The organism is Thalassospira sp. MBR-102 (assembly GCF_040549275.1).
Lineage (GTDB): Bacteria > Pseudomonadota > Alphaproteobacteria > Rhodospirillales > Thalassospiraceae > Thalassospira > Thalassospira xiamenensis.
In genome coordinates, this window is the sequence record NZ_JBEPTC010000016.1 from 1 (window position 1) to 93,111 (window position 93,111).

General features: G+C 54.1%; 81 protein-coding genes and 1 pseudogene. 50 read left to right on the top strand and 32 right to left on the bottom strand.

Annotation, left to right across the window (positions count from 1 at the left end; translation table 11 throughout):
• Both ABIE64_RS20835 and ABIE64_RS20840 read left to right on the top strand, forming a co-directional pair.
• Positions 1 to 337 (top strand): annotated as a pseudogene (locus tag ABIE64_RS20835) (aldehyde dehydrogenase (NADP(+))); the annotation flags it as partial.
• A gap of 59 nt (positions 338 to 396) precedes the next feature.
• Complete coding sequence (locus ABIE64_RS20840; protein ID WP_354378496.1) at positions 397 to 1,122, top strand: ribonuclease activity regulator RraA; 726 nt, start codon at positions 397 to 399, stop codon at positions 1,120 to 1,122.
• An 84-nt stretch (positions 1,123 to 1,206) separates the two neighbouring features.
• On the opposite strand, the gene ABIE64_RS20845 is transcribed toward ABIE64_RS20840, so the two are convergent.
• The 5 genes from ABIE64_RS20845 to xylF all read right to left on the bottom strand — a co-directional run bounded on the left by ABIE64_RS20845 (position 1,207) and on the right by xylF (position 6,947).
• On the bottom strand, positions 1,207 to 2,451 hold the full coding sequence (locus ABIE64_RS20845) for an ROK family protein (RefSeq protein WP_354378497.1): 1,245 nt from the start codon (positions 2,449 to 2,451) through the stop codon (positions 1,207 to 1,209).
• Between the two features lie 105 nt (positions 2,452 to 2,556).
• Positions 2,557 to 3,738: a fumarylacetoacetate hydrolase family protein gene (locus tag ABIE64_RS20850; protein WP_063094573.1), complete on the bottom strand. Its 1,182-nt coding sequence runs from the start codon at positions 3,736 to 3,738 to the stop codon at positions 2,557 to 2,559.
• Positions 3,735 to 4,553 (bottom strand): ATP-binding cassette domain-containing protein, encoded by an 819-nt coding sequence (locus ABIE64_RS20855; RefSeq protein ID WP_071240612.1) that lies wholly within the window; start codon positions 4,551 to 4,553, stop codon positions 3,735 to 3,737. The genes ABIE64_RS20850 and ABIE64_RS20855 overlap by 4 nt, the downstream gene beginning before the upstream one ends.
• Positions 4,554 to 4,565: 12 nt before the next feature.
• Positions 4,566 to 5,831, bottom strand: coding sequence for a sugar ABC transporter permease (locus ABIE64_RS20860; protein ID WP_202965941.1), 1,266 nt, complete (start codon positions 5,829 to 5,831; stop codon positions 4,566 to 4,568).
• Between the two features lie 84 nt (positions 5,832 to 5,915).
• The gene (gene xylF, locus ABIE64_RS20865; protein ID WP_354378498.1) at positions 5,916 to 6,947 is read right to left on the bottom strand and encodes a D-xylose ABC transporter substrate-binding protein; all 1,032 of its coding nucleotides are present in this window, start codon (positions 6,945 to 6,947) and stop codon (positions 5,916 to 5,918) included.
• Positions 6,948 to 7,191: 244 nt separating this feature from the next.
• On the opposite strand from xylF, the gene ABIE64_RS20870 reads away from it, so the two are divergent.
• From ABIE64_RS20870 to ABIE64_RS20885, 4 genes are all read left to right on the top strand, one after another.
• Positions 7,192 to 7,953 carry an SDR family NAD(P)-dependent oxidoreductase gene (locus ABIE64_RS20870; protein WP_354378499.1) on the top strand — a complete coding sequence of 254 codons (762 nt, stop codon included), beginning with the start codon at positions 7,192 to 7,194 and terminating at the stop codon, positions 7,951 to 7,953.
• Between the two features lie 64 nt (positions 7,954 to 8,017).
• Complete coding sequence (locus ABIE64_RS20875; protein ID WP_354378500.1) at positions 8,018 to 10,183, top strand: dihydroxy-acid dehydratase domain-containing protein; 2,166 nt, start codon at positions 8,018 to 8,020, stop codon at positions 10,181 to 10,183.
• Positions 10,184 to 10,295: 112 nt separating this feature from the next.
• Complete coding sequence (locus ABIE64_RS20880; RefSeq protein ID WP_071240607.1) at positions 10,296 to 10,991, top strand: dienelactone hydrolase family protein; 696 nt, start codon at positions 10,296 to 10,298, stop codon at positions 10,989 to 10,991.
• A 137-nt stretch (positions 10,992 to 11,128) separates the two neighbouring features.
• On the top strand, positions 11,129 to 11,971 hold the full coding sequence (locus ABIE64_RS20885; RefSeq protein WP_354378501.1) for a fumarylacetoacetate hydrolase family protein: 843 nt from the start codon (positions 11,129 to 11,131) through the stop codon (positions 11,969 to 11,971).
• A 60-nt stretch (positions 11,972 to 12,031) separates the two neighbouring features.
• Here the strand turns inward: ABIE64_RS20885 and ABIE64_RS20890 are convergent, their stop codons facing one another.
• A complete protein-coding gene (locus ABIE64_RS20890; protein WP_071240605.1) occupies positions 12,032 to 13,621 on the bottom strand; it encodes an FGGY-family carbohydrate kinase in 1,590 nt (529 codons plus the stop codon).
• A gap of 222 nt (positions 13,622 to 13,843) precedes the next feature.
• Between ABIE64_RS20890 and ABIE64_RS20895 the strand changes: the two genes are divergently transcribed.
• On the top strand, positions 13,844 to 14,578 hold the full coding sequence (locus ABIE64_RS20895; RefSeq protein ID WP_354378502.1) for an HAD family hydrolase: 735 nt from the start codon (positions 13,844 to 13,846) through the stop codon (positions 14,576 to 14,578).
• A 7-nt stretch (positions 14,579 to 14,585) separates the two neighbouring features.
• Here ABIE64_RS20895 and ABIE64_RS20900 read toward each other — a convergent pair whose 3' ends face one another.
• On the bottom strand, positions 14,586 to 15,317 hold the full coding sequence (locus tag ABIE64_RS20900; protein WP_037988586.1) for a FadR/GntR family transcriptional regulator: 732 nt from the start codon (positions 15,315 to 15,317) through the stop codon (positions 14,586 to 14,588).
• Positions 15,318 to 15,450: 133 nt separating this feature from the next.
• Between ABIE64_RS20900 and ABIE64_RS20905 the strand changes: the two genes are divergently transcribed.
• From ABIE64_RS20905 to ABIE64_RS20915, 3 genes are all read left to right on the top strand, one after another.
• Positions 15,451 to 16,434, top strand: coding sequence for an aldose epimerase family protein (locus tag ABIE64_RS20905; RefSeq protein ID WP_354378503.1), 984 nt, complete (start codon positions 15,451 to 15,453; stop codon positions 16,432 to 16,434).
• A gap of 85 nt (positions 16,435 to 16,519) precedes the next feature.
• Positions 16,520 to 17,236, top strand: coding sequence for a FadR/GntR family transcriptional regulator (locus ABIE64_RS20910; protein ID WP_007091578.1), 717 nt, complete (start codon positions 16,520 to 16,522; stop codon positions 17,234 to 17,236).
• Between the two features lie 124 nt (positions 17,237 to 17,360).
• On the top strand, positions 17,361 to 18,263 hold the full coding sequence (locus ABIE64_RS20915; RefSeq protein ID WP_354378504.1) for an SMP-30/gluconolactonase/LRE family protein: 903 nt from the start codon (positions 17,361 to 17,363) through the stop codon (positions 18,261 to 18,263).
• 65 nt (positions 18,264 to 18,328) lie between these two features.
• On the opposite strand, the gene ABIE64_RS20920 is transcribed toward ABIE64_RS20915, so the two are convergent.
• A complete protein-coding gene (locus ABIE64_RS20920) occupies positions 18,329 to 19,093 on the bottom strand; it encodes a 2-keto-4-pentenoate hydratase (RefSeq protein ID WP_354378505.1) in 765 nt (254 codons plus the stop codon).
• 289 nt (positions 19,094 to 19,382) lie between these two features.
• Between ABIE64_RS20920 and kdgD the strand changes: the two genes are divergently transcribed.
• The 9 genes from kdgD to ABIE64_RS20965 all read left to right on the top strand — a co-directional run bounded on the left by kdgD (position 19,383) and on the right by ABIE64_RS20965 (position 29,006).
• Complete coding sequence (gene kdgD, locus ABIE64_RS20925; protein ID WP_354378506.1) at positions 19,383 to 20,309, top strand: 5-dehydro-4-deoxyglucarate dehydratase; 927 nt, start codon at positions 19,383 to 19,385, stop codon at positions 20,307 to 20,309.
• A gap of 202 nt (positions 20,310 to 20,511) precedes the next feature.
• On the top strand, positions 20,512 to 21,504 hold the full coding sequence (locus ABIE64_RS20930; protein WP_354378507.1) for a TRAP transporter substrate-binding protein: 993 nt from the start codon (positions 20,512 to 20,514) through the stop codon (positions 21,502 to 21,504).
• Positions 21,505 to 21,598: 94 nt separating this feature from the next.
• Complete coding sequence (locus tag ABIE64_RS20935) at positions 21,599 to 22,144, top strand: TRAP transporter small permease (protein ID WP_354378508.1); 546 nt, start codon at positions 21,599 to 21,601, stop codon at positions 22,142 to 22,144.
• Positions 22,145 to 23,434, top strand: a complete 1,290-nt coding sequence (locus ABIE64_RS20940) for a TRAP transporter large permease (RefSeq protein ID WP_007091572.1) — start codon at positions 22,145 to 22,147, stop codon at positions 23,432 to 23,434.
• 33 nt (positions 23,435 to 23,467) lie between these two features.
• Positions 23,468 to 24,262 (top strand): NAD-dependent epimerase/dehydratase family protein, encoded by a 795-nt coding sequence (locus tag ABIE64_RS20945; protein WP_037988600.1) that lies wholly within the window; start codon positions 23,468 to 23,470, stop codon positions 24,260 to 24,262.
• Between the two features lie 139 nt (positions 24,263 to 24,401).
• The gene (locus ABIE64_RS20950) at positions 24,402 to 24,926 is read left to right on the top strand and encodes an RNA polymerase sigma factor (RefSeq protein WP_354378509.1); all 525 of its coding nucleotides are present in this window, start codon (positions 24,402 to 24,404) and stop codon (positions 24,924 to 24,926) included.
• Positions 24,927 to 25,001: 75 nt separating this feature from the next.
• Positions 25,002 to 26,054, top strand: a complete 1,053-nt coding sequence (locus ABIE64_RS20955; protein ID WP_354378510.1) for a FecR family protein — start codon at positions 25,002 to 25,004, stop codon at positions 26,052 to 26,054.
• Between the two features lie 82 nt (positions 26,055 to 26,136).
• On the top strand, positions 26,137 to 28,551 hold the full coding sequence (locus tag ABIE64_RS20960; protein ID WP_354378511.1) for a TonB-dependent receptor: 2,415 nt from the start codon (positions 26,137 to 26,139) through the stop codon (positions 28,549 to 28,551).
• 71 nt (positions 28,552 to 28,622) lie between these two features.
• Complete coding sequence (locus tag ABIE64_RS20965; RefSeq protein WP_007091567.1) at positions 28,623 to 29,006, top strand: hypothetical protein; 384 nt, start codon at positions 28,623 to 28,625, stop codon at positions 29,004 to 29,006.
• On the opposite strand, the gene fhuB is transcribed toward ABIE64_RS20965, so the two are convergent.
• Genes fhuB through ABIE64_RS20985 form a run of 4 tightly spaced genes read right to left on the bottom strand, consistent with a single transcriptional unit; the run spans position 29,003 to position 33,718 of the window.
• Positions 29,003 to 31,012, bottom strand: a complete 2,010-nt coding sequence (fhuB, locus tag ABIE64_RS20970) for a Fe(3+)-hydroxamate ABC transporter permease FhuB (protein WP_354378512.1) — start codon at positions 31,010 to 31,012, stop codon at positions 29,003 to 29,005. The two genes, ABIE64_RS20965 and fhuB, sit on opposite strands and share 4 nt — an antisense overlap.
• A gap of 32 nt (positions 31,013 to 31,044) precedes the next feature.
• Positions 31,045 to 31,977, bottom strand: coding sequence for an ABC transporter substrate-binding protein (locus tag ABIE64_RS20975; protein ID WP_354378513.1), 933 nt, complete (start codon positions 31,975 to 31,977; stop codon positions 31,045 to 31,047).
• Between the two features lie 6 nt (positions 31,978 to 31,983).
• On the bottom strand, positions 31,984 to 32,931 hold the full coding sequence (locus ABIE64_RS20980) for an iron-siderophore ABC transporter substrate-binding protein (RefSeq protein WP_354378514.1): 948 nt from the start codon (positions 32,929 to 32,931) through the stop codon (positions 31,984 to 31,986).
• 10 nt (positions 32,932 to 32,941) lie between these two features.
• Positions 32,942 to 33,718 (bottom strand): ABC transporter ATP-binding protein, encoded by a 777-nt coding sequence (locus ABIE64_RS20985; RefSeq protein WP_354378515.1) that lies wholly within the window; start codon positions 33,716 to 33,718, stop codon positions 32,942 to 32,944.
• Positions 33,719 to 34,015: 297 nt separating this feature from the next.
• Here ABIE64_RS20985 and ABIE64_RS20990 point away from each other — a divergent pair, with 297 nt between their 5' ends.
• Both ABIE64_RS20990 and ABIE64_RS20995 read left to right on the top strand, forming a co-directional pair.
• Positions 34,016 to 34,906 carry an SMP-30/gluconolactonase/LRE family protein gene (locus ABIE64_RS20990; protein ID WP_354378517.1) on the top strand — a complete coding sequence of 297 codons (891 nt, stop codon included), beginning with the start codon at positions 34,016 to 34,018 and terminating at the stop codon, positions 34,904 to 34,906.
• A gap of 175 nt (positions 34,907 to 35,081) precedes the next feature.
• Positions 35,082 to 36,647 (top strand): YbaY family lipoprotein, encoded by a 1,566-nt coding sequence (locus ABIE64_RS20995; protein WP_354378518.1) that lies wholly within the window; start codon positions 35,082 to 35,084, stop codon positions 36,645 to 36,647.
• A gap of 88 nt (positions 36,648 to 36,735) precedes the next feature.
• Here the strand turns inward: ABIE64_RS20995 and ABIE64_RS21000 are convergent, their stop codons facing one another.
• Positions 36,736 to 37,242 (bottom strand): GNAT family N-acetyltransferase, encoded by a 507-nt coding sequence (locus ABIE64_RS21000; RefSeq protein WP_354378519.1) that lies wholly within the window; start codon positions 37,240 to 37,242, stop codon positions 36,736 to 36,738.
• An 11-nt stretch (positions 37,243 to 37,253) separates the two neighbouring features.
• Entirely contained in the window at positions 37,254 to 38,387 is a 1,134-nt protein-coding gene (locus tag ABIE64_RS21005; RefSeq protein WP_071240589.1) for a type III PLP-dependent enzyme, read from the bottom strand.
• Positions 38,388 to 38,986: 599 nt separating this feature from the next.
• On the opposite strand from ABIE64_RS21005, the gene ABIE64_RS21010 reads away from it, so the two are divergent.
• The 3 genes from ABIE64_RS21010 to ABIE64_RS21020 all read left to right on the top strand — a co-directional run bounded on the left by ABIE64_RS21010 (position 38,987) and on the right by ABIE64_RS21020 (position 41,324).
• Positions 38,987 to 40,213 (top strand): SLC13 family permease, encoded by a 1,227-nt coding sequence (locus ABIE64_RS21010; protein ID WP_071240588.1) that lies wholly within the window; start codon positions 38,987 to 38,989, stop codon positions 40,211 to 40,213.
• Positions 40,214 to 40,224: 11 nt separating this feature from the next.
• Positions 40,225 to 40,638, top strand: coding sequence for a DUF3830 family protein (locus ABIE64_RS21015; protein WP_071240587.1), 414 nt, complete (start codon positions 40,225 to 40,227; stop codon positions 40,636 to 40,638).
• A gap of 92 nt (positions 40,639 to 40,730) precedes the next feature.
• Positions 40,731 to 41,324 carry a DedA family protein gene (locus ABIE64_RS21020; RefSeq protein ID WP_071240586.1) on the top strand — a complete coding sequence of 198 codons (594 nt, stop codon included), beginning with the start codon at positions 40,731 to 40,733 and terminating at the stop codon, positions 41,322 to 41,324.
• Positions 41,325 to 41,383: 59 nt separating this feature from the next.
• Here the strand turns inward: ABIE64_RS21020 and ABIE64_RS21025 are convergent, their stop codons facing one another.
• A complete protein-coding gene (locus tag ABIE64_RS21025) occupies positions 41,384 to 43,030 on the bottom strand; it encodes a U32 family peptidase (RefSeq protein ID WP_354378520.1) in 1,647 nt (548 codons plus the stop codon).
• A 170-nt stretch (positions 43,031 to 43,200) separates the two neighbouring features.
• On the bottom strand, positions 43,201 to 43,989 hold the full coding sequence (locus ABIE64_RS21030; RefSeq protein ID WP_354378521.1) for a DeoR/GlpR family DNA-binding transcription regulator: 789 nt from the start codon (positions 43,987 to 43,989) through the stop codon (positions 43,201 to 43,203).
• Between the two features lie 90 nt (positions 43,990 to 44,079).
• Between ABIE64_RS21030 and ABIE64_RS21035 the strand changes: the two genes are divergently transcribed.
• The 8 genes from ABIE64_RS21035 (at position 44,080) to ABIE64_RS21070 (ending at position 53,074) form a co-directional block, all read left to right on the top strand.
• Positions 44,080 to 44,733, top strand: coding sequence for a TIGR00725 family protein (locus ABIE64_RS21035; protein WP_354378522.1), 654 nt, complete (start codon positions 44,080 to 44,082; stop codon positions 44,731 to 44,733).
• Between the two features lie 155 nt (positions 44,734 to 44,888).
• Positions 44,889 to 45,674, top strand: a complete 786-nt coding sequence (locus tag ABIE64_RS21040) for an ABC transporter permease (RefSeq protein ID WP_354378523.1) — start codon at positions 44,889 to 44,891, stop codon at positions 45,672 to 45,674.
• The gene (locus ABIE64_RS21045; RefSeq protein WP_354378524.1) at positions 45,671 to 46,723 is read left to right on the top strand and encodes an ABC transporter ATP-binding protein; all 1,053 of its coding nucleotides are present in this window, start codon (positions 45,671 to 45,673) and stop codon (positions 46,721 to 46,723) included. The genes ABIE64_RS21040 and ABIE64_RS21045 overlap by 4 nt, the downstream gene beginning before the upstream one ends.
• Positions 46,724 to 46,762: 39 nt before the next feature.
• Positions 46,763 to 47,833: an extracellular solute-binding protein gene (locus ABIE64_RS21050; RefSeq protein ID WP_037988636.1), complete on the top strand. Its 1,071-nt coding sequence runs from the start codon at positions 46,763 to 46,765 to the stop codon at positions 47,831 to 47,833.
• Between the two features lie 49 nt (positions 47,834 to 47,882).
• Entirely contained in the window at positions 47,883 to 48,719 is an 837-nt protein-coding gene (locus ABIE64_RS21055; protein WP_007091548.1) for an ABC transporter permease, read from the top strand.
• Between the two features lie 379 nt (positions 48,720 to 49,098).
• Positions 49,099 to 50,463: an NAD(P)-dependent oxidoreductase gene (locus ABIE64_RS21060; protein WP_354378525.1), complete on the top strand. Its 1,365-nt coding sequence runs from the start codon at positions 49,099 to 49,101 to the stop codon at positions 50,461 to 50,463.
• Between the two features lie 20 nt (positions 50,464 to 50,483).
• Positions 50,484 to 51,761, top strand: coding sequence for an NAD-dependent dihydropyrimidine dehydrogenase subunit PreA (gene preA, locus ABIE64_RS21065; RefSeq protein WP_063094646.1), 1,278 nt, complete (start codon positions 50,484 to 50,486; stop codon positions 51,759 to 51,761).
• A 35-nt stretch (positions 51,762 to 51,796) separates the two neighbouring features.
• Positions 51,797 to 53,074, top strand: a complete 1,278-nt coding sequence (locus ABIE64_RS21070) for a Zn-dependent hydrolase (protein WP_354378526.1) — start codon at positions 51,797 to 51,799, stop codon at positions 53,072 to 53,074.
• Positions 53,075 to 53,138: 64 nt separating this feature from the next.
• On the opposite strand, the gene ABIE64_RS21075 is transcribed toward ABIE64_RS21070, so the two are convergent.
• A complete protein-coding gene (locus ABIE64_RS21075) occupies positions 53,139 to 53,909 on the bottom strand; it encodes a substrate-binding periplasmic protein (RefSeq protein ID WP_354378527.1) in 771 nt (256 codons plus the stop codon).
• A 158-nt stretch (positions 53,910 to 54,067) separates the two neighbouring features.
• Entirely contained in the window at positions 54,068 to 54,709 is a 642-nt protein-coding gene (locus ABIE64_RS21080; protein ID WP_037988647.1) for a TetR/AcrR family transcriptional regulator, read from the bottom strand.
• 436 nt (positions 54,710 to 55,145) lie between these two features.
• On the opposite strand from ABIE64_RS21080, the gene aptA reads away from it, so the two are divergent.
• From aptA to hydA, 7 genes are all read left to right on the top strand, one after another.
• On the top strand, positions 55,146 to 56,477 hold the full coding sequence (gene aptA / locus ABIE64_RS21085) for an omega-aminotransferase AptA (protein WP_037988716.1): 1,332 nt from the start codon (positions 55,146 to 55,148) through the stop codon (positions 56,475 to 56,477).
• 176 nt (positions 56,478 to 56,653) lie between these two features.
• Positions 56,654 to 57,520, top strand: a complete 867-nt coding sequence (locus ABIE64_RS21090; RefSeq protein ID WP_354378528.1) for a nitrilase-related carbon-nitrogen hydrolase — start codon at positions 56,654 to 56,656, stop codon at positions 57,518 to 57,520.
• Positions 57,521 to 57,715: 195 nt separating this feature from the next.
• Entirely contained in the window at positions 57,716 to 58,507 is a 792-nt protein-coding gene (locus tag ABIE64_RS21095) for an ABC transporter ATP-binding protein (protein WP_354378540.1), read from the top strand.
• On the top strand, positions 58,497 to 59,426 hold the full coding sequence (locus ABIE64_RS21100) for an ABC transporter permease (protein WP_354378529.1): 930 nt from the start codon (positions 58,497 to 58,499) through the stop codon (positions 59,424 to 59,426). The genes ABIE64_RS21095 and ABIE64_RS21100 overlap by 11 nt, the downstream gene beginning before the upstream one ends.
• Positions 59,423 to 60,580 carry an ABC transporter permease gene (locus ABIE64_RS21105; RefSeq protein WP_341364213.1) on the top strand — a complete coding sequence of 386 codons (1,158 nt, stop codon included), beginning with the start codon at positions 59,423 to 59,425 and terminating at the stop codon, positions 60,578 to 60,580. Before ABIE64_RS21100 ends, ABIE64_RS21105 begins: the two co-directional genes overlap by 4 nt.
• 59 nt (positions 60,581 to 60,639) lie before the next feature.
• Positions 60,640 to 61,626 (top strand): ABC transporter substrate-binding protein, encoded by a 987-nt coding sequence (locus tag ABIE64_RS21110; RefSeq protein WP_071240574.1) that lies wholly within the window; start codon positions 60,640 to 60,642, stop codon positions 61,624 to 61,626.
• A 141-nt stretch (positions 61,627 to 61,767) separates the two neighbouring features.
• The gene (hydA, locus tag ABIE64_RS21115; protein ID WP_071240573.1) at positions 61,768 to 63,219 is read left to right on the top strand and encodes a dihydropyrimidinase; all 1,452 of its coding nucleotides are present in this window, start codon (positions 61,768 to 61,770) and stop codon (positions 63,217 to 63,219) included.
• Positions 63,220 to 63,287: 68 nt separating this feature from the next.
• Here the strand turns inward: hydA and sugE are convergent, their stop codons facing one another.
• Positions 63,288 to 63,608, bottom strand: coding sequence for a quaternary ammonium compound efflux SMR transporter SugE (gene sugE / locus ABIE64_RS21120; RefSeq protein ID WP_071240572.1), 321 nt, complete (start codon positions 63,606 to 63,608; stop codon positions 63,288 to 63,290).
• 189 nt (positions 63,609 to 63,797) lie between these two features.
• On the opposite strand from sugE, the gene ABIE64_RS21125 reads away from it, so the two are divergent.
• From ABIE64_RS21125 to ABIE64_RS21135, 3 genes are all read left to right on the top strand, one after another.
• Complete coding sequence (locus ABIE64_RS21125) at positions 63,798 to 64,448, top strand: NTP transferase domain-containing protein (protein ID WP_071240759.1); 651 nt, start codon at positions 63,798 to 63,800, stop codon at positions 64,446 to 64,448.
• Between the two features lie 195 nt (positions 64,449 to 64,643).
• Complete coding sequence (locus ABIE64_RS21130; protein WP_071240571.1) at positions 64,644 to 65,570, top strand: SPFH domain-containing protein; 927 nt, start codon at positions 64,644 to 64,646, stop codon at positions 65,568 to 65,570.
• A 21-nt stretch (positions 65,571 to 65,591) separates the two neighbouring features.
• Positions 65,592 to 66,062, top strand: coding sequence for an NfeD family protein (locus ABIE64_RS21135; RefSeq protein ID WP_071240570.1), 471 nt, complete (start codon positions 65,592 to 65,594; stop codon positions 66,060 to 66,062).
• A 59-nt stretch (positions 66,063 to 66,121) separates the two neighbouring features.
• Here the strand turns inward: ABIE64_RS21135 and ABIE64_RS21140 are convergent, their stop codons facing one another.
• The 9 genes from ABIE64_RS21140 to glpD all read right to left on the bottom strand — a co-directional run bounded on the left by ABIE64_RS21140 (position 66,122) and on the right by glpD (position 77,219).
• Complete coding sequence (locus ABIE64_RS21140; protein ID WP_071240569.1) at positions 66,122 to 66,970, bottom strand: tetratricopeptide repeat protein; 849 nt, start codon at positions 66,968 to 66,970, stop codon at positions 66,122 to 66,124.
• A gap of 112 nt (positions 66,971 to 67,082) precedes the next feature.
• Positions 67,083 to 69,332, bottom strand: a complete 2,250-nt coding sequence (locus tag ABIE64_RS21145) for a methyl-accepting chemotaxis protein (protein ID WP_354378530.1) — start codon at positions 69,330 to 69,332, stop codon at positions 67,083 to 67,085.
• 261 nt (positions 69,333 to 69,593) lie between these two features.
• On the bottom strand, positions 69,594 to 71,345 hold the full coding sequence (locus tag ABIE64_RS21150; protein WP_110252839.1) for an ABC transporter substrate-binding protein: 1,752 nt from the start codon (positions 71,343 to 71,345) through the stop codon (positions 69,594 to 69,596).
• Positions 71,346 to 71,481: 136 nt separating this feature from the next.
• The gene (locus ABIE64_RS21155) at positions 71,482 to 71,754 is read right to left on the bottom strand and encodes a DUF2160 domain-containing protein (protein WP_007091528.1); all 273 of its coding nucleotides are present in this window, start codon (positions 71,752 to 71,754) and stop codon (positions 71,482 to 71,484) included.
• A gap of 25 nt (positions 71,755 to 71,779) precedes the next feature.
• Positions 71,780 to 72,583: a carbohydrate ABC transporter permease gene (locus tag ABIE64_RS21160; protein ID WP_007091527.1), complete on the bottom strand. Its 804-nt coding sequence runs from the start codon at positions 72,581 to 72,583 to the stop codon at positions 71,780 to 71,782.
• 1 nt (position 72,584) lies between these two features.
• Complete coding sequence (locus ABIE64_RS21165; RefSeq protein ID WP_007091526.1) at positions 72,585 to 73,457, bottom strand: carbohydrate ABC transporter permease; 873 nt, start codon at positions 73,455 to 73,457, stop codon at positions 72,585 to 72,587.
• A gap of 13 nt (positions 73,458 to 73,470) precedes the next feature.
• Positions 73,471 to 74,565 carry an ABC transporter ATP-binding protein gene (locus ABIE64_RS21170; RefSeq protein ID WP_063094670.1) on the bottom strand — a complete coding sequence of 365 codons (1,095 nt, stop codon included), beginning with the start codon at positions 74,563 to 74,565 and terminating at the stop codon, positions 73,471 to 73,473.
• A gap of 15 nt (positions 74,566 to 74,580) precedes the next feature.
• Positions 74,581 to 75,681 (bottom strand): ABC transporter ATP-binding protein, encoded by a 1,101-nt coding sequence (locus tag ABIE64_RS21175; protein ID WP_354378531.1) that lies wholly within the window; start codon positions 75,679 to 75,681, stop codon positions 74,581 to 74,583.
• Entirely contained in the window at positions 75,678 to 77,219 is a 1,542-nt protein-coding gene (glpD, locus tag ABIE64_RS21180; RefSeq protein WP_354378533.1) for a glycerol-3-phosphate dehydrogenase, read from the bottom strand. The genes ABIE64_RS21175 and glpD overlap by 4 nt, the downstream gene beginning before the upstream one ends.
• A gap of 553 nt (positions 77,220 to 77,772) precedes the next feature.
• Here glpD and ABIE64_RS21185 point away from each other — a divergent pair.
• Positions 77,773 to 79,233, top strand: a complete 1,461-nt coding sequence (locus tag ABIE64_RS21185; RefSeq protein WP_063094676.1) for an NAD-dependent succinate-semialdehyde dehydrogenase — start codon at positions 77,773 to 77,775, stop codon at positions 79,231 to 79,233.
• A 77-nt stretch (positions 79,234 to 79,310) separates the two neighbouring features.
• Here the strand turns inward: ABIE64_RS21185 and ABIE64_RS21190 are convergent, their stop codons facing one another.
• Complete coding sequence (locus ABIE64_RS21190; RefSeq protein WP_007091520.1) at positions 79,311 to 79,823, bottom strand: hypothetical protein; 513 nt, start codon at positions 79,821 to 79,823, stop codon at positions 79,311 to 79,313.
• An 88-nt stretch (positions 79,824 to 79,911) separates the two neighbouring features.
• Positions 79,912 to 81,006, bottom strand: a complete 1,095-nt coding sequence (locus tag ABIE64_RS21195; protein WP_354378534.1) for a UDP-N-acetyl glucosamine 2-epimerase — start codon at positions 81,004 to 81,006, stop codon at positions 79,912 to 79,914.
• A gap of 272 nt (positions 81,007 to 81,278) precedes the next feature.
• Here ABIE64_RS21195 and glpK point away from each other — a divergent pair, with 272 nt between their 5' ends.
• Both glpK and ABIE64_RS21205 read left to right on the top strand, forming a co-directional pair.
• Entirely contained in the window at positions 81,279 to 82,772 is a 1,494-nt protein-coding gene (gene glpK, locus ABIE64_RS21200) for a glycerol kinase GlpK (protein WP_037988685.1), read from the top strand.
• 188 nt (positions 82,773 to 82,960) lie between these two features.
• Positions 82,961 to 83,902 (top strand): AEC family transporter, encoded by a 942-nt coding sequence (locus ABIE64_RS21205; RefSeq protein WP_354378536.1) that lies wholly within the window; start codon positions 82,961 to 82,963, stop codon positions 83,900 to 83,902.
• Here the strand turns inward: ABIE64_RS21205 and ABIE64_RS21210 are convergent.
• A complete protein-coding gene (locus ABIE64_RS21210; protein WP_354378537.1) occupies positions 83,884 to 85,995 on the bottom strand; it encodes a bi-domain-containing oxidoreductase in 2,112 nt (703 codons plus the stop codon). The genes ABIE64_RS21205 and ABIE64_RS21210 overlap by 19 nt on opposite strands.
• A gap of 138 nt (positions 85,996 to 86,133) precedes the next feature.
• On the opposite strand from ABIE64_RS21210, the gene ABIE64_RS21215 reads away from it, so the two are divergent.
• The 5 genes from ABIE64_RS21215 (at position 86,134) to ABIE64_RS21235 (ending at position 91,739) form a co-directional block, all read left to right on the top strand.
• On the top strand, positions 86,134 to 87,297 hold the full coding sequence (locus ABIE64_RS21215; RefSeq protein WP_007091515.1) for a glycosyltransferase family 4 protein: 1,164 nt from the start codon (positions 86,134 to 86,136) through the stop codon (positions 87,295 to 87,297).
• 206 nt (positions 87,298 to 87,503) lie between these two features.
• Positions 87,504 to 88,400 (top strand): dihydrodipicolinate synthase family protein, encoded by an 897-nt coding sequence (locus ABIE64_RS21220; protein WP_071240559.1) that lies wholly within the window; start codon positions 87,504 to 87,506, stop codon positions 88,398 to 88,400.
• Positions 88,401 to 88,578: 178 nt separating this feature from the next.
• Positions 88,579 to 89,868 carry an NAD(P)/FAD-dependent oxidoreductase gene (locus ABIE64_RS21225; RefSeq protein WP_354378538.1) on the top strand — a complete coding sequence of 430 codons (1,290 nt, stop codon included), beginning with the start codon at positions 88,579 to 88,581 and terminating at the stop codon, positions 89,866 to 89,868.
• Positions 89,869 to 89,879: 11 nt separating this feature from the next.
• Entirely contained in the window at positions 89,880 to 90,881 is a 1,002-nt protein-coding gene (locus ABIE64_RS21230; protein ID WP_071240557.1) for a 4-hydroxyproline epimerase, read from the top strand.
• 171 nt (positions 90,882 to 91,052) lie between these two features.
• Positions 91,053 to 91,739, top strand: a complete 687-nt coding sequence (locus ABIE64_RS21235; RefSeq protein ID WP_007091511.1) for a GntR family transcriptional regulator — start codon at positions 91,053 to 91,055, stop codon at positions 91,737 to 91,739.
• Positions 91,740 to 91,748: 9 nt separating this feature from the next.
• Here the strand turns inward: ABIE64_RS21235 and ABIE64_RS21240 are convergent, their stop codons facing one another.
• Positions 91,749 to 92,792, bottom strand: a complete 1,044-nt coding sequence (locus ABIE64_RS21240; protein ID WP_354378539.1) for a proline racemase family protein — start codon at positions 92,790 to 92,792, stop codon at positions 91,749 to 91,751.
• Positions 92,793 to 93,111 lie beyond the last annotated feature (319 nt).

A 93,111-nucleotide genomic window follows, 5' to 3' on the forward strand; every position in this document is an offset into this window, starting at 1 on the left:
GCTTGGGCTTGTTGTCCGGGTCAAGGACATTGCCGAAATGCAGGCGATTGCCAGGGCGCTTGAAGGTCAGCTGACCTGCACGATCCATATGGATGGCGGGGATGCGGCGGATGCGCGTTCGCTGCTGCCGATCCTGGAACGCAAGGCGGGGCGTATTCTGGCCAATGGTTTCCCGACCGGGGTTGAGGTTTGCGACACCATGGTGCATGGCGGGCCATACCCGGCATCGACCAATTTCGGTGCGACGTCGGTTGGTACCATGTCGATCCGTCGCTTCCTGCGTCCGGTCTGCTATCAGAACATCCCGGCGGATGTCCTGCCGGCTGATTTGGCCTGATCGTATTTCATTGATTTGCCGGGATGATTACGCCCCGGCGTACCTACGGAGTTCATATAATGAGCGATTATGTCCTTGGCGACGCAACGCGCGAGAAGCTTAAACGGGTCAGCACGGCCTCGCTTTGCACCGCCCTTTTTAAACGCGGCCTTCGGAACCAGTTTATTCAGGATGTCGGCCCGGTTGCGCCCAAAGGCGAAAACATGGTCGGGCAGGCTTATACCCTGCGCTATATCCCGGCGCGTGAAGATCGCAACCCGATCGAGGTTTTCCGTGATCCCAACCATCCGCAGCGTGTTGCGGTTGAACAATGCCCGGCTGGTCATGTTCTGGTGATGGATAGCCGCAAGGATGCCCGGGCGGCATCGGCGGGCTCGATCCTTGTGACCCGCCTGATGAAGCGCGGCGTTGTCGGTATCGTCACCGATGGTGGTTTCCGCGATGCGGAGGGTATTGGCAAACTTGATATTCACGCCTATCACAACCGTCCGTCGGCCCCGACCAACCTGACCCTGCACGAGGCCTATGACCTTAACGTGCCGATCGGGTGTGGCGATGCGCCGGTTTTCCCGGGGGATGTTCTGGTCGGCGACAAGGATGGCGTTGTTGTCATTCCGGCCCATCTTGCCGACGAACTGGCCGAAGAATGCGCAGGCATGGAGAGCTTCGAGGACTTCGTTCTGGAAGAAGTTCTGGCCGGCAAGCCGATCATCGGCCTTTATCCGGCGACCAAGGACGAAACCAAAGCCAATTATGAGGCATGGCGCAAAAAAACGGGTCGCTGATCCCGTTATGCTTTGCTGAATATCGCGTAAAGCCGCCCCGTTTCGGGTGGCTTTTTGCATTTCAGGTCTAGCCAAATGATCCGGTCAGTTTGCCGGTGGATTGGCAAACATGCTTTCGTCATGGCGCAAAAGGCTTTGGCCGATTGCACCCTGCAATGCCAGATCCTTGTCCCACGGCAGGTGGATGATCTTGGGCCCGTTACGCAGTTCCGGCACCTGTGCCTCGCGAAGGCCGCGTTCGATTTCCGGCTCCATCAAATCATAGGCCCGCGCGCCGGACCCGGTGATCAGGATGCGTTCCGGTCCCAGAAGGGCGATCAGATTGGCAATGCCATATCCGAGTACCTTTCCGGCGTGGCGGAACAGATCGGCAAGGTCTTCGTGGCCGTCGCGTGCCCGTTTGACCAGATCCATCATCTGTTTTTCGCTGGGATGCAGGTTGTTGGCATCGGGCATATCAATCAGGCCACTGGCATCGCGCAGAATGGCGTAATCCCCGATATAGGCTTCGATACAACCGCGTCGCCCGCAATTGCAAAGCGGCCCGTCGGGTTGATATTTCATGTGACCGAATTCGGCGGCAGCGCCAAAATGGCCATTATACACCGCCCCGTTCAGGACAAGCCCCATGCCGACGCCGTAGCCCAGCATGATGACGGCAAAATCACCATTGCCGCCAAGATCGTTATTCTGGGTGATGGCAGTTGCAATGCAGTTAGCATCGTTTGACATCTGTACAATGCCGCCAAAGCGTTCGCGCAACGGTTTGGTGATTGCGATATGTCGATTGCGAAGGGCCGGTGACCAGATGATTTCGCCGCTGTTGCTGTCGGCAACGCCCTGAATGGCGATACCGATCCCGATGGGCGGGTTTGGTGCAATGTCACGGTTATCGGAAATGAACTGATCAATCAGATCGCAAAGTGTTGTGACCAGCGATGTTTCATCAAGATCACGGGTGTTGATGCTGTGCTGGATGCTGCGTTCAATCTCGCCCTTGAAATTGCCCAGTGCGATTTCAACCAGATTGATCGTCAGCTTGACACCAATCACGCAGGCCGCGCTCGGCACAAGATCAAGCAAAACCTTGGGGCGGCCGCGCGTGGCACTTTGGCCGCTATTGCCATTTGTGCCGTTTGGTGTGCCTTGGGTTTCCTTTACCAGCCCCTGGGCAATCAGATCGGCGGTCAGCGATGTTACTGTCGCCGGGCTTAATCCGGTGGCGTTGCCGATATCGATACGGGCGGCAGGGCCATGAATACGCAGAAAACGCAGAATGGCAATCTGGGATGGCTGGCGTGGGGTATCGTGATCGGTTCGACGGCTCATCGGCGGGGCCTGTTATTCTGCAAGGCGGGATCGGAACCGGGGGCAAACCCGGTTCCGGATAAGGGCATGTTTTTTATCGTTTTGGCAAGCTGGTGATGCAGTGGGTTAAAGCAATCCACGTGCGGCCAGATTGGTCATCAGTGCCGTAATGCCAAAGGTCCATGGCGCAATGGTATCGGACCGCTCGACCTGATTGCAAAGCTTGCCGAGGCAGGGGGTCGAAATGGTAACGAGATCGCCCATTTCGTGGGTGAAGCCCTTGCCCTTGCCGCCACGATCATCGGTGGGAGCAAACATCGTGCCCAGAAACAGCATGAAGCCATCCGGATATTGATGATGTTTGCCGTATGCCTGTGCGGCGAGGCTTTCGGGTGAACGACTGATCTGGCTCATGGAGCTTCCGGCATCAAGGTGATAGCCATCCTGTCCGTCGACCGCCATTTTAAGATCGGCCTGCTTGACGGTTTCAAGCGTGAAATTACCATCAAAAATGCGGATGAACGGCCCGATGGCGCAGGAGCCGTTATTGTCCTTTGCCTTGCCCAGAAGCAGGGCGGAGCGGCCTTCGACGTCGCGCAGATTGACATCATTGCCAAGGGTTGCGCCGACGATTTTGCCCTTTGAGCTGACAGCCAGAACTACTTCGGGTTCCGGGTTGTTCCAGTTTGAAATCGGATGCAGGCCGACATGCGCGCCATGACCAACGGCGGACATCGGCGGGGATTTGGTAAAGATTTCCGCATCCGGGCCAATCCCGACTTCCAGATATTGCGACCATGCGCCTTTGGCGATCAGGACTTCCTTGATGTCTGCGGCCTTTTTCGATCCCGGTTCGATTTGCGACAGGTCATCGCCGATGATGCCGGTGATTTCGGTGCGAATCAGATCGGCCTTGCTGGCGTCCCCACGCGCCTGTTCTTCGATCACACGTTCCAGAAGGCTTGCGACAAATGTCACGCCACTGGCCTTGATCGCCTGAAGGTCATTTGGGCTGAGCAAATGAAGTGTTTGCGATCCGGCGCCGGGTTTGGATGCTGCTGCAACGTCATCAAGCGTACCCACCAGCGGGAAACCGGACGGATTGCGAAGCTGCGATACCAGGTCATCGCGTTCAAGAAGCTGACTGATGGTCGGGGCCAGTTTGCTGATATCGCGAAGGTTGCCCTGATCGACAACAACCGGGGTCGGGCCGGAAACGCGCGGGTCCCAGACGCGACCAACCAGAATGGCATTGCCATGATCGTCGGGCAGGATGTCGCTTGCGGTATTTGGGAAGTCGATAGTCATTGAAGGGCCTCTTTGTTCGGGGCGTTGGTGGCACCCGGTCCGGCAAGATGCAAAAGATGATCGGGCATTTTGCCCAGAATGATCATTCCAAGAACGTCATCATGGGTAACATCTTTGGTCGGGACGGTGCCGACCAGCTTGCCGTTCTTCATAACATGCAAACGATCAGACAAATCAAACACATCATGAAGATCGTGACTGATCAACAAAATACCGAGACCGTCACGTTTTAGCTGATCAATCAGTTCACCGACCATGCGGGTTTCATGCACGCCAAGGGCGGCACAGGGCTCATCCATGATCAGAACGCGGGCTTCGAACAAAAGGGCACGCGCAATTGCCACCGATTGCCGTTGCCCGCCCGAAAGTGCAGAAACGGGGGATGTGAATTTATGGAAATTCGGGTTCAGGCGATGAAGCACTTCACGCGCCTTGTGTTCCATCGCGGCATCGTCAAGAAAGCCAAATTTATCAACGATTTCACGGCCGAGAAACAGGTTCTGCGCGGCATCAAGATTATCGGCAAGGGCAAGGTTCTGATAGATGGTTTCGATATTGTTGTCGCGCGCATCGCGGGCGTTTTCAATCTTGGCTTCGCGGCCATCAACAATGATCTGGCCGGTGTCGGCCTTATATGCACCCGAAAGCACCTTGATCAGGGTTGATTTGCCAGCGCCATTATGACCCAGAACGCCGACGACTTCGCCGGGATAAAGATCAATGGAAACCCCATCGACCGCCTTGACCCCGCCAAAGCTGATATGGATGTCGCGCATTTCGACCAGCGGGCTTTGACCGGTTTTGATATCGTTCATTTCCCCATACTCCTAACTGGTCGGGTCGCTATAACGACGATGGAAATATTTGTCGCTGAACACGGCAAGGACAAGCACAAGGCCGATGACGATGCTTTGCAGTGATGTATCAACACCCAGAAGCGCCATGCCGCTTTGCAGGCTTTGCATCACAAGGGCACCGATCAGCGCGCCATAGATGGTGCCGACACCGCCGGCCAGCGACGTTCCGCCGATCACAACCGCGGCAATCACGCGCAATTCGTCAAGCGTGCCAAGGTCATTGCCCGCCGATTGCAGGCGTGCCGATGAAATCGCCGCACTGATCGCGCACAGAACTCCCATCAGGGCAAAAACCGCAACCGTCATGCGTTTGACGTTAATGCCTGCCAGTTCGGCGGCCTGTGGGTTGCCGCCCATGGCGAAAACGTAGCGCCCGAACCGGGTGCGTTTGGCAACGATGGTCAGAACAATCGCCACAAGGGCAACAATCAGAAGCGGAATCGGAATGCCGTGCGAAATCATAAGGTTTTCCGGCGTCACCGGAATACCGCGATCTTCAAGAATGCGTTCGGCTGCACGTTCGGGTAGATGATAGGCGTTCAATGTGATGATCGCCACCAGAACCAGCCCGGCCTTGATCAGTGTATTGGTATATTCCGCCCAGATCGGTTTGACCGGGAACTGGAAGGAAAGCCTGCGGCGACGTTCCATGATGGCGGCATAGATGATGGCGACAATGGAGATGGCTGCGACAATCCAGCTCCAGGTTGCGCCAATCGTGCCTTCGATCCCGCCGCCCAGCAGCATGAAATTGTGATCAAGCGGGGCAACAGTACGCCCTTGCGTGACCCACCATGCCGCCCCGCGCCAGACCAGAAGCCCGCCCAGGGTCACGATAAAGGCCGGAACGCCAAGATAACCAACGGCAAGCCCCTGTATGCCACCAATTGTCGCCCCGATCACCAACCCGACAAGAAGGGTGATGATCCATGTCATCGGGTGGTTGTATTCAAGGAATTGCGGCAGGATGTCGGATTGCACGACACCCATGATCATCGCAAGAACACCCAGTATCGCACCGACCGAAAGGTCGATATGGCGGGTGACGATAATCAGCACCATCCCGCACGCCATCACGGCAACGGATGCCGTCTGAACCGACAGGTTGAAGATATTGCGCGGGGTGATGAAGCGTCCGCCGGATGCGATGTCAAAGCCGATCCAGATAACCAGAAGCACAACGGCGAGCCCCACAAGGCGGCGGTCGACTTCCATCTTGGCAAGTAGTCTTGTCATGTAAAATGCTCGTCAGGCAGCGGGGCCGGTCGATCAGATGCGGCCGGCCCCGGGGTTTAACAAGGTCGGAGGGAGGAAACCTGCCTAGTTACAGGCAGCGACCTTGCCGCTTTCAACCCCTTTGCAGACGACGTCCTTGGATACCCAGCCCGCGTCGATCACAAGATCAAGCTTGTTCTTGGTGATCGCGACCGGATCAAGGAAGTAGGACTTCATGGTGACACCGTTCGGGCTGTTCCAATCCTGGGTTCCTTCGACGTCCCCCAGTTTGGTGCCCTTTGCCAGTTCAACCGCGATTTCGGCCGCGCGCTGTCCCAGAAGGCGGGCATCTTTCCAGACCGAAACCGTCTGGGTGCCAAGCGCAACACGGTTAAGGGCGGCGTGATCGCCATCCTGACCGGAAACCGGAATGCCTTGCATGCCCTGAGCGGAAAGGGCGGCCACAACGCCACCCGCTGTGCCGTCATTCGAGGCGACAACGGCGTCAACCTTGTTGTCGGCGGCAGTCAGGAACTGTTCCATGTTGCGCTGGGCGATAGCTGGCTGCCAGCTATCGGTATAGGCTTCGCCGACGACCTTGATATCGCCGCTATCAATTGCTGCCTGAAGGATTTCAAGCTGGCCTTCATGCAGGATATTGGCGTTCGGGTCGGTCGGTGCGCCTTTGATGAATACGTAATTGCCTTTCGGCTGCTGGGCAAACACGGCTTCGGCCTGAAGACGGCCGACTTCCTTGTTGTTGAACGTAATGTAATAGGCGTTCGGGTCTTCGATCAGGCGGTCGTAGCCAACCACCGGAATGCCTTCATTGATCGCCTGCGTTACTGCAGCACCAATGGATGAGGAATCCTGTGCCAGAACGATTAAGGCATCTGCACCACGCGAAATCAGGCTTTCGATATCGGAAAGCTGTTTGGAGGGCGAGCTTTGGGCGTCTGCGCTGATATATTGTGCGCCAGCTGCTTCAAGCGCCTTCACAATGGCGGCTTCGTCGGTTTTCCAGCGTTCTTCCTGGAAGTTCGACCAGCTGACACCAACGATCAGATCGTCGGCAAAGGCGTTAGCGGAAAACAGCACGGCACCGGCCAGTGCGACCGAGGAGAGGAGTTTTTTCATCTGTTTCTTCCCTGAATGATATGTGTCTTGCAGTGACATTTATTTTTGTTGTCGAAAAAATGTTGACGCCTTCGATCCGTCCTGTCAAATTTTTTTTAATGAATAAATTAAAAATCTCGCTTATTACGCTCAAATCCACCGTTAATCCGCATCATTGGTTGATTTCAGGCGGATTTGAGTTGGTGCAGCGCAGCATTTAATTTGATAGTGAAAAATAAAAGATGAAAACAAGTCAGGGAACGTCATGACAGCGAGTTATCACGACATAGAGGGCAAATCGGTTCTGGTGACCGGTGGCGCGTCGGGCATCGGGGCGTCTATCGTCCGGGCTTTTTGTGCGCAGGGTGCGCGGGTCGGCTTTTTTGATATCGATGATGCTGCCGCGGGAAAACTGTGTGCCGAAATCGAAAACGATCTGGCCGTGCGCCCGCATTATATGTCGCTTGATCTGCGTGATCAGGTTCGGATTCCCAGGGCCGTTACCGAAATGGCATCGAAAATCGGTGCGATTGATGTGCTGGTCAATAATGCCGCCCGCGATGACCGCCACAGTCCAGAAGAAACCGGGCCGGATGAATGGCGTGACAAGCTTGATGTCAATCTGTCACATCAGTTTTTCTGTTCGCGTGCCGTGGCAAAGGGCATGGCCGAAAAGGGCCGTGGCAGCATCATTAATTTCAGTTCGGTAAGTTACTTGATGGGGTTGCCCGATCTGGTCGGTTATGAAACCGCCAAGGCTGGCATTGTCGGCATGACACGCGCCTTGGCACGTGACTGGGGTGCGGATGGCATTCGGGTCAATACCGTGATTCCGGGCTGTATTATTACCCAGCGCCAGCTTGACCTTTGGATCAGCCCCGCGGACGAGGAACGCATTCAGGAACAGCAATGCGTCAAACGCCGTCTTGTCGGGGATGATGTTGCGCAGATGGTACTTTTCCTAGCATCTGACGTATCATCGGCATGTTCGTCACAAAGCTTTATCGTCGATGGTGGACTTGTCTGATAGTCTGCCACCAATCAAATAAATTCGCACCATTTCGTCCCGCTTCCCGCAGTCAGAGTCCATCATGCCCCAATCCCGATCCATCCCTAATACCATTACCATCGACGAAAAAGCCAATCCCTATCGCGACTGTATTCAGGGGCTGGCTAATCAGCCGATTACTGTTGTTCGACTATTGCGTGATGCGGTGAATGAAAACCCGGTTGTGGCCAGCGACCGGAAATTCAATGTGCCCGAAATCCGCGATGTGGTCGGGCGTTTGGTGGAAAACCGGCCACGCATTGCGATTATTGGCGGGGCCCCGGATCATCCGGCGCATTTGCTGGATCGGCCACAGGCTTTGATGGCAGCAATTCGCATATGGGAAATGGGCGGGGTGCCGTTCCTGTTTCATGTGCCGGTGATTTGTGATGGCACCGCGCAGAACAATATCGGCCAAAGCTATTCCCTGGCGTCGCGCAACCACACGGCTGCTGCGGTCAATATCACCTTTGAAGGTCACAGTTATCATGCGGCTTATGTCATTGCCGGGTGCGACAAATCCCCCGCCGCGGTAGTGGCCGGTTTGGCGGCCGCCGATCAGGCACGCAAATATCGTGGTGATCAGGCTCCGGTCTGGGCGGTGTTCGCCCCGTCCCACGTTCTGAAGGGCGGGGAAATTCCCGATGGAACCCGCCGTTTGCTGGATAAAATTGCCGAAGACGCGGATCGGGCCAGGCATGATGACCTTGGTTCCGATATTCGAGAAAACATGCGCTATATCCTGCAATGCACGTCTGACGAAGCCTTTGCCGGGTTGCTGGACCGGGCGCGGTTATTGGGCATTATCGATGGCAAGATGGAGCGCCGGGTTCTTGATGAGCTTGCCGGGGCGACCTGTGATTCCAAGGGGGGAATTTGCGCCTTTAACGGCACGGGCAATTCATCGCGGACGATGCTGGCTGCCTTTGGCCTGACACCGCCGGAGCTGGAGTTGCTGACCGATGTGCCGCCCTATGCGGCAGTGGCGGCCGGGATTGATGCGCTGTTTGGGGTCTTCAACAAACCCGAATATGCGATCAGCAATCTGTTGAAACGCAACTTTGCCAATTTCGTGCGTATTCATAATGCCACGGGGTCAAGCAGCAACATGCTGCTGCATTTGCCCTTCATGATGCGCTATGCCGGGTTTGACGTGACGATTGATGATTATCAGGATGTGCGTCTTAAAACACCGGTGCCGGAAATCTTCGCCCATAGCCTGACGGAAAATCGAGACACCTTTGTTCTGGCCCAGCAAATGGCCGAAGGCAAAAATCGCGGTATGGAAAGTATCTATCGCGTTCTTGCCGACCTTGGTGTGGCGATGGATCTGGATGCGCCGACGGTGCTGGGCAAAACATGGGGGGAGAGGATTGCCAATCTTGAAAAACCCGTTGATCTGTCGCTGGGTGATAAGTCGGTTATCCGGGCGACCCCTGTACGCAAGCGGTCCGGCGTGGATGTTCTGACCGGCAGCTTCTTTGAAAATTGTGCGGTCAAGACATCGGGCATGAGTGACCAACTGATCGAACATTTCGACAATCACGTTTTCATCGTGCGTTATTACGAAAACGAGCATGTCTGTAACGCTGATTTTGCCTCGCCCGATCTGGTGACGCGTTTGATTGAAACCGATGGCGTGGACGAAGAACTGATTGCTGCCGTGGTCCGGCGCAATGGCGGCAACCGGGTTGATATGGATGCGCCCAAGGACATGCTGGCACAGGGGCATTTGTCCTTTGCCTTTGTGATTGGCGGGCAGGGGCCGGAAGCCTATGGCATGCCGGAAATGTTTTCACCTTCACAGAATCTGCGCCACCATCGCATCCTTGAAGCATCCAGCATGCTGATCACCGATGGTCGTTATTCCGGCGTGACCAAGGGGGCATGTATCGGCCATATGGTGCCAGAGGCATTCGTGGGGGGCGGTATCGGTCATTTGCGTGATGGTGATGTGTTGCGTCTTGATCTGACCAAAAATACGCTTGATTGGCTGGATCGCGATGCGTTCCTTGCAGGCACCGAAACGGCCGGAAGCCCGGTTGATCTGGACGATCGTGCGCCATTATTTGCCGAACGGCAAAAACGCATGATCGCGCGTCAATTCGATATCGCGGCCAGCAATGTGATGGATCATGTATCGAACGCGGCACGCGGGATTGTCCCCGGTGTGGTGGATCGTCGTGCGGTCAATCCGTGGCGAAACTGATCTGAGGGGCAGGGATTTCTACTACGCCCTTGCGAAATCAGTATGATCCAATACCTCATCAGGGAAAGAACCGGCGTCGCCGGAAAATCCGATATCGACAAGGAGGATCATCATGACCAGCAAGCTGACCGTGCAGACGCCGGACGGAAATTTCGATGCCTATGTCGCCATGCCGACCAAATTACCGGCACCGGTGGTGGTGGTTATTCAGGAAATCTTTGGTGTGAATGCCGTCATGCGCGGAATTGCCGATGATTATGCCAAACAGGGCTATATCGCGGTTTGTCCTGATCTGTTCTGGCGGATCGAGCCGGGGATCGAAATCACCGACAAGACCGAAGAAGAATGGAAACAGGCATTTGGCTATTATCAGGCATTCAATGTCGATAAAGGCGTCGAGGATATTGCGGCAACCCTGACGGCAGCACGCAAGATTGATGGTGCAAATGGTAAGGCAGGTGTTGTCGGTTTCTGCCTTGGCGGCCTTTTGACCTTCCTGTCGGCGACGCGCACCGATGGCGATGCCTTTGCAGTCTATTACGGCGGCGGCATGAACAATTATGTCGGCGAAGCCGGGAAGATAAAACAGCCGGTGATCATTCACTTGGCCGGGAATGATGAATATATCCCCGCCGATGCACAGGCCGTTATCAAGGATGCGCTTGATGACCATCCGTTGACCGAGCTTCATTTCTATCCCGGTCGCGATCATGCGTTTGCGCGCAAGGGCGGGGCGCATTACGACGAGAAGGATGCAGAAACCGCCAATGCGCGGACGGCCGAGTTTTTCCAAGCCAATCTTGTGTGATCGTCACAACGTGATCCCAACGAGGGCCGCAAATCTGCGGCCCTTTTAATTTACAAGATCAATGATCGTTGCTGGACCAAGGGATGGTTTATTTGTATGAGGAATGCAAATAAACCGATCATGGGAGGAATAAGTAAATGAAACTTCTGCGTTTTGGAGCTGCCGGTGCGGAAAAGCCCGGGCTTCTTGATCCGGATGGTGTAATCCGCGATCTTTCAGCGGTGATCGAGGATTTTAATCCCGATACCATTTCCGATGCGACCTTTGCCAAAATCGCAGCCCTTGATCCCAAAAACCTTCCGGCAGTTTCGGGCAATCCGCGAATTGGTGCCTGTATTGCCAAACCGGGCAAGTTCATTTGCATCGGTTTGAACTATTCCGATCATGCCGCCGAGGCGGGCATGCAGGTGCCGCCCGAGCCGATCATCTTTTTCAAGGCAACATCGGCGGTTTGCGGCCCGAATGATGATATCGAAATCCCGCGTGGGTCGGAAAAATCTGACTGGGAGGTTGAGCTGGGCATCGTGATCGGCAAGCAAGCCAAATATGTGACCGAGGCGGAGGCGCTTGCCCATGTTGCCGGTTATTGCGTGGTCAATGATGTGTCTGAGCGCGCGTTTCAGCTTGAACATGCCGGACAATGGGTAAAGGGCAAAAGCCACGATACTTTCGGCCCGATTGGCCCGTGGCTGGTGACGCGGGACGAGATTGCCAACCCACAGAACCTTCGCCTTTGGCTGGAGCTGAACGGCGAACGCGTTCAGAATGGCAGCACGGCAACCATGGTTTACGGCGTTGCCCATCTGATCAGCTATCTGTCGAAATTCATGACCCTGCAGCCGGGCGACATCATCACGACTGGCACCCCGCCCGGTGTTGGCATGGGCATGACGCCGCAACGCTTCCTGAAACCCGGAGATATCATGCAACTTGGTGTTGAAGGGCTGGGAAGCCAGCGTCAGAAAACCGTTCAGGCCTGATGAGGCTTGTGAACAAAATGAAAAGCCCCGCAGTGTATGTTGCGGGGCTTTTTTGATGAATCAGCCTACGGCCATGGCATCAAGTTCCTGCCGGTGGGCATGAAGCTTGTGAAAAATGGCATAGCGCCGATCATGGGCGTCCTTTGCGGTTTGGTCCGGGGCGAGGATGGTTTCCTTGCCAGCCATCCGGCGCGATGCAAGGGCAAGACCGCCTTCGGGATCAAGGGCCGCAGCACCAAGCATGGCGGAACCCAGTAGGACCGGTTCGGCGCAATCGGACATCACGACATTGCATCCGGTAACATCGGCATAAAGCTTGACCAGAAGCGGGCTTGCGGTGTGTCCGCCGCTGAGATGGATGTGTTTGATGTCATAACCCGTCGCGTTCAGCGCATCGATGATATGGCGTGTGCCATAGGCAATCGCGCAGGCAGTTGCCCAGTAAAGGTCAAGGAAGCTTTCCTCGCTTTGATCAAGGCTGAGACCTGAAATCACGCCGAGTGCTTCTGAGTCGGCAAGTGGCGACCGATTGCCATGAAAATCGGGCAGAACATGCAGTCGGGGCGCAAGATCGGGTGTTTCCATCATCCGGGGCAAAAGTTTTTCCCCTGCAAGCTTGTGCGCATCACGGCCCATGTCATGCGAAAACGGATGCATCGCCACGATATGATCAAGCAGCGCACCGGTTGCAGACTGACCGCCTTCGTTGAGCCAAAGACCCGGCGCAATCGCCCCGAAATAGGGCCCCCAGACACCTTTAATGAAACGCGGTTCGGAGGATAGAGCCATATGGCAAGTGGATGTTCCGGCAATCATGGCAAAGCGTTCATCAAGATTGCCATCCAGATATTCGCCAAGCGTACCAAGGGCACCTGCATGAGCATCAATCAAGCCTGCCCCCACGACGCAATCGGTGGTCAGGCCAAGTTCGGCGGCCCCCCGATCTGACAGATTGCCGATCAGATCACCAACACCCAATGCCTTGCGGTCAATTCCGGCCTTGGCAGGGAAATCTTCCAGGCCGATCTGATCAAGAAACGCGCGATCCCAAGGATATTTCTGGTGAGCCAGATAAGTCCATTTACAGGTGATCGTGCAGCAGGACCGGTCGTTGCTGCCGGTTGCGCGGAAAGACAGGAAATCGGCAAGGTCATATGCCGCGCCCATTTTATCCCAGTTCTGACGATGATGGCGTTTCAGCCACATCAGTTTGGGCAATTCCATTTCGGGGGACATGGTGCCGCCGATATATTCTAGCACCTTGGCGCCGGTTTTGGTGCATTCTTCGGCTTCGCGGATGGCACGGTGATCCATCCAGACAATAACATCCCAGTTATCCGCACCACCCGGTGTTACGCCAAGCGGACGGTTATCGGTATCGCGGATCACGAGCGAACAGGTGGCATCAAATCCGATGGCTGCGACCTGATCGGCGGCAATATTTGATTTTGCCAGCGCATCGCGAACCGACTGGCAAACCGATTGCCAGATATTTTCCGAGTCCTGTTCGACAAAATCAGGTTTTGGCTTGTTCATGGCGATGGCATGGGCAGCGCTGCCAAGCAAATTTCCATCGGCGCTAAACACGCCTGCGCGTGCGCTTCCGGTGCCAACATCCACACCGATGATGAACTTATCTGTAGGGCTCATTTGATCTTCCTCCCGCGGGGCCGATTGGTAGTGTGATGCGTTTTGAGCGCAAATCCGACCCTGATTTCAAGCGATTTCCGCGTATCTTTTTGTCCGCAATAAATTTACATGATGCGTAATTGAGCAAAAGTGCATCATTTGGTCAAATGCTCATTTTGGTTGACGGTGATATTCGCATTTGTATAGGCTTTTGTCATCAAACCCAATGAAGCCAGGTTCAACATGGCCCCCGGAAATGTCCAAGATAACGCCCGTACCCAGACACTGGCAACGATCATGACCGGTAAGGGTGTCGTTCTTTTTGATTGTGACGGTGTCCTGGTCGACAGCGAACCGATCTCCTTGGCGACACTTGTCGATGTGCTTGATCATTACGGTGCACCGCTAAGTCTAGCAGAAGTTGCAGCACGCTTTACCGGGCGATCAAGTGCCGCCCCGATCGAACATATCCGCCTTGAAACCGGACGTGACATCGCCCTCGAATTCAAGCCGTTCTTTTATGAGCGCCTGTTTGCCCGCTATGACGTTGAACTTCGGAAAACAGACGCAATCGATACGGTCCTTGCCGCGCTTAAAAAACGCAAGATCGCGTTTTGCATTTCATCAAGCAGTTCGGTGCAGCGGCTTGAACGGACAATGAAGGTGACGGGACTGGGCCATTGGTTCGGAACCGATATTTACAGTGCCGATTTCGTCCTGAACGGTAAACCGGCACCGGATCTGTTTTTATATGCCGCTGATAAAATGGGGTTTCGTCCGGATCAGGCAATCGTGATCGAGGATTCGATTGCCGGGGTGAAGGCCGCCGTGGCAGCAGGCATGACCTGCATCGGTTATATCGGGGGCGGGCATTATGCCGGGCAGCGTGAAGATGCATCGACCCGGCTTTATGACGCCGGGGCCGATATTGTTTTCGATGACATGCGTGATATCGTCACCCTGATCGAGCAGAGCTAGAGTCTGCCTAGCGCTGCCGCAGCAGGCTTTGATAGCGGGCCTGACTTTGGCTGAGATGTTCGCGCATTGCGGTGCGGGCCGTTTCGGCATCACGCGATGCAATTGCATCAAAGATGCGATGATGTTCGGCCAGAATTTTCTGCATATAGTTTTTCTGGTCTTCGACCTCGGGAGGGCGGCGGCGCAATTGCGCGCGCGGGATGGTTTTATCGCCCAGATGTTCGAGAAACTCGACATAACGCCGGTTATTGGTCGCATCGGCAATCGCGCGATGGAATTCGAAATCGGCCTTTTCGGTCGGATTGCCGCGTTCAAAGCAGTCGGTCATTTCCTGCAGGGCTTCGTATATTTTGGCCTGCTGGGCGGCAGAGCTTCGTGCACAGGCAAGACCGGCTGCCTCGATCTCGACGGCCATGCGCAGTTCAAGAATTTCCAGGACATCGGAAATCTGCGCGGAATCGACGGCAAAGATCGTACTGCCTAGTTTGCGCGGACTGGGAGCCAGCACAAATACACCTGCTCCTTGGCGCGGTTCGAGCAGGCCATCGGCCTTAAGGGCCGCGATGGCTTCGCGGACCACTGTGCGGCTGACGCCGAACTGTTCGGTCAAAACCGGCTCGGTCGGAAGTTTGCTGCCGGGCGTGCGCATGCCGCTTTCAATTTCGTGACGCAGGCTTGCAATGACCTTTTCGGTCAGCGAAACTTTTCGTGGCGCGTTCTGCGCGGAGTTGTTGCTCATTTTCTTGCTCTGCAAATCCGCTATGATCGGAACCGGATGTTAATAATGATGAATTTAACATCCTGAAATAGTCCTACGATGTTGGTGACGGAAAGTCATCATATGATTTTGATATAGTGATGAGGCGACGACAATGGCCAAATCGGCCGAACCGGAATATCGCTGGAACAGTGGCCCGTTCAGGGTCGGAATTGTGCCCCGCGGCGGGGCCATTTCGCGCATCGACTGGGTGCGTCCCGATGGTAACGGGGTGATCAATCTGTTGCGTCCGGTTGACGACTATGCCCTGACATCGGGCAATCCTTCGCATCTTGGATGTTTTCCGATGGTCCCCTTTGCCAACCGGCTGGGTTATGCCCAGTTCGAATTCGATGGCAAAACCATCAATGTTCCGGCAAATCGCGCACCGGACCCGCATGCCATTCACGGATTTGGTATTTCAAGCATCTGGGAGATCGAACGTCCAACGGTTGATACCATCCGGTTCAATCACAAACATGATGATCCGCAGACCGGTTTTTGTTATGTCGCCTGGCAGCAGATCAAGGTCGCAAACGATACCATTTCAATCGAAATCGGTGTGCGCCATCTTGGCAAGGACCCGATGCCATATGGGATCGGGTTGCATCCATGGTTCCCTGGCGGCGAAAGTGCGTGGGTACAGTTTGTTGCGACCGACTGTTTCGGAACGGACGAAGGCAAGTTACCCACTACGCGCACGGTGATCGATCTTGGTCGCGATTTTGCCGATGGAAAAATGATCCGCCATCACAAGGGGCTTGATATTCATTATATCGGCTGGAACAAACAGGCGACGATGGTCCGGGCAGACCGGCAGTTAAGCCTGCTTCTGGAAGCCAGCGATACGTTGGCGAATCTGCAATTCTATATCCCGGACAACGGCCAGACATTTTGTGTCGAACCGGTATCGCATGTGCCAAACGTCCATAATCGTCCCGATTTCAAGGAATTCGGCGATGTCAGGGTGCTGGGCTATCATGATACGCTTTCGGGTGTCATGACGCTTACGCCAAGCCTTTTGACCGGATCGGGTCATGGTCTTGTCGATCAGGATGAAGAGCAGATTGGCAGGCGCGATTATTCACTCGTCGACTGATTGCTTCCCCTTTACCCTGCAAGTGTTTGCCGATAAAACTTACAAGTAAGAATGACAAGATGACAAGTTGACGGGGATTGGGGAAATGACCGGCTTGCAACTTAAAATCCAGAAGCGTGAAAAGCTTGCGGATCAGCTTTACGGGCAGATACTTGAGCAGATTGTATCGGGCAATCTGTCCGAAGGGGCCAAGCTGCCCTCTGAAAATGAAATATGTGCATCCTTTGGTGTGTCGCGGCCCGTGGTGCGCGAAGCCCTGCGCAAATTGCAGTCTGACGGGTTGGTCTATGCCCGTCAGGGCGTTGGATCATTCGTCAAGAAACGACCACCACAAGGGTTGATCGAGTTTGGCGGGATCAATGATGTGGCCGGGTTACTGCGCTGTTTTGAAGCCCGCATTGCGATCGAGGGGGCAACCGCGCGCATGGCCGCCGAACGCGCCACACTGCGTCATCATCGCGACATCGAACGTGCGCTTAAGATGCTTGAAGAAGGCATTGCAGCCGGTGATATAGCCGATCAGGCGGATTTTGAGTTCCACATGTCAATCGCACGCGCCAGCGGCAATGATATCTTTGTCACCATGCTGACGTCCCTACATGGCGTGATTGCCAAAACCATGAATGTCGCCTTGAACATCACGCGCACCGGATCGGCCGAAAGGGTAAAAAAGGTTCTTTTGGAACATCGTCAGATTTATGACGCGATCCGTGGACAGGACGGCGAAAGCGCGGAATTGCTGATGCGCTATCACCTGCATCAAGCCCGCCAGCGGGTAACCGACCATGCGCGTGATATGTAACGTCGCGACTTCCACGCACAGAACATCCTGTAAAGTTTCCACGCAAATTTGTTGACAAGTGCCCCTGTGCGCCTGCACACAAGTCATGTGACGAATTGCGTCGGAAAGAATACAGGAACGGATCATGTCAGGTGATATTTCAGCCGTACAGCAGCCCCGCATTCTGCTGGAGGAACGGTTTGAACTGGGCGAATGCCCGAACTGGGACGGCGACAATAACCGCCTTTACTGGGCCGATATCATCGGTCAGAAAATCCATGCGCTTGATATCGAAACCGGGCAGCGCCATAGCTGGTCATTTGAAAGCGAAGTCGGCTGTTTCGGTCTGACCGATCAGGGGCGTCTGGTCGTGGCGCTGAAAAGTGACATTATCCTGTTTGATCCGAAAACCGGGGTGCGCGAAAAGCTTGCCGCGGTCGAAGGCGATAATGACATGAGCCGCACTAACGACGGCAAAATCGGCCCGGATGGGGCATTCTGGGTCGGCACCATGGATCAGAATGCCGACAAGCAGCCCGTGGCATCGCTGTATCGCGTGACCGGATCGGGGGAAGTCGAACACAAGGTCGGCGGGATCAAGATTTCCAACGGTCTGGCATGGTCGCCCGATGGCCGCATTATGTATCATTCGGATTCTCGTGGGCCTTGGGTCAATCGCTGGGATTTTGATGCCAAGACCGGCGCGATCCGTAATTGCCAGCGTTTCCTTGACCTTAACGACACGGTCGGACGCCCGGATGGTGCGGCGGTTGACATGGAAGGCTGTTATTGGAGTGCAGGCGTTTCGGCGGGCAAACTGAACCGTTTTGCCCCTGATGGTACCTTGTTGCTATCAATTGATATGCCGATGCCAAATCCGACCATGCCGTGCTTTGGCGGGGTGGATATGAAAACGCTTTATGTCACCAGTCACATGGAAAATTACCCGGCTGATAAACGCGCCGAATTCCCCGATGCGGGCAAACTTGTCATGCTGCGTGTCGATGTCGCGGGGGTGCCGGTCAACCGGTTCCGCGAAGATGTATAGATACTGAAAACAAAAGGGCCGTGCGGTTTGCAGCGCAAGGCCCCTTTGCCATTTTCTGTACGTTTTCAGGCGGTTTTGATTTCGGCGCGCACGGTGCCGACACCTTCAAAAATCGCTTTGATACGGCCATGTTTGGTCAAGGTCGGCGGGGCGCAGGCCCCGGTGGTGATGACATCGCCTGCTTTTAAGTGCTGACCGCGTTTGGCGAGGAACCGCACCAGATAGGCCAATCCGCCAAACGGATCAGGCCATGCGGCGGGGTCGCTGTTTTGCGCCAGAACCTTGTCATCGGACCGTGTTTCTACCGGGCCATTCAGAAACGCCATATCGCGCCAATCGGCAATTTCCGGGCCAAGCACCAGATAGCCGGTGGAATTCAAATCGGCCAATGTCGAGACCGGTCCCTGTTTTTTGGTAAACCGGCGATCTGCGATCTCTATCGCCAGATGCACGCTTTTGATGTGATCAAGGATCGCTTTGGCGGTAGCATTGGCACCAGGAGTGCTCGCCATGACCACGGCAATCTCGGCCTCGATATTCGGGAAATGGACATCATTTGTGGTGATGGTGGCTCCGTCGGCAATGATTCGGCCATCAAGCAGTGGCCCGATCAACGGCCCGTCAAGCCCAAGCCCCGCCTGTGCGGCACGTGTTGCCACCGAGAGCTTCCAGCCGGTTTGTTTTGCACCTGTCAGGGCAAGGGTTGCCTGCTGAACCTCGTACGCCGTTTCGAAGTCGGTCGGGTTGGCACCGTCGGGCAGGGGATCAATCAGAATGTTTTGGGTGAAAGCATCGGCCAGAATTCGGCTTGCCTTGGTGATGTCGGTCATTCCCTGTGCCGATCCTTCTGTTTTTGGAGTGTTTTTCGTGGCGTTCTCAGCAGCCTAGCGGAGCATTTGAATGAAGTCATCATATCAATTTCCGGGAGTCGTCTCTTTTTGATGTAGGTTGCGTTTGTATGATGATTTTCGATAAAGGCGATAACGGTGAATAATCCCGGAAAGTGGCGGTTTTACACCCATACTAAAGTCGATAAGTAATATGATTGACACAATGATATGATGAATTTATAGAATCATCATAGGTTATGTCGCTGACTTGTGAATTGAAGGACGTTTTATGCAATATCAGGAACTGAAAACGGCAATTGGTGCCGGTCTGCTTTCTTTCCCGGTTACGCCGTTCAAGGTGGATGGTTCGCTGGATATGGATACCTACCGCACGCATGTCGGCTGGCTGGCGCAATTTCCGGCAGCAGCCCTGTTTGCGGCTGGTGGCACTGGGGAGTTTTTCTCGCTGACTCCGGCGGAAGTCGTTCAGACCGTGCGTGTCGCCAAGGAAGTCGCAGGCAACACTCCGATCATTGCCGGTTGCGGTTATGGCACCGCCATGGCCGTCGAACTGGCCCGTGAATGCGAAAAAGCCGGTGCCGATGGCCTGCTTTTGCTGCCGCAATATCTGATCGGTGCCAAGCAGGAAGGTCTGTATGAACGCGTCAAGGCGGTCTGCAATGCGGTCAAAATCGGTGTGATCGTTTACAACCGCGACAATGCGATCCTGTCTGCCGAAACGCTTTCTAAATTGTGTGATGAATGCCCGAACCTAGTCGGTTTCAAGGATGGTCACGGCGATATCGAACTGGTCACGCGCGTTTGTGTTACGATGGGCGATCGTCTTTCCTATATCGGTGGCATGCCGACGGCCGAAGTTTTTGCCAAGGCTTATAAGGCGGCGGGTGTGACCACCTATTCGTCGGCAATATTCAACTTTCTGCCCAAGCAGGCGTTGGAATTCTATGACGCGTTGACGAATGACGACGATGCAACGATGAACCGCATCCTGACCGAATTCTTCTATCCGTATCTTGCGGTCCGTGATCGCGGCACAGGTTATGCCGTATCAATCGTCAAGGCCGGCATGCGGGTTATCGGGCGCGATACCGGCCCGGTTCGCAGCCCGCTTACTGATCTGAGTGCAGAAGAACATGACATGCTGGCTGAAGTTATCTGCAAGGCGTTCGGCGAGGACGTATTGGAGGTCGCCTAAGCTGCACGAACCGGCAGGTGGCTTCTGCCGGGACTACCTCTGCGACGCTGCAAAAGCAAATGGCGCGCAAAATTCGGTTGTCAGAAAAACCATTACTTGTTGTTACAAGTAACAAGATGTAAGGTTTTCTGACAACAACTGGTCCCATCAGGGAAAACAAGACTTTAACGTTAAACGACATAAAGTCACGGGAGGAATATCAATGAACAAGTTTATGAAAACCACGACGCTGACACTTGCGGCGGCGGCGATGTCGGTTGCTTTTGTTGCCGGTGCGCAAGCACGTGAATGGCGCGGCTGGAATATCCATCCGGCAGACTATCCTGTTTCGACCGGGATGGAGGAATTCGCCCGTCTGATCAATGAAAAATCCGGTGGAAACCTTGAAGCCAAGGTTTATCACGGCGGCGTTCTGGGCGATCAGCCCGATGCCATCCAGCAGGTTCGCCTTGGCGGTCTGGACTGGGCTGTTTTCAACCTTGGTCCGTTGGGTGAAGTCGCACCCGAAGCCAACGTTGTTTCGCTGCCTTTCATCTTTAAAAACGTCGATGCCATGCATGACGTCATGGATGGTCCGGCAGGTCAGCAGATCGCAGACGGCCTTGCAAATGCGGGTCTTCAGGCACTTGGCTGGTACGATTCAGGTGCGCGTTCCTTCTATAACACCAAGCACCCGATCAACACGCCAGAAGACCTCAAGGGGCTTAAATTTCGCGTGATGAGCAACGATCTGTATGTACAGATGGTTGGTGCCCTTGGCGGTAACGCAACCCCGATGCCGTATGGCGAAGTTTACCAGTCGCTGAAAACCGGTGTGATCGACGGTGCGGAAAATAACTATCCGTCTTATGACAGCTCGGGCCATTTCGAAGCGGCGAAATACTATTCCGTGACCCAGCACCTGATCCTTCCGGAATGCCTGTGCGTCAACAAGTCGCTGTATGACGGTCTGTCGGATGACGAAAAGAAAATCCTTCAGGAAGCAGCCGATGAGTCGGTCAAGGTTCAGCGCGCTGCCTGGGCAGAACGTGCAGAACAGTCCAAAGAGAAAGTTGTTGCTGCCGGTATCGAAGTGAACGAAATCGCTGACAAGGCCGCGTTCCAGGATGCGATGAAGCCTGTCTATGACAACTTCATCAAAGCCAACCCGGATCTGGCCGGTCTGGTCAAGGCGATCCAGGACGCCCAGAAATAATTGATCAAGCCATGGAAGGGCGGCGATATTCTCGCCGCCCTTCTTTACGCTTGTATCCAGTCTTTTTCGTTAATCCATTTCTGGCGGCGTGCGAATGTTTTCTCAACTCACCGGGATGCTTGACCGTTTGGGTGGCAGACTTGCCAAAATCCTTAATCTGATCGGCGGAATTGCGCTGGTGGCGCTTATTCCCGCTTTTGCCTGGCTGGTTTTCGGGCGCTATGTGCTCAATGAAACCCCGACCTGGGTCGAGCAGCTTTCTCTGATCCTGATCGTTCTGATCACCTTTCCTGTTGCGGCCGCCTGTATCCGCGACAACAGCCATCTTTCGGTATCGTTTTTCCGCGATGCATTGCCGCCCAAGGCGGCGGCGGTCATGGCCCTGATCAGCTATGCCGCAATGGTGGTGTTTGGCTATTACATGTTTATCGGCGGATATGATCTTGTTGTCTTTAACTGGGCCAAGAAAATGCCGATCATTCACATTCCAGATGGCATGCGGTCGATCCCGATGATGGTTTGCGGCGCAGGCATCGCTTTTTACAGCGTTGTCCATATCCTTAAAATCCTCAGTGGCTGGAACACCATCGCACAAAGCCGTTTTTACAGTGACAAATTGCTTGATAAGGACACCGAATAAATGGGCATGACCATTCTTTTGGGCCTGTTTGCCATTGGCATTGTCATTGGTATGCCCGTTGCCCTCGCACTTGGCGTTGCTGCCCTTGCGACTTTCTTCTTCGAAGGTCTGCCAACCCTGATCGCATTTCAGCGCATCGGTTCGGGGATCAGTGCCTTTTCGCTTCTGGCCATTCCGTTCTTTATCTTTGCCGGTGAACTGATGCTGCATGGCGGGATCGCCAACCGGCTGGTACAGTTCGCAACCGCCCTTGTCGGCAGCCGCCGTGGCGGACTTGGCATTGTGAACGTATTTTCATCGATGCTGTTTGGCGGCATTTCCGGGTCTGCTGTTGCCGATACCTCCGCGCTTGGCTCGATCCTTATTCCGGTGATGAAAAAGGAAGGCTACCGTGCGGATTATGCGGTCAACGTCACGGTGACCTCGTCGATTGCGGGTATCATGATCCCGCCTAGCCATAACATGATCCTGTATGCTGTCGCGGCCGGTGGCGGGATTTCGATTTCCAAGCTGTTCATGGCCGGTCTGGTGCCGGGCATCATCATGTGTCTGTTGCTTGGGCTTGCCACTTGGCTGGTAGCGATAAAACACGGTTACCCGTCGGTTCCGTTTCCGGGATGGCGCGTTGTCGGGGTTACGGCCATTCGTGCCATTCCCGGATTTTTCACGGCGGTCATTATTGTCGGCGGCGTTCTGAGCGGTATCTTCACCGTGACAGAATCCGGTGCGATTGGCGTGGCTTATGCGTTGATCATTACCGGGATTGTTTATCGTGAACTCAATTGGGCGGGCTTTGTTGCTGCGGTCAAGCAATCGGCTAAAACGACGGCTCTTGTCATGTTGCTGGTCGGGTGTGCATCGGCCTATGGCTATATGCTGGCCTTCTATCAGGTGCCCGATGCACTGGCCCATGCGATTACATCGATCACCGATAATCCGATCATGGTTCTGTTGCTGATCAATCTTATGTTGCTGGTGGCGGGCATGATCATGGATATGGCGGCATTGATCCTGATTTGTACGCCGATCTTCCTGCCGCTGGCGACCCAGTTTGGCATGGATCCGATCCAGTTTGGCATGGTTTTGATGATGAATTTGGGCCTTGGCCTTTGTACGCCGCCGGTGGGTTCCTGCCTGTTTGTCGGTTGTGCGATTGGCGGGGTGAAGATTGAAAAGGCCGTCATGACGATCTGGCCGTTTTATCTGGCGATCCTGACGGCGCTTATGCTGACAACCTATGTGCCTGCGATTTCGCTGACGTTGCCGAACCTTGTGTTTGGTGGTGGCTGATCGCGGGGCAAGATGACTTCAAAGAGGAAGACAATGAAACGTTTGCTGATTACCGGTGCTGCTGGCAACCTTGGGAAAATCCTGCGTGAGGGGCTTAAAGGCTATGCCGATGTGCTGCGCCTTTCGGATATCGCGCCGATGGATCCGGCTGGTCCGGGCGAGGAAGTCGTGCCGTGCGATCTTTCGGATCGTTCGGCTGTCCATGAATTGACCAAGGATTGCGACGGGATCATTCATCTGGGCGGGATTTCGGTCGAAGCCGCATTTGATGACCTGCTGCAGGCCAATTTCCTTGGCACCTATAACCTGTATGAAGGTGCCCGCAAAAACGGCAAGCCACGCATCCTGTTTGCCAGTTCGAACCACGCCATCGGGTTCCACAAGCGCACGACCAAGCTTGATGACAAATCCGAACTGCGCCCTGACAGTCTGTATGGCGTCACCAAATGCTATGGCGAGGCCTTGGCGAGTTACTATTTCGACAAGTTCGATGTTGAAACCGTCTCGCTTCGTATCGGGTCATGTTTTGAAAAGCCGCGCGATCGCCGGATGTTGTCGACCTGGATGAGCCCGCGTGACTTCATTTCCCTGATGAAGGCAGTGTTTGATGCACCGATGACCGGCCATCTGGTGATGTATGGGGTTTCGAACAACCGCACCAAATGGTGGAGCAACGACCATGCCGAACTGATCGGCTGGCAGCCGCTGGATAGTTCCGAGATCTTCCGCGCAGAAATCGAGGCAGCCTTCCCGGTCGAAGACCGTCACGACCCGGCTGTGATCTATCAGGGTGGTGGTTTTGCTGCCAAAGGCCACTTTGAAGACTGATCAAATCACCGCTCACTTTAAAGTCAAAGGTCTGCGCAAGCGGGCCTTTTGCTTTTGGGATTGACCCTGAAACCGTGCGCTGTATAAGCATCGATGAAAATGATAACCGTTATCATTATTGATTAAGCCGGTGAGAGACATGACGGTCAGGGACCGTTTCTGGGATGGGATATATCAACAATACCACGGGCGCCTGTTGCGTCAGGTGCAGAAATATCTGCCCGCTGGCGAGGAAAGCCATGATGTGTTGCAAGACCTTTATATCCAACTTCGCAAACGTGCCGTCGACCCGCGCGACGTTGACAATCCGCCTGCCTATCTGATGCGAATGGCAACCAATCTGGCGATTGATACGCTGCGCCGTCGCAATCGAAATCCGCTTGATTTTACCGATCCCGCCGACCTTGCCGATATACCCGATGCAATCGGGGATAGTGTGACACCAGAACAAATAAGTGCAGACCGGCAACGTATCGCTATTGTCGGTCGGGCGATTGATGGATTGCCGCCGCGCTGCCGGGATGCTTTCCTGCTGTGCAAGCGCGACCATCTCAGCCCGGCGGAGGCCGCAGAAGCCCTTGGCATCAGTCGCAATATGGTCGAAAAACACTTGCGTCATGCTCTTAAACATTGTCGAACGGTGCTGGCGCGATATGAAAACTGAATATCCTCTTTGTGCGTTGCCATTCGTCTTTTACATATCAAACTATTCGATCAATTGCCGGATCCCGCCATTGCCATGACAGAGTTTCGCTATCCCGACGACTGCCAAAGCAATGAAGACATTGCCGATTTTTGGGCAATCCGACTTGACCAGGGGGATCTGGATCGATGTGAGCAGACGGCTTTTGAGAACTGGCAGGCTGAAAATTCAGGCAATGTGCGGCTTTTGATGCGGGCACGCCAGACATGGCGCAGCATGGAAATAGCCGTAACGGATAGTCCGCGACCAGCGCAGGAAAACACTGCAAGACAACCCGTCGATCTTGACGGCATCCGCGCCGATCTTGAACGTCTTGGCGCACTTGAAGGCGGGCAGGGGCGATTGCCGGGAATGCGATCCGGCAAACGCCGATTTCGGCCGAAGCTGGCGGCAGCTATCGGATTGGTCCTCGTCGGTCTGTTTGTGCTGGGCGGGCTTCGTCGCGATCCGGATCTGATCGCGGCCAACGATGCCAGTGCGGTCCGCGAAATTCACGAACTGACAGATGGTTCACGGGTCTGGATGGAACCGGGAACACGGCTTGCGGTCAAATATGATGATACCGGGCGCGATATTACGGTTCTTGAAGGTGGCATTTATATTGAAGTTGCTCCTGACAAATCCCGGCCTTTACGGGTTCGTCTGAATGATATTACCGCCCAGGCCGTCGGCACCGCCTTTGTGGCTTCGAAATGGGGGGGGCTCGCCCGGGTGGAAGTCAGCGAAGGTTTGGTCGATCTGCGCCAGAGTGACGGCAACATACGTTTGGCAAAGCTTTCCGCCGGGCGTGCCGCGTGGCAGTTGCCAACGGGTGACATGCGTTATGGTACGCGCGATGTGGATCGCATTGCCGGATGGCGGAATGGTCGCTGGATGGTTAACGATATGTCGCTTGAGGAATTGATCGCACGGATTTCGCCGCTTTTGCCGGGGCAGAACTTTATCCTTGATCCGCGTATGGGCGATATTTTCGTTACCGGAAATTTCGATCTGGCAAAACCCGACAGTGCGATGAATGCTCTGATGGCAGCCTATGATCTTGAAAATAAAGCCTATCCGGGTGGTTTTCATCTGATTTCAAAAAAATAAACAAAATGACCTCCTCATTCCCGCTACCCATTCGTCATGAGGGTAATAGTGATTTGCATTATTATCTTTCGGATATGGGGGAATGATCTTGAAACACGAACGAAGCGCGATGATGCGCCTGCTTGGAACAAGCGCACTTGTGTCTGTCCTGATGATCTGCAGTACCGGAATGGTGCAGGCACAGGACGCTAATACGGTCCATACAATCCGCATTGAAACGCAAGATCTCCGCGCGGCACTTGATCAACTGGCGACCGAGTTTGGTTTGCAGCTGATTGTACAGGGCGATCTTGCAGGGGTGGTTGCAACGCCGTTTGCAGGGGATGTAACCGCGACGGAAGCATTGCGAACCCTGCTGGAAGGTAGCGGGTATGATTTTGAGTTTATCGGGGCTGACAGCGTAAAAATCATTCCGGCGGCAAAGTCGGATAGTGGCGAGATCATCCTGCAGGATATTGTGGTTTCGGCAAGTCGTTCGAAACGCTCAATAAAAAGCATGTCTCCCTCAGTGGCGCTAATTGGCCGCGACCAGATTGAGGCGCAGCTCGCAAAGTCCAACAGTCTTTCGACCCTTTTGCGGGATGCTGTTCCCGGCTTTATGTTCGATGCGCAAACCCTGACCAGCAGCACGGAAACTTTCCGAGGGCGCGACATACAGGTGCTTGTTGACGGGATTGGTCGCAATACGCCGCTACGTAATTCCAGCCGCATTCTGTCAATGATTGATCCGGAACTGATCGAAAGCATCGAAGTTATTCCGGGTTCAAGCGCCCTGAACGGAGAGGGTGCAACCGGGGCGACGGTCAATATCGTAACCAAGACCGGGACACCGGGGGAGAACATCTTTGTTGTCGATACCCATGTAAAAGCATTCACTCAGGATATCGGTGACAGCCTTGCGCCGTCGCTTACTCTTTCCGGCAGCGGTGGCGTGGGGAAATTCGACTATGCTGCAAGTGTTACCGGATCAACATCCGAAAACCAGTATAGCGGCTATGGGAAACAAATGCCGTCCGACCCGATGATGGGGCAGGGTAGTTTTGACAATGCCGAGAATCTGAACCTGTTTGGCAAGCTCGGCTATGGTTTTCTTGAAGGACACCGGGTTTCGCTTTCGACCGAAATCGTCCGGTTCAGTCAGAAGCCGGATTACTATCCCGACGTGCGGGCCAATCCTGCGGCAGTGAATTTTTTGGCCCCATATGACGGGCAGCCGCTTGAGGAAGAAAGCGAATATTTGACTGCTGGATACGAGTTTGATCTGGGGGCTTTGGGCCGTGGCGATCTTAAACTGTTTTACAATGACACCTACAAGCAGGCGTCGCGGGCACAGTATGATGCGACCTATAATTTTGCACTGGTCGCATTACCGGGCAGCCCCGCGGTTGAGGATCCGCTGGGACAGTCGGTTATTGATGCGCAGAAATATGGGGTCAAACTTTCAACCGATACCGGAATTGACGATTTGTATGACGGACTGACACTTAGCTGGGGCGGGGATCTGACATTTGATGAGATCAAGTATCGCACCGTTAGTGGACGCGACATCGGCGCACCAATGGATCAGGACGGCAAGGCGGTTTTTGCCCAATTAAGTGCGCCGATCACGCGTTTTGTCGATGTTTCTGGCGGCGTTCGTTATGAGACATATGATCTGACGGTCGATGATTTCCTGCGGCCTAACTATATGCGCTATGTCGGTGGCGTCGCGAGTGCCTATTTCCCTGCAGCGCAATTTACCGGCGGCAGCACGACCTATGATGCCGTTACCTATAACGCATCTGCGGTGGTTCACTGGACCGATCAGTTTGATACATCACTGAGCTATAGCGAAGGTTTTGCCGTTCCCGATGTTGGTGCCTACACCCGTCGTGCCGGGACCCAAGGGGTACCACTGAATTTCTCGCAGATCGATGTCGAAGCATCCAAGGTCAAGACATATGAACTTGCCGCAAGTTATGACACGCGTAATTTCCGGACGTCTGGGGCAGTATATATGAGTACCAACGAACACGGTAACAATTTTGACCCTGCGACCAATGCGCTCAGTCAGGAAAAAGAACGCATCATCGGTGCGGAGCTGAGTGCAGAATATGATCTGACCGAAAATACCTATGTCGGGGCTTTGGCGTCTTATGTTGAAGGAAAATATGACAAAGATAAAGACGGCGATCTGGAAAGCTGGCTGCCCAACAACCGCATTCCATCGCCCTTCCGGTTCACGGGCTATGTCGACAGTTATGTCTGGGATGATCTGAATGTTCGGTTTGATGGCACATATACCGCCCAACGTAACCGTATCAAAGACGAGACAATCAAACCAAGTCTGGTTTTCAACCTGTCGGCCAATTACCCGGTGATGGGCGGAACGGCGCGGCTTGGCATCGAGAATATTCTTGATACCAGCTATGAAAACCCGGCAGCAACCGCCCTTCGCGGATATTCCATTGCCGGACTTGGCCGGACGATCCTGATCGGATTCCGTCGGGAATTCTGATCTGGCGGTATATAGCAGCATAGCAACCCGGCGGGGCGTCCCGCCGGGTGTTTCGGTGTTCAGGAGACGGAATGTTTACAAGTTCGGAACCGCGTCACGGGATTGTCCTGTTTGAAATGAAAGATGCCCAAAGCGAAGCGGACGGGGCTGCCTATATCACCGCCCTTCATGCGCTTTCGGTCCGAACACAACCGGTGCTTCTGATCATGACGGTTCAGGGCCATACTGATCAGGATCACGAAACCCGCAAACAGGCCGCCCTTTGGTTCAAGCAAAATCGTGGCAGGTTATCGGCGTTTCTGTTTGGCGTGATCCGGGTCGATGACCACGACCACGAAGGTCATGCCGAAGAATTGGAGAGCAGTAACTTTGCAAAGATGCTGCCATTTCCGATTAAACATGCTGATAGCCTTGAAAAGGCTTATGCGATGGCTGAGAACTGGCCAAAGCCCTAGCGTTTTCGGATTGCCAGAAACAGGAAATAGGCCGTCCCGATCAGTGCCGCGATCAGGCCGGTTGGCAGTTGTTGCGGATAAAGCAGGTTTCTGGCCATCCACTCGGCCACCATCATTACATTCGCCCCGATCAGAACCGCACCAAGCAAATGGCCGCCTGCAAGCCGATACCCGGCAATACGCGCCAAATGCGGTGCCATCAGTCCGACAAAACTAAGCGGCCCGACAAGCAGGGTGGCACTGGCGGCAAGGATGGCAGCAAGCAGCATGATGAAGAACTGGAAGCCTGAAATGCCAAGGCCTAGCGAGGTGGCCTGATCATTGCCAAATGATGCCAGTTCAAGCGGACGACGGACCGTAATCACCACAATCAGCAAGGCCACAGTAACCCCCGCGACGATGAGGACTTCGTCCATGCGGGTAAAATATGTGGTGCCGGCCAGCCAGGAAATCAGCATTGAGGTCTGTGTGCCGCTGCGGGTCAGAGCAATCCGTACAATGGCACCCAAAATGGCGGTTAAAGCAAGGCCGTTGAGTAATAGGTAATGCGGGGCGTGGGTGAATTTTCGGCATAAAAGTAATAAAATGATCAGCGAAATGATCCCGCCGACCGCCCCGACAAACATCAGATCTGCGCGTTGCCCGAAGCCAAAGAAGACAAGGGCGATGATCATGGCAAGTGCCGTAGCAGAACTGACGCCCGTAATTTCAGGGCTGGCCAAAGGATTGCGACCAACGCGTTGAATTAACGTGCCTGAAACCGCCAGTGCCGCACCACAAATGATCGCGGCAAAGGTGCGTTCGGAACGCTGGAGGAGGATGTCATGGAAGCTTTCACCGCCGGTCAGAAGCACAAAATCATGGCCGTTAAACGATACAAACAAAGATAAGCCGAGGCCTGTAACCAACCCTAATACCAGTACCAGGCTCAGCACATTTTTCGAGACAATCTGCTGATCGGGGTGGTGGTCCTCGCTTTGCTGGCCGGGCATGATCCGTGCCTTGCGCAGGATCAGAATGATGAAGGGGGCTCCGATCAATGCGGTGGCCGCACCTGTCGGAACGATGTCACCGCCAAGCCCATTCATCTGCCGGACAAGGAAGTCGATGCACAGCAATGCAAAGCCCCCGGTCAACAGCGAATAGATCATCAGATCGCGCGAACGCGTCAGACCGGCAATGCGCAGGGCGGCTGGAACCGCCAGACCGATAAAACCGATCAATCCGGCGGCCGAAATGACCGATGCGGTAATGAAGACGGCAAAGCCCAGAATCAGCAGTCGCAAGATGGTTACACGCGCACCAAGCGAGCTTGCGGTGTCGTCACCAAGGGCAAGAAGATCAAGCGGGCGTGAGAGCAACAGCACAACCGCAACACCAACCAGCAGGCGGGGCAAAACAAACTGCGTTGAGTCCCAGCCATTTTGCGCGAGATCTCCTGCCCCCCACATGAAGACCGATTGCAGATATTGTTCGTTAAACAGCAGGAAAATCTGCGTGCCCGATTGCAGCATCAGATTGATGATCATCCCGGCCAGGATCAGCCACAGTGTCGCATTGGCGCGCCGCGATGCAATCAGATAAACCGCGCCAAGGGCGATCATGCCACCGGCAAGGGCAGCGGCTTCTTTGAACGGGGCCAAGGCCGCAGGGGCCAGAAGCAGGAAAACCGTCAGGGCAAATTCAACACCGGCACCAACCCCAAGGGTGGTCGGCGATGCCAAGGGGTTGCGCAATACCGTCTGGATCGCCGCCCCAGCCAAGGCCAGACCGGCCCCGCAGATAAAGGCCATCGCGATACGGGGCAGGGTGCTGAAATGAAACAGGATTTGGTCGAAATCGGTTTCGTCGGGATGAAACAGCACATTCATCCCGGCGCCGTTTTGCAGGAACGGCCAAAGGTCGTTGATCAGGATGGCAACGGAACAGATCGCAAGGACAAGGCACAGGATCGCCGGGCCGCGATGGAAAAAGCGGTTCATGTCACTATTGATGGCGCGTGTCATTGCAGGGTTCGCTTCACGGGACTTTTGGCCGCTCATTTAACCGGGCCGCTTTCCATACTTTCGGCAAGAAGCCGGGCAAAGCGCAAGGCCGATGGCATGCCGCCATAGGCCCATACGACGGGCAATTCATAGACCCGGTCATTCTTAACGAAATCAAGGATTTTCCAGACCGGGGATGCCCAGACTTTTTCTCGGATCACGTCGGGCACCGGGTTCAGATACACCAGTGTATCCTGGGCGCGGGGCCCAAGAATCTCGACGCCACCCTTGGCAAAGCCCCAATTATTGACTGGCCCCTGATAGGCCAGCGGCAGGTCCATTTTTGCAAGTACCGTGCCGGGCAGAGATGATTTGCCATAAAGTCCGATATGACTTTCGGAGACGAACTGGGTAATGGCAAGGGCGCGCCCCGGCGGCATGGCGGCCCGGACACGATCGCCATATTCAGCGAATTTGACATCGGCATTGTCAAGCCATGCTTTGGCTTCGGCTTGACGATCGGTGGCCTTGGCGACGGTTTCGAGAAGTTTTTGCGCCTCGGGCAGGGCATCGCGATTGTTGTTATAGACCGACAATACGATGGTTGGAGCGATGGCATTGAAACTGTCATATGCCATTTCAAGGTTCTTGCTGATCACGATCAGGTCGGGCTTGGCCGCGCGCAGAGCTTCCATATTGGGGGCGGCGCGCTGGCCAATATCGGTGAAGTTCTCGGGAAGGTCCGGCTTGGCAACCCAGTCAAGGTAATCGTCGGGATCGGCAATTGCGACCGGGTCCAACCCCAGTGCAATGACGGTTTCGGTTGTCGCCCAATTGGTCACGGCAATGCGTTTAGCAGGGGCATCAAGCTTCAGGGTGCCGCGCTCATGTTCAATGGTGATCGGATCGGCATGGGCCATTTGGGGCGTAAGTGGTGCGGTTAAACCGGCGATCACGAAGAGGCGAAGAAACAGGTGTCTGATCATATCGGTTTACGACCCCTGTGCGGTGGTCTTGGTCACGGCATCAGCAAGCTGTTCGGCAAAACGTGCTGCCGACAAAAGCCCGCCAAATGTCCAGCTTGCAGGGACTTCATAGATGGTGTTTTGCCGGTTGAACGGCAGCGCCTTCCAGACCGGAGAGGCAAAAAGTTTGGCCTTTACCGGATCGGGGGTGGGTTCGATATAGGCGACATGAGCCGGGCCGAGTTTGGCAAGATCGCCAATTTCGCCATTGCTGAAGCCCCAGCCATTAAGCGGGCCGGTCCATGCATTGGCAAATCCCATCCGCGCCAGTGTCGATCCGAAAAGCGATGTAGTGCCGTGAATGCGGAAATGGGCACCATCAAGGATGCGTACGACCGAGAATTTGGCATCATCACCAACGGCCTTGCGGATGCGGTCGGCGGCGGCGGCGACCCGTTGATTGGCCGACGCGATGATTTCCTCGGCCTTGTCGCTGCGCCCGGTCAGTTTACCGATATTGCGCGTGAGCTCCTCGGCCTTTTCAAGGGCGGACTGATCGCTGTTATAGATCGAATAGACCATGGTTGGGGCAAGAGCCGATAGCTTGTCATAGGCCATGGCGACTTCGTTACTGATCAGGATGACGTCGGGGCGACTATCGCGCAGAACTTCGAGGTTAGGGGATCTGCGTTCGCCAAGATCGGCAAATTCAGCGGGTAGGGCAGGTTCGACGACCCATGCGCGATATCCGTCGGCCTCCGGGATGGCGACCGGATCAAGACCAAGGGCCAGAACCGTTTCCGTCAGTGACCAGTTCGATACGGCAATCCGGGTCGGGGGTGTTGCGAAATTTACCGTTCCCATTTCATGGCGATAGGTTTCAGCCAATGCGATTGTCGGGGCGATGGTCGGTGCAAGGATGCCGGTTGCAATCATGCAGGAACAGGCAATTGAAGCGATCAGACGGTTTCGCATGGTCAGGGTCCTAGGCTATGTAACTGACATAATGAGTGGATTCCGGCAAGCGGATCACACCTATTTCGGTTTGGAAAATATCGCGAAGCGTATCGGCCTGCATGAAGTCGGCTGCTGTGCCCTGCCAGCACGTTCGGCCGCCGCGAAGGGCGAGGATATGATCGGCAAACCGCCCGACCATGTCGATATCGTGCAGAACGGCAATCACGGTAAGGCCGATTTCGGATTTAAGATTGGCGACAAGTTGCAGGATGTCGCGTTGATGACCGACATCAAGGGCGGATGTCGGTTCATCAAGCAACAGAACTGGGGCATCCTGGGCAAGCAGCATGGCGAGCCAGACACGTTGGCGTTCCCCACCCGAAAGACTTGCGACAAAGCGGTCGGCAAATTCGGTGACGTGGGTCATTTCTATGGCACGGTCGATTTTTTCGTGATCTTCCGCGCGATATCGGCCAAAGGCACCGCGCCACGGATATCGGCCAAAGGCAACCAGTTCGCGGACACTGAGATGGGCCGGGACAATCGGGCTTTGCGGCAGATAGGCGACCTTACGGGCGAAATCGCGCGTGCTGTGAGTATCTAGAATCCGGGTATCGAGCGTGATCTGGCCGGATGCCGGTTTATTTTTGCGGGCGAGCAATTTCAAAAGCGTACTTTTGCCCGATCCGTTATGTCCGACAATCGCGCTGAATTCGCCTGTCGGGAAGCACACCGATATATCGCCAAGCAGCGTTTTCGGGTTCTTGCCTTCGCTTTGGAAGGAGACATTTTTCAGATCGAACATTGGGCGGAAACTCGCAAGAAGTCGGTGCCGATGCGAAATGACGGATTATATCCGGCAAAGCAGGCAACTGAATATGAGAATGCCTATCAATAACCAAATGAAAATGCAACCGAGTTGCGATTGCGATCCATGGTTTAAGTTAATCATCATACAAAATGACTTTTCAGTTTCTCCCTTTCGCGATAGCAATAGACATAACGATTTCCCTGCGCCGGATCGTGGCTTGATGGCCGACTGGTTTGCATTAAGGGGACAGGTTAAAACGGGGAAAACCCGCCAGAATATCAGGGAGATATTATGTCCAAAGTTAAAACGGTCCTGCCAAATCTGCGCTGTACGCTGGGCGAAGGACCGCATTGGGATGTTGAGGATGGTGTCCTTTATTGGGTCGACATTGTCGGCAAAACCGCATTCGCCTTGCGCCCGAGCGATGGCGGATCGCGCAGTTGGACTTTCAATCAGCCAGTATCGGCGATCGTGCCACGCACGAGTGGCGGGCTGTTGGTGGCCTTGGCCGACGGTTTGGCGTTTCTGGATGCCGAAAGTGGACAGACCACGCCGTTTGTTGCCCCAGATGCAGATCACCCCGGCAATCGGTCCAACGAGGCGCGTGTCGATCCGGCAGGGCGGTTCTGGCTCGGGACCATGCAAAACAATATTGGTCCGAATGGCGAAGACCTGCCCGTGACGGTTTCGACGGGAACTTTGAACCGGGTCGAGCCGAATGGCGATATCAAACGCTTTGTTGCTGATATCGGGATTTCCAATACGTTGCTGTGGTCGGCCGATGGCACAAAGATGTTCTTTGGCGACACGATCAGGAACACGCTTGATGTCTATGATTTCGATATGGCGACCGGTGTGCCTTCAAACCCGAAACCGTTCTTTGGTCCGCACGCACGCGGGAATATGGATGGATCGGCAATGGATGCGGATGGCTATATCTGGAACGCGCGTTGGGGGGGGAGTTGCCTGATCCGGTTTGCACCCGATGGATCGGTGGATCGTATTGTCGAATTGCCGGTGACCCAGCCGACCAGTTGTGTTTTTGGTGGCCCGGATCTTAAAACGCTTTATATCACGTCAGCATCCGTCGGGCTGGACGGCAATGGCAACGATCTTGAAGGTGCTTTGTTGGCGATTGAAACCGATGTGGCGGGGCAGGTTTGCACCCGCTTTGCCGGTTAGGCAGGTACTGGGTTCCATGGTGTCAGGCGGTTTTGCCGCCTGAGTGCCGTGATGAAATAACATAACTTTAATCAGTAATTTTGCCGCTTTTTGGCCTTGGTTTTCTTGCTGTTTGCGTTCACGATTAGGGGTGGGGGACTACACCCGATAAAAACACGAGCAAACTGAGGCCATAATGAAACTCTCTTCATGGATTTGGGGAAGGTTGCAGGCGGTATTGATGATCGGGCTTTTGGCCCTGGTCACGGGCTGTACCGGACTACAATCCAATCAGGACCGGGTTACCGGCACCGTCGTTTTCCGCGAAAGGATTGCGCTGGCACCAAACAGTGCGAACCTTGTCGTGCGACTTCTTGATGTATCAAAAGCCGATGCGCCGTCGATGGAAATTGCATCCGTCACCCATCCGGCGACCAATCCGCCGATGGTATTTATCCTGCCCTATGACGCCAAACAGATTGATCCACGCCATCGTTATGTGATTGAGGCAAAGATCGAGACCAAGAATGGCGATCTTCTGTTTCGCAATGATCAGGCATATCCCGTGCTGACGAATGATTCGCCCGATGATGTCGCGGTTCTGGTCAAGCGCGCCGGACCGGAATCCGCCGCCGCCGCACGGAATGGCGGCAGCTCCGATGTTGATCGCGATGTAGCGGCCATCAAGGCGCAATTGCCCGACCTGCGCGTGATCCCGGGCAGTTATAGTGCTGGGGACAGCAAGACGACATTCAAGGCCTATGTCACGACAGACGGTGAGCCGGTCTATGTCGAGGAACATCGTGACCTTGGCGATTATGGCAGTTCGGATATCAAATTCTATTACCGTAATGGCACATTGCTGCGCTTCACCGAAGATGCCAAGCGTATCAATTTTGGCGGCAGCAGCGATGGCGAGACATTGAACTTTACCCTGAATCTTGATTTTGCGATGGGACGGTTTGCCGGTGGATCAAAAACCGTCGATGGCACACCGGGTACCCCGGATGAACATGAAGTCAGCGGTGCGATGGCACAAAGCAAGGTTGCATTAAGCCGGATCGAAGCCGCCCTGGGCGAGGCGGCAATGGCCCCGGTTACCGGACGCCAGACCTTTGTCTGCGAGGATAAAAGCCGGTTCTATGCAACATTTGAAGGCCGCAAGGACGAGGCGGTCGTGGAATTCCTTGGCCGGGAACCCCTGATTCTGAACATCAAGCGGACCGGGTCGGGATACGAATATGCCAACGAGATATATTCAATTCGTGGGAAAGGGCAGGAAGCGATCTGGACCGGGCCGAGTGGTTCGACCAAATGTGCGGTTTCGGCCGAAATTACCGGGCTTGCACTTGCCCCCGGCGATTTCCCGGTCGTCGATATCGAGGAACTTGAAAAGCCCGACAATCCGGAATGGACACGTTTGATCAACGAACTGATGCCAGCAATCAATTCCTGCCTTGCCGTATCAAGCGGTGATCTGACATCGGTTCTGAAAGCCTGGCCGTTGAACCATGGCATGGTCGGCGTTCGCACGATCAATAATAATGGCGGGCGCTATGACTGTCTTGCGCCAGCAGATGGACTTGGCGAGGTTCATACCGAACTGGTCGAGGCCAATACCAACCGTCTGCCAGGCGAGGGAACCGTGCGCTTTACTCCGGCAAGCGGGGCCTATCCCGGCGGCGAATGTTTCAGCCATCAGCGGCTTGAACATAACGGTATCTTTATCGGCTGGCTGTCGCGCAACAACTGCACTAGTTGATGATCGAAAAGCCCGCAACAGAGAAGCCCCGCAGCATCAGCTGCGGGGCTTTTTAATCAGATTAAGGTCGTTTTATCAATGTGCCAACTTAATGTGTCATCTGGCCAGTGGCCCGAAGGATGCCCGTGGAACCTGAAAGGGCATCGCCATTGCCAAGATTGATGCCAAGGAACCGATGGCGATCAAAATGTCCGGGCATCAGAAGCCCGTTGGCAGGGGCCGCATGGAAGCCGAAGCGCGCGTAATAATCCGGGTCGCCGACCAGCAGAGCTGACTGGTGCCCTGCTGACTGTGCAGCATTGAGCGCCGCATACATCAAACCCGCACCAACGCCCGAGCCGTTATAGGCCTTTTCAACCGCAAGCGGCCCCAGCAACAGCGAAGATCCGCTGTCACCGGCTTTGACATTCCACAACCGGACGGTTCCGATCATGTGTTTGCCATCAAAGGCGACAAACGCCAGGCCATCAGCCGGAAGGCGGCCACGACGCAGCAATTCAGACGATTTCTGAAAGCGCGCCGGACCCATGACGCGATCAAGCAGCTTTTCACGTTCAACGTGCGAAAGGCTGTTTTCGCGATCAATCACGATCATCGATGCGATCCCTAGATCACATAGGCGGTCAGCGGTGCGAAACCGTTGAACGCCACCGAGGCATAAGTGGTGGTATAGGCACCGGTTGCTTCGATCAGAACCTCGTCACCGATTGTCAGTGCAACCGGCAGGTCGTAGGGTTTCTTTTCGTAGAGTACGTCGGCCGAATCACAGGTCGGACCGGCAAGAACGCACGGTGCAACATCGCCGCCGTCATGGATCGTGGTGATCGGATAACGGATTGCCTCGTCCATGGTTTCGGCGAGGCCGCCGAATTTACCGATATCAAGGTAAACCCAACGCACATCGTCATCGGCATGTTTGCGCGAAATCAGAACGACTTCAGCTTTGATCACGCCTGCATCGCCAACCATGCCACGGCCCGGTTCTATGATGGTTTCGGGCATGTGATTGCCGAAATGGGTGTGAAGCGCGTCAATGATTGCGGCACCGTACGCTTCGGTTGCCGGAACGTCGCGCAGATAACGGGTCGGGAAACCGCCGCCCATATTGACCATGCGAAGGCCGATGCCCTTTTCGGCCAGGGTGCGGAAAATCGAAGAGGCTTCTGCAAGGGCGATGTTCCAAGCATCAAGATTGCACTGCTGCGATCCGACATGGAAGGAAACGCCATAGGCGTCCAGACCCATGTGATGGGCATGTTCGAGTACTTCAAGCGCCATGCTCGGCGCGCAACCGAATTTGCGCGACAGCGGCCATTCGGCACCTTCGCCATCGGTCAGGATGCGGCAGAACACACGCGAAGCCGGCGCAACACGGGCAATCTTTTCGACTTCTTCGACGCAATCAACGGCGAACAGACGAACACCCATTTCGTAGGCACGCGCAATATCGCGTTCTTTCTTGATAGTGTTGCCAAACGAAATACGCTCTGGGCTCGCACCTGCGGCCATTGCCATTTCGATTTCGGGCACGGATGCAGTGTCGAAGTTGCTACCAAGATCGGCAAGCAGGCTGAGAACTTCCGGTGCCGGGTTTGCCTTGACCGCATAGAAAATGCGGGAATCCGGCAGGGCACGGGTGAAGGTTTCGTAGTTACGCTGAACCACGTCAAGGTCGACGACCAGGCACGGACCTTCCGGTCGGTTCTGGGCGAGAAAATCGATAATACGCTGCGTTGCCATTGGGGCGTTCTCCCATTCCACGATATGGCAGCTTGCGGTACCTGATGCGTTTAGGCGCGGTGGAGGCGCATTAACGCGGACTACCGTCAGGCTGATAAGCTCCGGTGCCTACCGGAACTTGCGAAACTTTTTGCCTCGCTATGGATGGGAGTTTCCCGTCCGCACGTAGGGCAATGATGGTGTGCCTCTTCAGTGTCGGTGGTATTTGGACAACCACCTGAGACCAAAAAAGCCCTACACCGTCGTTGCTTTAAGTAAGTCCTACAGGGTTCCATAAGCAGGACCACCACAGGCACGTGCGACTTTGGGCAAGTCGCGATGTACGCCTGTTAAACTCCACGTGCAAGTGAAATTTTATGGCGTTTTGTCATGGAACAACCGCAGAAACGTCGAACAAAGCATGTTGCTTCGCACAAAATGGCGCGAAAGGCCGGTTTTTGGATTGGCAAGAAGGTGATTTATCGGATTTCAACATGGGGCATTGCAATTTGTGCATATCCCGCAGCCTGCCCGAGATGTGATTGACCGCGTCCGATTACCAGAGTAGCGGTAAATAACAGGCTGCTATTGCGCGCCGAATTTAAACAGGATGGAACGGATTGGACTGGCTGGTTGTTGCCGTATTTGGCGGAGTCTACATCGGCATGGCGCTGGGGCGTTGGCCGGGGCTTGCGATCAATCGCACGGGGATTGCGCTGATCGGGGCGCTGGTGCTTTTGTTAAGCGGCGCGGTTGATGGGGATGCGGCACTCGCATCGGTCGATTTCGCGACACTTTCGGTTTTGCTGACCCTGATGGTGTTGTCATCGCAATATGCCGCCAGCGGTTTCTTTGACTGGATCGGTAGCCGGATCACCCATCTTGATTTGACTCCTCGCGGGCTTCTGGCCGGGGTGATTGCAATTTGTGGCGGCCTGTCGGCGGTGATGACCAATGATGTTGTCGTCTGGGCGGTGACGCCGATCCTGATACAGGGGGTAATGGCGCGCCGTCTTGATCCGCGTCCCTATGTGATTGCCGTGGCGTGTGCGGCCAATGCCGGATCGGCCGCGACCCTGATCGGTAATCCGCAGAACCTGATGATTGCCGAATTCGGGCAGCTTGATTTCACAGCCTTTCTTCTGGCGTGTGGTGTGCCTGCCCTGATCGGGCTTTTGATTGTTTATGGGGTGATTGCCTTTGGCCCGATGACGCGCGCCGCGTTTGATCAGGTGCCAAACGGTGCGGCATTGGATGAAGGCGCGCCGATCCGTCTTGACCGGCCGATGCTGATCAAGGCATTGGCCGCGACCCTTGCGGTAATTGCGATCTTTATCTTTGTCGAGGACCGCGCGCTTTGGTCATTGCTGATTGTGGCCGTGCTGTTGCTCAGCCGAAGGCTTGGCACTGATCAGGTGTTGGGCAGGGTCGACTGGCATTTGCTGGCCCTGTTTTGCGGGCTGTTCATCGTTACAGGGGCAATGGCCGGGGATGATGCGATTGCCGCGTTTTTCCGTGATGCTTTGTCCGGGCTTCGGATTGATAATCCGGCGGTGCTGGCAACCCTTTCGCTTGCGGGCAGTAACACGATTGGCAATGTGCCGTTGGTCATGATGTTGCTGTCGCTTGGCCCGGACTGGACGCCGGAGCTGTTGCATGGGCTTGCGGTTTTCAGCACATTGTCGGGCAACTTTTTAATTGTCGGTTCGGTTGCCAATATCATCGCGGTCGAACAGGCCCGTGCCGCCGGTATTACCATCGGCTTTGGCGATTATGCCCGCATCGGCATCCCGGTTACCCTGATCAGTCTTGCGTTTGCGTGGGGCTGGATCATGCTATTTGTTTGAATGGATTTATCATGACCAAGATTAAAATCACCGCTGGCCCTTTTACCTTTGACGGGGTGCTTGAAACCGACAAGGCGCCGCAAACCTGCAAGGCTTTCATGGATCGCATGCCGTTTGAAAGCAAAGCCGTCCATGTCCGATGGAGCGGCGAGGGCGTGTGGATGCCGCTTGGCGATTATCAGTTTGGTGTCGGTTACGAAAACCATACCAGTTTTCCGGCTCCGGGCCAGATCATCCTCTATCCCGGCGGGATCAGCGAAACCGAAATCCTGCTGGCCTATGGCGGTGTGCATTTCGCATCCAAGGTCGGCCAGCTTGCCGGAAACCATTTCATCACGGTCACCAGCAATCTTGAGGACCTTGATAAGCTCGGCAAGATGACGCTTTGGGAAGGTGCCCAGCCTATCCGGTTTGAGATGGTGTGATCGCGTCCGCAGTGTGAAGCCGCACACTCGCTTATATGACCTGACTGATCTAGAAGCCTTCTTATCTTTGGGGCAGGCAGGCGAGTGCGGACGTGTTCGAGACAATAAATCTTTGGATTCAGGATCATCAGCAACTGGTCTATACGCTGATCTTTACCTATTGCGTCAGCAAGGCCAGCATCCTGCCGGTTTTTGTCGGCATCTTTGTCGTATCCGAAAGCCTTCTGATCGGGCCATCCATGGCTGCGATGATTTCCGGCGCATTTGTCGGAGACATGGTGCGCTTTTGGCTGGGCCGGAAATATGGCGATGCGATTGTCAGAAAACTTCCTGACTCGTTTTCAAAGTGGCTGGGCAAAACCATGTGCCTGTTCGAGCATTATGGTGTCGCCTATATCATGCTGTGTCGCTATCCCAACACCGTCCGCTCGATCAGTGTGTTTCCGGTCGGCATGAGTTCCATGGCATTTATGCGGTTCCTGCCTCTGAGCATCATCTCGATCCTGATCTGGATCGGAGCGTTCTTTGCGCTTGGATACGTCTTGGGCGAGGGGATGTCGGAACTTCTGGAACGCAATCTGACGCTACTCAGTCCGATCCTGCTTGTTATGTTTCTTGCCTTGGGCTGGCTGGGCTTGCGCCGGATCGACAAGCTTGAGCAACAGGCCGAAAAGGCAATCAGGTAGCCAAAAGAAAACGGCAGCCTGATCTGACTGCCGTTTCTGTCTTCGGGCTTGGCGCGAGCTTATTCAGCCGCAATCGTTTTGCCGTCTTTTTCGAGCATCTCGCCCTGTTTGCGTTTGGCAAGAATTTCACGCGCCTTGGCGTAGCTTTCATCGTGCCAGAAGATCAGGCAGCCATTACAGCCACGGCCGCAGCATCCCTTGGTGCCGATGCGGGGCGTTCTGAAAGAGCGTTCTTTCTGGCGGTCATCAAGGGCGCTCTGAAGCGCTTCGCGTTTGGCGTCATAGCGTTCTTCATTGCCTTTGCCCATTTCGATCTTGTGGCCTTCCTGATCAAGTTTCAGGCGTTGCCATTCGTCTTCGGACAGGGCCTTTTCCTTGCGCACGATGGTCATCGGCAGGATTTCGCGCTTCAGGAATTCAGGGTCTTCCTGTTCAAACAGGGAGAACGGCAGGCGGATGCGCGGATGGGTGTTGGCATGCACCGCTTCGCCGACCTTGCCGGTGGCAGCATCAATGAATTCATACATGCGGATGAAAATGGTCTGGCGCGAGCGCGGCGGGACGATTTCGATCACATCGCCGGGCAGCATGCGGTTTTTGACCGACATGATGAAGGCGTCGTCTTCGACTTCTTCAATCATCCCGGCAAATTCCCAATCGGACACATTGGTATTACTGTCATAGCCATGTGCATAATTGGTCAGACGGCCATCATGGAATGCCAACGTATAGCCACGGTTCGGGATGGTCGCCAGTTCCTTCATATATTCTTCGGCAGACCAGTTTTCCGGGTCCTTGTACCAGTCATCAATGGCCATCCGATACGCACGTGCAACCAGCCCCGCGTAATAGGGGCTTTTGCCGCGGCCTTCGACCTTGAGGCTATCGACACCGATTTTCAGGTAATCTTCGAGCTTCGGCATGATGCAAAGATCGCGCGAATTGAGGATGTAGGAGCCGCGTTCGTCTTCCTGAATTTCCATCAGTTCGCCCGGACGCATGTCTTCTTCAAGGAAGAAGTCAAACATTTCGAGGTTTTCTTCGGTCAGTTTGAGTTCCTTGACCGTGCCGTCCTTGAGCTTCATGTGGACTTTGTATTTCCAGCGGCACGAATTGGCACATGCCCCCTGATTGGCGCCGCGTTCGGCCATGAAGTTCGACAACAGGCAACGCCCGGAATAGGTCATGCACATCGAGCCATGCACGAAGGCCTCGATCTTGATGTCCTGGCATTTGGCGCGGATTTCGGTCAGTTCCTCGTAGGAAACCTCGCGGCCCAGAACGACCAGTTTGGCGCCGATGCTTTGCCAGAATTTGACCGATTGCCAAGAACAGACATTGGCCTGTGTCGAAACATGCAGGTCAAGTTCCGGTGCATGTTCACAGACAAACATGAAAACACCGGGATCGGCAACGATCAGCCCGTCGGGGCGGACCTTGCGCACGGTGTCGACATATTCCGGCAGCTTGTCGATATCCTTGTTATGCGAGAACAGGTTCAGCGTCAGGTAAACGCGAACGCCATGTTCATGGGCAAAGTCGATCCCTTCGACCACATCATCAAGCGACATCTGGCTTTTGACCCGAAGTGAGAGGTCCGGCGTGCCCATGTAAACCGCGTCAGCCCCATAAAGGACGGCGACTTTCAGTTTTTCGAGCGAGCCAGCGGGCATCAGCAATTCGGAACGGCGCGATTGATTACTCATCACTTGCGGGTCTTTTCTATTTTCTCGTCTGCGGGAAATCTTGTGTTGCGGCTTCTATCACAGCCTGCTGCCTGTGCCGATTAAAATCGCATATTTGCGCTATGTTGCATAGGAGCATTGCTGCGCAACAGCCATGTCCTTGCATTACGAAGTGTTGGTGTCACTCTCTATCAGACGACGGTGATGCAGACCCCTGCCTGTTCAAAGGCATCATTGATGTGGGGTGGTGGGATCATGTCGGTAACGAAATCACTGAAATCCGTGGTTTCGGCAATTCGCATGAAGGGATGGGCTTGGAATTTCGATTGATCCGCAATCAGGATGCTGTGCCGTGACGAGCGGATCGCTGCATTCTTGATCGCGACCTTTTGCCTGTCATGATCGAGCGGTGTGCCATTTTTATCAAAGCCCGAACACCCGATCACGCAGTAATCAAAGGCAAAGCGTCGAATGGCTGCGGGGGCGTCGTTGCTGACCAAGGATCCGTCGCTGCCATATATAAGGCCACCGATAACGTGAATCTCCTGATGCGATTGCGCCGAGGCGATTGAAGCGCACAGCAAGCTGTTGGTCACCAGTCGCAGGTTACGATGTTTACCAAGGGCGCGAGCAAGGGCTTCGACCGTGGTGCCGACATCAAGAAATACAGATGCCCCGTTCGGGATCATGCGTGCTGCGCGCTCTCCGATACGTTGTTTGGCTTCTGGCGAAAGGCGGTTTTTCTGTTCATGTCCCAGACGGACCATGCTGTTGGGCAGGCCTGCGCCGCCATGAAAACGTTGCAAAAATCCGTGTTTGCTGAGGTCGATGACATCGCGACGAATGGTTTGTGTCGACACGTCAAAAATGTCGGCCAAAGCTTCAAGAGTTGCAAATCCCTGATCGCGGATGATGTGAAGGATTTCATTTTGTCTGGGGCTCAGATCGACTGGAGTATCGTGCGTCGTCGGCGATGTCATTCTTCTGCCTTGTAATCTTTTCTGGTTTCGAATTGTAAATTAGTTTACATAACGGGCCAGTTTATTGCGATGGAAAAAGGATATTGCAACATGCAATTGCATATTGATATGGGAAACTCTGTCCTGCGCTGTGCGGGCAAAGTATTTGATCCTTGGGCACTTTGCTGGGAAGCTCGGGACGATGAGGTCGCCGGTTCGGTTGCGATATCCGATGTGAACTTACAGGCGGTTACCCCACAAGAGGCTGTGCGCTGGTTGTTTCAGAATCAAAAAGTGCGTCAGGTTCCGGTTGCAGTCATTGGCGCGAAGATTGCTAGTGACGCTGAGTGCGCGGATGCCGAAGCGCTGGGGAAGGGGGTGGCTGAAATTGGCTATACCCTGCTGACTGGCGGGCGCACTGGTGTTATGGAAGCCGCGTCACGCGGGGCTTATGAGGCGGGGGGGATGGTTCTTGGTCTGTTGCCCGGTGATGAGTTCGAGACGGCAAATCCATATGTCACAATCCCGTTGGCAACCGGTATTGGTCCGACGCGTAATTCCATTATTGCAAGGTCCGCACGGCTTTTGATTGCTGTGGGCGGTGGATATGGCACGATCACGGAAATGGCTTATGGACTGCATTATGATCGTCCTGTTTTCGCTCTGCCCAGTGCGCCTGTTGTGCCCGGCGTCGTGCGTTGCGAGGATGTCGATGCTGTTTTGTCAAAGATCGCCAGTGCATTTTTGGGGCTGGGTGTGAATTGACAGGCGCGACGATTTTTGTGTTCGCAAATGTCATTAAACTTACATTTGTGTAAATTTTCAGACTCGCATAGCTTGGCCCTCGGACGATGTTCGGTGGGCCATTTTTTTTGCCGCGATATCGTTTCCCTTCTAGTCTTGCCACTCTGGAATTTTTTATGGGTCTGGTGACTTTTTTATATTGTTTGTATCTGGTGACACCGATTCTTCTGTTGGTGGTAGGGTCATTCGGCACGAGCTGGACCAACAGCCTGCTGCCCAGCGGTATGACATTCGATTGGTACCTTGAGGTCGCCGGGGATTCCAGTTTTCAGCGTGCCTTTCTGACCAGTTTGCAGGTCGTTGTTGCTACATGTGTTATCAACGTTCTGCTTGGGGTGCCGTTTGCTTACGCTGTGTTTTCGGCAGCTAACCGTGGCGTTCGACTGGCCGCGCGTATTTTCACCCTATTGCCCGTTGCCGTACCTGAGCTTGTCTTGGGCTTTGGATTTATTATCGTATTTTCAAGCAATTATACCCCTTGGCTCGGTGCGACCTGGCTTCTGGTCTGTGCGCATGTGGTGTTGACGCTGCCATATCTGGTGGGAACACTCCTTGGGGATATGGATCGGCTTGGTATTGCTGGAATGGAAAAGGTCGCCGAAACGCTTGGTGCAGGTTTCTGGCAGCGTTTTCGCGATATCGTTATTCCCTCACTCCGCTACAGCCTCTTGTCCGGTCTGATGATGGTTACAGCGATTTCCATTGGTGAATTCCAGATTTCCAACCTTGTGGCGGGCTTTCTTTCGCGAACCTATCCGGTTGTCCTGTTGCAGGCATTCTATGGTGCGACCGGGTTGGCTTGTGCGGCCACGGTGGTTTTGATCTTTCTTGCCTTGATGGCGGCATGTGCCAGTGCTGCCGGGGCGCATTTCTCACATTTTCGTCAAAAGGCACGCCCATGACCATCCGTTTTGAAAATGTCACCTATCGTTATGCGGATGGCAAAGGCGGTCTTACTGATATCAATTTTGATGTCAAAACCGGAGAACTGTTGGCGGTGATCGGTCCCTCCGGTTCCGGGAAGAGTACTCTTTTGAAGCTTCTCGCCGGATTTATGGACCCGCAGCAGGGACGCATCGAGATCAGCGGTCGGGATATGAAAGGTGTTGCTGCACGGCATCGTGATCTTGGCATTGTGTTTCAATCCTACGCCCTGTTCCCGCATATGACGGTGCTTGAAAACATAGCCTACCCGCTTCAGCTTCGCCGTGTTGCACGCGATGAACGAATTGAGCGCGCACGCAAAGCCTTGCAGGAGGTCGGTCTGGCTCATGCCGTTGATCGCATGCCCGCGACCCTTTCTGGAGGGCAGCAGCAGCGTGTTGCGCTTGCACGTGCGCTTGTCTATCAGCCAAAGGCGCTTTTGCTTGATGAACCGTTGTCAGCGCTTGATGCTTCTTTGCGTGGCGAGATGCGTGATCTGATTACCCATATCCAGCGCACGGCCAACATCGCCGCGATCCTTGTTACCCACGATCAGGAAGAAGCCTTGTCCATGGCAGACAGGGTCGCCGTCATTCATGAAGGCAGTTTGCTTCAGCTTGCCGCGCCGCGTGATCTTTACGACAATCCAGTTGATAAAACAGTCGCCGCCTTTGTCGGCAAGGCCAATCTGTGGCCGGGCAAAGTGCTGTGCCGCAACCGGGTGTTGACCGAGCTTGGCGAAGTCGTCTGTAACGCAGAGGATTGGCAAGTCGGCGCATCCGTGACGCTGCTTGTTCGCCCCGAAGCCGTTATGCCGGTGATCAGTGAGCCCTCCGCCGCAGAGGGTGGGACGCATCATAGCGTAAATTATTTCCAAGGTGATCTTGTTCAGGACAGGTTCCTTGGCGCAGTACGTCGATACGACATTGCCCTTGGAGACCAGATCATAACTGGTGAAACAGGATATCGTGGCACTGTTGCGGGTGTCTCGATTGCTCCGGACCAGGTTCGGATTCTTCGCTCTTAGTCCATTCCGATATCCCCCCCCCCCTCAAGGAGACATTCGATGAATTTCAAGTTCAAGGCGGCGCTGGTTGCTGCTCTATCTCTTGCGCCGTTTACCGCCAGCGCCTTTGACGGGCCTGAGCTTTATGATGGTGAACAGGCCCTTTATGAAAAAGCGCAGGAAGAAGGTCTTATTGTATCATTTGATACCGGGCCGACCTGGGCAAACTGGTCATCACAATTCAAGAATTTCAAGGCCCGCTATCCGGGGGTTGAAATGGTCTATAACGATCTAGGCTCGGCTGCGACTGTTGTTGCGCTGGACAAGTCGCGCAATCGTCCGCAAGCCGATACTGCCTATTACTTTGCCGGTTCTGCACTTGATGCGGTAGCCAAGGATGTTGTTGCGCCGTTTGAGCCTGTCAATTTTGACAAGCTGCCGGATGAACTTCGTGAGAAAGACGGAAAATGGTTTACCGTTCACAAGCTCAATATTGCATTTCTGGTAAACAAAAAGCTGGTCAAAGAAACCCCGGAAAGCTGGGCTGATCTTCTGAAATCCGGATACAAGAATTCGATTGTCTATCTTGATCCGCGCTCGACTGGTCAGGGGCAGGTTGTTGTTTTTGGTGCGGCATTTGGCAACGGCGGCGATATGGATAACATTCAGCCGGGTATCGATTACCTTGCGCGTCTGCATGACAGCGGTAATGTCCTGCGCACCGTCGGGACGACGCCCTATGCGCAGTTCCTCAAAGGCGAAATTCCGATCTGGATTGGGTATGAAAATGATGGCTTGAAAGCGAAATACAAGGACGGCATGGGGGATGACATAGATGTCGTCATCCCGAAAGAAGCATCGGCGGCTGCGCCTTATGCGATCAGCATGGTAAAAAACGGTCCGAACCCTTCGTCTGCAAAGCTTTGGCTCAACTACATCATGACAGATGAGGGCCAGGCCACCTTTGCCGAAGGATATGTCCGTCCGTCGGTTCCGGGTGTCAAGCTGTCTCCAGAAGTGGCTGATAAAATGCCCGACGCCCCTCAGATTCGCCCGATTGATATCGTCAAGGCGACTGCGCTGAAGGCGGATATTGATACCGGTTGGTCCAAGGCCGTTCTTGGTGATTGACTGAGTTTCTAACGCAATAAAAAGACCTGAAAAGCGGAGAATGAAGATAATGGTTGGACGTCACAAGAGCACGTTGCTCTGGCTTGCATTACCGGCAACGGTGTTTCTCGGTGCGTTCTTCATTTTGCCGCTGGTTTTCGTGGTTGCTGACTCGCTCTCGGATGGTGGCTCTGCCTATGGAAGGGTCGCCTCCGATCCCGTTTTCTGGGCCGGGTTGCGTGGCAGTCTGGTGATCGGATTGGCCGCACCGCTCTTTTCTTTGATCGTGGGCTATTTCGTCTCTTTGCATCTGTCGCAAAAATCAGAACGGTTTCGCTCAGCTTTGATGTTTCTGATCTCGCTGCCGCTGACGTTTTCCGGGCTGATTATTGCTTATGGATTTATTCTGACCTTTGGCAGGGCGGGATTTGTTACAATGCTTTTGGCGGAAGTCGGGGCTGAGCCTTCTGTTGTTGGCGGATTTATTTTCTCGCCAATCGGCTTAGGATTTGCCTACTCATACTATCTGATACCGCGGGTAGTGATGATCTTGTTGCCACCACTTATAAATTTCGACCGAAGCCAGATCCAGGCTGCAAAGACTATGGGGGCGTCGGGTTTTCGGGCGCATGTTGATGTTTTGGTGCCCCAACTTGTACCGGGTTTTGTCTCGGCATTCTGTCTTACATCGGCGGTGGCGTTTGGTGCGTACGGTACGGCGTTAGCTCTGGTTGGGACACAAGTAAATATCCTGCCTCTGGTGCTCTACTCCAAAATTGCGGAAACGGGCAGTGATTTGCCTGCTGCATCGGCGATTTCAGTTGTTTTGATGTCGATTTGTGTACTGGTGATTTCGGTCGCGGAAACGGTCACTACAGAAAAGAAGCCTGCGCGCTTGGATGCATAGGAAGGCGCGATTTTAATGTCTCACACATCTTGCAATCCTGTGTTGAATTTTAATCTTGACCAAATGATCAGGATTGGACATGCTGTATGGGTCAGAGAGAGGCATCTGTACGCGCTATCAACCGGGAATAACCCGAAATTCAAAAAAGGCGCGACAGATCGAATACTGGGAAACAGTCCGGCAATAAGCCGGACGGATACGCCAAGAATGTCATTGATTGAAGACCCAGAGTTGGTCGGGCCCGCCCGTCCGCATACGCCATAAATCCATCCGGAGCTTTTTTAGGCTTCCAAGGGCAGCTGGTTTTTTGAGAATGCCATTCTTGTTTTGTCTCTCGCTGACGCCAGGAGAGGACGCCTTTTTGGCAGGGAGACAAAACATGACCATCTTGCAGGGCAAGCAAGTTTCGAAATCAGGTGCTATCCACGGCTCGGGACATATCGGCCATAATGATTCCGATGACGGATTTTCCGATCTGCATCCGGCCTATTCCACCTTGCAGGCCATGGCCGAAAGCAATCGCTGCCTGTATTGCTATGACGCGCCATGCGTTACGGCATGCCCGACATCAATCGATATTCCGGGCTTCATCCGCAAAATCAGCACCGGCAACCCTGATGGGGCAGCCAAAACCATCCTGTCGGCCAATATCATGGGTGGCACCTGTGCGCGTGCCTGCCCGACAGAAGTACTGTGCGAACAAGCCTGTGTGCGCAATGTGTCCGAAGATGTCGCGGTTGAAATCGGCAGTCTGCAGCGTTTTGCGGTTGATCACCTGATGGCGCGCGATGAATTGCCCCATCCGTTCAAACGGGCCCCCCTGACCGGTAAACAGATTGCGGTGGTCGGTGCCGGTCCGGCGGGGCTTTCATGCGCGCATCGCGCGGCGATGCTGGGCCATGATGTGACTGTGTTTGAAGCCAAGGCGAAGCCGGGCGGGCTTAATGAATATGGTCTTGCGGCGTACAAAATGACCAATGATTTCGCCCAGCGAGAGGTTGAATTCCTTTTGGGCATCGGCGGCATTCGGATCGAGTATGGCAAGGCGCTTGGCCGTGACATCAGTCTTGGGGCTTTGCGCGACGGATATGATGCGGTGTTTGTTGGGGTCGGGCTTGGCGCGACCAACGAACTTGGCCTGCCGGGAGAGGCATTTGATGGTGTCGATGACGCGATTGCCTTTATCGAGCAGCTTCGCCAGACCGAGCCGAAATCCGACATGCCGGTTGGCAATAATGTGATCGTGATCGGCGGTGGCAACACCGCAATTGATGCCGCGATCCAGGCCAAACGCCTTGGCGCGGACGAAGTCACATTGGTCTATCGCCGCGGGGCTGAACATATGTCGGCCACAGAATATGAACAGGAACTGGCCAAGATCAATGGCGTGGTCGTGCGCCACTGGGCCAAGCCGGTGGCGATCAAGGCCAATGGCAAACTGATCGGCATGGAGTTCGAGAAAACGGAACTTCAGAACGGCAAGCTTGTCGGCACCGGTGAGAAATTTGAAATTCGCGCCGACCAGATCCTGAAGGCCATCGGGCAGAAAATTAAAACAGATGATCTTGCCGGAATGGAGATCGCCGGTGGCAAGATCGTGGTCGATGAAAATTACCAGACAACCGCATCTGGCATCTTTGCTGGTGGGGATTGCATCAAAAGTGGCGAGGACCTGACAGTTCAGTCGGTCGAAGACGGCAAGCAGGCCGCGATTGCCATCGACGCGTTCCTTAAAACCGCATAAGCCAGAAAGGGAGAGAGAAAATGGCTGATCTAAGCTGCAAAATTGCCGGGATCGATTCACTGAACCCGTTCTGGCTGGCCTCCGCACCGCCGACCGACAAGAAATACAACGTTGTTCGCGCATTCGAAGCCGGATGGGGCGGGGTTGTCTGGAAAACACTTGGCATCGATCCGCCGGTGGTTAACGTATCGTCGCGCTATGGCGCGCATCATGACCAGAACCGCCGTTTGCTTGGTATCAACAATATCGAACTGATTTCCGACCGGCCGCTTTCGGTCAACCTTCAGGAAATCCGTGAATGCCGTAAAGAATATCCCGATCACGTGATCATCGGATCGATGATGGCCCCGATTGAAGAACGGGCGTGGAAGGATTTGGCCCAACAAATCGCCGAAAGTGGCGTGCACGGGATCGAGCTTAACCTTGGCTGCCCGCACGGCATGTGCGAACGCGGGATGGGGTCGGCCATCGGGCAGGTTCCTGAAATGGTCGAACAGGTCACGCGCTGGGTCAAGGATGCGGTTGATATTCCGGTCTTTACCAAACTGACGCCAAACATCACCAACATCCTGTGGTCGGCGGAGGCCGCGTTAAAAGGCGGGGCGGATGCCGTGTCGCTGATTAACACCGTTAACTCGATCATTTCGGTCGATCTGGACAGTATGGTTCCCGAGCCGATGGTTGATGGCAAGGGAACGCATGGCGGTTACTGCGGATCGGCTGTCAAGCCGATTGCCCTTAACATGGTCGCCGAAATTGCCCGCACGCCGGAAACCCGCGATCTGCATATTTCCGGTATCGGTGGGATTACCACATGGAAAGACGCCGTTGAATTCATGGCGCTGGGATCAAATGCGGTGCAGGTCTGCACGGCCGCGATGATCTATGGTTTCCGGGTTGTAGACGATTTGATCGATGGCATGAGCCAGTGGATGGATGACAAGGGTTACACCAGTGTCGAACAGTTCACGCGTGCGGCCGTGCCGCAGGTCGCGAATTGGAACGAGCTTAACATGAATTTCGATACCAAGGCGGTGATCAACCCCGACAATTGTATCGAATGTGGTCGTTGCCATATTGCATGCGAGGATACATCGCATCAGGCGATTGCGATGAATGTCAAGGAAGACGGGCACCGTGAGTTTGTTGTCATCGACGAGGAATGTGTTGGTTGCAACCTTTGCTATCACATCTGCCCGGTCCCTGATTGCATCACCATGGAGCCGGTCAAAACCGACAAGCCTTACATGACCTGGCCGGAACATCCGTTAAACCCGATGCGACAGGCAGCTGAATAACGCCAAAGCCGAAAGACAGACAAAAGGATATCTACATGACCGTTCAACCAAGTGTGCGTAATCTGTCGATCAATGGCGACCGGCTTTGGGGCAGCCTGATGGAGATGGCAAAGATTGGCAAAACTGCCAAGGATGGCGTTTGCCGATTGGCGCTGACCGATCTGGATCGTGAAAGCCGTGATTTGTTCATCAAATGGTGCAAGGCCGAGGGATGCACGATCCGTATCGACAAGATGGGCAATATCTTTGCCCGCCGTGAAGGTCGTAATCCTGAACTGCCCCCTGTCGTTATGGGAAGCCACCTTGATAGTCAGCCGACGGGTGGAAAATATGATGGCGTTTATGGTGTGCTTTCGGGACTTGAAGTGATCCGGACGCTCAATGAAGCCAAATATGAAACCGAAGCACCGCTTGAAGTCGTTTGCTGGACCAACGAAGAAGGGTCGCGCTTTGCCCCGGCAATGGTGGCATCAGGCGTTTTTGCCAAGGTGTTCGATCTTGATTACGGCCATTCGCGCGCTGATGTCGATGGCAAGACGATGGGCGAGGAATTGAAACGCATCGGCTATCTTGGTGATGACGAAGCCACGATTGATGCCCATCCGATGGGCGCGTATTTCGAGGCCCATATCGAACAGGGCCCGATCCTTGAAGATGAAGGCAAGGATATCGGCATTGTCACCGATGCACAGGGGCAGCGCTGGTACGAAATCAAGTTCACCGGTGTTGAGGCCCATGCCGGCCCGACGCCGATGAAAACCCGCAAGGATGCATTGTTGGGGGCGTCGCGTGTGGTTGATCTGGTCAACAGGATCGGTCTGGATCGTTCCCCGTTGGCCTGTGCGACGGTTGGGATGATGCAGATTCACCCCAATTCACGCAACGTGATCCCGGGCGAGGTGTTCTTTACTGTCGATTTCCGCCATCCTGACGACGCGGTCCTGGCCGATATGGATATGGCGCTTCGCGCAGGGGTGGAGAAAATCGCATCCGACATCGGCCTGAAAACCGAGTTGGAACAGATTTTCTATTACGCCCCGGTCCCGTTTGACAAAACCTGTGTCGATGCGGTCCGCAATGCTGTCGAAATCGGCGGATATTCCGCTCGCGAGATCGTGTCGGGTGCCGGTCATGATGCGTGCTACCTGGCGCAAGTGACCCCGACGGCGATGATCTTTATCCCGTGTGTTGATGGCATTTCACATAACGAGATTGAAGAAGTTCATAAGCATTGGTCGGATGCAGGCGGGCAGGTTTTGCTGCATGCCGTTCTGGCCAAAGCCGATGAAACGGTCATGACACAGTCGGTTTAAGCGATATCGAGAACCTCCCCTGAATACTCCAGACTGGACCGGCCCTTGTGCCGGTCTTTTTTTGTCAGTTGCTGTTGGATTTGGGCAGGTGAAGGGCGACCCATTCGGAAAGTTGTCCGTTGCTGTCGAGTTCCGTGATCAAGTCGTTGATCCGGGCGATGTGCGGAACGCACGGGCTGCTGCGCGAAAACATGAATTGAACTTCATTCACTGCCAGTGGTGGTTCAATGGCAATCACCTGTTGCTCGATATCATCAATCGCGACATTGGCCATGCCGTCATACCGCCCGAGCAACACATAATCGACCCGCCCGTTCATCAGGATATCGAATATGCGGTTGCCGGTTGGTGAATAAATCATGTCGAGCCGATCATTGGCATACCGGTCAATGAAATCGCCGTAGCTTCCGCCTTGCGGGCGGGCACCGCTGTGACCGATCAGGCTTTCTATGTTTTGCACGGAAAATTGTCGGTCAACATGCTGAAAGACCATGACATCATCGAATGCATACGGAAGGGAATAGATGAAAGTCATCGCCCGTTCGGCCGTGGAATAGGCGCCTGCCATCACATCTATTTCACCGGCTTCGAGCATCTGGATCGACCGGTTCCACGGGATTTCAAAATGTACTTTCAGACTGATATTGTTTTCCTGCGTGTATCGACGCAGGATATCAATCGAAATGCCTTGTGCATGGCCATTGCTGTCGAAGTAAGAAATCGGTTCCCATCCTGCCGCACCACCAACGACAATCTGTTTGCAGGTATCAGATGCGGCATGGGCATGATTGGTGATTGCGGACAGGACCATGCACGTCAGAATAAGCATAGGCATGATGCCAAATCCGGTCGCGTACATGAATACGCGTTGAAAATGCATGCTGGCCCCCGTTGAAAATAGATCAGTGTTTGTCGATTTCAGATTTGGGGGATGGGTATATTTTTCAACTATTCGTTAGTGTGGGGCAGGCAGCTTTGTTGCTGTGGTTGTCTTTAAGACAGCCCGACGCCTTTCAGGATGATGCGCACGACATTTTCCTTGGCCTCGGCGAATTGGGTATCCGATAACGGGTGATCGTTATTGAAGATTTCGATCTGACGGGCAAAGTCGGCGTAATGCTGGGTTGTGGCAAAGATCATATACATTAGCGAGTAGGGTTCGACCTTGTCCATCTTGCCTTCTGTGATCCAGCGATTGATTACCACCACGCGGCTATCAAGCCAGTTTTTGACTGTGGTTGAAATGTAGTCGGACGAGAACTTTGCACCACGGATGATTTCGTGCGCCCAGACGCGCGAACCGTGCGGGCGGGCACGCGACAGATCCATCTTGGCTTCGATATAGCCGCGCAGAATTTCGGCCGGGTCGGAACTGTTTTCAAATGTCATTGCCGCTTCAAGCCAATGATCGCAAATGTCTTCCATGATCCGTCGGTAAAGGGCTTCCTTGGTGCTGAAATAGTAATGCACATTGGCCTTGGGCACCTTGGCAATTTCGGCAATCCGCGCGGTGGTTGCGCCCTTGAAGCCGTAATCGGCAAAAACCAGCTCGGCAGCGGCAAGAATTTGCTCTTCGTTTTCCTGGCGAATGGCGGCTTTATGTGCGCCGTTTTGCCCGGATTTGACTGCACTCATCGACGTTCCCCGAAATTGCGTCATTTATCTTGACCGTTTGGTCAGGTTAAAATAATCTCTACTTTAGATACTAAAAAGCAAGTCTAAAATACGCGCCGAACCAACCAGAGATGTCCAGAATTTTGAACAACTCCGGTGAAAGATAAACAGAAATTCGGTGCCGTAAACAAAAATCAGGGTCGCTGAAATGGCATTTGGCAGTCGAAAATTCGAAACCAGTTCCCGGTGACTTTAAAGCGCTAGTGCATGGGAGATTCCCGTGCTAACGATTTTTTCCTGTGCCGCCATGCGGTGCAGTTCTGACCATCCTGTGTGCGACATATCACGCATCCGGGGTGTGATGGATATTAAATAAAGTCGGACATTGGTTTGGTCACGGATTTTGTCCGTCAGAACGATGTCAGGGAAGCACAAGAAAGGTACGGGAGACCTTTTTATGACAGCCACCACGAAAATCAGTCGGCCGAACGATCTTTCGGCATTCTGGATGCCGTTTACGGCAAACCGCCAGTTCAAGCAGGCCCCACGCTTGCTTGTCAGTGCGGAAGGCATGTATTACCAGACCGATGACAACCGCCAGATTCTGGACGGTACTGCTGGGCTTTGGTGCTGCAACGCAGGTCACAAGCGTCCCAAGATCGTCGAGGCGGTCAAGGCACAGATGGACGAACTGGATTATGCCCCGGCATTCCAGATGGGCCATCCCAAGGCGTTCGAGCTTGCCAGCCGTCTGGCGCAGCTTATGCCGGGCGATTTGAACCATGTTTTTTATACCAATTCCGGTTCTGAATCGGTTGAAACCGCACTTAAAATCGCGATTGCCTATCACCGGGCACGCGGGGATGGGCAGCGGACCCGTTTGATCGGTCGTGAACGCGGCTATCACGGTGTTAACTTTGGCGGTATTTCGGTTGGTGGTATTTCGGGCAACCGCAAGACCTTTGGCCAGATGCTGGGCGGGGTTGACCATATCCGTCACACCTATCTGCCTGACGAAAACGGCGTTACCCGCGGCCAGCCGGAACATGGTGCGTTTCTGGCCGATGATCTGGAACGTATTTGCGCGCTTCATGATCCGTCGACCATCGCTGCTGTGATTGTCGAACCGGTTGCTGGGTCGACCGGTGTTCTGATCCCGCCAAAAGGCTATCTGGAACGCCTGCGCGAGATTTGCACCAAGCATGGTATTCTTCTGATCTTTGATGAAGTCATTACCGGTTTTGGTCGCCTTGGTGCCCCGTTTGCCGTTGATTATTTCGGTGTTCAGCCGGATCTGGTGACAACGGCAAAGGGGCTTACCAACGGGACAATCCCGATGGGGGCTGTTTTCGCGACCGACGACATCCATGATACCTTTATGTCCGGCCCGGAAAACATGATCGAGCTTTTCCATGGTTACACCTATTCGGGCAATCCGGTTGCCTGTGCGGCGGGCCTTGCGACGCTTGAGACCTATGAAGAGGACGGCCTTTACACCAGAGGGCAGGAACTTGGTCAATATTGGGAAGATGCGGTTCACAGCCTGATTGATCTGCCGAAGGTCAAGGATATTCGTAACCTTGGCCTGATCGGCGCGATCGAGCTTGAAGGGATCGAAGGTTTCCCGACCAAGCGCGCCTTCAGCGCGTTCCTGCAGGCGTTCGAGAAGGGCATTCTGATCCGCACGACGGGCGATATCATTGCGCTTTCGCCGCCGCTGATCATTGAAAAATCACATATCGATCAGCTGTTTGGCACGCTGCGCGATGTGCTGAAAGAAATCGACTAGGGATTTTTTCCCCTGTTCCGCTGCGGACAGGGTGGGCGAAAGCCCGAAGGAGACGTTACGTTTCACGATTTTCCGGTTTGCGTCCCATCATGGGAATTGGGGACGCAAACCGGACCAAGCCACAAGATCGGCAAAAGCCGGCATATGGCACATATCAGATCAAGGAGGTATCTCGGATGTCTATGCTGAGAGGCGGACTGATTCAGATGAGCTTTAAGGGTTCAACCGAACAGTCGCCAGACGAAATTCGTCAGGCCATGATCGACGCGCATCTGCCCTATATCGAAGAGGCAGGGCGGCAGGGCGTGCAGGTTTTGTGTTTTCAGGAAGTTTTCACACAACCCTATTTCTGTCCCAGCCAGGATGCGAAATGGTACGCCGCGGCCGAAGAAATCCCGAATGGCCCGACCACGCAGTTGATGTGCGAACTGGCCAAAAAGCATAAAATGGTCATCGTCGTTCCGATCTACGAGCAGGAAATTACCGGTGTGTATTACAACACCGCCGCCGTGATTGATGCCGACGGGACCTATCTTGGCAAATATCGCAAAACCCATATTCCGCAGGTTGCCGGTTTCTGGGAGAAGTTTTTCTTCAAGCCCGGCGTTTCGGACTGGCCGGTGTTTGATACCCAATATTGCAAGCTTGGCGTTTATATCTGCTATGACCGACACTTCCCGGAAGGCTGGCGTGCGCTGGCGTTAAATGGTGCGGAATATATCGTCAATCCGTCGGCAACCGTGGCCGGGCTTTCGGAACATCTGTGGAAGCTGGAACAACCCGCATCGGCAGTTGCCAACGGATGTTATATCGGGGCGATCAACCGGGTTGGCCGGGAAATGCCGTGGAACATTGGCGAGTTTTACGGCCAGAGCTATTTTGTCAATCCGCGTGGCGTGATTGAAAAGGAAGCATCGCGCGATCAGGACGAACTGATCGTGCATGACATGGATATGTCCATGGTACGTGAAGTGCGGAACACATGGCAGTTTTTCCGCGACCGTCGGCCTTCGACCTATACCCGCCTGACCGACGGCAACTGAGATTTAACGGCGAACGGAGCATGTGTCCCGCTCGCCGTTTTGCTTTGACCGACATTTTATATTCCGGCGCCAAATGACCGGGCAAAAGACAAGTCGGCAAGGTTCAGGGCAACGACCCTGAGGGAGGCTTTAGAGAGACATTCGATCAGGGGATACCCCATGACGTTAAAAGCAGTCGTCAATAATGTGGCGCAAATGCCCGCATCCACGGACGCAGTTGTTGATATTCAAAAACTGTCGTTGACCTTTCAAACCGCTGACGGGCCGGTCTATGCCCTGTCTGATGTTGATCTGAAAATCGAACGCGGCGAGTTCGTTTCCTTTATTGGCCCGTCGGGCTGTGGCAAGACCACGCTGTTACGTGTGATTGCCGATTTGGAAAAAGCCACGGGTGGCGATATTTCGATCAATGGCGTTTCCCCGCAGGAAGCGCGTGAAAATCGTGCCTATGGCTATGTGTTTCAGGCACCGGCATTGCTGCCGTGGCGCTCGATTGAACGCAATGTGACCCTGCCGCTGGAAATTATGGAAATTCCCCGCGAAGAACGCATCAAGCGGGGGCACGAGGCACTTAAACTTGTCGAACTGAACGGGTTTGAAAAGAAATTCCCGTGGCAACTTTCGGGCGGGATGCAGCAACGTGCATCAATTGCGCGTGCGCTGAGCTTCGATGCCGATCTGCTTCTGATGGATGAGCCGTTCGGGGCGCTGGATGAGATTGTGCGCGATCATCTGAACGAACAGCTTCTGAAATTGTGGGCGCGGACCAACAAGACGGTGGCCTTTGTCACCCATTCGATCCCCGAGGCGGTTTACCTGTCGACCAAGATCATTGTGATGTCGCCAAGGCCGGGCCGGATCATTGATGTGATCAAAACCGATTTCCCGAAGGATCGAGGCCTTGACATCCGCGAAACGCCAGAATTCTTGGAAGTCGCCCATCGTGTGCGCGAAGGGCTGCGGGCAGGGCATAGCTATGACGAGTAATGCCGCAACGATGAATGGTGCGATGGGCGGTGCATCGCTCTGGTCGCGTTTGATGTCCGGGCAGGCTGGTCCGGTGACGGTGGTGCTGATTGCGCTGTTTGTCATCTGGTATATCGGGGCGGTGTTCATGAACGCGCCGACCCAGATTGACCGCTATAACCGTGCCGGGGAAATCTGGACAACGACGCGTTTGATCGAAGATACACTGGCGCAGGAACGACCGATCCTTCCGGCCCCGCATCAGGTCGCGCAGGAAATGTATAAAACCATTTTTGCGACTGCGATCACGTCGAAACGGTCGCTGGTTTACCATACCTGGGTGACGCTTTCATCGACTCTGCTGGGGTTTGTGATCGGAACCGCACTTGGCATTCTGCTGGCGGTCGGAATTGTTCATGTGATCACACTTGAAAAAAGTCTGATGCCGTGGGTGATTTCATCCCAGACCATTCCGATCCTTGCGATTGCACCGATGATTGTCGTTGTGCTGGGCGCGATTGGCCTTAAGGGACTGGTGCCAAAGGCGATTATTTCGACCTATCTGTGTTTCTTCCCGGTGACGATCAGCATGGTCAAAGGGCTGCGGTCGCCGCAGGTGATCCAGCTTGATCTGATGCGGACCTATAATGCCTCGAAATGGCAGACCTTCTGGGCGTTGCGATTGCCATCGGCGATGCCCTATCTGTTTGCCAGCCTGAAGGTCGCGATTGCGATCAGTCTGGTGGGGGCAATTGTCGGTGAATTGCCGACGGGGGCACAGGCAGGGCTGGGCGCACGCCTTTTGGCCGGGTCCTACTACGGGCAGACGATCCAGATCTGGTCGGCATTACTGACGGCGGCCTTCGTTGCCGCGATTATGGTGGTGTTGGTCGGCTGGTGTGAACGTCGCGTTCTTGCCCGGATGGGAGTACGCGGATGACCGACGTGAAACTTGATAAATTCTGTCTGGTTGCGGCAATCGCGGCTTTGCTGGCTTTGATCTTTCCGCTGAGCGGGGTTGATCCGGAAAGCGGCAAGCAGATCGCCTTTGTCAGCGACATTTCCGGTATTGCGGTGGCGATGGCACTATGCGTGATTGCCGGTGCTGCATTTACGTGGCTTGGTGTGGGGCACATTCAGTATGCGGCGATCATCCTTGCGGTGGCGGTGTTTGGCTGCTGGCAGGCGATTGAAGCACTTTATGATTATGGTATTGCCGGTCACGCTGGAACCGGGTTCTGGTTGTTTATCCTGTCGCTTTGGGCGTTTGTCTGGCGGGGGATTGATGTTGTTGCGCGCTATCGCAGCCTTGAAACTGCCAAACAGCAATCGGCGAATATTCTGGTGCCAATCGCGTTTGGTGTCTGGTTGCTGTTCCTTTGGGAAGTGATCGTGGCCGGTTTTGGCGTGCCGCAGGTTTTGCTGCCTGCGCCAAGTGCCATTGGCGTTCGCTTTGTCAATTCGACCGACATTCTGGCTGCCGATTTCCATCAGACCTTCATCAAGGCCGTGATCAGCGGCTATGTGATCGGTTGCGGCAGTGCCTTTATCGTGGCGATTGCGGTGGATCGGGTACCGTTTCTGAAACGGGGGCTTTTGCCGTTGGGCAATATGGTGTCTGCCCTGCCGATCATCGGTGTGGCACCGATCATGGTGATGTGGTTCGGGTTTGACTGGCAATCCAAGGCGGCAGTGATCGTGATCATGACGTTTTTCCCGATGCTGGTGAATACCGTGACCGGGTTGAATGCTGCAGGCGCGCTTGAGAAGGACCTGATGGCGACTTATGCGTCGGGTTACTGGTCGACCCTGTTTCGGTTGCGGCTACCGGCCGCAATGCCGTTTGTCTTTAATGCACTTAAAATCAACTCCACGCTGGCGCTGATTGGCGCCATCGTTGCCGAATTTTTCGGCACCCCGATTGTGGGTATGGGATTCCGGATATCGACAGAAGTCGGGCGGATGAATGTCGATATGGTCTGGGCGGAAATTGCATTGGCGGCCCTGGCGGGGACCGCCTTTTACGGAGCTGTGGCCTACGTCGAAAGAAAGGCGACGTCATGGCATCCGTCATTTCGGGTACGTCGCCATTAAAGGCATCAAAAGACGGCCCGTCGGGAGGACTTGACAATAACCTGAGGAGACATCGACGAATGAAGAAAATATTTGCGACTGCGTTAGGGTTAAGTGTCGGTATGGCATCGTTTGCGGCGATGGCAGCGGACGAAGTCACCCTGCAGCTTAAATGGGTAACCCAGGCACAGTTCGCCGGTTACTATGTGGCGCAGGACAAGGGGTTCTATGAAGAAGCCGGTCTTGACGTCACGATCAATCCGGGCGGCCCGGACATTGCCCCGCCACAGGTTATTGCCGGTGGTGGTGCCGATGTGATTGTCGACTGGATGCCATCCGCACTGGCATCGCGAGAAAAGGGTGTTGCGCTGGTAAACATTGCGCAGCCCTTTGCCAAGTCGGGCATGATGCTGACCTGCCTTAAGGAAACCGGTGTTGAAAGCCCGGATGATTTCCCGGGCCGGACGCTTGGTGTCTGGTTCTTTGGCAATGAATATCCTTTCCTGAGCTGGATGTCGAAGCTTGGCATTCCGACCGATGGCAGCGAAAAGGGTGTTACGGTTCTGAAACAGGGCTTTAACGTTGATCCGCTGTTGCAAAAGCAGGCCGATTGCATTTCAACAATGACCTATAACGAATACTGGCAGGTCATTGATGCCGGTATCACCGAAGATCAGCTTAAGGTCTTCAAATACGAAGATCAGGGTGTCGCGACGCTTGAAGACGGCCTTTATGTTCTTGAAGACAATCTGAAAGACGAGGCTTTCGTCGAGAAGATGGGCCGCTTTGTTGCTGCGAGCATGAAAGGCTGGCAGTGGGCAAAGGAAAACCCGGAAGACGCCGCAATGATCGTTCTGGATAACGACGCAACCGGTGCCCAGACAGAAAAGCATCAGATCCGCATGATGCAGGAAATCGCCAAGCTGCTGGATGACGACGGAAAGCTTGACGAAGCGGCCTATCAGCGCACCGTCGATAGCCTTCTGTCGGGCGGCTCCGACCCGGTTATCACCAAAAAGCCGGAGGGTGCCTGGACCCACGCCGTCACCGACAAGGCGTCGATGTAACGATCCGATCCTGTCACCCGGCAGGTGTAGCTGACCTGCCGGGTGACAGGCCATCTGACGAAACTGAAAACGGGCAGGGATGCCGGGGCTTCCCCGCAACTTTCCGGGCCTTACGATAGACTGACAGACAAGGAGCCACCCATGTCCATGGTTATTCGTGGCGGAACAATCGTTACCGCCGATCTGACATATAAATCCGATATCCTGATTGAAGATGGCAAGATTGCCGCGATCGGTCAGAACCTGACCGGGGACAAGATTGTTGATGCCGACGGCTGCTATGTCATGCCCGGCGGGATTGACCCGCATACCCATCTTGAAATGCCCTTTATGGGCACCTATTCCGAAGACGATTTTGAAAGCGGCACCAAGGCCGCAGTTGCCGGTGGAACGACGATGGTTGTCGATTTCTGCCTGCCTGCCCCCAATCAGTCGCTGCTTGAAGCGCTTCAGGCGTGGGACAACAAATCGACCAAGGCGGTTTGCGATTATTCTTTCCACATGGCGATCACATGGTGGGGCGAGCAGGTCTTTGACGAGATGAAAATCGTTGTCGAGGAAAAGGGCATCAACACCTTCAAGCATTTCATGGCCTATAAGGGGGCGTTGATGGTCGATGATGATGAAATGTTTGCATCCTTCTCTCGCTGTTCGGAACTCGGCGCGATGCCGCTGGTTCATGCCGAAAACGGCGATGTGGTCGCGACACTTCAGCAACGTTTGCTTGATGCTGGCAATAACGGGCCCGAAGCACATGCCTATTCCCGGCCTGTCGATGTCGAGGGCGAGGCGTGTAACCGTGCGATCATGATTGCAGATATGGCCAATGTGCCGCTTTATATCGTGCATGTGTCCTGCGAACCGGCGCACGAAGCCATCCGCCGTGCGCGTGCCAATGGCAAACGCGTGTTTGGTGAGCCGCTGATTCAGCATCTGATTCTGGATGAAAGTGAATATGCCAACGCGGACTGGGATCACGCGGCCCGTCGCGTCATGTCGCCGCCTTTCCGCAGCAAACTGCATCAGGACGGTCTTTGGAACGGTCTGGCATCCGGCAGCTTGCAGGTTGTTGCGACCGACCATTGTGCTTTCACGACAAAGCAGAAACGCATGGGAGTTGGTGATTTTACCAAAATCCCGAACGGCACCGGCGGTCTTGAAGACCGCATGCCGCTGCTGTGGACCTATGGGGTCAATACCGGTCGTTTGACGATGAACGAATTCGTTGCCGTGACCTCGACCAATATCGCCAAAATCCTGAACGTCTATCCCCGCAAGGGCGCGGTTCTTGTCGGTGCGGATGCGGACCTTGTGGTCTGGGACCCGAAGGCATCGAAAACCATCACCGCCGAACATCAGCAATCGGCAATTGATTACAACGTGTTCGAAGGCCATGAAGTCACCGGTTTGCCACGCTACACCATCAGCCGCGGTCGGATTGCCGCTGAAGAAGGCGTCGTGATTGGCAAATGCGGCGATGGTGAATTCGTGCGGCGGGATGCTTATCCAGCAGTGAACAAGGCGCTTTCGAAATGGAAAGAGCTGACGTCTCCGCGTAAAGTAGAGCGCAGCGGTATTCCTGCCGGGGTGTGATTTATCCTCATTCAAATAAAATCAGGGAAACGGGTGTTTTGGGATCGCCCGTTTCCATTTGATAGTGATCATGCCGGACTGAAAAGCTTAAGTCCGACAATTCCGGCAAGGATTAGGGAAATGGACAATATCCTTGCGACACTCAGCATTTCGCCAAGTACCACCACGCCAAATATCACCGCACCAACCGCACCGATACTGGTCCAGATCGCATAGGCGGTACCAAGCGGGATGCTGCGCATGGCAAAGGTCAACAGCCAGAAACTTCCGGTCATGGTCGTCAGGGTGAAAATTGTCGGAAGGGGATTCGTAAAACCGTTGGAATATTTAAGGCCCGCAGCCCAGCAAACTTCCAGAATTCCGGCCAAAAGTAATGCAACCCAAGCCATAACGGCCTCCTTGTTCAAAGGGGCCGTCCTCGGTCGTCATCATCAAGCGTATTCGGTCGTCCGATCACGTGACAGCACGCTGTCATTGTCTTCTACCTTGATATAGGGGCAGAATGCCCCACTAGCAAATGCCTACCCAGCAATGCTGCCATGCCATCCTGATCAAAATAAATGGACGTTATCCTGCCGATGTCAGCCAATGCAAACAGCCTGTCCGATCATCCCAAAGTCGCCGGATTGATTCTTGCCGGGGGCGAGGGGCGACGTATGGGCGGAAACAAGCCGTTTCGTGAACTGGCAGGCAAACCTTTGATTGCGCATGCGATCAGCGCGGCATCCGCGCAATGCAATCACCTGATGATTTCCAGCAACGAAGGCGGGGCATTTTTTGCTGAATTCAATCTGCCGGTCGTTCCAGACAGTCCCCAACCGGGGCTGGGGCCGTTGGGCGGGATTCTGGGCGGATTATTGAGCTTGCCCGATGGTGTCGACTGGCTGGTTTCCTTTCCCGTCGATTGCCCGATTGTACCCGATGATATGGTCGCCCAATTGATTAAGGCGGCGACAGAGGGTGGTAAAAAAGCAGCCTTTGCCAGCCATGCCGGACGGGATCACTACCTGTCTGCTATCTGGCATCGCGCCGGGGCTGGTATCATTGGCAACCAACTTCGCGATGAAGACCGCCGCGTTGGCGGGGCACTGCGTGCCATGGGGGCCGCGAATGTGACGTTTCCGGTGCGGTCTGGCGACATGGCTCCGTTTATAAATGTCAACGCGCCCGAAGATCTCAGTGCGCTTGATGAAATGCTGTCGGGATATATCGATGAAAAGCGTCTTTGAGTTTCGACGTGTACTGCAAGTATCTGGTGGTTTTACGATAAGGCATTCACACAATTTTCTTGCATAGCAAATGCATATTATCCCTATGATTAAATCTGTTTTGTTTTAAACGTATCGTTTCGCCGAGGTTTTGAATAAAACGGACCTTGTTGATGCCGTTTATTCGGCGTCCAGCTTAAATAATTAGGGCTTATCATGCATTCGACCTTTGCAATATTTTCTGTCGCTTTTGTCTTTCTGGCTGTTGTTCTGACGTTTTTGAGCGTCAAGATCGTGCCGCAGGGTTACGAAATTACCGTCGAACGGCTTGGTCGGTATTTGCGGACACTTGATCCTGGAATGCATATCCTGATCCCGGTTTTTGATCGTGTCGGACAGCGCATGAGCCTTATGGAACGTGTGCTTGATATCCCCAGCCAGGAAGTGATTTCGCGCGATAACGCATCCGTTGTGGTCGACGGTGTGGTCTTTATCCGGGTAACCAATACCAAAGATGCCGCCTATAAGGTCGAGCGCCTTGATTATGCCGTACAGAATTTGGCCATGACCAATTTGCGCAGTGTTCTTGGTTCCATGGAACTTGATGAAATGCTGTCAAATCGGGAGAAAATCAGCCTGCTGCTTCTGGCTGTTCTTGATGAAGCGACCAGTGATTGGGGGGTTAAGATCACCCGGGTTGAAATCAAGGATGTACAGCCGCCCGAGGATCTTACGGAAGCGATGAACCGTCAGATGAAGGCCGAGCGCGAGAAGCGCGCGCTGATTCTTGAGGCCGATGGCGAAAGAGAAGCCAACATCAAGCGCGCCGAAGGTGAAAAATCTGCGGCGATCCTGGCTGCCGAAGGACGCATGGCCGCTGCCGAGCTTGATGCGCGGGCACGCGAACGCACCGCCGAGGCAGAAGCCAAAGCAACCGAAACGGTTTCCAAAGCCATCCGCGAAGGCGATGTTCAGGCAATCAACTACTTTGTCGCCCAGAAATATGTTGAATCGCTTGGCCAGATCGCATCAAGCCCTAACAGCAAACTTGTCTTCATGCCGCTGGATGCGTCTGGTGTTGTTGGATCGATTGGCGGTGTGACCGAATTGATCAAAACGATTTCTCAGACAAACAAAAGCTAAAACGATCTCGGGATTGCCAAAATGAATTTATTTTCTGAACTGGGCATCGAGTTCTGGCATTGGTGGATTCTGGCCTGCCTGATGCTGGTGCTTGAAATGTTGCTGCCGGGGATCATTTTCCTATGGTTGTCAGTTGCGGCAGCAGCAGCGGGTTTTGTTGTCCTGTTGGTTCCCGATGTCTCGGTGGAACTACAACTGATCGCATTTGGTGTGTTTAGTGTGCTGTCATTTGTAATCGGGCGGCGGTTCTTTCGTCCCGCATGTTCGGGGGCGCAAGAGGAAGATGTCAGCAGCACGCGGTCATCGCTGGTCGGAAAAACGACTGTTCTGACAGAAAAGACGACCAATGGCCGCGTTCGTCAAAACGTCTATGGATCAAGCTGGGTCCTGAAGTCGGATGAGGAACTTGTTGAAGGTCAGAAAGTCCGTGTCTGCGGGATTGAAGGAAGTACGCTTCTTGTGGAGGCGGTCAAAGCCGACGATCCAGATTAATTAATATGGCCCGCAAGTTAAAATCCCCGATCTGCAAGATCGGGGATTTTTTCATTTGGCTAGTTCACGGCGCAGGGTCGCCATGGCTTCCAGGGTTTGTAGCCGTCAAAGAATCTTGCAAGGAACTGATCGACCTTTTCGCGGTTTGTGGCGCGGTCAGCTGAGGAGAGATCCTTGTCATACTGACTGCAGTTTTTTTCTACGGCATCGCCAATCGATTTCCAGTCCGCATGCTGATCATGGCCTGGAAGGCCTGTCGCGATGGCGCACCAACCAACAGCTTCGACGGGGTCACCAAGGGTGCGGGCTTCTTCAGCAAGATAGGCAGCTGCACGCATTTCACCACGTTCGGCGGCTTGACGCAGATATTGATAACGGGCGGCGTCACTGTCTGCAAACCGATTGGCAAGCAAGGTTGCCGCCCGCGGATCGCCAGCTTCCCATGCAGTGCCCAGATGCTGTTTTGCCTGATCGGGCTTGCCCTGATCCATGGCGTCAAGGGCAAGCCACAGCATCGCCTGTGTCTGGTTCTGATCTGCAGCCTGTTGATAAAGCGGTCTGATATTGTCGGTTTTCGCACCGGTTGCTTCCAGTCTTCGGGCGATGACCATGCTGGCATCCGGATTGTGATTGTCGGCTGATGCTTTCATCAACTCCCAGCCACGTTTTTCATCGGCATTGACGCCAACCCCGTTAATCATCTGACAGGCCAGAAGGTACTGCGCGGTGGCGTTGCCCTGTTCGGCAAGCGGGGCAAATGTTTTGGCCGAAGCTTCGAAATTGCCGTGACGATACGAATTTACCCCTTCATCAAGCGGGGATGCGGCGGTTACCGTCGCCATCAGGCAAAGCGTGATGCCTGCCGTCACGGTCGAGGATTTCAGGATATGCGCGATCAAATTTTTCATGCTGCTTCCTGTATATCGCTTTTTGTTAGCCAACGAAACCGGGCGAAAAATCCGGGACCCGACTGTGACGTTCGGGGGAAGGGCATCCTTATCGGGCCCCAGACAAGTGCGCTCACGGGAGGGAGGCTTCATCTATGGTTTTGTTGTTTTGCTGGCGGGTTGTCGTTGCTTGCTCGGACCGGATGGAGTCAAGGAAATCGCGCACGCGCTTTCCGAGATCGTCGGATTGATGGCGCAGACGATCTGTTGCCTGTCGCAGGCCATCGACGGCCTTTAGATTGTCATCTGCTGCTGTGCTGACCTGTGCAATTGTTGCGTTCATTTCACTGGCCGCGGTGGCGGATTGTTCGACGTTGCTGGCGATTTCGGCGACGAATTCCTGTTGTTCGTCAACTGCTGCCGACATTTCGCCGACCGTTTCGTGAATGCCGGTGATGCTGTCGCGGATGGTGGTGATGGCCTGTACCGCGATACCGGTTGTTGTCTGGATCCCGGTGATGCGCTGGGCAATCCGGTCGGTTGCCGTGCCGGTCTGATTGGCGAGGTTTTTGACCTCTTGCGCGACAACTGCAAAGCCTTTGCCTGCGTCGCCTGCACGGGCGGCTTCGATCGTTGCATTCAGAGCCAGAAGGTTGGTCTGGGCGGCGATATCCTGAATAAGGTTAAGGATTTCGCCGATTTCCTGCGCACCGGTTTCAAGCTCGTGCATGGTTTCGCTGGTGTGGCGGGCGGCATCTACCGCGTTGGTGGCGGCATCCACCGATTGCTGGGCGCGAAGGCCTGTATCACGGACTCGCTCAGACAGTGACTTTGCCGCATCGGAAACAGATGCCATATTGATCGATATTTCCTCGGACGCACCGGCAACTCCTGTGGCGTTACTGGATGCGACTTCGGCCTGTTCGCGCACCTGATTGGAGGTTATCTGGATGTTCTCGGCCTCGCGTGAGACATCCTTTGCAACCTGCATTACCGATGCTTCGAACGCGTCGGCCAGTTCCAGCATGGCGCGGCGGCGTTCGGTTTCGGCAGTCTCGCGTTCGCGGGCGACATTTTCCTCGGCCCGCTGGGCGGCAAGGCTGGTTTCGCGGAACTGTCCTAGAATTTCGGCCATGCGACCGATTTCATCGCAGCCAGTATCGCGAACTTCTGTCGAAAGATCGCCATTTGCGACGCGGCGCATACCGTCAATCACACGCAGCAGGCGTTTGATAAGGTTACCACGGACATAGAAAATCAGGATGAGAAGCGAGATCACCACAACCGCAATACCGATCAGGGCAATCACTTGTTGATCGCGAACCACCTGCGAGAGGGCATTGGCAGCACTGTTATCGACCTCAAGACGTTTGGCGTCAACGAGTTGCGTGATGGATGTACTCAATGCTTCGGCGCTGGTCAGGGTCGCATCAAGGGTCTGTTCTGTCTTGTACTGATTGTCCCATTCGGTTTCGCGAAGATCAAAAACGCTGTCTTTACCTGCGCCATAAACCAGCAATGCCTCGGCCAGTTTTTTTATCTGCGTGCCATCATTGTTATCGGGCAATTTTTCCAGCGCGTCTGAAATGCGAAGCTCTGCCCAACTCCATTGATTGCGGACCTCGTCCATGGCATCGCCTTCTGGCACGGCGATGGCGGCGGTCAACATGCCAAATGCAAGGTTCATGTTGGCGCGGATTTCGGAAATCAGCTGTGAAAATCTGATGGCTTCTTCCAGCTCAGCCACCGTATCGCTATTGCCATCTACAACACGCGATATGCCGCGCGAGACATCGATATCAACAACCTCGACCAGCGGATTGATGAATTCCGAAAGATCGCTATAGGCAAAGACCATATCAAGGGTCAGATCACCGCGCTGCTTTTCAAGTTCAAGCCGCTGCATGGTCAATTCATGCAGCGTATTGCGGCGTGCAACAATATCGTCAAGCTGTGCGGTCAGGGTTTCAATTGCGTCGACAGCAACGGTTTGTTCCGGTTCCACGGTCTGGTTCGGTACCTGATCCGGTGTTTCTGCGTCACCCGCATTTGCGTTCGTTTCGGAATTGGTCGGGGCAACCGGCAACATCAAAGGTTCCGGATTGGTCGCTGCAATTTCGCCAAGCCGGGTGCGGGCATCGCCTATCAGGGCATCAAGGCGTGCCTCGGTTTCAGCCAGTTCATCGGCATTGCGCGATGTTGCCAGTGCCGGTGCCTGAGCCGCCAGTCCGACACCATCCATGGCAAGTTCCATCTGCCGGATGATCGAGGGTAGGCTATCATTAGTTATGTCGGCGACAAGCGCCCGACTGTTGCCAAACGAGATCCAGGAAACCACCGATGAAATACCGGCCAGCACCAGAATCAGGGCAAAAGAAGCCATGAGCCGACCTTGAATGCCAAGGCCAGCGCGACGTTTTTTAATCGCGGTATTCACTGTTTCCTCCCTGTCGTGCCCGCCATGAGCCAGACATTCCCTGTATGGGACCTTGCATCCGGTTTGCCGGATGTCTTCGGTTTTTATCGATCCATAAAAGCCGGATCGTGTTTTGAAATCGGTACGAACAAATAAGTTGTTAGAGAAATTGTTGGGACGGCCGGGGATGATAAATCACCCCCGGCACCCCCAGTTGTGAGGCCTGGATTATTTCTGGGCCGCACTCCATTCCGCGATCAGATCGTCGTATTTGACGGTCTCACCCTGCGGTTTTTCGTTATCAAGTTTCGGTTTCGGAGCACCGGGCTGGTCGAACCAGTACTGGGCATCCTGTTCCTCGTTCAGTTTCGGTGCGCATTCGCCACCGATACCTGCACGTTCCAGACGTTCCAAAACACGGTCCATCGCGGTTGCAAGGTTATCCATGGCTTCCTGCGGGGTGCGTTCGCCGGTTACAGCTTCGGCAACGTTCTGCCACCAGAGCTGAGCCAGTTTCGGGTAATCCGGAACGTTGGTGCCGGTCGGCGACCACTGGACGCGAGCCGGGGAACGATAGAATTCAACCAGACCACCCCAGTTCGGTGCGATGTCGGTCATCGCCTGGGTATCAAGGTCAGACTGACGGATCGGAGTCAGACCGGTAAGGGTCTTTTTGAGCGAGGTGGTTTTCGCCGTGACGAACTGCGCATAAAGCCATGCAGCTTTACGACGCTCAGGCGGGGTGGACTTCATCAAGGTCCAGGAACCCACATCCTGATAGCCAAGCTTCATGCCTTCTTCCCAGTACGGGCCGTGCGGCGAAGGTGCCATACGCCATTTCGGCGTGCCATCTTCGTTCACGACCGGGGTGCCTTTTTTCGCCATATCGGCGGTGAAGGCGGTGTACCAGAATATCTGCTGGGCGATCTGACCCTGTGCCGGAACCGGACCGGCTTCGCCAAAGGTCATGCCAGCGGCTTCTGCAGGAGCATAGGCTTTGAGCCAGTCGATGTACTTGGTCAGAGCGTAAACAGCCGCCGGGCCGTTTGCCGCACCACCACGGGTGACGCTGGAGCCTGCAGGTGCGCAGCCTTCAACGCGGATGCCCCATTCATCAACAGGAAGACCATTCGGGATGCCCTTGTCGCCAGCGCCAGCCATCGAAAGCCATGCGTCGGTGAAGCGCCAACCCAGAGACGGGTCTTTTTTGCCGTAGTCCATGTGACCATAGACTTTTTTACCGTCGATTTCTTTCACGTCATTGGTGAAGAATTCGGCGATGTCTTCGTATGCCGACCAGTTGACCGGAACACCCAGGTCATAGCCGTATTTGTCCTTGAACTGCTTTTGCAGGTCTTCGCGCTGGAACCAGTCATAGCGGAACCAGTAAAGGTTCGCGAACTGCTGGTCGGGAAGCTGGTAAAGTTTGCCATCCGGACCGGTGGTGAAGGACAGGCCGATGAAGTCTTCAAGGTCGAGCGTCGGCGAGGTAACGTCCTTGCCTTCGCCTGCCATGAAGTCGGTCAGCGGAACGACCGCATCGTAACGCGAATGCGTACCGATCAGGTCGGAGTCATTGATGTAGGCGTCATAAATGTTACGACCGGACTGCATTTGGGTCTGCAGTTTTTCGATCACGTCACCTTCACCGATCAGGTCATGGGTCAGCTTGATCCCGGTGATTTCCGAGAAGGCTTTGGCCAGAACCTTTGATTCATATTCGTGCGTGGTGATGGTTTCGGATACCACGTTGATTTCCATGCCGCGGAACGGCTCGGCTGCTTTGATGAACCATTCAAGTTCGGCCATCTGGGCATCTTTATCAAGGCTCGACGGCTGGAATTCGCTATCGATCCATTTTTTTGCCGCGTCGGTGTACTGGTCTGCTGCTGCCGGATTGGCAAATACCGCAAGACCGAGTGCGACCGCAACTGCACTGCCTTTAAGAATGGCAGAGGAGCCTTTGGCTTTGACGATCATGTCGTTCCTCCCTGGTTGTCTTCCATTGCACTTCCGGAAAAATCCGGTTCACCCGTGACGGGGGAAGACAGTACCCGCCGCGATGAATGACGACGGGAACGGCACCGTTGCAGGAAACAGTACCGTTCCGGATTGTTCAGCCCCATCGCATCACGATGATGAGCCAGAAAAGGGCAACGATTGATGCGATCCAGATGGCGGCATCGCTAAATGCCATAAAGCCGAGATGGATATAGGCTGCACCAAGCAAACTGATGAAAAGGCGATCCCCGCGGGTTGTTTCCAGTGGCAGGAAGCCACGGCGCGGAACGGTTGGTGAAACCGCCTGCCATATTCCCATTCCGATCAGCATCAAAATGATGCAGGAAAAGAACACGGCGGTAATCGGGGTCCAGGCCATCCAAGTCATTGTTTTATTCCTTCCTGTTTTCCGATTACACGCGGCCCATCGCGAAGCCCTTGGCGATGTAGTTGCGAACGAACCAGATCACCAAAGCGCCCGGCACGATTGTCAATACACCCGCAGCCGCCAGAACCCCCCAATCAAGCCCCGATGCCGAAACGGTACGGGTCATGGTAGCCACGATCGGTTTGGCATCGACCGACGTCAGGGTGCGGGCCAGCAACAGTTCAACCCAGCTGAACATGAAGCAGAAGAAGGCCGTCACACCGATACCCGAACGGATCAGCGGAATGAAGATCGTGGTGAAGAAGCGCGGGAAGGAATAACCGTCGATATAGGCGGTTTCGTCGATTTCCTTTGGAATGCCCGACATGAAACCTTCAAGGATCCAGACGGCCAGCGGCACGTTGAACAGGCAGTGCGCAAGCGCCACAGCGATATGGGTGTCAAACAGGCCAACACTTGAGTAAAGCTGGAAAAACGGCAGCAGGAACACGGCAGGCGGTGCCATGCGGTTGGTCAGGAGCCAGAAGAACAGATGCTTGTCACCGGTAAAGTTATAGCGGGAAAAAGCATATGCCGCGGGCAGAGCAACCAGAAGCGAGATCACGACGTTGATCCCGACATAGATCATCGAGTTGATATAGCCCGAATACCATGCCGGATCGGTCAGGATGGTTGCATAGTTTGCTAGTGTCGGATTATCCGGGAACAGGGTCATTGCGCCAAGGATTTCCGAATTGGTCTTGATCGACATGTTGAACAGCCAATAAATCGGCAGCAACAGGAACACGATATAAAGAAGAAGTGCGATATGACGTTTCTGGAACCGCATTTTATTGTTCCTCCCGCTTTCCGGCGTTCATTACGACGGTATAGAAAACCCAGCAAACCAGCAGAATGATCAGGAAGTAGATCAGCGAGAATGCCGCAGCCGGACCAAGGTCGAACTGACCCACTGCAATCGTGACCAGAAACTGGCTGAGGAATGTGGTGGCCGTGCCGGGCCCGCCGCCCGTAAGCACGAAGGGTTCGGTATAGATCATGAAACTGTCCATGAAGCGCAGCAGGACACCGATCACGAGGACCGACTGCATTTTCGGAAGCTGGATAAACCGGAACACGGCCCAGTTCGAAGCACCGTCAATCTTGGCGGCCTGATAATAGGCATCCGGGATCGACCGAAGACCGGCATAGCACAGCAGAACAATCAGGCTGGTCCAGTGCCAGATATCCATCACAAGGACGGTCACCCACGCATCCATCGGGTTCTGGCTGTAGTTGTAGTCCATGCCAATCATGTTAAGCGCATAACCACCAAGACCGATATCGGCACGGCCAAAAATCTGCCAGATGGTGCCAACCACGTTCCATGGAATAAGCAATGGCAAAGCCAGAAGAACCATGCAGGCCGAAACACCCCAGCCTTTGCGTGGCAGGGTTAACGCAATGCCAATACCCAGCGGAATTTCGATGAACAGCACGCTGCCGGTATAAATGATCTGGCGGATCAGGGCATCATGCAGACGGCTGTCTTCAAGGACCTGACGGAACCAGTCGGCACCGACAAAGAAACGGGTTTGCGGATCAAAAATATCCTGAACCGAATAGTTCACGACCGTCATCAAAGGAATGATCGCGCTGATGGCGACGATAAAGAAGACCGGCAGGACGAGGAACCATGCCTTATTGTTGGTAATCTTGTTCATTTCCCCATCCCCCTCACGCGACTAGCTGACTGTCGGCGTAAAGCTTGGTCCATTCCGGTGCAAACCGGAGGATGCCACTTTGGCCGGTAATCTGCTGATCTTCGCTAACCTTGACCTTCATTTCGGATGATCCGAAACGGGTGGTTGCGATCTTGTATTGGCCAAGGTCTTCGACCTTGACGATATTGACCTCGATCCCGTTGTCGCCTTCGGAACCGTTTCCGGTTTCGATGCGCAGGAATTCGGGACGGATGCCAAGTTCAATCGGTCCTGATGCCTTGGCAACGGCTTCGATGTGGCGATCCGAAAGCGCGATGCGTTTGCCATCAATCCATGCCGCACCTGCATCGATATTGCAGGGCATGATGTTCATGCCGGGACTTCCAATGAAGTAACCGACAAAGGTGTGGGCCGGATTTTCAAACAGTTCCTGCGGGGTTCCAAGCTGCACGACCTTGCCGCCATACATGACAACGACTTTGTCGGCGAAAGTCAGGGCTTCGACCTGGTCATGGGTCACATAGACCATGGTGGGGCGCAGTTTGTTGTGAATTTCCTTAAGCTTGCGACGCAGGACCCATTTCAGATGCGGGTCAATCACGGTTAGCGGTTCGTCAAACAGGATCGCCGAAACATCGTCGCGAACCAGTCCGCGGCCAAGCGAAATCGTCTGTTTTTCGTCCGCACCCAGACCGCGTGCTTTTTGCTTTAGCTTGCCGGTCAGGTCGAGCATTCCGGCAATTTCGCGAACACGTTCGTCAACCCGTTTTGAATCCACGCCACGATTGCGCAGTGGGAAGGCAAGGTTTTCGTAAACGGTCATGGTGTCGTAAATGACCGGGAACTGGAAAACCTGCGCAATATTGCGTTCCTCCGGGGCCAGTCTGGTGACGTCCTTGCCATCAAAAAGGACCTGTCCCTCGGACGGGGTCAGAAGACCGGAAATGATGTTAAGCAAAGTGGTCTTGCCACAGCCCGACGGGCCAAGAAGGGCATAGGCCCCGCCATCTTCCCAAACATGTTCCATGCGGCGAAGGGCGTAGTCCTCGTCCCCTTTCGGGTCTGGAAAATAAGAGTGCGCAAGGCTTTTAAGATCGATACGTGCCATTTTAATTCTCCAACCTCAGGCGGCCTTGCCGTTTTGAATTTCAACGGGCGGTGCCGCCACAAGGCGATCATTGGCGTCATAGGCAAACAGACGTTTGGGATCGACATAGAAGGTGGCTGCCTCGCCAAGCCGCGGGTTGTGCACACCTTCTTCCTGGATCACCCAGGAAACATCATTGAAATGGACATGGACAAAAGTCTCGGAGCCAGTGATTTCAGCAAGTTCAACCTGGCCCTGCATCGCAACGCATTCCGCACTGGTCTGATCGACCGACAAATGATTGGCACGAACCCCGATGGTGTATTGGCCATTCGCGAGTACCGAAAGATGGCCGGTCAGCGGGACCTGATGGCCGCTTGCCAGATAAAGTGCACCATCACGGACTTCGGCCTTGACCAGATTGATCGGCGGATCGGAAAAGATCAGACCCGTCTCGACAAATGCTGGGTTGTGATAGACCTGCGTCGTCGGGCCGAACTGGGTTACGCGACCTTCATGCATCACCGCGCATTTGCCGCCCAGCAAAAGGGCCTCCATCGGCTCGGTGGTGGCGTAAACGACAATTGTGTCGCGTTTCGCCAGAAGGTTCGGGATTTCTTCGCGCAGTTCTTCGCGCAGTTTATAGTCAAGGTTGACCAGTGGTTCATCAAGCAGAAGCAGAGTGCAATCCTTGACCATGGCGCGCGCCATGGCGGTGCGCTGCTGCTGACCACCCGACAGTTCCTGTGGCAGTCGATCTAGCAGATGTTCGATATGCATCAGTTCGGCGGTGGATTTCACACGGCGTTCAATTTCAGCAGCATCAACGCCCTGCAATTTAAGCGGTGATGCGATATTGTCATAGACGCTCATCGACGGGTAGTTGATGAACTGCTGATAGACCATGGCGACGTTGCGTTTCTGAACCGGCATGCCGGTAACATCCTTGCCATTGACAAGAATACGTCCGCCGGTTGGTGGTTCAAGACCGGCCATAATGCGCATAAGCGTCGTTTTGCCAGCCAGTGTCCGCCCGAGCAGGACGTTAAATGATCCCGGCTCCAGCGAAATCGACACATCGTCGACGTGGGTTTCCCCTTCCACGGTCTTGGTTATGTTTTCAAGCGTAAGGGTCATTTCGCATTTGTTCCTTCGCCCGTTTTCACGGCGTTATTCGATTTGGTTTCAGTCGCAAACCATTGCGCAATGGCGGTCTGGGTGTCCTTTGACAGATGCAGGCCGAGTTTGGATCGGCGCCACAGAACGTCATCGGCAGTACGCGCCCATTCCTGAGCAGCCAGATAGCGCAGTTCGCATTCGTAAATATCATTGCCAAGATGCGTGCCCAGCCCCGAAAGGTCGGATGCATCGCCAATGATGGTGTGGGTCAGTGTGCCGTAGTTTCGCACATAGCGGTAGAGTTGAGCCGCCGGAATCCACGGAAATTTCTTTTGCGTTGCAGCAAGATAGCTTTCGAAATCGCCATTAGGCATGTCGCCCCCTGGAAGGGGCACGCTATCGGTCCAGCGATCATCCGCAAACCCGAGATAGGGCGAAAGTTTGCTCATCGCTGATTCGGCCAGTTTGCGATAGGTGGTGATTTTGCCGCCGTAAATGTTCAGAAGTGGCGCACCCTTGTCACCATTATCGATTTCAAGAACGTAGTCGCGCGTGACCTGGGATGCGTCTTCGGAGCCATCGCCATAAAGCGGGCGAACACCGGAATAGGACCAGACGACATCGGCCGGTGCGATCTTGTGAGCGAAATAGGTGTTGGCCAATTCGCACAGATAGCTGATTTCATTGCTGCTGATCGCGACTTTGGACGGGTCGCCTTCGTAATCGCGGTCCGTAGTGCCGATCAGAGTAAAATCCTGTTCATAGGGGATGGCAAATACGATGCGACCATCGGGATTCTGGAAGATATAGCAGTAATCATGGTCAAACAGTTTTGGCACCACGATGTGACTGCCCTGCACCATGCGGATACCTTGCTTCTTTTTCGCTTCGACGCGTTTTTCAAGGATTTCGGCACACCATGGACCGGCAGCATTGACCAGCGAGCGGGCCTTGATCGTGTGTTCACCCGCACTGTCGCGAACCGCAACAGACCAAAGATCGCCCTCGCGACGTGCCGATACACATTCGGTGCCGACACGGATAACTGCGCCGCGATTTCGGGCATCCATGGCATTAAGCACAACAAGGCGCGCATCCTGCACCCAGCAATCGGAATAGATGAACGCCTTTTTCATGCCAGTTACCAGTGGGGCACCGGCGACATGATGATTAAGGTGGATGCCTTCGGAGCCAGGAAGTTTTTCGCGCCCCCCCAGATGATCATACAGGAACAGGCCCAATCGAATCATCCAGGCCGGACGTAATCCTTTAACGTGAGGGAGAACAAAGCGAAGCGGCCAGATGATGTGCGGGGCAGCGTTCAAAAGCACTTCGCGCTCGATCAGGGCCTCTCGCACCAGACGGAATTCGTAATGTTCCAGATAACGCAACCCGCCATGGATCAGCTTTGTGCTGGCCGATGAAGTCGCACTTGCAAGGTCGTTCTTCTCGCAAAGAAAGACTTTAAGGCCGCGGCCGGACGCATCGCGCGCAATGCCTGCACCGTTGATGCCACCGCCGATAATGGCAATGTCGTATGTTTCTGAAGTGAGCAACCGCTTCCTCCCTGATTGCCCTGATTTGTGACAGATGTTCTCAACTGTCATTCTGTTATGTCAAAAACGTTACGAACCACCCAAAATAATTGCAAGCGAAAATTATGAAGAATTTTAATTTTCGATAACGAAATAAGAATGTGGGGTTGTAGTGTATTGTTATAATTGAGGTCTTCGATTCTGCACGATTTGTTTCGGCTCTCCGTTCGATGTCGGGATGATCCGGTTTGATCTGGAAAGTTGATCAGAATCGTTTGAATCCGAAAAAAATAAAGCAGATCACCTGTTCCCTAATTGCATAAGATTGCAACGTCAGCCCGGTGCAATTTGCCCCCGGGCGCGGAAGCTTACGGTTTTGCCAGCCGACTATGCGAAAATGCCAGCCATGGCTGATGGGCAACGCAATCTTGTTGCAAAGCGCGGCGGTCGAGGTGTTTGCGATTGCCAAATGGTCTTTTAACTTGCGAAGATGTGGCAACCACCACGGATCGAACTAGATGATGTTCATGACTTTCATGCTTCGATCCCAAAGCAAAACTCCGGAGGCATTCCTATGGTTTCTTTAAAAGACCCGTCCTTGTTCACCCAGCAAGCCTATATTGGCGGTGAATGGGTCGACGCCCCAGACGGCAAAACCGAACAGGTCACCAATCCCGCGAATGGCGAAGTGCTTGGCACTGTGCCTGTTTTGGGCCGCGATGCCGTTGCCCACGCGATTGAAGTCGCCGAAAAGGCGCAAAAGCAGTGGAAGAAACGTACTGCCAAGGAACGCTCGACCATTTTGATGAAATGGTACGACCTAATGATGGAAAATCAGGAAGACCTGGCACGCCTGATGACGGCCGAACAGGGCAAGCCGCTTGCAGAGGCGCGCGGTGAAATAGCCTATGCGTCGTCTTTCCTCCAATGGTTTGCCGAGGAAGGCAAACGCATCTATGGGGATGTTATTCCGACTTTTGCACAGGGGCGCCGGGTTGTTGTTCTGAAAGAGCCGGTTGGCGTTTGTGCGGCAATCACGCCGTGGAACTTCCCCACCGCGATGATCACGCGCAAGGCGGCACCGGCTTTGGCAGTGGGCTGTGCGATGGTCGTCAAGCCGGCAATAGAAACTCCATATTCGGCTCTGGCCATGGCAGTTCTGGCCGAACGCGCCGGTTTGCCAAAGGGGCTTCTATCTATAGTGACCGGTGATGCCAAAACCATCGGTGCCGAAATGACCGAAAACCCGACGGTTCGCAAATTGACTTTTACCGGTTCAACCGCAGTTGGACGTTTGCTGATGCGTCAATGTGCCGACACGGTCAAAAAAATCAGCCTCGAGCTCGGTGGCAATGCTCCGTTCATAGTCTGTGAAGATGCTGATATTGATGCCGCAGTCGAAGGGGCGATTGCCTCGAAATACCGCAACAGTGGCCAGACCTGTGTTTGCGCAAACCGTATCTTTGTTCATGATGCTGTCTATGACGAATTTGCCGAAAAATATGCCGCCAAGGCATCGGCGATGAAAGTTGGCGATGGCACCGAAGAAGGTGTTGTCCTTGGCCCGCTGATCACGGAAAAGGCTGTCGGGAAGGTTGAAAACCAGATTGCCGACGCCGTTTCCAAAGGTGGCCGGGTTCTGACCGGTGGCAAGCGCCACGCAAAAGGCGGCAGCTTCTTTGAGCCAACCGTGATTGCCGATGCCAACCGGGATATGCTGGTCTTCCGCGAGGAAACTTTCGGTCCGATGGCACCGCTGATCCGCTTCCACAGTGATGATGAAGTGCTGGAAATGGCCAATGATTCAGAGTTCGGTCTGGCCTCTTACTTCTATTCACGCGACATTAGCCGCATTTGGAAGCTGGCCGAGGGCCTTGAAACCGGTCTGGTCGGTGTCAATGCTGGTGTGATCGCAACCGAAGTTGCCCCGTTTGGCGGCTACAAGCAATCCGGTATCGGCCGCGAAGGTTCAAAATACGGGGTAGAGGATTACCTTGAAGTCAAATATGTCTGCATGGCAGGCATTGACGATTAAGGCATTTTCGGACTTCCGAAACGAAAAAGGCGCTGTCGAAATGACAGCGCCTTTGGTTTTTACACGCAATCACAATGTTATGCTGCGTTCTCGTTCTTTTTCTTGTTATCGGATGTGATCGACTGGACCGAGCCATCCGAAAGTTCAGATTGAAGGGCTGTGAAAACGTCGAACATATTCGGGTTGAATGCAATTTCAGCCTGCATGCGATCACGTCGTTCTGACGGTGTTTCATCGTCGTTGTTTTGCTTGTTGGCGAGTGACGCGCCGTTCAGCTTTTCCTCGATCGCATCAGCAATCGCTTTTTCGATGGCTTGACGTTCGGTTGCGCCCATCTTGGCCAGACTTTCCTCATCAAGGCCCATCGATTGAAGGATCTTGCGGCGCATCTCTTCGATCTTGCGTTCTTCAAGCTCCTTCACATAAGTCGTGAAGCCGTGTTCCTTGATATAGGCGATATCGGCATTTTTTTCCTTGTTCTCTTCGGGCAGGGGGCGACTGTTCGACGCAATGGTTTTTGCCGCCGCATAGGTGCTTTTGACGCTGGACGCCGTGTTGGTGATGCTCATCAGGGTGTCATATATTGTCATCCCGATCCTCCATGGGAAAATAATGCCGGTAAAATCCTGTCATGGGACTTAAGGTTGCAAATCCCGTGCCGCGATTTATCGGTGAGCTTCACCGAACAAACGGAATTAGCGTATCAAGCATTCGCCCGGCTGCCTTACCATCCCAGCCGGCAGGCCGGAAAGGGGACGGGAGCATTTTTACCTCCAACAGGCTGGCGGCTTTTTTGACCAGGTCTTCCGGTTCACAAATTTCCAGCGCGGAAGCACTCAATGCAGTCGGACGTTCTGTTGTCGGTCGCAAAATACATCCAGCTTTTCCAAGCCAGGCGCATTCATCAATCATACCACCAGAATCCGTTATCACATAGCGGGCGTGAAAAAGAACTGACAGGAAATCGGGATAGAGCATGGGGGATGTGACCTTGATGTTTTCGGCATCCCGAATACGGCGCCAAAGATCGCTTTTTACAAGGGATTCTTGCGCGCGGTGGTGAAGCGGCCAGACGATTTGAGTTTCCCGGGCAAGGTCAACAATCGCATTCACGATTGATGATAGTCGAACAAGGTTATCAATATTTTCAGCCCGATGTAGCGTCAGTAATACAGGCCCGGTACCGGGCGAAGAAGGATCAATTGGTATGCTCGTTCCACCAAAGCGGAGCATCGCATCAATTATGATATTACCGACATTTTGGATTCCCTTTGCGTCGATGCCTTCTTTGCGCAGGTTGTTGGCCGCAGTTTCATCCGGGGCCCAATGCATGTCGCAAAGGATGTCAATTTCAGTCCGGTTGGCTTCTTCGGCAATGGCATCAAACCCGCCTCGCAAGCCGGCTTCGAGGTGGATCAGAAAAATCGAATGTCTTCTTGCCGCGCGCGCGACACCCAAAGAGCCGTTAACATCACCGATGACGATCGTTGCCTGCGGCAGTGATTGGTCTAGCACCCGGCAATAGGCATCGTCTGCATTCTGAACGAGTGTGCTCCGGTTATTTCCCGGTTGCCCGATTCCAAGTCGGATTTCAGGAGCAGGTATGCCAAGCGAAAAACGCAAACCTTCGGAAAGGGCCGGGTCCCAGTGTTGGCCGGTATCGATCAGACGAAGGGTAAAAGGTAAATCATCGCGCCTTTCCCACCACGTCAGATAAAGGGCGGCAGCCTTGATCAGGTTGGGGCGGGTGCCATAGACCAGATCGATGATCATTGCGGCGTTTTTCCTGATGAATGCTCAAGCTGGATGAGCGTATGATAACGTGTTGTCTTTTATATCATTTTGGCTGATCAGCTGCCAAACGGGATAGGTGGTTTGTCAATAAATGTGATAAAATTTTCGAAAACGAATTGTTTTTTGGTATGATTCTTTTCTAAATAGAAACAGAAAATCAGTTGAACCAGTCGGATGCGCGGTAAAAATCAGCCGCCACAAAGGACCGGAACGGTACGGCAGACCAACTGTCGGCTCGGGAGGAAACAGAAATGACCGATACACGTTACATTCTGGCAATTGATCAGGGTACCACCAGCTCACGCGCCATCGTGTTCGATGCCACTGGCCGATCCGTGGCGGTCGCGCAACAGGAATTTCCCCAACATTTTCCCAATAGTGGCTGGGTGGAACATGATCCTGAAGACCTTTGGGAAACGGTTGTTGCGGTTTGTCGCGAAGCTTTGTCGCGGATCGATATTGCCAACGTTGTGGCAATAGGCATCACCAACCAGCGTGAAACCACCGTGGTTTGGGACCGCAAGACGGGCAAAGCCGTTTATAATGCCATCGTTTGGCAGGATCGTCGGACTGCGGCTTTGTGCCATGATTTGAAAAAGCGTGATCCGGACCTTGAAACTGATGTCAATAATCGAAGCGGGCTTTTGATCGATCCGTATTTCTCGGCAACCAAGGCTGCGTGGATACTCGATCATGTCACCGGTGCACGGGCGCTGGCCGAACAGGGTGACCTAGCGTTTGGTACGGTCGACTCATTCCTGCTGTGGCGTTTGACCGGCGGAAAATCGCACGCGACGGATGCCACCAATGCCGCACGCACCAATCTTTTCAATATTCGCGACAATGTCTGGGATGACAGGTTGTGCGAAATCTTCCGTGTTCCCAAGCGCATGTTGCCGGAAGTCAAGGATTGTGCTGCCGATTTCGGAATGGTGGATGCCGATATCTTTGGGCGTGAAATTCCTGTCCTGGGTATGGCAGGCGACCAGCAGGCGGCCGCATTCGGTCAGTGCTGCTTTGAGCCAGGCGACATCAAAAGCACCTATGGCACCGGTTGTTTTGTGATTCTCAATACCGGGGATGATGCTGTGACATCGCAGCATCGTTTGCTGACCACGGTCGGTTATCGTTTGAATGGCAAAACCAGCTATGCCATCGAAGGGGCGATTTTTGTTGCCGGAGCGGCGGTGCAGTGGCTGCGTGATGGTCTTGGCATCATCAAATCGGCCGCCGAAAGTGAAGGTTTGGCCAAATCGCTTGACGATAATCACGGCGTTTATCTTGTTCCGGCCTTTACCGGACTTGGTGCGCCTTATTGGGATCCGGATGCGCGCGGTGCCATTTTCGGATTGACCCGTGACACGGGGCCACGTGAATTCGTTCGTGCCGCACTTGAAAGCGTTTGTTATCAGACCTTTGATCTGTTCGAAGCGATGGCGGCAGACGGTGTTTCGCCCAAGGCCGTTCGGGTTGACGGTGGTATGGTTGCCAATGACTGGTTGTGTCAGAACCTCTCAGATATTCTTGATATTCCGGTTCAGCGCCCGGTTGTGACGGAAACAACTGCACTTGGTGCCGCCTATCTTGCGGGGTTGCAGGCGGGGGTTTACCGCGACCTCCATCATATCGCCGAAAACTGGCATATGGATGCTGAATTCAAACCAGAACTTGAAGCTGGTCGCCGGAAACATCTTTTGGGCGGCTGGAAGAGTGCGGTCAAGCGAACCATGACAGAGCAGGGCTGAATAGTTTCGCTGTTGTCCGATGGCTTTACAGACTGGTCATCGCATAAATTGCTTTGTAAGATCGGGACGGTACCACGTGGTACCGTCCTTTCTTTTTGCGGATATTCGTCCGTATTTTCATAGAACTGCTGCTATTGGATACAGGGTGCGACCGTTTGGGGGCCGTCACCGGGCGGCCAGGGGGGAAGATGCTTGATCTGATCGTTGGAAAAGTTGGACCTGTTTTTTTGACGATCCTGTGTGGTTATCTTTTAACCCGTTTCCGCGTCATCAGCCGCGAAGGCATTCCGTTCCTTGCCCGCCTTGCGATGAATGCCTTTATTCCGGCTATGCTGTTTCAAACCCTCTCGCAATCCGACATCAGTGCGCATTTCGATTTGCGTTTGTGGGGTAGCTACTATGCAGGCGCACTTCTGAACTTTTTACTGGTGTTTATGGTTGCACGGGCGTGGCTTAAGGCGAGAACGGACGAGGCGGCTGTAACCGCCATGGGCGGGGTTTTCTCCAATATTGTGCTACTCGGTATCCCCCTGGTTCAGGCTGTATACGGTGAAGAAGGTCTGGTACCGCTTCTGATTATCCTGTCGATCCATCCGCTGACCTTGTTGGGGCTTACGGTGATGATCGTGGAAGGTTCGCGTTCCGGCGGCGGGCATTGGTTGCCCAATGTCGTTCGCAGTGTCATTCGGGTTTTGCGCAATCCGATTATCATTGCGATTATCCTTGGTGTACTGGCGTCCCTGATTGATCTTCGATTGCCCGAAATGATTGATGGAACACTCGAACGGTTTCGGACGGCAGGGCCCACAATCGCGTTGCTTCTGGTCGGGGCTGGGCTTTATGGGCAGTCCGTTCGTGGCAATATGTCCGCAAGCACGCTGTGCACTGTTGCGAAAATGTTTGTGCAGCCGGTTCTTGTGTTCCTGATCGCTCATTTTATTTTTGACTTGCAACCGCTGTGGTTGACCATCGTGGTTCTGATTGCAGCTCTTCCTGCGGGGGCGAATGTGGCAATCATTGCTGGTAGCTATAATGTTTGTATTGATCGGTCTTCCACGACCATTCTGATCACGACGCTGATCAGTGTGATCACTTTGCCGCTTATTGTGCTTTATGCCGGGGCATCATGACGGCTGCCTTCGGCCGCGGACAGGATTTGGTCCATCAAGCTTATTTCTGCTGCGATCCCTTGCATTCGATGGTCGTGGATGCCTGAGCTTACGGCATCAATGAAGCAGTCAATGGCGTTGTCATGCCCTTTGTCAGGGCTTTTAAAAATGCCTTTTCGCATGACAGTGTTGCCATTGATCACAAGCTTCCGCCAATCTTGGATCGTGGCGGAAAATCCCGGTGCAAGGACCTCAAGAGTTTCCTTTGGCATATTGCGTCGGGCGGCATGCATGTAAGAAACTTCGCCTCGTGATCCGTCGGCAAAGTGCATGTACCAAACGCTGTCACCGGCCTTGCGATCAATCCAGTCACATGAAAGGCTGATCATTTCAGCTCCTGTCAGATAGCCAATCAGATCAATGAAATGACTGATTTCTCCGATTGTTCTGCCACCTTGATCAGGACGGTACAGCCAGTGATCGGAAGGGAGTGGATTGGGACGTACCTGATAGCGGAATTGCTTTTTGCCTTTGACTAGATGCTGTTTCAGGCAGGCTGTCATCGGCGCAAAGCGACGATTATGTCCAACCATGAATACCTGTGTTTGGCTCAATCCTGCGGCCTGTTTGAGTGCGCCGATCTGTTTCGGATGGATGCAAAGCGGCTTCTCCAGCCAGACATGTTTCCCTGCGCCCAAGGCCTTACTGGCGAGGTCAGCATGGCTATCGTGCCGGGTGGCAATAAACACCGTATTGATATCGTGATTTGACAGAATTTCATCCGGATCGGACGCGGTAGTTATATCCGGCATATGCCGGCAGATGGCCAGTGCCGAAAGACCTTTGCCCGAGACGACCGCATTCAATGCGACCTTTTTGCGCAGCTTTAATCGAGGGAGCAAAACGCTGTTCATGTAATTTCCCGCGCCTATCAATCCGATCCGGACCGGCATGACATTAGGCTTGCTGATTTTTTTGACTGGGGCTGGTGGTTGCGGTTTGCTATCGGTTCGATGATATTTAATGACCGTCGCCATTATGGTCGGGTCATCACCTCCTGATAGAAAATCAGAAGCTTCATGCAGGTTAATCCGATGGGAGATAAGCGAGGCCGGGTCGAGCTTTCCACTTTCCATCAGGGATAGTGCTGCCGCCATGTTCCGTTTTACCGTCCATCGGGCATGGCCGATCGGGTAGTCCTGTCCCAGTTGCTCGTAGTTCGCGTCATAACGGCCCGGGCCATAGGACCGCACCTGCCGGATGGTAATTTCCTTGCGATACAGGATATTGCGCGGTGCGTTCACAGCAACGTCTCCAACGCAGACAATGATGCCACGATCACGGCAAAGCTTTGCGGCCGATTCAATTACGGTGCGTGCTGCTTTGTTATTATTACTGCAAACAAGCACAGCATCGAATTGGTCAACAGGGGCGGCGCTGATATCTGCATAAGCATACTTTACCCCGCTTTCTTCTGCTTTTTTTCTGCGCTCTGAAAACGGTTCAATCACGGTCACAATCGCACCGGCTGCGATTGTGATTTGAGTGACTATTTGACCGATTAGGCCGCATCCAATCACGGCTACCTTCTGCCCGATCTCAAGTTCTCCTTGGTGGGCGGCATGAACTCCGATGGCATAAAGGGTGGCAAAGGCTGCCATCTCGTCTGATACAGTGTTGGGGACGGGGCAAGCCAGATTGCGTGGGACAATGTTATATTCTGCATGATTGGCATGCTCCATACCCGCACAGGCAACGCGCTGACCAATATCAAAGTCGGTGACATCCGAGGCCATTGCCTCGACAGTTCCGCAATTGGCGTATCCGGTCGCCATTGGTCTGCCAAGGCGTCCTTTAACGGCATTGAGGGTTGCCTGCGCGCCGTCGCGACGAAACTTTTCAATTGTCAACGCTACCAGATCCGGTCGCTGCCATGCCTTTCTAATAAGGGACGCTTTGGTTTCGCTAGCTTGCTGTCTTTCCGTACCATTACTGATGACAGATATCTCTGTGCGGACCAGAATAGTACCGGGCAATAGGGCGGGAACGGGGCAGTCGGCCACGGCAAGCCGCCTTTCACCGGGAAACCGTAATAATGCCCGCATATCCGTCATGATATCGTCCTGATGCACGTTAGGGATGAAATATGGAACAGGAATTAAATCATATCAGTATGTGCAGGTCGATCCGTCATTGACGGGACTTTGGCAGGCGTTTAGCAAAGCCGATGTCATAATCACGGAATCCGTCATATGAAAAAAAATGTCTCGGCAAAGCGTAGTCGCAAACTGTTATTCGTCTGCGGAGAGGATTGGTCTTTCGTTTCCCATCGGATTGGTTTGGGTCGGGCCGCACTTTTGCGTGGCGATGAGGTGATTGTCGCGTGCAACGCGAATGACGCCGCTGTCCAACTGCGATCCGAGGGTTTCCGTGTTATCGATGTGCCGATTGCGCGCGGTGGACTTAGCCCTTTGAAATCGCTGAAGACGATCAGGGCGCTTGCATGCCTTATCCGTCGAGAGCAACCGGATGTGGTTATCAATGTCGCAATACAATGTGTTGTTTTATCTTGCCTTGCTGGGTTGATGGTTGGCGCGCGTCGTTCCGTAAACATGGTAACCGGGCTCGGGTTCATGTTCGTTTCAAACGGGACCAAAGCGCGTTTGGTGCGTGCTGTGGTTTCGATGTTGTTGCGATTTTATGCCAGATGCCCATCAATCCACATCATTGTTCAGAATTCGGATGATTTCGATCTGATGCGTGGATTTGGCTTCCGCAAGACGCGCCTTTCTCTCGTGCGTGGTTCCGGGGTGGATATCAGGCAATTCCATCCGGGGAAGCAGGATGGAATTGATGGTTTACGCAAAACTGTGATCTTCGTGGCCCGAATGTTGTGGTCCAAGGGATTGGCGGAACTGGTTGATGCCGCGCGTATCCTCAAATCCAGAACCCGAGATTACCGAATACTTTTGGTCGGTGATTCTGATCCGGTAAATCCTGACTCTGCCGATACCAAAAGCCTTGTGAAATGGCAGAATGACGGTTTGATAGAGTGGCTTGGCAAAAGAAGTGATGTTGCTGAATTGCTCAGGCAATCTGATCTGGCTGTTCTGCCATCTTGGCGGGAAGGGTTGCCGAAGTCTTTGCTTGAGGCCGCTGCGAGCGGTCTGGCGATGGTTGCAACAGATGTTCCAGGCTGTCGTGAAATCGTAAAACAGGAACAGACCGGTTTGCTGGTAGGGTTGGGTGATGCGGAAGCTTTGGCAGATGCGATTGAGAACCTTATGGAGGACGATGCAAAGCGTCAGAAGTTTGGCCAGAATGCGCGTGTCATGGTCGAGCAGGAGCTGTGTGATGCAGTGATCATCCGCGAGACCCTTGATGTTATCTCCGGCAAGCCGGGATTAATGCCGTAATAAAATTGGAAAACTGAGACTATGAAACCAAGATGGGCTCCGCATGGCGGGGCCTTTTGTTTTCTAAAATTTCCCATTGCTATCGAATTCTAAAATTTGTATACAATATACATATATGCAGTTTGGGCCTGCGAATTCGCGGGTTTGGGCGATTAAACGGTCTAACCCACTAATGGGCGCGCGACCAAATCAGGAGGTTACTTTCCATGCAGGTAAACTGGACTGGCGTATTCCCCGCCGTTGCCACCCAGATGAATGAAAATGGTTCAATCGATTTCGATATGACCGCCCATCAGATCGAAGCCCTTATCAAGGCCGGTGTTGACGGCCTTGTCATGCTGGGCTCGGTCGGCGAGAACGCAGCCCTTGAGCCGGAAGAAAAAATCGCGGTTCTCAAGCTTGCTGTCGAAGTTACCAACGGTCGCATACCGGTTCTGTCGGGCGTTGCCGAAAACTCGACCCAGGCTGCCATTCGCTACGTGCAGAAATGCGAAGAACTTGGCGCTGATGGCCTGATGCTTCTGCCGGGTATGATCTATACCGCCGATCCGCGCGAAAATATCAAGCATTTCCGCTCGGTTGCTGCCAAGACCAAGCTACCGATCATGATCTATAACAACCCCGGTGCCTATCGCATCGATATCAAGCCTGAAGAATTCAACCAGCTTGCCGATGTGAAGAACCTGGTTGCGATCAAGGAAAGCTCCGGCGACCCGCGCCGTATTACCGACATCTATAATGCCTGTGGTGATCGTTTCGTTCTGTTCTGCGGCATGGATGACCTTGTCATGGAAACCCAGGTTCTGGGTGCGGTTGGCTGGATTTCGGGCTTTACCGATGCTTTCCCGCAGGAATCGGTCGCACTTTGGAAGCTGCTGTCTGAGGGGAAATACAAGGAAGCGCTTGAAATCTATCGCTGGTTTACCCCGGTCCTGCATATGGATGTTCATGCCAAGCTTGTTCAGTATATCAAACTGGCACAGGAGATGACCGGCGTGGGTAAGGCCCATGTCCGTGCTCCGCGTCTTCCGCTGGTTGGCGAGGAGATGGAACGCATCCGCGCAACCATCCAGAAAGCCATCGACACACGCCCGAAACTTTAATTCGCTTTGCAATCAACGCATTCATCGCATCAGCTCCGTAAGGCGTGATTGCATTTGCGTATGATTTGATGGCAAGTGTGAGCTCTCCTGTGATTTTCGCAGGGGAGTTTGCTGCCATCTGGCACGAGATGAGAGATCAAGATAAAACGCGCACACCAAAGCAGTCAGGGCCCGGAACATGCCAAAACCTTCTTCCGCTTCAAAGTCCCCCTCACAGTCAAAACAGCATGCCGTCGTTGTCGGCTCCGGGATAGTCGGGGTCAATGTCGGTTTGGCTCTTTTGAAGAAGGGCTATGACGTCACCCTTCTGGATCGCGGAGAACCGGGGATGGGGGCATCCTTTGGTAATGCTGGGGGAATTGCCGTCACGGAATGCGCGCCTATTGCCATGCCGGGGGTCTGGACAAATGTGCCAGGCTGGCTGATGGATCCGCTGGGGCCGCTTTCGGTGCGCTGGTCCTATTTGCCCAAAATGATGCCGTGGCTGATCCGTTTCCTGGCCGCCAGTTCGAAAAGCCGGGTAGAGCAGATTGCAACCGAATTAGCAGCCATCCTCAACCGCGCTTGGGAAGATTACGATCCGGTGATCGCAGAAGCAGGCCTTTCCGGTGCGGTGTTTAAAAAAGAAGGCGCTATGGGTGTTTATCGCAGCGAGAAAACACGCCGGGATGCCGAATACGGAATTGATCTTCGCCGTCGTAACGGGGTCAAAATTCGTGATCTGACCAAGGATGAGGTCAGGGATATTGAGCCTGATCTGGCCCCGATCTTCGCCTGCGGTGTGATGGAGGAGGATTGGGGCAGGGTTCTGGATCCGTTCAGGATTGTTATGGGCCTTTACAACCATTTCATCGAACGCGGTGGAAAGTCTCAGAATGCCGAGGTTACCAATTTCGTTTACCGCGATGGCAAACCGCGTGCCGCGATGACGGCACAAGGTGAGCAGATTACCTTCGACAAGGTTGTTATTGCATGCGGTGCATGGTCAAAAACGCTGGCCACGCGACTTGGTTCATCGGTGCCTCTTGATACCGAACGGGGCTATAACACAACGGTCCCTTATAATGGCGTGAAGCTATCGCGCATGATTATTTGTGCCGATGACAGCTTTGTTCTGACGCCGATGGAAATGGGTATTCGTGTGGGCGGGGCGGTTGAGCTTGGCGGTCTGGTTGCTGCCCCCAATTATGATCGCGCCAAGGCCCTGTTTGCCAAAGGCAAGGAAGTTCTTCCGAAACTCAGTGCAGAAGGGGGTACAGAATGGATGGGATTCCGCCCCTCAATGCCGGATTCCAAGCCTGTGATTTCGGCAAGCCCCAAACATGAAAATGTCTTCTTCGCATTCGGTCACGGCCATCTTGGCCTGACCATGGCGGCCACCACCGGACGGCTGATCGCCGACCTGATGAGTGAAGCGACTCCGCCTATTAACATGACCCCGTATCGTATTGATCGTTTCCAAGGATAAGGCCGCCCCAAATGGCAAAACACAGCTTCTTCTGTATTGATGGACATACCTGCGGTAATCCGGTGCGTGTGGTTGCCGGTGGCGGACCAAAGCTTGAAGGTGCAAATATGCTTGAAAAGCGTGCGCATTTTCTGGCGGAATATGACTGGATACGAACCGGACTGATGTTCGAGCCGCGTGGCCATGACATCATGTCGGGCTCGATCCTTTATGAACCGACCCGCGATGATTGCGATGTAGCCATCCTGTTTATCGAGACGTCTGGCTGCCTACCGATGTGCGGTCACGGCACAATTGGGACGGTCACCATGGCAATCGAGGAAGGTCTGGTAAAGCCGAAAACCCCGGGAGTACTGCGTCTTGAAACGCCTGCCGGGCTGGTGATTGCCGAATACAAACAGGTTGGCGATTACGTGGAATCGGTCAAGCTGACCAATGTACCGTCCTTCCTGTATAAAACGGATATCGAGGTCGATTGTCCCGATCTTGGCCCGATCAAGGTTGATGTTGCTTATGGCGGCAATTTCTATGCGATTGTCGAGCCACAGGAAAACTTCCGTGACATGGCCGAATACGCGGTTGGCGATTTTCAGCGCATCAGTCCGGAACTTCGTCGTCGCCTGAACGAGGTTGGCGAGTTCATTCACCCACTTCACCCGGATATCAAGGGCCTGTCACATATCCAGTGGACTGGAAAACCGACCCAGCCTGACAGCACCCATCGCAATGCAGTGTTTTACGGTGATAAGGGGATTGATCGATCTCCCTGCGGGACGGGCTCTTCTGCGCGTCTGGCACAATTGGTTGGCAAGGGGCAGTGGGACCCAGCGCATGAGCTGGTTCATGAAAGCATTATCGGATCGCAGTTCCGTGTCTCCGTCGTCGAACAGACAAAGGTCGGCGACTATGACGCGGTCGTGCCCGGGATCGAGGGCTGGGCACGCAAGCATGGTTACAACACGATTTTCATTGATGACCGTGATCCTTACGCGCATGGATTTATCGTGAAATAGGCGTTTGATCGGGGCCGGTTTCTGTTCTCAAGCTCCTGATACCGTAGCGGCGTGATTGCAATTATATTGCGCGTAAACCAACGCATCGGTATGACTAGAAAAAGGGGGCGGTGACGTTTGGGGATATGAAGCCGGACCCGATACCGCACAGGACAGATAAAAAGAGCCAAAATGACCGCATCACCGCGTTTTACCCGCCGCACCATTACTGATCAGGTCACTGAAGATTTGCGTGCCCGTATCCTGTCGGGTGACTTCCCGGCCGGGTTCCAGTTGCGTCAGGATGCGATTGCTACCGAATATAATGTGTCTCGAATCCCGGTCCGTGAGGCGCTTCAACGTCTGGATGCCGAAGGTCTGGTATCGTTCCAGCCGCATAAGGGGGCGATTGTTGCCCATCTCTCGCTTGACGAGATCGAAGAACTTTTTGAAGTTCGCAAAATGCTGGAATGCGAATTGCTGCGTCATGCCGTGCCGCGTCTGACACCCGAAGACATCAAATCGGTCGAAGACATACTAGCCGTTTACGACGAATCCTTTCGGTCTGGGGATATTTCGAAATGGGGCGAACTTAACCGTGAATTCCATGATCGGCTTTATCGTGCGTCGAACCGGCCCAAAACGCTGGAAATCATCCGCATGATCGGAAACAACACGGTCCGCTTCACACAGGCACAGCTCGCTCTTTCCGGGGCAACTGATCGGGCCGAACGCGAACATCACCATATACTTGATGCCTGCAAGGCGCGCGATGTCGACTATGCGGTCGAACTTCTCGAAGCCCATATCGAGAATTCGAAAAACAGCCTGATCGAATGCCTGCGTGGTGCCCGCGCCAGCGAGGGCCTCTCGAACTGACGTCAATTGTTACCGGACAATAAAGCCACGTCCGATTTCATCACTCCCATCCTGCCAAAAGCTGGCTTCGCCGCTGTAATGAGCCTGTCCGGATACTTCGGCAATTATGGCCGGGAAGGGCCCGCATCGGTTTGTGCTAACAACGCTGCCATCGAATTCTGATCCGATAACACTTTCAAACCTTCGAACCGTGCCGGGCATGATCAATCCTTTGGCATGGAGAATGGCAAGCCTTGCGCTAACGCCTGATCCAGTCGGGCTGCGGTCAACCTGATTATCGGCAAAGACACATATATTGCGTGTCGGTTCCTGGGCGGATGCGTCTTTGCCATCGGTCAGGATCGCGCCATACAAAAACGCCAGATCATCATGATCGGGATGGTTTAGCGTGACACTGGCGTTGACCGCGTTGCATACGGACTGCGCAATATCGATCAGATCGCGTACCGGCGAAGACCCGACCGCAAGGCCGAATTGTCCTGCATCAAGCACGGCATAGAACGCACCGCCATAACCGATATCTGTTTTGAATGTCTGGTCATCGGCAAGTGCGAGCTCAATATCAGCAGCAAACATGAAGGATGGGACTGATTTGAAGCGGACGGCACCACTTTTCCCATTGGTCACCGATACTTCGGCACGTACTAGCCCACAGGGGCATTCAATATTAACCGGCGTTATCGGTTCGACAGGCGCGACCAACCCGTAATCAACCGCATATCGGCCAAGGGCGATGATGGCGTGGCCGCACATGGTCGAATAGCCTTCATTGTGAATGAACAGAACCGCCAGATCAGCATCCGGCAGGCTCGGTTCGACCAGAATGGCACCATACATGTCGTAATGACCGCGCGGTTCGAACATCAGAAACCGCCGCAGATGATCTAGTTCGACGCGGGCATATCGACGCTTGGCCAGAATATCGTCGCCCGGAATCGCTGGATATCCCGATGTGATAATCCTAAGCGGTTCGCCGCCGGTATGCATATCAATGACTTTGATCGGGGATTCCCGGTCGGGCAGGGACAGTTTGGAGGGCATTTGGCGGCTCATTTCGGTGTTCTGCAATTTTTTAAAGGAAATTCGGGGCTGGATTCCGGCTAAAGTCGGGTGCTTTATCTGGCGCGGCAGGTCTATCTTAGCGGCCTTGAGCATGCGCGCAATAGTCCCGCACCCGGATTTTCGCGTCAGACGCGACCTTGCGGGTCATAAAAGTGAAACCTATATGTGGTTTCGCGCAAAAAATTTGCGTCTCGCACTTTCTGTCATTTTTTCTTAAAAAAGGTGTTTACAGGTCTGGCGAGGGGCCCTATAACCCGCCTCCACCGACGGGGTGCGGCGCCAAGGAGACGGCGACGCGGACTGGAAGGTA

Coding starts and splice junctions, on each gene's coding strand:
- ABIE64_RS20840 (WP_354378496.1), top strand. CDS start 397: ATGAGCGATTATGTCCTTGGCGACGCAACGCGCGAGAAGCTTAAACGG.
- ABIE64_RS20845 (WP_354378497.1), bottom strand. CDS start 2,451: ATGAGCCGTCGAACCGATCACGATACCCCACGCCAGCCATCCCAGATT.
- ABIE64_RS20850 (WP_063094573.1), bottom strand. CDS start 3,738: ATGACTATCGACTTCCCAAATACCGCAAGCGACATCCTGCCCGACGAT.
- ABIE64_RS20855 (WP_071240612.1), bottom strand. CDS start 4,553: ATGAACGATATCAAAACCGGTCAAAGCCCGCTGGTCGAAATGCGCGAC.
- ABIE64_RS20860 (WP_202965941.1), bottom strand. CDS start 5,831: ATGACAAGACTACTTGCCAAGATGGAAGTCGACCGCCGCCTTGTGGGG.
- xylF (WP_354378498.1), bottom strand. CDS start 6,947: ATGAAAAAACTCCTCTCCTCGGTCGCACTGGCCGGTGCCGTGCTGTTT.
- ABIE64_RS20870 (WP_354378499.1), top strand. CDS start 7,192: ATGACAGCGAGTTATCACGACATAGAGGGCAAATCGGTTCTGGTGACC.
- ABIE64_RS20875 (WP_354378500.1), top strand. CDS start 8,018: ATGCCCCAATCCCGATCCATCCCTAATACCATTACCATCGACGAAAAA.
- ABIE64_RS20880 (WP_071240607.1), top strand. CDS start 10,296: ATGACCAGCAAGCTGACCGTGCAGACGCCGGACGGAAATTTCGATGCC.
- ABIE64_RS20885 (WP_354378501.1), top strand. CDS start 11,129: ATGAAACTTCTGCGTTTTGGAGCTGCCGGTGCGGAAAAGCCCGGGCTT.
- ABIE64_RS20890 (WP_071240605.1), bottom strand. CDS start 13,621: ATGAGCCCTACAGATAAGTTCATCATCGGTGTGGATGTTGGCACCGGA.
- ABIE64_RS20895 (WP_354378502.1), top strand. CDS start 13,844: ATGGCCCCCGGAAATGTCCAAGATAACGCCCGTACCCAGACACTGGCA.
- ABIE64_RS20900 (WP_037988586.1), bottom strand. CDS start 15,317: ATGAGCAACAACTCCGCGCAGAACGCGCCACGAAAAGTTTCGCTGACC.
- ABIE64_RS20905 (WP_354378503.1), top strand. CDS start 15,451: ATGGCCAAATCGGCCGAACCGGAATATCGCTGGAACAGTGGCCCGTTC.
- ABIE64_RS20910 (WP_007091578.1), top strand. CDS start 16,520: ATGACCGGCTTGCAACTTAAAATCCAGAAGCGTGAAAAGCTTGCGGAT.
- ABIE64_RS20915 (WP_354378504.1), top strand. CDS start 17,361: ATGTCAGGTGATATTTCAGCCGTACAGCAGCCCCGCATTCTGCTGGAG.
- ABIE64_RS20920 (WP_354378505.1), bottom strand. CDS start 19,093: ATGACCGACATCACCAAGGCAAGCCGAATTCTGGCCGATGCTTTCACC.
- kdgD (WP_354378506.1), top strand. CDS start 19,383: ATGCAATATCAGGAACTGAAAACGGCAATTGGTGCCGGTCTGCTTTCT.
- ABIE64_RS20930 (WP_354378507.1), top strand. CDS start 20,512: ATGAACAAGTTTATGAAAACCACGACGCTGACACTTGCGGCGGCGGCG.
- ABIE64_RS20935 (WP_354378508.1), top strand. CDS start 21,599: ATGTTTTCTCAACTCACCGGGATGCTTGACCGTTTGGGTGGCAGACTT.
- ABIE64_RS20940 (WP_007091572.1), top strand. CDS start 22,145: ATGGGCATGACCATTCTTTTGGGCCTGTTTGCCATTGGCATTGTCATT.
- ABIE64_RS20945 (WP_037988600.1), top strand. CDS start 23,468: ATGAAACGTTTGCTGATTACCGGTGCTGCTGGCAACCTTGGGAAAATC.
- ABIE64_RS20950 (WP_354378509.1), top strand. CDS start 24,402: ATGACGGTCAGGGACCGTTTCTGGGATGGGATATATCAACAATACCAC.
- ABIE64_RS20955 (WP_354378510.1), top strand. CDS start 25,002: ATGACAGAGTTTCGCTATCCCGACGACTGCCAAAGCAATGAAGACATT.
- ABIE64_RS20960 (WP_354378511.1), top strand. CDS start 26,137: ATGATCTTGAAACACGAACGAAGCGCGATGATGCGCCTGCTTGGAACA.
- ABIE64_RS20965 (WP_007091567.1), top strand. CDS start 28,623: ATGTTTACAAGTTCGGAACCGCGTCACGGGATTGTCCTGTTTGAAATG.
- fhuB (WP_354378512.1), bottom strand. CDS start 31,012: ATGACACGCGCCATCAATAGTGACATGAACCGCTTTTTCCATCGCGGC.
- ABIE64_RS20975 (WP_354378513.1), bottom strand. CDS start 31,977: ATGATCAGACACCTGTTTCTTCGCCTCTTCGTGATCGCCGGTTTAACC.
- ABIE64_RS20980 (WP_354378514.1), bottom strand. CDS start 32,931: ATGCGAAACCGTCTGATCGCTTCAATTGCCTGTTCCTGCATGATTGCA.
- ABIE64_RS20985 (WP_354378515.1), bottom strand. CDS start 33,718: ATGTTCGATCTGAAAAATGTCTCCTTCCAAAGCGAAGGCAAGAACCCG.
- ABIE64_RS20990 (WP_354378517.1), top strand. CDS start 34,016: ATGTCCAAAGTTAAAACGGTCCTGCCAAATCTGCGCTGTACGCTGGGC.
- ABIE64_RS20995 (WP_354378518.1), top strand. CDS start 35,082: ATGAAACTCTCTTCATGGATTTGGGGAAGGTTGCAGGCGGTATTGATG.
- ABIE64_RS21000 (WP_354378519.1), bottom strand. CDS start 37,242: ATGATCGTGATTGATCGCGAAAACAGCCTTTCGCACGTTGAACGTGAA.
- ABIE64_RS21005 (WP_071240589.1), bottom strand. CDS start 38,387: ATGGCAACGCAGCGTATTATCGATTTTCTCGCCCAGAACCGACCGGAA.
- ABIE64_RS21015 (WP_071240587.1), top strand. CDS start 40,225: ATGACCAAGATTAAAATCACCGCTGGCCCTTTTACCTTTGACGGGGTG.
- ABIE64_RS21025 (WP_354378520.1), bottom strand. CDS start 43,030: ATGAGTAATCAATCGCGCCGTTCCGAATTGCTGATGCCCGCTGGCTCG.
- ABIE64_RS21030 (WP_354378521.1), bottom strand. CDS start 43,989: ATGACATCGCCGACGACGCACGATACTCCAGTCGATCTGAGCCCCAGA.
- ABIE64_RS21035 (WP_354378522.1), top strand. CDS start 44,080: ATGCAATTGCATATTGATATGGGAAACTCTGTCCTGCGCTGTGCGGGC.
- ABIE64_RS21040 (WP_354378523.1), top strand. CDS start 44,889: ATGGGTCTGGTGACTTTTTTATATTGTTTGTATCTGGTGACACCGATT.
- ABIE64_RS21045 (WP_354378524.1), top strand. CDS start 45,671: ATGACCATCCGTTTTGAAAATGTCACCTATCGTTATGCGGATGGCAAA.
- ABIE64_RS21050 (WP_037988636.1), top strand. CDS start 46,763: ATGAATTTCAAGTTCAAGGCGGCGCTGGTTGCTGCTCTATCTCTTGCG.
- ABIE64_RS21055 (WP_007091548.1), top strand. CDS start 47,883: ATGGTTGGACGTCACAAGAGCACGTTGCTCTGGCTTGCATTACCGGCA.
- ABIE64_RS21060 (WP_354378525.1), top strand. CDS start 49,099: ATGACCATCTTGCAGGGCAAGCAAGTTTCGAAATCAGGTGCTATCCAC.
- preA (WP_063094646.1), top strand. CDS start 50,484: ATGGCTGATCTAAGCTGCAAAATTGCCGGGATCGATTCACTGAACCCG.
- ABIE64_RS21070 (WP_354378526.1), top strand. CDS start 51,797: ATGACCGTTCAACCAAGTGTGCGTAATCTGTCGATCAATGGCGACCGG.
- ABIE64_RS21075 (WP_354378527.1), bottom strand. CDS start 53,909: ATGCCTATGCTTATTCTGACGTGCATGGTCCTGTCCGCAATCACCAAT.
- ABIE64_RS21080 (WP_037988647.1), bottom strand. CDS start 54,709: ATGAGTGCAGTCAAATCCGGGCAAAACGGCGCACATAAAGCCGCCATT.
- aptA (WP_037988716.1), top strand. CDS start 55,146: ATGACAGCCACCACGAAAATCAGTCGGCCGAACGATCTTTCGGCATTC.
- ABIE64_RS21090 (WP_354378528.1), top strand. CDS start 56,654: ATGTCTATGCTGAGAGGCGGACTGATTCAGATGAGCTTTAAGGGTTCA.
- ABIE64_RS21095 (WP_354378540.1), top strand. CDS start 57,716: ATGCCCGCATCCACGGACGCAGTTGTTGATATTCAAAAACTGTCGTTG.
- ABIE64_RS21100 (WP_354378529.1), top strand. CDS start 58,497: ATGACGAGTAATGCCGCAACGATGAATGGTGCGATGGGCGGTGCATCG.
- ABIE64_RS21105 (WP_341364213.1), top strand. CDS start 59,423: ATGACCGACGTGAAACTTGATAAATTCTGTCTGGTTGCGGCAATCGCG.
- ABIE64_RS21110 (WP_071240574.1), top strand. CDS start 60,640: ATGAAGAAAATATTTGCGACTGCGTTAGGGTTAAGTGTCGGTATGGCA.
- hydA (WP_071240573.1), top strand. CDS start 61,768: ATGTCCATGGTTATTCGTGGCGGAACAATCGTTACCGCCGATCTGACA.
- sugE (WP_071240572.1), bottom strand. CDS start 63,608: ATGGCTTGGGTTGCATTACTTTTGGCCGGAATTCTGGAAGTTTGCTGG.
- ABIE64_RS21125 (WP_071240759.1), top strand. CDS start 63,798: ATGTCAGCCAATGCAAACAGCCTGTCCGATCATCCCAAAGTCGCCGGA.
- ABIE64_RS21130 (WP_071240571.1), top strand. CDS start 64,644: ATGCATTCGACCTTTGCAATATTTTCTGTCGCTTTTGTCTTTCTGGCT.
- ABIE64_RS21135 (WP_071240570.1), top strand. CDS start 65,592: ATGAATTTATTTTCTGAACTGGGCATCGAGTTCTGGCATTGGTGGATT.
- ABIE64_RS21140 (WP_071240569.1), bottom strand. CDS start 66,970: ATGAAAAATTTGATCGCGCATATCCTGAAATCCTCGACCGTGACGGCA.
- ABIE64_RS21145 (WP_354378530.1), bottom strand. CDS start 69,332: ATGGCTTCTTTTGCCCTGATTCTGGTGCTGGCCGGTATTTCATCGGTG.
- ABIE64_RS21150 (WP_110252839.1), bottom strand. CDS start 71,345: ATGATCGTCAAAGCCAAAGGCTCCTCTGCCATTCTTAAAGGCAGTGCA.
- ABIE64_RS21155 (WP_007091528.1), bottom strand. CDS start 71,754: ATGACTTGGATGGCCTGGACCCCGATTACCGCCGTGTTCTTTTCCTGC.
- ABIE64_RS21160 (WP_007091527.1), bottom strand. CDS start 72,583: ATGCGGTTCCAGAAACGTCATATCGCACTTCTTCTTTATATCGTGTTC.
- ABIE64_RS21165 (WP_007091526.1), bottom strand. CDS start 73,457: ATGAACAAGATTACCAACAATAAGGCATGGTTCCTCGTCCTGCCGGTC.
- ABIE64_RS21170 (WP_063094670.1), bottom strand. CDS start 74,565: ATGGCACGTATCGATCTTAAAAGCCTTGCGCACTCTTATTTTCCAGAC.
- ABIE64_RS21175 (WP_354378531.1), bottom strand. CDS start 75,681: ATGACCCTTACGCTTGAAAACATAACCAAGACCGTGGAAGGGGAAACC.
- ABIE64_RS21185 (WP_063094676.1), top strand. CDS start 77,773: ATGGTTTCTTTAAAAGACCCGTCCTTGTTCACCCAGCAAGCCTATATT.
- ABIE64_RS21190 (WP_007091520.1), bottom strand. CDS start 79,823: ATGACAATATATGACACCCTGATGAGCATCACCAACACGGCGTCCAGC.
- ABIE64_RS21195 (WP_354378534.1), bottom strand. CDS start 81,006: ATGATCATCGATCTGGTCTATGGCACCCGCCCCAACCTGATCAAGGCT.
- glpK (WP_037988685.1), top strand. CDS start 81,279: ATGACCGATACACGTTACATTCTGGCAATTGATCAGGGTACCACCAGC.
- ABIE64_RS21205 (WP_354378536.1), top strand. CDS start 82,961: ATGCTTGATCTGATCGTTGGAAAAGTTGGACCTGTTTTTTTGACGATC.
- ABIE64_RS21210 (WP_354378537.1), bottom strand. CDS start 85,995: ATGACGGATATGCGGGCATTATTACGGTTTCCCGGTGAAAGGCGGCTT.
- ABIE64_RS21215 (WP_007091515.1), top strand. CDS start 86,134: ATGAAAAAAAATGTCTCGGCAAAGCGTAGTCGCAAACTGTTATTCGTC.
- ABIE64_RS21220 (WP_071240559.1), top strand. CDS start 87,504: ATGCAGGTAAACTGGACTGGCGTATTCCCCGCCGTTGCCACCCAGATG.
- ABIE64_RS21225 (WP_354378538.1), top strand. CDS start 88,579: ATGCCAAAACCTTCTTCCGCTTCAAAGTCCCCCTCACAGTCAAAACAG.
- ABIE64_RS21230 (WP_071240557.1), top strand. CDS start 89,880: ATGGCAAAACACAGCTTCTTCTGTATTGATGGACATACCTGCGGTAAT.
- ABIE64_RS21235 (WP_007091511.1), top strand. CDS start 91,053: ATGACCGCATCACCGCGTTTTACCCGCCGCACCATTACTGATCAGGTC.
- ABIE64_RS21240 (WP_354378539.1), bottom strand. CDS start 92,792: ATGAGCCGCCAAATGCCCTCCAAACTGTCCCTGCCCGACCGGGAATCC.